This is a genomic window from uncultured Tateyamaria sp., assembly GCF_947494755.1.
Classification (GTDB): Bacteria; Pseudomonadota; Alphaproteobacteria; order Rhodobacterales; family Rhodobacteraceae; genus Tateyamaria.
The window spans coordinates 167,452-264,756 of the sequence record NZ_CANLVZ010000006.1; the positions used below are offsets into that span (position 1 = coordinate 167,452).

The window sequence follows — 97,305 nt, forward strand, 5'->3', positions numbered from 1 at the left end:
CGGGGTTGTAGGGAGCCCAGTTTACCGGGCCGGGTTGCTGCTCCATCACCCACCAGCGTCCATCGCGGCCCACGGCGCGGTAAAGATCATGGTGAAAGGCCTGAAAGTCGGGATCGCCCTGCCGCGCATAGGCGCGCTTGTGGGCGTCATCCGCGCCCGAGCGATCCTCGAGAAACCCGAGCGGATAGCTGTCCCATGACGCGATATCGAGGTCGGCGCCCACCTTGAAGTGGTCGAAATCCGTGATCCGGCCCATGTAGTTGTGGGCAATCGGGGCATCGGAATGGGCGCGGATAATGTCAACCTGCGCGCGGTTGAACGCCACGACCTGATCCGAGGAAAACCGGCGAAAGGCGTGGGCGTGGGCCGGGTTCACCTCGGTCACGGTCAGATTGGGCAGGCCGATCTGATCGAAATCATCGTAGTCCATCGACCAGAACACGTTGCCCCATGCCGCATTCAGCGCGTCGATGTCACCGTCATTGCCGGGCCCCGGAAATTGCCCGCGCAACCAGTCGTGAAAGGCGGTACGGGCGGCGTCGGAATAGCTGAGCACCGTGTCGTGGCAGCTGTATTCATTGTCCGTCTGCCACGCAGCCACGTGCGGGTTCGGCCCGTAGCGTTTGGCCAACGCGGTCACGATCTTGCGGCATTCGGCGAGGTATCCGGCGTGCGAAAAACAGTAGTGGCGGCGCGAGCCGTAGCCGCGCACGCGCCCTTCGGCATCGACCGGCAACATCCCCGGATGCTTGGCAACGACCCATGCGGGCGGGGTCGCCGTGGGGGTGCCCAGCACGACGCGCAGGCCCGCCGCCCCGAGGGTTTCGATGGCGCGATCGAGCCAGCCCCAATCGTAGGTGCCCTCGACCGGCTCCATCCGTTTCCACGCAAATTCCCCGATCCGCACCCATGTGAGGCCGAGATCGGCCATGCGTACCGCGTCCTCGGCCCACTGCGCCTCGGGCCAGTGTTCCGGGTAGTAGCAAACGCCAAGCGTGCGCTTCATAGGATCACCTGATGCTCGCGCTGGCCCTTGATGCCAACGCCTATGGAAAATGTCATACCGCCCTGCGCGTCATCGACACCTTGCGCCGCGGAGGTCACAAACAAGGTCGTGGCTTCGGCACCGCCAAAGGCCGGGCAGGTGGTCTGGGTTGCGGGCACCTCAATGGCGCGCACGAGCCTGCCGTCGGGGTTGTAGCAGGCGACACGGCCCGCCCCCCACTGCGCGTTCCAGAGGTTGCCATCGGCGTCCACAACCGCGCCATCCGGGTTCAGCCCGTCCGGGCGCAAGTCCACAAAGGTCTCAGGCGCGCCCGTGGGCCAACCTTCACTGTCCAGAGCAACCCTTTGGATTTGCTGAGAGAACGTGTCGGAGAAATAGGCCACCGTCCCGCCCGGCGCAAAACAGATCGCGTTGGAGATCGTGATCTTGTCGAACAGCTTGCGCAGCTCGCCTCTGTAGTAGCGATAGATCGCGCCCGCGAAGGGTTCGGCGTTCCGCCCCATGGTTCCAATCCAGAACCCGCCGTAGGGGTCCGCACGGCCGTCATTTGATCGCGTGACCGGATTGTCCGCCTCAAGCTCCACCACCAGCGTGCGCGCACCGGTGTTGATGTTGAACCGCCAAAGGCCCAAGGCGGAGGCGATCAGCAGCGTGTCATGATCGACCCACCCGGTCGCGGAAACGTGTTCGTCAAAGTCCCACACCTGTCGGTCCTGGCCTTTACAGAACAGCCGCTTGCCCAGAATATCAAACCAGAACAAGGCGTTGCGGGTCGGGTGCCACATCACGCCCTCGCCCAGGGCGCAGGCGTGGTCGTCAAAGACGTCCATCAGACACCCGCATCATAGGCGGCCACCATGTCGGCGGCCCGGCTGGCCACATCCGCGACACTCATCCCCGGCTTGTAAAGCGCGGAGCCAATGCCGAAGCCGGTGATGCCAGCGGCGAACCACTCGGCGAAATTGGCTGGGCCCACCCCGCCCACGGCGTAGGTTTTCGTGCCCTTGGGCAGAACCGCGCTGATGGCCTTGAGCCCCTCCACGCCCAACAGGGACGCCGGAAAAAGCTTCAGCCCATCCGCGCCTGCGTGCAGCGCGGCAAAGCATTCGGTCGGAGTCATCACACCGGGAAAAGACAGCATGCCGGCCTGTTTCGTGGCGACAATCACGCTGGCATTCGCATCCGGCGACACAACCATATGCGCGCCCATCTCGTGCAGGCGCTCGACGTCAGACACCTCGAGCACGGTGCCCGCACCAATCATTGCCGCGCCGCCGTGCTTGCCCAGCATCTGTCCAATACTCTCAAAGGCATCTGGTGAATTCAGCGGTACCTCGATCCGGGTAATCCCGGCGTCCATCAGGGCGTCGGCCACGGGCAGTGCCTCATCCGGGGTGATGCCCCGCAGAATTGCGATAATCTCTCGGCTCATGCGGCCTCTCCATAGATCTGGGTGTAGGCGGCGGTGAGGCCTGCCAGTGTCATGTCCTGTGCGCCTGCGGTGTGGCACGGCACGCCTTGCGCCGCGAGCGCGGCGGCATAAGCATCGCTGAGCGTCTCGGCCCCGATCAGCGCGACCTGCTGGCCCAACCAATAGGGGCGCATCGCGGCCAGTTCCGCGCCGATCAGCAGGCCCGACAGACGCGCACGGGCTGCATCCCCGGGCAGTGCGTCCAGCAACCCTTCGGCGCGCAAGGAAAACAGCGCAGCGGCGAGGGCCTCGGGGCGCGACAGGGTCTGATCGACACCTGCCATAAAGGCCGCATCGTCCCACCCGTCAGCCATCGAGTGGCGCAGAACCGATTGGGAGGAGAGCAACGCGAACATCTCGCCCGTCATTGCCGTGCGGAAACTCACGATCTCGCCCGCGCTGATGTGGACCCATTTGGTGTGGGTGCCGGGCAGACAGATCACCCCGTCAAAGCCCGGATGGGTGGCGATATAGCCCGCGATCTGGGTCTCTTCCCCGCGCATCACGTCGGCGGGCTTGGTCTGTTTGACGCCGGGCAGGATGCGCACATTCAGCGCAGTATCAGGCACTTGCACGGCCTCAGACGCGCCGGGCGGTGCGCATGGCACGGCTGTGTAAGGGGCCTCGGCCCAGCCCTGACGCGAACCAACCATGCCGCAGGCGAGCACCGGCGCGGGCAGTGCATCGCCCACGAGGGCCTGTAAGGCGGGTTCAAACCCGCCCCGCTCGAGCGTGCCCATGCCCGCGGCAGAACTGCGCGCCTCGATCACTGCGCCATCCCGGCTCATCAGCCACGCGCGCAGATGCGAGGTGCCCCAGTCAACCGCGATCCACGCCACATCGCCCATCAGCCCGTCACCACCACGCCGCCATCAATGACCATCGCCTGTCCGGTCATCATGCGGCTGGCGTCGGATGCCATGAACAGCGCCGCCCCCACGATGTCGCGCGGCTCAAGATGTTCCTTGAGGCACTGGCGTTCCATATGCGCGGCGAGACCCTCAGGCGTGGCCCATTTGTCGAGTTGTTTCTGGGTCAGCACCCAGCCGGGGGCCAGCGCGTTCACTCGAATCTTGTCGGGGCCAAACTCGCGCGCGAGGCTGCGGGTCATGCCGTTGATCCCCGAATTGGCCCCCGTATAGAGCGGATAGCCCGCATTCCCCATCATGTAGCTGATCGAGGAGAAGTTGATGATCGACCCGCCCCCGGCCGCTTTCATGCCGGGGATCACGGCTTGGCAAGCGAAGAAGTAGGCCTTGAGATTGATCGCGATCATCCAGTCAAAGAATTCTTCGTCAACGGCGGCCGTTTCGTGGCGTTTATCGTTGGCGGCGTTGTTGACCAGCGCACGGATAGGTCCGTGCGCTTCTGCCGCCTGATCGATGCACGCCCGCAGAGCCCCGATGTCGGTGATGTCACAGGGCATGAATAGCGGGCGGTTGCTGTATTTCTGCTCCATCTCATCGCAAAACGCCGTGGAATCAGAGCGTTGGACGAAGGCGACCTTGGCCCCCTGCTCCACGAACCCTTCCGTGAGGGACGCCCCGATGCCAGACCCGCCGCCCGTGATGAACACGGACGCCCCGGCCAGATCGTGAAATGTCGCAGTCTCTTTCATCTCTTACCTCTTCTTCCGGCCCTCAGGCCAGATCGCCCTTGATGACCCACATCCGTTCAGGAAAGCTCCACGGCAGGGTCAGCCCATGATACATCAGATAGGCCCCGCTCACCACGAGGGGGCCGGATTTCAGCGCGTTGGCGCCGCGCGACAGGTGCCCGATCTCGTCCCGGTTCACCAACTCGATGCGGTACTTGGCCTCCGGTGTCAGCCGGGTCAGCCGCAAGGGGCGCGGCGCAATCTGATCGGAGGTCGCGGCCTTACCCGCAAAGACCACGAACTGCGCGCCGCCCACCTCAAGATGCTGCTCGGCCATCACCGCCGGGTCCGCACTGTCCAGCCGCAAAATATCGGCCCCGTACATCCAGTCGCGATTGTATTTCCACCAGCCGGTGACGCGGCTCAGAACCTCGGCCTCGTCCTCGGTCAATTCGCGGGGGTCCATCTCGAAGCCCATATGACGTTGCGCGGCGACCCATGCCCGGAATCGGATATCGAGCGTGCGTCCCGACGTGTGGCAGGTGCGCGGCCCCACATGGCTGCCGGTCACGGCCATGGGCAGAAAGATTGACGCGTTGTGTTGGATGCGCAGCCGTTCTACCGCGTCATTGCTGTCGCTGAGCCAGACGCGCTGTGTGCGCTCCATGATGCCAAAGTCGATGCGCCCGCCGCCGGACGCGCAGCTTTCAATCTCCACATGCGGAAACTCGCGCCGCAGCCGGTCCAGCAGCGCATAGGATCCCCGCGTCTGCGCCGCATCCGGCATGGGCAGCACGCGGTTGTGATCCCATTTCACGTATTCGATGTCGTGGCGGGCCAGAATGTCGCTGATACGCGCAAACAGAAAGGACTGGACCGCAGGCAGCGCCATGTTGAGCGCCATTTGCTGTCGGCCCATGATCTGATCCCCACCGCCCAAAGCCCAGTCGGGATGGGCGCGGAAGATGTCGGAGTTCGGGTTGATCATCTCGGGCTCGAACCAGATGCCAAAGGTCATATCCAGCGATTTGACGTGATCAATCAGCGGCGTCAGCCCGTCGGGATATTTGCGGGGATCGACCTCCCAATCGCTCAGGGCTTGCGTGTCATCATCGCGGCTGCCGAACCAGCCGTCATCCAGTACGAAGCGTTCGGCCCCCAACTCAGCGGCGCGGCCCGCGATGTCTTTCAACTCATCGAGGTTATGGTCGAAATAGACCGCTTCCCAGCAATTGTAGTGGACGGGGCGCGGTAGTCCCGGGCGCGGAAACGTCACGATCCGGTCGCGCAGGTGGCGTTGAAAGGCCACCGCGCAGCCGTTCAGCCCATCATCGGAGAAAACGGCATAAAGCTTGCCGGTCGCGAATTTTGTCTGCGCGCTGCCCTCGACCCGTGCGGCGTGGCCGAACTGGATCTGGCGGCGACCATCAGGTAACTCCTCGGCCACCATACGATGCCCGCCCGACCAGCCATAGTGGAAAGCATACGTGTGCCCGGAAGCGTTCGAGGCACCGCGCACGGGGACAATCAGCCCTGGGAAATGTTCGTGACCCGTGCGGCCCGTCCGGTTCTCGCGGTAGCGCATGCCGGGGGACCACTGCGTGCGGTTCATCTGGAACTCGCCGCACCAGCGCCCTGCGAAATCGATCATCTCGTCAGCAAGTTGCGGGGCGGGAAAGACCGGCGCACTCAGCCAATGCAGGTGCATGGGGTTCTCGGCCTCGACCTCGGCGCTGGCCTCGATGATGTGGGTGTCAGGATCAAGGGCAAAGCGCGCGCGATAGGTCAGCACGCGGTCCTGATCGAGATAGGTCAGAATCAGCACGTTCTCCCCCAGATCGGCCTGCTCCAGACAGAACTTGGGCAAAAACGGCGTGCCGTCGCCATTGCGGATGATCAAACCGGGCTGGCCCGGAAAGGACCGGGTCGCTTCGGGGCAGATGCTCAGCTCGGGGTTGGCATCCAGCATGCCGCCAGTCACATCCAGTGTGTAAGCCTCGTATAGCGTGGTCAGATCTTCGGTTTCTGGCAGGCTCGGGCCCCAATAGACCACCTCGGCCAGCCGGCCCCGGTCCGAGCCGAGCACCAAAGTCTGACGCCCATCGTCCAGGCGCCAACAGCGTATCACTTTACAGCCCCCAGGGTCAGACCGGCGATGAAATGCCGCTGCATCAGGAAGAAACACACGACCGGCGGGATGGCCGCCAACAAGGACGCGGCAGACACCAGATGCCAGTTGTTCACGAACTGCCCGTTGAGGGCGCGCACGCCTGCTGTGATGGGCTTGGCTCCCTCGCCTTGCGTCAGCACGTTGGCCCAGAAAAAATCGTTCCACACGAAGGTGAAGATCAGCACCGCAAGGGCCGCAATCGCAGGGCGCACCAGCGGCAGCACGACGTACCAGAAGATTTTCCACTCGGCCACGCCCTCAATCCGGGCGGATTCCACCAGATCGAAGGGCAGCGCCTTGATGAAATTGCGCATAAACAACGTACAGAACCCTGTCTGGAAGGCCGCGTGGAACAGGAACTGACCCGCAATCGTGTCATAGAGCCCGGTCTGCACCGACATATCCCGCACCGGCACCATCAGGATCTGGAAGGGGATGAAATTGCCCGCAACAAACAGAAAGAACAGCGGCAGCGCGACGCGGAAGCGGTAGATCGCGAGTGCGTAGCCCGCAAGGCAGGCCAGTGCAACCGAGATGACGACCGTGGGCACCGTGATCAGCACCGAGTTCCACATGTACTGAGCCGCAGCGGATTGGGTGAAGACGGCTGTGTAATTTTCGATGATGGCGAATTCCGAGGGCCAACCAAACACGTTGCCCGAGTTGATATCGGCGGCCGAGCGGATCGACGTCAGAAAGATCGCCAGCAACGGCAACAGCCACAGGATCAGCGCGAAGGGCAAAAAGGCTTGGTACGCAGCGCGCGTGGCGGGGCCTGACTTTTCAATAGGTTTCGGAAACATCTCAGCGCCCCCCTCTTTCGTCCTGGTACATGCGCCACAGGAAATAACTGATGAAGAACAGCATGATGCCGAACAGCACCGTCGCCACGGACGAGCCATAGCCATAGCGTTCGCCATACTCGGAAATCGCGACTTCGTACATGTAATGGGACAGCACGTTGGTCGACCCGAACGGGCCTCCTTGAGTCATGATCGCGATCATATCAAACGATCGCAGCGCGCCAATCACGGTCACAACGACGGCGATGAAAGTCGCGGGTTTGAGTTGCGGCACCACGACGTACCACAGCATTTTCCACCCCTTCGCTCCGTCCAGCCGCGCCGCCTCGATCTGGTCCGAGGCCACGTTGTTAAGGCCCGTGAGGTACAGAATCATGCAATAGGCGATCTGCGGCCAGAGCCCGGCGGCAATGATGCCATAGGTCGCCCATTCGGGGCTCGACAGGATGTCGGGAGCGGGACGCGAGCAGGTGAAGGTCACGTTGCCCAAGATGTTGGTTGTTTCCTCGCAAAAGATCGCCTTCCAGACGGTGCCCACGACCCCGAAATCAGGGTTGTAGAACCAGCCGAAGATCAGGCCGACGACGACTTGGGAAATCACGAACGGAAAGAAGAACATCGACTTGTAAAAGCGCATACCCGTCACCGTCTGGTTCAGAAACAGCGCGATGAAGAGGCCCAAGGGCACCGCCAACATATACAGCACCAGCCATGCGATGTTGTTGCGCAGCGAGGTCCAGAAATTCGGGTCATCCCAGAGCTTGACGTAGTTGTCGAAACCGACCCAGACGGCGGTGCTTTCGCCGTCCACATTATAAAGGCCGTTCCACTCGTAAAGGCTCAGCCACAGGGATTCAAAGATCGGGATGACGACGTAGATCGCGAAAAAGATCAGCGCCGGGATCAGGAATATCCAAGGCGCGATGGCCAACTTGTTCCGGCGGACCCAACTGGGCCGCTTGGGCACATCGGTGTCTGGCACAACGGCATGGGACATGGGGGTGCGCTCCTGATCTGATAATGGACTGCGCGGCAAAGATGACGCCTAACCGCATGAAAAGGCTCGGGAACAAGCCCTTGCAAAAGGTCAGTTGGAAAACGTAGGGCGGGCAATTTTGCCCGCCCTATCAATCACTTAGTTATAGACTTCTTCCTGAACGGTATCGAGACGCTCAAGGATCGCGTCGACCTTGGACGGGTCGAGCATGAATTCCTGGAAGCCTTCCATACCTGCCTTGGCCATGGCCGCAGGGGCGTCACGGTCATAGAACTGGGCCAGACCGGATGCACCGTTCAGCAGCGCAAAGCCTTCCTGAATGAACTTGTCATCCGAGATGTCGGCCTTGGAGTTGATAGGCAGCTGGCCAATGGTCTTGTTCCACTGGGTCTGCACATCGGGGCGCGCGACGAAAGCCAGAAACTTCTTGGCATCTTCGACATTCTTGGCATTGGCCGGGATAAAGAACGCATCCGCTGGCGCCTCTTCGGCACCGGGGATGGACGCATCAATTGTCGGGAACGGCATGAAGTCGATCTGATCTTCGGTCAGACCTGCGTTCTTGTATCCATCCACCGAGAAGTTACCCATCACGTACATCGCCGCATCGCCGTTGGCGAAGGGCGCGATGGCGTCCTGCCAGCTCATCGAGGCGTGGTTTTCGACAAAGCCACACTCGTTGATCAGCGTTTCCCAGTTGGCAAACGTGGCGCGGATGCGGTCGTCGGTGTATTTGATCTCACCAGCGGTCAGCGCGTTGTGCACGTCATAGCCGTTGGTGCGCAGGTTCAGGTAGTCAAATACGCCGGCAGCGGTCCACAGGAACTTGGTGCCGATGGTGAAGGGCGTGACGCCATTCTCTTTCATCTTGCCACAGGCGGCGAGCAACTCGTCCCATGTCTGGGGCTCTTCCAGCTCCAGCAGGTCAAAGATGTCTTTGCGATAGTAAATACCCCACTGATAGTAGGAATAGGGCACGCCCCAGATCTTGCCATCGCGCGACATGGTGGGCTTGATGGCCGCCAGGTCTTCGTTAAAGCCGTTTTCTTCCCACACATCATCGATGGGCTGGAACAGGCCCGCATCGACGAAGGGGGCCATACGGTTGCCAGGGTACCAGCTTGTGACGTCAGGCGCATCGGCCGTCAGAAAGTTGCGAATCGCTGTCTTGTGCGCTTCGCGGTCATTGATGTTGACGATCACGTTGATGTCGGGGTTTTCGGATTTGAACAACTCGACCGCATCTTCAAAGCCCTTCTTGGGGCCGGGGTTAAGATCGTCAAAGTTGATCACCAGATCGCGCGCAAACGCGCTGCCGGCCATAGCTGTCAGGGCAATCGCCGCCGCAGCGGTTTTAAAATTCAGGAACATGGTTTCCTCCCTTAGTTCCGTTTCTTGCGTTCCCGAACCTTGTATCATCGCCCCGGAAACGGAAAGTCAGATTTGTTTTGACTTACAGTCTTGCTTGGTGGCAAGTTCCACATAGTGAAACCGTATCCCAACTATTGGAACTATGCGGTGGAGCATCCCGCAGGTCAACAGTTTCCTGCGGCGAGGTTTGGGAGGACCACATGAACACCGCAGCCCCCCGGTCGGGGGATGGAACCATTGGCAAGGCGCTTCAGGTGCTGGACCTCGTGGCAGGGTTTGAACGCCCCGTGCGGTTTTCCGAATTGCTGTCCTTGTCCCCTCATCCAAAGGCCACGCTTTACCGGCTGGTGCAGACGCTCACGAATCTCGGGATGCTCAAATATGACGTGGATCGCCAGACCTATGCGCCCGGTTTGCGCCTTGTGTCACTGGCCCATGCAGCGTGGCGTCAAAGCAGCCTGGCCCCTATTGCCCGCCCCCATATCGACGCGCTCAGCGAGACCTTGGGGGAGACGGTCCACCTGGCCCAGTTGGACGGCGGACAGGTTCTCTATGTGGACAAACGCAACGCCGCCGACCCGATCGAGATGTTTTCCCAGGCGGGCAAGGTCGGCCCCGGATACTGCACCGGCGTGGGCAAGGCGATGCTCGCTTTCCTCAGTGACGAGGCGCGCGAGACTGCACTGTCCCAGCAGGCGTGGTTTGCCCATACGGCGCATACGCATACGGGGCGCGAATCGCTGGAGGCTGAACTGGCCGACATCGGGCGTGACGGCATCGCCTTTGACCGCGAAGAGCATGAACCCGGAATCATTTGCATCGCTGCACCGATTCTATCCGACACCCGCCGAGCCATCGGGGCGCTGTCGGTCACGACCACCACATCCCGCAAGTCGCTGGACGATCTGGCCGCCCTTGCCCCGCATCTTCAATCCTGTGCGCGTGACATCGCCCACAGCGCTGCCAACTGGCAGTTCCCCAGCCAATAACCGCATCGCATCACGACAAAGGAACCTCTTATGACCGGCGTAACCCTTCAAAAAGCAGTCAAAAGATATGGGGCCACTCAGGTCATTCACGGTGTGGACCTGACAATTGACGATGGCGAATTCTGCGTCTTTGTCGGCCCCTCCGGCTGCGGCAAATCCACTTTGCTGCGCATGATCGCGGGGCTTGAGGAAACGTCTGATGGCCAGATCAACATCGGCGCGCGGGACGTGACCCACATGGACCCCGCCGAGCGTGGCGTGGCGATGGTGTTCCAGACCTACGCTCTTTATCCGCACATGACGGTCGAGGAAAACATGGGCTTCGGCCTGAAAATGAACGGCGTCGACAAGGCCGAGATCAAGCGCAAGGTCGATGGGGCCTCAAAAATCCTCAAGCTGGACGACTACCTGTCGCGCAAACCTGCCGCCCTGTCCGGTGGTCAACGTCAGCGTGTCGCGATTGGCCGGTCCATTGTGCGCGGCCCCGAAGTCTTCCTGTTTGACGAGCCGCTTTCGAACCTCGATGCCGAGTTGCGCGTTGACATGCGGGTCGAGATCGCGCGGCTCCACAAAGAACTCGGGACCACGATGATCTATGTGACGCACGATCAGGTCGAGGCGATGACGCTGGCTGACAAGATCGTGGTGCTGCGCGCAGGTCATATTGAACAGGTCGGCAGCCCGATGCACCTGTATCAGGACCCGGACAACAAATTCGTGGCCGGATTCATCGGCTCGCCTGCGATGAACTTCGTGACCGGCGTGGCGCAATCGGGCGGCGTGCGCGTCCCTGCCCTTTCGGATCAGGTGATCCCGACCTCGGTGGCCCTGCCCGCCGATGGCGCAGAGGTGACCGTGGGCATCCGGCCTCAGGATATGGAACTGACCGCTGCCCCCTCACCAATCCAACTCGACATTCGCGAGCGGTTGGGCGGGGTCGCCTATGACTATCTGACAACGCCAACCGGCGAGCGGATCGTGGTGGAGTCCAAAGGTGATCTGGCCATGGAAGAAGGCACGGAAGTCACGCTGACCTTTGATGCAAGCCGGGTGATGTTTTTTGATGCAGCGACCGAGGCGCGACTGCGCTAGGTCCTTCGATCTTCATCTTTCGTTAAGGCCTCGCAGATCAAATGGATCTGCGGGGCTCTTCTTTGTGCAATGCCAGCTTGTGGATAAATCCGGGACTTGGTGTCCACAGATTTTATAGCAATGTCGCATTAACTGAAGTGATAGACGGTAAATTGGTAAAAAGCGGCTCGTTCTGTTGAAGATAGACGAAAACATCCTCTCAAATTTGACGAGTGCTGCAGTGGATAAGCTGCATGGTCGTAGAATGACCACTCCAAACCTCACCCATGCACCTACTGACGCGGCGCATCATCTGCACCGTGAAGCGCCTTCATTTGACTTGGGTTTAAAGCGGTTTCAGCCCTGTTGACGCAGATATTCCATGATCGCCGGGCGCACGTTCATATCGCCCCTATGACGCGCATCAGCGATCACTTTGCGCACATCCTCAAGGTTCGAACGTCTGAGAAGCGACTTGACCGGCCCAATCGAGGCCGGACGCATCGACAGGCTGCGCAGTCCGATAGCTGCAAGGCACAGCGCCTCAACCGGGCGACCCGCATCCTCACCACAAAAACTCAGCGGCGTGTCTGTCTGTCCGCAGCGCTCCACAATCCGCTCGATGAAGGACAGGAACGAGACATTCAGCGTGTCGTAGCGCCGCCGCACCCGCTCGTTCTCGCGGTCGGCGGCAAAGAAGAACTGCTTGAGGTCATTGCCCCCGATGGACAGAAACCCGACCTCCTCAAAGAATTTGGTGGGCGCAAAAGCGAGGCTGGGGGTTTCCAACATCGCGCCCACAGAAATCCGTTCGGGCAAGACCTGACCTAGGCGCCGCTCGCGCGCCATCGCCTTGTCCATCTCGGCCTTCGCTTGGGTGTATTCCTCGTATTGGGCGACGAACGGGAACATCACCGTCAGCGGACGTCCATTGGCAGCCCGGATCAACGCCTGCAACTGCATCCGCAACACGCCCGGCTTATCAAGGCCCACGCGGATCGCGCGCCAGCCCAAAGCCGGGTTCGGCTCATCATTGGGCTTCATGTACGGCAGCACCTTGTCCGACCCGATATCAAGTGTGCGAAACACCACCGGCTTGCCCCCCGCCGCATCCAGAACGCGCGAATAAAGCGCGCTCAACTCGGACCGGCGCGGCATCTGATTGCGGACCAGAAACTGCAATTCGGTGCGAAACAGGCCAACCCCTTCGGCCCCCGACCCCTCAAGCGAGGGCAAATCGGCCATCAACCCGGCATTCATCGTCAGGCTGACAAACGACCCGCACAGCGTCGCCGCCGATTTGTCCCGGATCGAGGCATAGCGTTCCACCGCAGCCGCCTGCATCGCCATCTTGTCGCGAAAGGCGGTCACAACCGTGTCGTCGGGGCGCAAATGCACAATCCCCTGCTCGCCATCGACCATGACGTGATCGCCATTGAGCGCCTCAAGCGTGGCCCGTTCGGTGTGCACGATCAGCGGAATGGCCAGCGCGCGGGCCACGATGGCCGCATGACTGCCGACAGATCCGGCCTCAAGGATGATCCCCTTCAGCGAGCGGCCATAGTCCAACAACTCAGCCGGACCGATATTGCGCGCCACAAGGATGGGATCGACGGGCATATCAGCCCCGGTATCCGATCCCTGCCCGGTCAGGATGCGCAGCAGCCGGTTGGACAGGTCGTCCAGATCCGCCAGCCGCTCGCGCAGATAGCTGTCATTGGCCTGCCCCATGCGGGCGCGGGCGAGCGATTGTTCCTTTTCCACCGCCGCCTCGGCGCTCAGACCGTTGGATATATCCTCCTCCATCCGCCGCATCCAGCCTTTGGAGTTGGCGAACATCCGGTATGCCTCGAGCACCTGGGCCTGTTCCTTGTCGACCGCCGCCAGAGCCAGCATTTTGTCCACGCCCACGCGCAATTCCTCGACTGCTTCGGTCAGCCGCTCAAACTCGCGGTGGGGGTCATCAGCGATGGGGTTGGTGACGACGACGCGGGGCTCGTGCAGCCAGATATGGCCTTCTGCCACCCCTTCTTGCGCGACCGTGCCGCGCAGCATCGAGGGTTGCGAATGGCGCGCGCCCATGGCGCTGCCCTCGCCGACAAAAGCGCCCAGTTCAGTCATCTCGGCCAGCACCATGGCGACCACTTCCAGCGCATAGATTTCATCGGCGGAAAATTCACGCGCCTCTTTGGACTGCACGACCAGCACGCCCATTGCGTCCCCCAGACGCTGAACCGGCACGCCCAGAAAGCTCGAAAACACCTCTTCGCCGGTTTCGGGCATATAGCGAAAGCCGCTGGCTTGCGGCGCATTGGCGGTGTTGATGATCTGGCGGCGTTGGGCGACGCGGCCCACCAGCCCTTCGCCAAGGCGCATCCGGGTCTGGTGGACAGCATTCGGGTTCAACCCTTCGGTCGCACAGAGTTCCAGTGTTTCCTCGTCGCGAAACAGGTAGATCGAACAGACCTCGGTGCCGATGCTGTCGGCAATCAGATGTGTGATCTTGTCGAGCCGCGCCTGACCGGGATCGTCCCCCGCCATCGCATCGCGCAACCGACCAAGCAGCTTTCGGCTTTCTGATTCAATGCGTTCGGGCATTGCCGCGCGTCTCCCACACCTTGTGCAACGCCAGCTTAGATCACAGGACTCCGCAAAGCGAAATAACAAAGCGCAGGGCGCGCCAGCAATATTCCACCTAAGCGCGAATTATAGACGCGGCGGCGAAACCCCACCCAAACCAAAGCGTATGGTCAGGCGGCTTTGTCCAGCTCGAACGCATCGTGGAGCGCCTGCACGGCCAATTCGGTGTACTTGCGGTCGATCAACACACTGATCTTGATCTCGGATGTGGTGATGACCTTGATGTTGATGCCCTCGGCACTCAGGCACTGGAACATCTTGGCGGCAACCCCGGTGTGACTGCGCATCCCGATACCCACAACACTGACCTTGGCCACGTCACGATCCGCCACCAGTTCGGCAAAGTTGATCACGCCCCCGTCCTTGGCCTCGGCCATGGCGGCTTCGGCACGCGTCACCTGATCAGTAGGGCAGGAAAAGGTCATGTCGGTGCGCCCCTCTTCCGAGATGTTCTGGACGATCATGTCCACATTCACCCCCGCCTCGCTGAGCGCGGTAAAGATCGTGGCCGCGATGCCGGGGCGGTCCGCCACGCTCAGCAAGGTCATTTTCGCCTCGTCGCGGGAAAAGGCCACACCGGCCACTGCATTGCTTTCCATGATATCCTCCTCGTCGCAGACCAACGTGCCAGCGTCGTCCGATTGTTCTTCAAAACTGCTGAGCACGCGCAGGCGCACCTTGTAGCGCATCGCCAATTCAACCGACCGGGTCTGGAGGACCTTGGCCCCAAGCGAGGCCAGCTCCAGCATCTCTTCGAACGAGATCTTGTCGAGCTTGCGCGCCTTGGCGCTGACGCGCGGGTCGGTGGTGTAGACACCATCCACATCCGTATAGATATCGCAGCGCTCGGCCTTGAATGCGGCGGCAAAGGCCACGGCGGTGGTGTCCGAGCCGCCCCGCCCCAACGTGGTGATCCGACCCTCGGGGCTCACCCCCTGGAAGCCCGCCACCACAGCGACGCGCATGCCCTCACCGAACTTGGCGTTGATCTTCTCGGGCGGAATGTCTTCGATACGGGCACTGGAATGCGCGGATGTCGTCAGCACCGGTACCTGCCAGCCTTGCCACGACCGCGCGGGCACATCCATTTCCTGCAAGGTCAGCGCCATCAGGCCCGCGGTCACATTCTCGCCGCTGGACACGACAGCATCATATTCGCGCGCATCAAACATGGGCGAGGTCTCATTCACCCAACCGACCAGCTCATTGGTCTTGCCCGACATCGCCGAGACGATGACGATCACGTCATAGCCCTTGGCCACTTCGACACCCACACGCTTGGCCGCGCGGCGGATCCGGTCCAAAGTGGCCACGGATGTGCCACCAAATTTCATCACGAGAACAGGCATCACAGCGCCCCAAATTACGTCGGCCTGCCCATATCTGCCCACCTGTCCAAGTGCAAGCGGCAGGGGCATTCTTCTCTGTCTTCGTGCTGCAATCCACCGCCTGGCAAATGGCTGTACCTCAAAAACCGGAGGGAGGGGTCAAAGCCGTCTGAAAAGGCGGCTATGACATAAATCGTGTCGCGCGGCAGCGCGTCCATTCCACAGATGCCGCAACAGCGCGCTCAGTAGGGGTGCGCCCGCCCATCCCACGTCTCAAAACACCCCGAGGTGTCGTGCGACAACGCGTCGAAACGGGCGACCAATCCGGCCACGGACTGATCCACGGTGATCGCGGCGCTCTCGCCGCCCATATCCGTCTGGACCCAACCGGGATGATAGATGCCAACCGCAATCTCGCCCACAAGCTCAGACGCCAGATTGCGCCCGACATTCAAAACCGCCGCCTTTGATGCGCGGTAAATATAGCTGCCACCCGGCGCGTGGGTGTGCGAGGCCATCTGCGACGAGATGATCGCGATTTTCGACGCCTTGGCCGCGCGTAGATGTGGCAACAACGCCTGTACGGTCAAAAACACGCCCGTCACATTGGCCGCAAAACTCTGCGCCCAAAGATCAGGCGCATAGCCCGTCTCAAGATCGTCGCCCTTATCGAGAAAGACCCCGGCATTACAGACCAACAGGTCAACCGCCTGCCCCTCAAGATGGGACGCCATGGCGGTGTGATCTGCAGGTTGAGTGACGTCCAGCGTCACATCCGCCCCTGCCGAGCGGCCTGTAGCCACAACGGAATGGCCCTGCGCGCGATAGGCCGCAGCCAGACCCGCGCCGATGCCGCGCGTGGCCCCGGTGATGACGATGTTCATGATCTCAGTTCGCCTTGCGTGTGGGTAAAAACGGAAGTGGCGCGACAGGGACACCGTCCTCGATCAGGGCCTTGGCCTCTTTGGCATTCGCCTCGCCCCAAATCGGGCGGTCAGGCGTGTCCCCCAAATACATGTCGCGCGCCTCTTTGGCAAAGTTGCCGCCCACATAGGTCGCGTTTTTCTCGACCGCGTCGCGCATCCGGGCCAAGGCGGTCTCAGCCTTGCTGATAGGGGCGTTCAGCGGACCCGGCACAGGGGCCTCATCGGCCGCAGCCGTGGTTTCGATTTTGGAACGAGCGGTCGCCACCCGAGGGGCCATGATGGATTTGGACACCTCACCTGAGCCGCACGCGACACATGCCACATGCCCGGCTGCGCGCAGCGTGTCATAGGCTTCGCTTGAGGCGAACCAGCTTTCGAACACGTGGCCGTCGCCGCATTTCAGGGAATATTTGATCATGACATGTATAACATAAGGCCACAGGCCCCGCGCGCAATAGCGCCCGTCAAAGCGTGCGGCGCGGATCGAAATCGCGCAGGATCCGCGACAGTTCCGGTTCGTCCACCAATTCGGCCGCCTTTTTGCGGCTGACCCACTTGCGTGTGCGCTCGCCCGCCTCGGGGAAAATCGTGGCCAGCGACTTCACCTTCACCGCATAGACCATGGCCACGCAGGGCAGATCCTCACCGTCGTCATCCATCGTCTTGGTATAGGAATAAAGGCCCATGGGGCGCGGATCGGCCCGACCGATCACACCCGCTTCTTCCCATGCTTCCTGCACCGCGCTGTCGGCGGGGGTCTTGCCATCCATCGGCCAGCCCTTTGGGATGATCCAACGGCGCGTTCCGCGCGATGTCACCAGAAGAAACTGAACCTTGTCGTTCTTGATCCGGTAGCACATGGCTGCAAATTGTGTCCGCACATCAGCTTTGTGCGAGTTTCCAAAGCGCAGCGGAAGTTGTTTTATCATCGGGGCGGTCACTGCCCGAACCTCCTGTTTATTGCGGGCAACATACCTAAGACGTGCGCCAAATACCAGATTCCAACTAACAATTTCCTAAAATTGCCCAAACCGGGCGTACGTTGCCCGGCCAAAGGGGCACGCATTTCCACTTGAGCCGCCCTGCCCCATGTCCAATAGTCGGTCCAGATGAAAACTCTTCGATGGATCAAAGGCTTGGCGCTGTCCGCCTGTCTCGCATGGCCTGCGCAGGCGGCGGATCTGCGCATTTTTGCAGCGGCCAGCCTGCAAGGTCCGCTGGATCTGATCACGAAAGAGTGGTCGCAGGATGTGGCGGTCAGCTATGGCGGCAGTGGCACACTCGCGCGTCAGATCAGCCTTGGCGCGCCGGCGGATGCGGTGATTTTGGCAAACGCGCAATGGTCCGACTGGCTGGTGGATCAGGGGCATGTCGCAGGCCCCGCACGGCCCTTCCTGAGCAATCAGCTGGTGCTTGTTGGCCCGAACGGTGCCGCGCCGCTGCCGGACCCGGATGCAGACACATTGATGGCCCGACTTGGCAGCGGGCGCATGGCGATGGGCCAGCATATGTCGGTCCCTGCGGGTATTTACGCCCAAGCCTGGCTAGAGCATATCAATGTGTGGACCGTGCTGCGTCCCCATCTTGCTGAGACCGAAAATGTGCGGGCCGCGCTCGCCCTTGTGGCGCGCGGCGAGGTATCACTGGGCATCGTCTATGCCTCGGACGCGGCCGCCAGTGATGGGGTCGATGTCGTTTACACGATCCCCTCGGACACCCACCCGCCGATCCAGTATCCCGCACTGGCCATCACCTCCGCCGGGGCCGCGTTTCTCGATCACCTTGCCACCCGCACCGACCTCTTTGTCGCGGCCGGTTTCAAGGCCCTGCCATGAGCGTGGATCCGGCAGGTTGGGACGCGCTGCGCCTGTCGCTGCTGGTGGGTGTGGTTGCCACATTGATCGCCCTGCCGCTGGCGATCTGGGTTGCATGGCTGCTGGCGCGGCGCGACTTCTGGGGCAAGGGCGCGCTGAATGCCGCCGTGCATCTGCCACTGGTCCTGCCACCCGTCGTCACCGGCTACCTGCTGCTCATCGCTTTCGGGCGCACCGGCCCGGCGGGACGGTTCCTTGAAAGCACCTTTGGCCTTGTCTTGGCCTTTCGCTGGACGGGCGCGGTGCTGGCCGCCGTCGTCATGGGCTTTCCCTTGATGGTGCGCGCCATCCGCCTCGCCATCGAGGCCGTGGACCCAAAAATCGAAGACGCCGCCCGCACCCTCGGCGCGCCGGGCCACGCGGTCTTTCGCACTGTCACGTTGCCGCTGATCCTGCCGGGCATTCTGGCGGGCGGGGTCATGGGATTTGCCAAAGCCATCGGAGAGTTCGGCGCTACCATCACCTTTGTCGCCAACATCCCCGGCGAAACACAGACCCTGCCCTCGGCCATCTATGCACTGTTGCAGGTGCCGGGCGGTGAGGATGCCGCGATCACGCTGGTGCTGTGGGCCTGTGCGCTGGCGTTTGGGGCCGTCGCGCTGTCCGAGTGGCTCGCGCGCCGCGTTGCCAAACGGATTGCGGGCACATGAGCCTCGCGGTTGCTCTGACCCACCGCGCAGGCACCTTCGCGCTGGACGTCGCGTTCGAGGCCGGACCAGGGGTCACGGCCCTGTTCGGGCGGTCCGGCGCGGGCAAGACCACCATCGTGAATGCGGTGGCCGGATTGCTGCGCCCCGATCAGGCACAGATCACGCTGAACGGACGGGTGTTCAACGATGCAAAGACGTTTGTGCCGCCCCACAAACGGCGCATCGGCTATGTGTTTCAGGACGCGCGGCTTTTCCCGCATCTGAGCGTGGCGCAAAACCTCGACTACGCGGCCCGGTTCGGCGCAAAGGCCAATGCGCGTGCGCAGATCATCGATATGCTGGGCATCGGGGCGCTGCTGACCCGCGGCCCCGCGACCCTTTCGGGGGGTGAAAAACAGCGGGTGGCCCTGGGGCGCGCCTTGCTCAGCGATCCCGAAGTGCTGCTGATGGACGAACCACTTGCCGCGCTGGATGGGGCGCGCAAGGCGGAAATCCTGCCCTATCTCGACCGGCTGAAACGCGACAGCGGCGTGCCGGTCCTCTATGTCAGTCACGCTGTGGACGAGGTCGCGCGGCTGGCGGATCACATGGTGCTGCTGGCCGATGGCAAGGTGGCGCGCGCAGGCCCGTTGTTCGACGTCATGGCGGACCCTGCGACGGTGCCTTTGATCGGGGTGCGCGAGGCAGGTGCCGTACTGCGCGCAACCGTGCGGGAGCACGGAAAGGACGGGATCAGCACCTTGGCTGTGGCAGGCGGAACGCTGTCCCTGATGGGGGTGGATGCACCCGTCGGGGCCGTGGTGCGGTTGCACGTCTTGGCGCAGGACGTGCTGTTATCGCTCGACCGACCAACGGGCCTCAGCGCGCAAAACATCCTGCCGGTGACGATCACCGCGATCCGCACCGGCGACGGGCCGGGCGCGGCCATTGCGCTGGATGCCAGCGGCGACACATTGCTGGCGCGTGTGACAGCGCGGGCGGTTACAGGGATGGGGCTGGCCGAGGGTCAGCAGCTCTTTGCGATCCTCAAGGCCACTTCTGTCGCGCAAAACGCGATCTCGGGCGGGGTTACCTCAGCGCCAACACCTGCGCCTTGAGGCGTTCAAGCACGGCCTCCTGCTCCATATCCGCATCAATGGCCAAACGGCGCAGCCCGAAATGCACATGCGCCATGTCCGTGTAATAGCTGGTATAGGCGTAGTTGACCGCCGCCCCTGCCACAGCGCCCAGAACGGGCACGGTCTGCGCTGCGAGTTTCTGGCCCATGACCACCGCCAAACGCGGGGCCACGCGGGCCACAATCGCCTGCACCGCCGCGCCGCTCAGCGCAACACGGGCCGACAGAAACGCGAGGTCGGCCCCATCGTCGTGATCCAAAGGTCCGGCGGCGGCAAAGACCTGCACACAATCAAAGCGGACGGATTCGGCGGCGGCATCAAACCCATGCTCGACCGCGACGCCCTCGATCACCCGCAGCAGCAGCGTGGTGGTGACAGGCAATTCGGCCAGCGCCGTGGGCAAGCCGCCAAAACCACCCGCCGCCCCCATGGCCGTGCTGACAGCGGTATTGAGCCATTCGGCCTGATCGGGCACCACCTTGCGTGACCCGCTGGCGGCGTTCATCGCCTGGGTCAGGGCCGCTTGCGTCGCACCGTTCAATTGGTCCCGCACAGGCGCGGGCAGGCGATCCAGCAAGCCGTCGGCGCGGGTGCCAAGGGTGTTGAGCAACTGGATGCCCAAGCCCCCCGCGCCTTTGTATCGGCGGGCCAGCCGCTCAAGTTCGGTGTCCATATCGAGGGGCAATGGGGCAAGAATGATCTCTGTCATGCCTTACAAAATGGGGGCGCGGTGGGCAGTGTCAATGCGCGCGGGCCACCTGACCCCGCACCCCCTCCCATGCGCGGGCCTGCAAGGCACGGCCCAGAACACGGGCCGGATTGGTCGGGGGCGGCATGATCACATCGCTCAGTTGGGCAAAACCGAACCGGCCGTAATAGGGCGCATCGCCCACCAGCATGACCCGTGCCCAGCCCTCTGCCACGGCCACCCCAAGCGAGGTTTCGATCAACTGCCCGCCAAGCCCCTCCCCTTGCCTCGTGGGGTGGACAGCCACAGGACCAAGCAGCAGCGCAATGTCCGGACCAACCGAGACCGGCCAATACCGGATCGCCCCCGCCAGAATGCCATCACCGTCACGCGCCACATGGCTGAGGCCCGCAACCGGGGGAACCTCATCGCGGAGTCGATAGGAAGACAACGCCTCGCGGCCCGGCGCAAAGCACAGATCATAAAGCGCCTCGACCTCCCACCAATCATCCGGGGTCTCTTGGGTCAGATGGTACATGGGCGCGGGCGTTTGGTCTTTTCGAGGGGATCAGGGCTGGTTCCCGCCCTAGCATGGCGGTAACCCTTGCGCAAACGCGCGGACATATAGGAGGGTTTCGATGTTCTACCGCCCCGCTGACGGCCACGGCCTGCCCCACAATCCGTTCAACGCCATCGTCACCCCCCGCCCGATCGGGTGGATTTCGACGCGCGGCGCAGACGGATCGGACAACCTTGCCCCCTATTCGTTTTTCAACGGGGTCGCATACGTGCCGCCGCAGGTCATGTTCGCCTCGACCGGTGCCAAGCCCGACCGCGACAACACCAAGGACTCCGTCGCTAATATCCGCGAGACGGGCGTGTTCTGCGCCAATATCGTGGAATACGCGATGAAGGATGCGATGAACCAGACCTCGGGACCGTGGGAGGCGACAACGGACGAGTTCACCCTCGCCGATATCCAGAAATCGGAATGCGACCAGATCAATTGCGCTCGAGTCGGGGCCGCGCCAGCCTCGCTGGAATGCAAGGTCACCCAGATCGTGAAGATCGAGGGTGCGCATAATGTCGTCGTATTTGGCGAAGTGGTCGGGGTGCATCTGCGCGACGATTGCCTTGTCGATGGCATTTTCGACGTGTTGCAATACAATCCACTGACGCGTTTGGGATACCGCGACTATTCTGTGGTGCGCGACAAGTTCAGCCTCGCCCGCCCCGGTGAGTGACGGCTTTCCCGATCCGGGCCGTGCCTATCCGATCACGCTGCCGGATGGGTCAGAACATGCAGGCACGGTGTTTCTCAATCAGGTGATCGACCACTCCGCATGGGCGGTTGGGGACTTCACCTATGCCTCGGATTTTCATCCGCCTGACGATTGGGCCACGCACTTGGCCCCTTACCTGTTCGGGATGGGACCGGAGCGGCTGATCATCGGCAAGTTCTGCCAGATCGCTCACGGGGTCCGGTTTCTGACCTCTGGGGCCAATCATGCGACGGACGGGATCACCACGTTCCCGTTCCCGGCCTTTGATCCCGCTCAGATCGGCAGCTATCAACCCGACAGCCGCGATACCGTGCTAGGCCATGACGTATGGCTCGGCTATGGCGCGCTGGTCTGTCCGGGCGCGCGCATCGGCAACGGGGTGATCGTGGGCGCGGGGGCGGTGGTGCGCGGGCACGTGCCGGACTATGCGATAGTGACCGGTAATCCGGGCACCGTCACCACCATGCGCTTTGACCCGGACGATATCGCAACGCTCAATCGCCTTGCATGGTGGGATTGGCCGGCAAAGCGGATCGCCGCTGCGCGCCCGGCCCTTTTGGCCGGCGATGTGACGGCCCTGATGTCGTGCTGAGCAGGCCCGCGCCCATTGTCGAACGGGGCTCGGAAATGCTTGGCCCGCGTTGATCGGCGGTATAGCGTGCAGGTGCAACCGTAATCGAGGAGTGAGACCCATGCGTAAATTTTTGACCATCACAGCCGTGATCACGACCACAGGGCTGGCTGCTTGCGGCGACAGCAGCAATCTTGAGCGGGCCGCAATCGGTGGCGCAATCGGCTGTGCTGCTGGCGAAGTCATCGCCAACGGGCGCTGCGTCGAAGGCGCGGTTGTCGGGGCCGGGGTCGGCGTTCTGACCAACTGATCAACACATTGCGCGGGGCCAGACATCCTGGCCCCACGCACGGGCGGTCAGTGCCCGCCCAAGATACCCGTGCGCACACCATAATCCGTCGCAATTTCATAGTCGGGGTCGTCGTCACTGTCGACAATCAGGTGGCCCGCCTTGGTCAGCAAGCGGTGGCAATCACGGGTGAGGTGACGCAGTTGGATGCGTTTGCCCGAATCCTCATATTTCAGCGCAATCGCCTCGATGGCCTGCAGTGCGGATTGATCCACCACCCGGCTGTCGGCAAAGTCCACGATCACTTCGGACGGATCATTGTCGACATCAAACATCTCGACAAAACCCGAGGCTGAGCCAAAGAAGAGCGGCCCCTGCACTTGATAAACGCGCGCCCCTTCGGGGGTTTCATAAGCCTTGGCGTGAATGCGCCGCGCGTTGTTCCACGCATAGGCCAGCGCGCTTACGATCACGCCGACAACCACGGCCACGGCAAGGTCTTCGATCACCGTCACGACTGTCACGAGGATGATGACGAAGGCGTCCGTCAGCGGCACTTTGCGCAGGATTTTCAGCGAGTTCCACGCGAACGTCCCGATCACCACCATGAACATCACACCAACAAGAGCGGCCAGCGGAATCAGCTCGATCACGCTGGAGCCGACAAGGATAAAGGCCAGCAAGAACAGCGCCGCCGCCACACCCGCGATACGCGTCCGCCCGCCGGATTTCACGTTGATCATCGACTGCCCGATCATGGCGCAGCCGCCCATGCCCCCAAAAAACCCGGTGGCGGTGTTGGCCACACCTTGGGCGATGCATTCCTGAGAGGCCCCGCCGCGCTGGTTGGTCAGGTCCCCGACAAGGTTCAGCGTCAGCAGGCTTTCGATCAGCCCGATGGCGGCCAGAATGATGGCGTAGGGCAGGATGATCTCGAAGGTTTCCCAGTTGAGCGGAACCATCGGAATGTGGAACGCAGGCAACCCGCCTTCGATGCTGGCAAGGTCGCCCACGCGCGGTACGTCGAGCCCAAAACCAATCACGATCGCAGCCACGATCCCGATGCCCGCAAGGGGGGCGGGAATGGCGCGGGTGATGCGCGGCGCGGCCCAGATGATCAGCATCGTCAGGCCCACAAGGCCCAGCATCATCGCCAGCGGTGTGCCGGTTAGCCAATCGCCCCCTGCCATGCCATGTCCCGATGCCTCGGCCGTGCCCGGCACCTTGAATTGGGTCAGCTGCGCCAAAAAGATAACGATCGCAAGGCCGTTCACAAAGCCCAGCATAACCGGATGCGGCACGAGGCGGATAAACTTGCCCCACTGCATCACACCCGCAAATATCTGGAGCAGCCCCATCAGAACGACGGTCGCAAACAGGTACTCAACCCCGTGCTGCGCCACGAGGGCCACCATCACGACTGCAAGCGCCCCCGTCGCCCCCGAAATCATCCCCGGACGGCCCCCGAACAGCGCCGTGATTAGCCCCACCAGGAACGCCGCATAAAGCCCGACCAGCGGATGCACACCTGCGACAAAGGCAAAGGCCACAGCCTCGGGCACAAGCGCGAGCGCCACAGTCAGACCCGACAGCAATTCGGTCTTCATCTGGCCGGGCGTCAGCTTCACATCCCCCGGTGCCACCGAGAAATCGCCAAAGCGGGTCTTGGTACTCATGTTCGAGAAATCGAAAAACGCCATGCAAGGCTCCGTCTGCTCGGGTGTGGTTGGTTGTGCGCCCTCTAACGGATCAACCGGGCAATGACCATGGGGGCGTGCGCAGCACAGGCAAATCGCACCACACCTGCGCTCGCCATGCCAGATTAAGGTTAACAACTCACCAAACTGTGCACAGATGGGGCCCGCGTTGCGCAAACCCCGCCCCACCCGCGCGGTGGGGGTGTACAGCGAGGGCGCGCTTTGTGTACCCGTGTCAGGCGCAATTCACAGACACCAAGACGAGGCCCATATGACCCAGACCAAGATTGCCGTGATCGGCGGCTCAGGCATCTACGAAATCGACGGGCTGCAGGACGGCGAGTGGATCAGTGTCGACACGCCGTGGGGTGCACCATCGGATCAGATCCTGACCGGCACATTGGCGGGGGTGCCGATGGCGTTCCTGCCCCGGCATGGGCGCGGCCATGTGCATTCGCCCACCTCGGTGCCCTACCGCGCCAATATCGACGCGCTCAAGCGGATCGGGGTGACGGATGTGATCTCCGTCTCGGCCTGCGGCAGCTTTCGCGAAGAAATGGCACCGGGTGATTTTGTCATTGTGGATCAGTTCATCGACCGGACCTTTGCGCGGGAAAAGTCGTTCTTTGGAACCGGGTGCGTCGCCCATGTGAGCGTGGCCCATCCCACCTGCGCGCGCCTGTCTGAAGCGTGTCTGAAAGCGGCACAGGATGCGGGCATCACCGTACATGACGGCGGCACCTACCTGGCGATGGAAGGGCCGCAGTTTTCGACGCTGGCGGAATCCAAGATGTACCGAGAAAGCTGGGGCGCGGACGTCATCGGCATGACAAACATGCCCGAAGCCAAACTCGCCCGAGAGGCCGAGCTGTGTTATGCCTCGGTCGCGATGATCACGGACTATGACAGCTGGCACCCGGATCATGGTGAGGTGGATGTTAGCCAGATCATCGAGACCCTGATGGGCAATGCTGACAAGGCCCGCAACCTCGTCACCCGCCTGCCGGATCTGCTGGGCCCGGTCCGCGCCCCCTGCCCGCATGGCTGCGACCGCGCACTGGAATACGCGATCATCACCCAAGCCCACGCCCGCGACCCCGAGATGGTCGCCAAGCTGGACGCGGTTGCCGGTCGTGTGCTCAACTCGGCCTAACGCGTCGCTCACAAGGATTCCCCGCACATGCCTCTTGATATCTGGCTGGCCTTTGCCGCCGCCTCAACCGCCTTGCTGGTCATTCCCGGCCCTACGATCATGATGGTGCTGAGTTATGCGCTGACCCAAGGACGACGGGTCGCCGTTGCCTCGGCGCTTGGGGTCGCAACAGGAGACCTCATTGCAATGACCCTGTCGGTGATCGGGCTTGGTGCGTTGTTTCTGGCCTCGGCCCTCGCCTTCACGATCCTGAAATGGGTGGGCGCGGCCTATCTGGTCTATCTCGGGGTCAAGATGCTGCGCAGTGCGGGCCGGATCGACACGCCCTCAACTTTGATGGACAAACCGGCCGGTCAAAGCGCGGGCAAAGTGTTTCGTGACCTCACCACGGTGACGGCGCTCAATCCCAAATCCAACACGTTCTTCATCGCTTTCGTGCCGCAGTTTATCCAAGCCGATCAAGCATTTGCACCTCAGGCGGCCATCCTGATCGCGACCTTTGTGACCATTGCCGCGCTCAACGCACTGGTCTTTGCGCTGGCCGCCAACGCGATGCGCGCCCGCATCACCCGGCCCACCGTGCAGGCATGGCTGACCCGCGCGGGCGGAGCCACGCTGGTGGGCATGGGCGTTCTCACAGCGACCTTGCGGAGAGCGACATGAAAAAGACCGTTCAGGACTATATCCGCACCATTCCCGACTTTCCGCATGAGGGGATCATGTTTCGCGATGTGACCACTCTGTTTGCCGATCCGCGCGGGTTTCGCATGGCGATTGACCAGATGTTGCACCCCTATGCGGGGCTTCAAATCGACAAGGTCGTGGGGCTTGAGGCGCGCGGGTTCATCCTCGGCGGGGCGATTGCGCATCAACTGTCCGTCGGTTTTGTGCCAATCCGCAAGAAGGGCAAGCTGCCCGGTGCCACGATCGAGCAATCCTATACGCTGGAATATGGCGAAGCGATTGTGGAACTGCACGATGATGCCATCAAAGCAGGCGAAAAGATCCTGCTGGTCGATGATCTGCTGGCCACCGGCGGCACCGCCGAGGCGGGGATCAAGCTGGTCGAGCGGTTGGGGGGCGAGATTATTTCCTGCGCCTTTGTGATCGACCTGCCCGACCTGGGCGGGCGCACACGGCTTGAGGCGATGGGGATGGAAGTGCAGGCGCTCTGCGCCTTTGACGGCGACTAACGCGCGCGCAGCACGGCACCGGGGTTCATGATCCCAAGCGGGTCCAATGCCCCTTTGATCGCACGCATCGCAGCCAGCTTGGCCGGATCGCCGTAGCGTTCAAGGTCGCCAACTTTCAGCCGCCCGACCCCGTGTTCGGCACTGACCGAGCCATCCATTTCATGCACAAGATCATGCACGATCCGCTTGATCTCATCGCGTACGTTGACGTAATCGGCCCGGTTTTTGCCAGGCATGGGAAAGACGTTGTAGTGCAGGTTGCCGTCGCCCACATGGCCAAAGCAGTTGATGCGGAACTGGCCCAAGGCCGCGATCCGCTTACCCCCTTCGGCGATGAAATCGGCGAGCGCGCCCAAAGGCACTGAGATATCGTGCGAACTGACGGACCCGATGCGCCGATTGGCCTCGGGGATACTTTCACGGATCGTCCAAAAATCATCCCGCTGCGTCTCGTTCAGCGCGATCATCCCGTCCGAGACCAGCCCCTGTTCAACCGCAGATTCAAACAGCTTTTCGAGCGCCTCTTGCGGGACGTATCCGCCGGACATCCCCACTTCGACCAGCACACACCACTCCGGCGTCTCGGCCCATGGGTTTCGCACTTGCGGCAAGGTTTCGGCCAGAAAATCAAAGCCTTGGCGATGGATCAACTCGAACGCGCTGACGTTTTCGCCCACATGATCACGCGCCAGGGCCAGCAATGATAACGCAGCGGCGGGCGATCCGACCTGAAACAACGCCGTGCCGATATGCGCGGGGCGAGCAAACAGTTTGAGCGACGCCGCCGTGATCACACCCAACGTCCCCTCCGCACCGATCAGCAAATGGCGCAGATCATAGCCGGTGTTGTCTTTGCGCAATCGGCTGAGGCCGTGATAAATCTCTCCCGAGGGCAGAACCGCCTCGATCCCCAGACACAGATCGCGGGCATTGCCATAGCGCAGCACGCCAGTGCCGCCCGCATTCGTCGCCAGATTGCCGCCAATACGGGCAGACCCTTCGGCGGCGAGGGACAGAGGAAACAGGCGGTCGACGTCTTCAGCGGCGGTCTGCACGTCGGCCAGAATGGCGCCCGCCTCGGCCACCAGCACGTTTTCCTCCGGGTAAACGGCACGGATGGCGGACATCTTTTCCAGCGACAGGATCAGCGGTGTGGGACCTTCGGGGGCGACCTGGCCACCCACCAGCCCTGTGCCACCGCCATAGGGAATGACGGGAACGCGCGCCTCGGCAGCGGCGCGGACCAATGCGGCGACTTCACTTGAGTCGCGCGGGCGCGCGACCAGCCCGGCTTGACCTTCATAGCGGCCACGCGGTTCTGCCAAATGCTGCGCGTCCGCCTGCGAAAACCGATCCGCGGGCAGTGTTGCACGCAGTTTTTCGGCCACGTCAGGTGTCAGAGAATTCAGCATATTGGCCCTCGAAAGCTACGCTTTGGCATGTCGCATGAAAGATGCAGATGCAGCAATGGACAAACCGGCCCTAATCGTCCGCCGCGACAGAGAGCCACGCCGGGCGCAGCACCATGACCGTGGGGCGCGATGGCAGGCGATCCAAGGACACATCCAGCGCCGGGCCGCCGACCTCCACCACCGCGAAATCGTCCCGCATCCCCGCAATGAAGGTGTCCAGCGTGCTTTGGGCAAACCAGTGCATCGGAATAACGATAGAGGACTTCAACCGCCCCAAAATGCGGATCATCGTGGGCAAATCAACCGTCGTGCCGCCATCTACAGCCGCCATCACAACATCCAGACGGCCAATGGCCGCGTATTGTTCGGCATTGGGCTCATGGTGCAAATGGCCCAGATGGCCGATGCACAGCCCCGCAACCTCGAAGATAAAGATGGAGTTGCCGTTCTCCTCGACCCCCGACCATTGTGAGCGGATATCGGTCGAGACGTTGCGCACCAGCACCTCACCCAGATCAAGGCGGTGGTCGATGCCTTGCCCGAACTCCCCCCACCCTTCCAGCACGTGCGGGATTGCGGGGTCGGGAAAGGCCGTCCAATGGGTGTCGTGGGCGTGGTTCATCATGACCACATCCGGGATCATCGGCGCGGATCCGGTGAAACCTGTGAAATCGGTGACCATGTTCAGCCCGCCGTTTGTGCGAAGCAGAAACGAGGCATGCGCAATGTAATGCAGCCGCACCGTTTCGGGGGCCACGTCGACGTCATAACTGGCGCGGCGCAGGAATTGAGCGCCGTCAATATCCGCCGCCAGCGCAATGCAATGGCTTGGCGTTCGGGTTTGCGACAGGGCGGCTATCGGCGCGACACACAAAAGGACAAGGAATACGATCAAACGCATGAGTCAAACCTAGAACGGTGCGCGCATTTGACAAAGCTCAAATGCAGGCTCTCAGCCCGCGTCGGTGCGCCCACGCCGATCCATGCGCAAAGCTGCATAAAGAACATGCGTTCGCCAACGTCCGTCGATCTGAAGATAGCTTTGCGCGACGCCCTCGTATTTGAACCCGCAGCTTTCCAGCAATCCGCGCGAGGCCACGTTTTCGGGCAGGCATGCTGCCTCCACGCGGCTGAGGTCAAGGCGGGTGAACGCATAGTGCACCACCGACAGGATCGCCTCTTTCATATAGCCTTGGCGGGCGTATTGCGCGCCCGTCCAATAGCCCAAGGTGCCCGCCTGCGCAGGGCCGCGCCGGATGTTGTCGAGCGTAATCGCCCCCATCAGTTCTCCGTCCGTCCGGCGAAACATGAACAGCGGAAGCGCCGTGCCCGACGTGACCGAGCGTTGCGCCCAATAGACCCGATTGGTGAATGCCTTGCGCGTCAGGTGATCCTGCGCCCAACCGGGTTCCCACGGGGTCAGGTGATCCTGGCTGGCGCTGCGCAGTGCGGCCCAGGGTCGGAAATCGGAATGGGTCGGCGGGCGCAACGTCATGCGCTCCGTCTCGATCCGCAATTTCCGTTTGGCAAGCAACATCAGGCGGCGCGGCGCTCCTGCAAGGTGCTCAAGGTCGGGGCCTGATCGACAGGGCCATAAAGCGCCATGGCCATCGGCGCGGCACCCGCCATCTGTTCGGCAAAGCCGCGTACGTCGCCCAAAGAGACCGCATCAATCTGTGCTACGGTTTCTTCCAGCCCCGGCACCCGGTCCCAAATCTGCACCAGTCGCGCCAGCCGCTCGGCCCGGTTCGAGGGGCTTTCAAGACCCATCAACAACCCGGCTTTCATCTGCACACGGGCGCGTTCGACTTCGGCGGCGGTCAGATCGCCCGCCGCGCGCTTCATCTCGTCAATAGTGATCGTGGCCAGATCCGCGATTTGATCCGCCGACGTGCCAGCGTAAATCGTGGTCATGCCAGTGTCGGCATAGGCACCCGCCTGCGCAAAGATCGTGTAACACAGCCCGCGATTTTCGCGGATTTCCTGAAACAGCCGGCTCGACATGCCACCGCCCAAGGCGCTTGCGTAAATCTGCGCGGTATAGATGTCGTCGTCCCGGTAGCCCGGCGATTCAAAGGCCAGCGCGAAATGGGCCTGCTCCAGCGTCTTGCTCTGGCGCACTTCGCCCCCCGAGAACCGGGCGTTGTCGGCGACCAGCACGGGGCGCGGTTTGAGATGGCCAAACAGCTCTTCGGCGAGCCGCACGACGGCGTCGTGGTCAACGGCCCCTGCAGCCGACAGGATCATCTGCTCGGGACCATAATGCTGACCGATAAAGCGCGACAGGTCTTCGCGCCCAAAGGCCGACACACGCTCGGACGGGCCAAGGATGGTGCGCCCGAGGGGCTGCTCGGGATAGGCGCGTTCCTGCAACCAGTCAAAGATCACATCATCCGGCGTGTCCAGCGCCTGCCCGATCTCTTGCAGGATCACCCCGCGCTCTGTCTCGATCTCGGCCTGATCAAAGGTCGGGTTCAGCAGGATGTCCGAAATCACATCCATCGCGAGCGGCACGTCGTTCTCCAACACACGTGCGTAGTAGGCCGTCACCTCGCGGCTGGTATAGGCGTTGATATAGCCACCCACATCCTCGATCGCCTCGGCAATCTGGAGCGCGCTGCGCCGATCCGTGCCCTTGAACGCCATGTGCTCGAGGAAATGGGCAATGCCGTTCTGCTCGGGCGCTTCGTGGCGCGCCCCTGCGCCCACCCACACCCCGACAGAGGCCGAGGCAAGCCCCGGCATATCCTCGGTGACGATGCGAAATCCGTTGGAAAGGCGATGTGTGCGTGTGGTCAAATCAGTCTCACAAATCAGATCAGGAGGCGCGATGCGCGATAATATGGGCCTTGAGTGCGGCAAGATCATTGGGCACCCGCGTCAGCCGTTCGGCGCGTTCATACAGGTCCGCCATGCGCGGGGGAAGGGGGGGGCGTAAGCCGGTGGCCGCCTCGACCGCGTCGGGGAACTTGGCAGGGTGCGCGGTGGCGAGCGTGATCATCGGCGTGCCTTGCGCGCGTTGCGCTTCGGCCACGTGAACCCCGACGGCCGAGTGTGGGCACAGCAACTCGCCGCTTGTCTTGAGGGAGGCGGTGATCTGCGCGCTGGTCTCCTCTTCGGACACCCGCCCGGAATCGAAGTGATCTTGCAACGCTTCCATCGCGCCTTGGCTTACCTCGAACCCACCGGCCTTCAATTCGTCCATCAACTGCGCGATGGCCCCGCCATCCCGGTCATAGGCGTCGAACAAGGCGCGTTCGAAGTTCGACGACACCTGAATGTCCATCGACGGGCTGATCGAGGGGATCGTGTCACCCTTGTGATAGCCCTGCCCGCTCAGGCAGCGGTGGAGGATGTCGTTCTGGTTCGTCGCCACCACTAGCCGGTCGATGGGCAGGCCCATCCGCTTGGCGATATAGCCTGCGAAGATGTCACCGAAATTGCCCGTGGGGACCGTAAAGCTGACCGTGCGGTGGGGTCCGCCCACACTCACGGCAGACGAGAAATAGTATACAACCTGCGCCAGCACCCGCGCCCAGTTGATCGAGTTCACACCGGCCAGCCCAACCCCGTCGCGAAACTCGAAATCATTGAACATATCCTTGAGCCGCGCCTGGCAGTCGTCAAAATCGCCATCGACGGCCAGCGCATGCACGTTGTCCTCAACCGGGGTGGTCATCTGGCGGCGCTGCACTTCGCTGACGCGGCCATGGGGGTAGAGGATGAACACATCCACATTGCTTAGACCCCGAAACGCTTCAATCGCCGCCGATCCGGTATCGCCCGAAGTCGCACCCACAATCGTCACCCGGTCGCCGCGTCGCTTGAGCGCGGTCTGGAACAGCTGCCCGATGAGCTGCATGGCGAAATCCTTGAAGGCCAGCGTCGGCCCGTGGAACAGCTCGAGCAGGAAATGCCCCTGATCAAGCTGGACAAGAGGGGCACGGGCCGCGTGGCCGAACCCTTCATAGGCGCGCGCGATACAGGCGCGCACCTCGTCATCGCTGAACGTCTCGCCGATGAAGGGGCGCATGACCGTATAGGCGATCTGCTCGTAGCTTTGACCCTCCATCGCGGCGATAGTCGACGCATCTATGGTAGGCACCGTCTCGGGCACATAGAGGCCGCCGTCACGGGCGAGCCCGGTCAGCATCGTATCCTCAAAAGTCAGTGCGGGTGCCTGGCCACGGGTCGAGATATAGCGCATCGGTCAGTCTTTCGGATCGGGTGCGCGCGCAGAGCGGCGCACGAAGTAGGTTGTCATCGCAAGCCAGATCGAAGCCAGCGAAAACCACGTGATGGCGTATTGCAGGTGATCGTTGGGAATGCCAGCGGTGTCTACGGGCCAAGGCGTCACGCCAAGGTCGGTTTGCGGCGCATCGCGCAGCACGACCAGCACGGGCCGCGTGTCGAGCGCCTCGGCCATGGCCGGGACATCGCGGGCGAACCACGTGTTTTCAGTCAGGTCAGGGGGCGGGGTCATCCCGTCTGCCTCAATCGGGGCATCGAGATTGCCGGTGAGGGTAAGGCGTACCTGTGGTGCGCCCTGCACAGGTTGAGAGACGGGCGACCAGCCAGTGTCGACCAGAACGGGTTCTGCGCCTTCAGGTGTGAACGGACGGATGATGCGATAGACGGGGCCGATGCTGCGCCGCGAGGCGAGCATACGGATATACCCCTCGCCAAAGGCACCCGTCAGCGTGACGGGCGCATAGCGGCGAAACTGTGGATCAAGGGCCGTTTCAAGCGGGACAGGATCAGCAGCAATTTCCGCCTCGATCCGGGTCAGCAGGTCCTGCTTCCACGCGAGGCGCTGCACCTGCCACACCCCAAGGCTGACCAGAATACCGGTCCCGATCACCCCGACTGTCAGAAAGAACCACAGGCGCCGCATCGCCGCATATCCGCTTTAAGATGTGAAAAGCGCGCGAGGATGCTCGCGCGCTTTGAACCATTGGATTGGGGGCGCGCCTTAGTGCTCGCCGGGCATCAGGCCCACACCCCAGATGTAGACGGCGAGAAAGAGGAACAGCCAGACCACGTCCACGAAGTGCCAGTACCATGCGGCCGCTTCGAACCCGATATGCTTGTCCTCGGTAAAGTGTCCCTTCATCGCACGTAGCAAACACACGAACAGGAAGATGGTGCCGATAATAACATGCGCGCCGTGAAAGCCGGTCGCCATGAAGAAGTTCGAGAAGAACTTGTCACCGCCAAATTCCCAACCCTGATAGAGCAAATAGGAGTACTCATAGGCCTGCAAAATGGTGAAGAACACGCCCAGAACCACCGCAATCGCGAGCCCATTAACCACGTCCTTGCGCGCACCGCCATGCACGAGGGCGTGGTGTGCCCATGTCACCGCACAGCCTGACAACAGCAGGATCAGCGTGTTGATCAGCGGCAGATGGAAGGCATCGACGTGATAGATTTCGGGCTGCACATAGGATGTGCCGAAATACTCGCTCATCGGGTACATGGCGTGCTTGAAGAATGACCAGAACCAAGCGGCAAAGAACATGACTTCGGACATGATGAACAGGATAAAGCCGTAACGCAGTCCGATCCGCACCACCGGCGTGTGATCGCCGATGCGGCTTTCCGCCACCACGTCGGCCCACCAGCCGAACATCACGTAAAGGACCGCAACGAACCCCATCAGGAAAAGCCATGGGCCGCTCAACTCGATGGATTTGAAAAAGATGGTCATGCCACCCGACATCCACGCCACCGCGCCAAAGAGCATGGTAAAGCCCGCCAATGCGCCCAGAAGGGGCCATGTCGATGGTGCCAGAATGTGATAGTCGTGGTCTTTTGCGTGGGCCATGCTGGCGTCCCTCAGTTCAGGTTGGTGTCGGTGTCCTGTTCGATGGCCGCATAGCCTTCGGGCAGGTCAATTTGGTAAAACGTATAGCTCAACGTGATCGAGTGCACGTATTTTGCATCGCGGTCGGTCACTATTTCGGGGTCCACATAGAAGGTCACGGGCATCTGTACCCGCTCACCGGGGGCCAGAACCTGCTCTTCAAAGCAGAAACAATCGATCTTGGAAAAGAACCCGCCGGCCTCGTAAGGCGCGACGTTGTAGCTGGCGGACCCGGCCACGGGCTTGTCGGTCGGGTTATAGGCTTCATAGAAAGCCAGCCCCGTCTCGCCGATCCGCAACTCCATCTCGCGCACAGTTGGCGTGAACTGCCATGGCATGTTGCGCTCAAGCGAGGCGTCGAACCGCACCTTGATCGTCTGATCCAGAATGTCGTCGCTGGCCACTTCGCTGACACCCGTGGTGCCGCCAAAGCCTGTCACCCGGCAGAACCAGTCGTAAAACGGCACCGACGCCCATGCGAGCCCGCCCATCACGAAGACGAGACTCAGCGTTTGGGCCACGGTCTTCTGCGGCCCCGACAGCTTATGGAAACCGGGGATGCGCATTATTGGCCTTCCTCGATGCGCGGCATCTCGAAGTCACCGCTGGTGATCTTGACGAAGGTCAGCGCGAGGATCAGCACCACGAACCCTGCCAGCATCAGACCCACGCCGATGTTGCGGCCCTTGCGGCGCTGGTGGATTTCATGTTCAGCCCGGATGCTCATGCCCAGATCCCCCACGCGGCGGGCAACAGGGCCTCGATCAGGATCGCACCAAAATGCGCGAACAAATACCACAGCGACAGGCGGAAGAACGCCTTTTCGACCGCGTAGCCATCGGCCTCGGCCTGTGTCTCGTCCCGGTGCGAGATGTCATAGGCTCCTTTGAGGAACAGCGCGTTCAGCACCACCGCCACGGCCAGATAGACCGGGCCGCCGATGGACGTGAATGCGGTGCCAACCGCCAGCAGCGCGAGCGGCACGGTATAGGCCAGCACGTGCTTGCGCGTCGACTTACGCCCGTGGGTAACCGTCAGCATCGGCACGCCGGCGTTGTGGTAGTCTTCCTTCATGAACAGCGCCAGCGCCCAGAAATGGGGGGGCGTCCACATAAAGATCAGCGCAAACATCAGCCACGCCTCAATTGACATGGCCCCGGTGGCAATCACCCAGCCAATCACGGGCGGGAAGGCTCCTGCCGCACCACCGATCACGATGTTCTGCGGCGTCCAGCGCTTCAGCCACATGGAGTAGATCACGACATAAAAAAAGATAGTGAAGGCCAGCAGGGCGGCAGCCAACAGGTTTGCGCTCAGCGCCAGCATCATCACCGACAAGCCCGACAGGGCAAAACCTAGCGCCTTGGCCTCGTCCGCGGTCACCTTGCCCGCAGGCACGGGGCGCTTGGCGGTGCGGGTCATCACGCCGTCGATGTCGGCGTCCCACCACATGTTCAGCGCGCCCGAGGCCCCTGCCCCGATGGCGACGAACAGGATCGAGGCGAACCCGATGACCGGATGCACGCCCGTGGGCGCGGCCAACAGCCCGACCAGCGCCGTGAACACGACCAGTTGCATCACGCGCGGCTTCATCAGCGCGAAGTAATCGCCCAATGACGCTTCACCCTCTTGGGTCTGATGCTGATAGCTGACGTCTGTCATGCGTACCTCTGGACTGGGTCAGAAAGTCACGGCGGGAAAGGCCCCGCCATGCTGATGATCAGTTGGTCAAAACCGTCGAAACATCCACATAGTCGGACGCATCGCGGTTCGCTTCGAGCCATGCGTCATAGGCCTCTTGGCTGACAACTTTTACGGTGATCGGCATGTAGGCGTGCGCGATCCCGCACAGTTCCGAGCACTGCCCGAAATAGATGCCCTCTTTCTCGGCTTCGAACCACAACTCAGCCAGACGGCCCGGCACCGCGTCCTGCTTCACGCCGAAGGCCGGAATGGTCCATGCGTGGATCACATCCGCGCCGGTCACCTGCACAACAACCGTCTTGTTGACGGGGATCACCACGGCATTGTCAGTGGCCAGCAGGAAATCCTCGCGCGAATAACCTGCGGCAACCAGCGCCTCTTCGGTCTCGGGTGTCAGCGAGTTGTCACCGCCTGTGGCAGGTGCGCCGATCATGTAGCTGTCAAAGCTGATGTTCTCGTCCACGTACTCATAACCCCAGAACCACTGATAACCGGTGGTCTTGATGGTCACATCGGCTTCGGGAATTTCCTGCTGGTGGAACAGGGTCGGCAGCGAAAACGCACCGATGAACACGAGGATCACGATGGGAATCACGGTCCACGCGATCTCGACCGGCGTGTTGTGGGTGAAACTCGCCGGATCAGGGTTGCGCCTGGCATTGTAGCGGACGACGACCCATGCCAGCAGCCCAACCACAAACAGCGTGATGATGGTGATGATCACCAAAATCATGCCGTCCAGCCATTGCAGGCGGCGGGCCACTTCGGTGGCGGCGGGCTGGAAGCCCATGGCGCCATCCACGGGGCGGCCAATGACCTCAAGCCCGTCTTGGGCCCACGCCGGGGCAGCAGCAAGAGCGCTGAGCACGCCCGAAATCGAAAGAAGCTTTTTCATCTGGTCGTCCTGATCTTGATGGATCGCTGATCGGTCCTTGGGGGCTCGTACACGCACTGCCGATCACCACCCGTTGTATTGTCGAGACTTACAATCATATCTTTACCCCAAGATAAAGACATAAGAGGCGCGTCAAACGGACGCTCACCCGCATTTTCAGGCCCCCGGCCGACAGGAGACACCGATGACTGACGCCCCCTTTGCGCCGCTGGAAACCGAAATCGACCGAGATGTGGCGCTGGATGTGCTGCGCGGTGCCACGGCGGGGGCGGATGATGGTGAGTTGTTCTTTGAACGCCGCCGATCGGAATCGCTGGTCTATGATGATGGGCGGCTCAAAACCGCAAGCTATGATGCAGCGCAGGGCTTTGGCCTGCGGGCCGTGCGCGGCGAGGTCGCGGGCTATGCCCATTCCACCGAGATCAGCGAAACCGCCCTGCGCCGCGCTGCCGAAACCGCCCGTCTTGCGGTCGGTGCCGGTGGTGGCACCATGGCGGACGCCCCCCAGGCCACCAATCGCCACCTTTATACCGCCGATGATCCAATTGCCGGGGCCAGCTTTCCGGTCAAGCTCGAGACCCTCAAGGAGATCGACACCTTCCTGCGCGATCTTGATTCGCGGGTGGTGCAGGTGTCGGCCTCGATTGGTGCGTCCCTGCAAGAGATCGAGATTTTGCGCCCCGATGGGCACTCGGTGCGCGACACGCGTCCCATGACCCGGCTTAACATCTCGGTCATCGTAGAAAAGGACGGACGGCGCGAAAGCGGCACGGCAGGCGGCGGAGGTCGGGTCGGCCTGGACGGGCTGATGTTACCCGCCGACTGGCAGGCCAAGGCGCGTGAGGCATTGCGTGTTGCGGTCGTAAACCTTGATGCCGTCCCGGCCCCTGCGGGTGTGATGGATGTGGTGCTTGGCCCCGGCTGGCCCGGCATCCTGCTGCACGAAGCCATCGGTCACGGGCTTGAAGGCGATTTCAACCGCAAGGGCAGCTCGGCCTTTGCAGGGTTGATGGGCCAGCAGATCGCGGCCCACGGGGTCACGGTGCTGGATGACGGCACCATCCCCGACAGGCGCGGTTCGATCTCGGTCGATGATGAGGGTACGCCCTCGGGCAAGAACACTCTGATCGAGGATGGCGTACTTGTCGGCTACATGCAGGACCGCCAGAACGCGCGCCTGATGGGCGTGGCCTCGACCGGCAACGGACGCCGCCAAAGCTATGCGCACGCCCCAATGCCGCGCATGACCAACACCTATATGCTGGGCGGAGACAGCGCACCCGAGGACATTGTGGCCGACCTCAAGGACGGGATCTATGCGGTGGGGTTTGGCGGTGGGCAGGTGGACATCACAAACGGCAAGTTCGTGTTTTCCTGCACCGAAGCCTACCGGGTCGAGAACGGCAAGGTCGGCGCGCCGGTCAAGGGGGCCACTTTGATCGGGGACGGTGCCACGGCGCTGAAACACATCCGGGGCATCGGTAGCGACATGGCACTGGACCCCGGCATGGGCAATTGCGGCAAGGCGGGCCAGTGGGTGCCGGTGGGCGTGGGCCAGCCGACACTGATGATCGGCGGGCTGACGGTTGGTGGGTCCGCAACATAAGCGGGCGATTCTGTGGCAACGCTGTTAGGGGCCAAGACCCGCGCCAGCGCCTCGCTATATCTGGGGAGGCGTGGGCGAAGGTGCCGAGTCCCACTTTGTTCGCCGTTCGTTTTTCAGGCCGGTTTTTCCTTTAAAAAACAACCGCAGGCAGAGTTATCTCGAATTGGCTCGCCCATCTTCATGCGTTGTTAACCTTGCCGATTCTAAAACAAGGACAGCAACAGACGGAGCCTCGGATGACTGAAAGGGATACCCATCCTTCTTCCACTCACCCCCCACTCCCACCCACCTCGGAAGACGACCAGTTTTCGCGTCTCCGTCTGTTGCGGTCCCGCCGGGTCGGCATTGCGACGTATCAACGTCTGCTGATTGAACACGGCACCGCGCAAAATGCGCTGGCCGCGCTACCTGAGGTAGCGCGCGCCGCCGGCGTTTCGTCCTATCAGGTCTGCCCCGAAGGCGTCATTCACGGCGAACTCAAGGCCGCCCGCGCCGCTGGTGCACGTCTTGTGGCGCAAGGATCGCCCCACTATCCACTGGTTTTGAACGACCTCAAGGATGCCCCACCTTTCCTTTGGGTGATCGGTGATGTCGCGCTGCTGCACAAACCCATGATCGCCATGGTGGGCGCGCGCAACGCCTCTTCCCTCGGGACCCGCATGGCGCGCGCCCTGGCGCGTGATCTGGGCGCGGCCGGTCATGTCGTGGTGTCCGGCCTTGCGCGCGGCATTGACGCAGCCGCCCACCTGGCCGCGCTCGACACCGGCACCATCGCGGTGCAGGCAGGCGGGGTCGATACGATATACCCGGCGGAAAATGCCGACCTCGCCCAGAATATCGGGACCAGTGGCCTGCGCATCAGCGAACAGGCCATGGGCCTGCACCCCATGGCGCGCCATTTCCCTGCCCGCAACCGGATCATCTCGGGCCTTGGCGCGGCCACCATCGTGGTCGAGGCTGCCGCCAAGTCCGGCAGCCTGATCACCGCGCGCGATGCGCTGGATCTGGGCCGGGATGTGCTGGCGGTGCCGGGGCACCCGATGGATGCGCGCGCCTCAGGGTGCAACATGCTGATCCGGGATGGCGCGACGCTGGTGCGCGATGCAAATGACGTGATCGAGGCGCTGGCACCCCTCGCCCCCGCCGCCCCGGAATTGCCACTGGTGCCACCACAGGCGCCACAGCCAGATACGCGGTCCTTGCGCCAAACGGCGGACCTGCACAGCCAGATATTGTCGCGCCTCGGCCCGTCCCCACTGGCCGAGGATCAACTGATACGCGACCTTGGCGCACCCACGGCCACAGTCACCCCCGCACTGGTCGAACTGGAACTCGATGGCAGCATTGATCGTGCCCCCGGTGGCCTTCTAACCCGCGCCAGTTAGGCGCACCCGATTGGGGGTCGGTTGACAATCGCCGCTTGCACCCCACATCTTGCGCCGCCATAGAGCACACATATATCCCCGTCCGAGGTAGCCCCTGTAAATGCCCGTCGTCGTTGTCGAATCCCCAGCTAAAGCCAAGACAATCAACAAATATCTGGGGGATGACTACACCGTTCTGGCCAGCTATGGCCACGTGCGCGACCTGCCCCCCAAAGACGGATCGGTCGACCCCGACAACGAATTCGAGATGGTCTGGGAGGTCGCCAGCGCCAGCAAAAAGCACATGAAAGCGATTGCCGACGCACTCAAGGATGACAACGCGCTGATCCTCGCAACCGACCCCGATCGCGAAGGGGAGGCCATCAGCTGGCACCTGCAAGAGGCGCTGACCAAACGCAAGTCGATCAAGAAGGACACGCCCGTCAGCCGCGTGACCTTCAACGCGATCACCAAGTCGGCGGTGGACGCGGCGATGCAGAACGCCCGCCAGGTCGATATGCCGCTGGTCGAAGCCTACCTTGCCCGCCGCGCGCTGGATTATCTGGTGGGGTTCAACCTATCCCCCGTGCTCTGGCGCAAGCTGCCCGGTGCGAAATCTGCGGGTCGCGTGCAGTCGGTGTGTCTGCGCATCCTGACCGAGCGCGAGATGGAGATCGAAGCGTTTCGCAATCGCGAATACTGGTCGGTCAAAGCGGTCCTCGCCTCCCCGCGGGGACAGGAATACGAGGCGCGCCTCACCTCGCTGGCCGGCAAGAAGCTCGACAAGTTTGACCTCGAAAACCAGACGCAGGCCGAGATGGCCCAAAGCGCGATCACCAGCCGCGATCTGAAGGTGCAATCGGTCGAGGCCAAACCCGCCTCCCGCAACCCTTCGGCCCCGTTCATGACCTCGACCCTGCAACAAGAGGCCAGTCGCAAATTCGGCATGGGCGCGCGCCAAGCCATGTCCTCGGCGCAGCGGCTTTATGAGGCGGGTTACATTACCTATATGCGGACCGACGGGATCGACATGGCCCCCGAGGCCGTCACCATGGCGCGCGACGCGATCAAGGATCGTTATGGCGACGACTATGTCCCGAGACAGCCGCGCGTTTACAAGAACAAGGCCAAGAACGCGCAAGAGGCACACGAATGTATTCGCCCGACCGATATGGCACGCGATGCAGCCAGCCTGAAGATCACCGACGATGATCAACGCAAGCTTTATGATCTGATCTGGAAACGCACGCTGGCCTGCCAGATGGAAGGCGCACGGCTTGAGCGCACCACGGTCGAGATTGGCAGCGACGACGGGCAGGTCGGCCTGCGCGCCACGGGGCAAGTCGTGTTGTTTGACGGGTTCCTGCGCGTCTATGAGGAAGGGCGCGACGATGATGTGGTCGATGATGACGACAAGCGCCTGCCCCAGCTGAGCGAGGGGGATGCCGCCGACAAACGCTCCGTCACGCCCGAGCAGCATTTCACCCAGCCCCCGCCCCGCTACACCGAGGCCACGCTGGTCAAACGGATGGAAGAGTTGGGCATCGGCCGCCCCTCGACCTATGCCAGCATCGTCACGACCATTCAGGATCGCGGATACGTACGCAAGGATCGCAATCGGCTGATCCCCGAGGACAAGGGGCGGCTGGTGATCGCGTTCCTTGAAAACTATTTCCGCCGTTACGTGGGCTATGATTTCACCGCCAGCCTCGAAGAAGAACTGGATGATGTCAGCGCAGGGGACCGCGACTACAAGGATGTATTGGGCCGGTTCTGGCAGGATTTCAGCGCCGCGATTGCCGAAACCTCCGAATTGCGCATCACCGAGGTGCTGGAAAAGATCAACGAAGTGCTCGAACCGCACCTGTTCCCGCCGCAGGAAGACGGAGGCGATCCGCGCCTTTGCCCCAATTGCGGGGTCGGGCGGCTCAGCATGCGCACGGCCCGGTCCGGTGGTGCCTTTATCGGCTGCTCGAACTATCCCGAATGCCGTTATACGCGCGCCTTTGGTCCCCCCGGTCAGGAAGACGACAGCGGCATCCCGCCAGAGGGCAAGCTGCTTGGCGAGGACGAAGGCGACAAGATCTATGCGTTCAAGGGCCGCTTTGGGCCTTATGTGCAGCGCGGTGAAGTGACGGATGACAACAAGAAGCCGCCACGCCAGTCGATCCCCAAGGAATGGCCGCCCACCGAAGTGGACCTGGAGCAAGCCGTACGCCTGCTGTCCCTGCCGCGGCAGATCGGGCCGCACCCCGAGGACGGCGTTATGGTCTGGGCCAATATCGGGCGTTATGGACCGTATCTCAAGCACGCGGAATCAACCTCGGATCGTGGTGGCACCAATGCCAATCTCGAAGGGATCGAAGAGGTCTTTACCGTCGGCATGAACCGGGCTGTGCAACTGCTCGCCGAGAAGGTCGCAAGCCGGGGCGGGCGCGGTGTGGCCGCCAAGCCGCTGCACGAGTTGGGCGAACACCCCTCGGAAGGCGGGCCGGTCAATGTGATGAAGGGTAAATACGGACCTTATGTGAAGTGGGGCAAGGTCAATGCGACCATCCCCAAAGGGACTGAGCCTGAGAATGTCACGATGGACATGGCGGTGCAGCTGATCGAGGAAAAGGCACCCGCCAAGAAGAAGCCCGCGAAAAAGAAGGCTGCTGCAAAGAAACCGGCGGCCAAGAAGAAAGCGGCGGCGAAAAAGGCGAGCTAGACGCGCCTAGTCGGATGCCTCCGCGTTTTCCAAAGAGGCGACCCGCTCGACCACCCGGCCCAACAAGGACAGCAACGTGGTCTGATCCTCGTCGTCGAGCGCAGACAGGAACAGGCGCATATTGTGCAAATCCTGGTTGTGGATCGCATTGGCCAGCTGCGCGCCCTCGGGCGTGAGGCTCAGATCGTAGGCCCGCCTGTCCGTCTCGCTTTGGGTGCGCGACACCAATCCCCGCTTCACCAGACGCGCGATTACGCTGCTGGCCGTCGTTGGCACGATGCCAAGCGTGCCGGCCAATTCGGACGCGCGCACAACCTGCTGTTCGCGCAACATCCCCAAAGCCGTGAAATCAGAGAGATTGAAGCGGATCACGTGCTGATGCTCGGGCGAGGTCAGCTCGCTGACAAGCATGACCCGCAACAACGTGCCCACGTACCCCAAAAGTTCGAGTTCTTTATCCATGGCGGTTTTTCTGACCAACGCCCCTTGAAGTGGCAAGAGCCAATTATATTTACTACGATACTCGTATATTTTAATACGATAATCGCATCAATGGAGATCGACTATGCCTCTGCGCCCTCTTATCGCGACCCTTTCCGTCACCGCCGCGCTGTCTGTGGCAGCCTTCGCTGGTGTCTCTCCAATGCCGACACCCAACCTCGCATTCGCTCAGGCCACGTCCGCTGCAGAGATCGCACCGCCCCCACCATTGGCCGCCGAAAACAGCTATCTGACCAACACCGAGACCGCGACATTCCGCGGCACCATCGCAGACTTTCGCGCCTTCGGAGAGGAGAACCCGGTGACTGACTTTGTTGCCGTGACCGATAGCATTCCGCCGATCGTGAACATCACCGTGCTCTCGGGCACGTGGCCCGAGGTGGGTGCGGTGCGCCGTGTCGACCTAGAAGGTGGCTATCATGTCCATGAGCGGGTGCTGGAAAACTCCGCCAACCGCTTTGCCTATCAGCTCTGGGATATCACCGCGCCGTCGGGCCGCGTTGTCGATCACATTATGGGCAGTTTCGACTACACCCAGACCGGCGATCAGGTCAGAGTTGAATGGAACTACAACATCAAGCCCAACCTGTTTCTGGCGCGCCCGGCAATCCGCCGCTATCTGAGGCGCGATTTCGGCCCCTTCATGGAGGCCGGGCTGACCGGGCAGGTCGCAGCCTATCAACGGTGACCAAACGCGGCTCCGGACACGGGGCCGCTCACACATTTCAGACCCCTCATTTTCGCCCTGCCCGTGGGCCCGCCTCGCTCCTCGGCGGAAACCCACCCGCGGCTGATCGGGCAACTTGACGCAGTATACAACCGCATACCGTCCGTGTACGTTGACAAGTGACCCAGACTCGCGTCACAAATTTTCTCACAGGTGCACGGCCTCCTTGAGAGGTGTCCAGGAGTATTTATGAAAAAGATCTACGGCTCTGCTTCCGAGGCGCTGGACGGGCTTTTGTTCGACGGCATGTTCATTGCGGCGGGCGGGTTCGGCCTGTGCGGCATTCCCGAATTGCTGCTGGATGCGATCAAAGAGGCGGGCACGAAGGATCTGACATTTGCCTCCAACAACGCTGGCGTCGACGATTTCGGCATCGGCATTCTGCTGCAGACGCGGCAGGTCAAAAAGATGATCTCGTCCTATGTGGGCGAAAACGCCGAGTTCATGCGCCAATACCTGTCGGGCGAACTGGAGCTGGAGTTCAACCCCCAGGGGACGCTGGCCGAACGGATGCGCGCGGGCGGCTGCGGCATCCCCGGCTTCTACACGAAGACCGGCGTGGGCACCGTCATTGCCGAGGGCAAGGAACACAAGGACTTCAACGGCGACACATATATTATGGAAGAAGGCATTTTTGCCGACCTCGCCATCGTCAAGGCGTGGAAAGCGGACGAAACCGGCAACCTCGTGTTCCGCAAGACCGCCCGCAACTTCAACCCGCCCGCAGCCATGTGCGGCAAGGTCTGCGTCGTTGAAGTGGAAGAGATCGTGCCGACCGGCAGCCTTGATCCCGACACCATCCACCTGCCCGGCATCTATGTACACCGCTTGATTCAGGGCGAGCACGAAAAGCGCATCGAACAACGTACCACCCGCGCGGCCTGACGGAGACAGCAATGCCCGACATGCTTGAGCAACTTCTGGGTCAGGACATGATCTTTGACGGTTTCAACCGTGCCCAGATTGCTATTGTCGTGACCAACCCGTATCTTGAAGACAACCCGGTCGTTTACGTAAACGAAGCGTTCACCCGCTCCACCGGCTACGCCCGGACCGCTTCGATCGGGCGCAATTGCCGGTTCCTGCAAGGTCCCGAGACATCCAAGGTGCACGTGGACAAACTGCGCCGCGGGATCGAGAACGAAGAGACCACGACGGTCGACATTATCAACTACCGCGCAAATGGGGAAAAGTACCTCAACCGGCTGGTCGTCTCGCCCCTGTGTGACGACACCGGCAAGTTGCAATACTTTATCGGCATCCAGAAAGAGCTACGCGAGAGCGACATGGATGCCAGCACCGAAGAAATAAACGCGGCGCTGATGGAGATACAGAACCGGGTGGCGACGGACCTGTCCATCGTGATCGGCATGATCCGCCAGCAATCGGGTAGCACGTCCGTCCCCGAGGACTTCATGGCGCTCAGCCGGCGCATCGAGACTCTCCAGCTGTTGTACGAAGAAATGAAACTGTCGGATCGCCAGTCCAATCGCAATCGCGTGGAAATGGGCAGCTATCTGTCGCGCCTGTCGGCTGCGATTGCGCACATGATGGGACGCTCCGGCATTCGGATGACTATCCAGATCGAACCGCTTGAGGTCCCTATTGAAACGGCGACCCGCGTTGGTCTGGTCTTGTCCGAACTTTTGACGAATGCGTTTCAGCACGCCTTTGACCGGTTGGACAACGGCCTTGTCGAAGTCCGGATGAGCCGCCTGAGCGCGGGCGGTTTGCGTCTGATTGTGTCTGATGATGGGGTTGGGATCCCGAGTGGGATGGCGTGGCCAGATACGAGTACAATTGGGGGACGCATTGTCGGCGGATTGATCGAGGGACTTGAGGGGACGCTGCATCTGGGTCGTGGTGCAGCTGGCAGTTTTGTGACCATAGATGTGCCTGCGGGCGCGACACTTGTTGATGAATAAGGAATAAGCATGCCCTGGGATCGCAATCAAATGGCCGAGCGCGCAGCGCAGGAACTCGAAGACGGATGGTACGTGAACCTTGGCATCGGCATCCCGACTCTGGTGTCCAATTACATCCCCGACGGAATCGAGGTGACGTTGCAATCTGAAAACGGGATGCTGGGCATGGGCCCCTTCCCCATCGAAGGCACCGAAGATCCCGACCTGATCAATGCGGGCAAACAGACGATCACCGAATTGCCCCAGACCGCTTATTTCGACTCCGCGCAGTCCTTTGGCATGATCCGCGGGGGCAAGATCGCGATGGCGATCCTGGGCGCGATGGAAGTGGCTGAAAATGGTGACCTCGCCAACTGGATGATCCCCGGCAAGCTCGTCAAGGGCATGGGCGGTGCCATGGATCTGGTAGCGGGCGTGGGCCGTGTGGTCGTCGTCATGGATCACACGAACAAGCACGGCGACAGCAAAGTTCTCAAGGAATGCACTCTGCCCCTCACCGGCAAATCAGTCGTGGACCGCATCATCACCAATCTTGGCGTGATGGATGTCGTGGAGGGCGGATTGCGCATCGTCGAAACGGCGGATGGCGTCACAGAGGACGAATTGCGCGCTGCGACTCAAGCCACCCTTGTCTGAGCCTGAAATCGCCCGCGAGGATGTTGTGAAGAAAGGGCAATATGCCCTCGTCATCGCCGGGCATACGGCCAACGTCGTCCATCATGTCAGCCAAGACCCGGATCGCCGATCATGCCGCAGTGCCGGACGCGCTGCTTGGCACGGGCACGGGTCTGCGGCGGGTTGAAAGGCTGGTCGCAGATGCGCTCGCCGAAGGGTGGAAGATCGTTCCCTTGTGCCCTTTCGTGAAACGGCAGCGCGCCAAACACCCCGAATGGGCAGACGCGTTCGACGTCTGGCCCGCTCTATTATATATAGTGGACGCCAAGAAGGCGCGCGGTCAGTTGAGCGCTGCGAACACGCAGCCGTCGCTGGCAAGCTGGGGTGGCGTAATGCACAACCCTTTCGCAATCTGGAACGCGGCGAGCACCTTGGGCACGTAGTCGCGAGTTTCAGGAAAGGGCGGTACACCCTGGTGGGTACGCACGGACCCCTCGCCCGCATTGTATCCCGCCAGCACCAGCAGCGGGTCCCGATCAAACGTCCCCATCAACCAGTCGAGGTATTTCACCCCGCCTTCGATATTCTGTGATGGCACGAGGCTGTCGGTCACGCCAAAGCGGCTGGCGGTCGCGGGCATCAGCTGCATCAACCCCTGCGCCCCAGCCGAACTGACCGCATCTGGCTTTCCAGCCGACTCAACCATCATCACGGCCAGGACCAGCGCGGGCGAGACGTCAGTGTCGATGGTCGCGCGCAAAATGTCGACGCCGCGCGCCTTGGCCAGCTCCTGCATCTGCTGAAGGCGCGGTGCGGGCACTTTGGCCCCGGCCCGCGCCAAAGCCCGCATGGCAAGGTCAAGCCGCCCCGGGCCCGCATCGGCCAAATCGGGAGAGATGTCTTCCCAGAACCAATCAAACCGGGCCCCACGGGGAGCGGCAGGTGCTGTGGCGGCAGGCGCGACGTCCTCTTCGACTATTTCGGCAGGATCGATCTGAACGGTGATCCGCTTTTGCGTGCCGGACTTGGGCGGTTTCACACGTTTGGCCGAGAAATCCTTGAACGCCGGCGGCGACTCGGCCTCAACAGCGCCGAAACTCAGCACCAAACCGCACATCGCGGCGCATAGAATGCGTTTTGTCATATCTGCCTGCCTCTGATTGCACGATCTTGGTCGCGCTTTTGCAGTCAGTGTCGCAAAAAAAGGGGCTTCAGGCCACCATTTCCAGCTTTAAAGATGGCCGTTTCGCCACATTTGCCACGGTATAGGCGGTTGATTACCTTCCGTGCTTTTTTTTACAAAAAATTAATCACGCAAAAACAGCGCCTTAGCAAAGTAATTCACTTTTTCCGGACGCAGACGCGAAAAGCCCAATTTGCCGCCAAATTCGTGCCCCAATCAAACGTCTATATAGCGTCATACCAAGTCGGACATGGGCCAACAGAGAGAAACGGCCCTCAAGACGGACGGCGAGGTTGAACTGAAAATCTACTGATCCTTTGGAGGGACACTACCATGATGAAATTTATCAAAAACTTCCGCAAAGACGAAAACGGTGCTGTGACTGTTGACTGGGTTGTGCTGACAGCTGCTGTTGTTGGTCTGGCCGTTGCTGCCTACACGTCGATCGAAACAGGCGCATCCGACCTGACCGCCGACACCAACACATTCCTGGGCAAGCAAGATCCTAACGCACCTGCCGCTCCTTAAGCCCTAGCGCTTAACGCGAAACGCATACGGGGGCCGCGGCCGACCACGACCGCGGCCCCTTGTACATCACACGTCAAGAAATTGTTTTCATAGGTGACTGACATGACCGCATTTATCAAAAAGTTCTGCAAGAGCGAACATGGCGCGGTAACGGTCGATTGGGTTGTCGTTTGTGCCGGTGTGGTTGCCATTGCGGTGATCATGGTGGCCGAAATGAACGCCGGCGCAACCAAACTGACCGCAGACACAGGCACCTATATGAGCGATTTCCGCTGATCCACCTTCAGGTGTGAACAGCCAGCGCCCGTCCCTTCAAGGTCGGGCGCTTTTGCATGTCTAGGGCAACGTGCCGGGCAAATTGCCTCACACAGACCCCAGCACTTCCCAGAATATGCCACATTCCACTGTCATGGATAGTGTCGAGAGGTTCCCACCGTTCCGGTGCATAACGAACCCAATAATGAGGTGCTGAGATGCGAATGATTTTCGGATTGGTATTGCTTGCCGGGATCGCCCTGGCTGGTGGTGCCGTGTACATGGCAAAGAATTATATCGGCCAATATCAAACCGCGCTGGCCGCCGAGCGGGCCGAGCGGGACAAGATTGTGCCCACGATCCCCGTATATGTATCGGACCGGACGTTGAAATACGGCGAAGCGCTCAAAACGGATGACGTTCGGACGGTCGACTGGCCGGTCACCGCTATTCCCGAGGGCGCATTCACAGCCGACAATCCCCTCTTTATCGAAGGGCAATCGGATCCTCGCTTTGTGCTGCGCGCCATGGAAAAGGATGAGGCCATCCTGAAAGTGAAAGTGACCGAGCCCGGCGAGGAAGCAGGTCTGACCTCACGCCTGGCCCGCGGCATGCGTGCTTTCGCGCTTCGTGTTGATGTGGCGTCCGGCGTGTCCGGGTTCCTGCGTCCGGGTGACCGGGTGGACGTCTATTGGACCGGCCGGGTCGACAAAGCGCTCGATGCGAGTGTCGGCGAAGTGACCAAGCTGATCGAACCCGCCGTCCAGCTCATTGCTATCGACCAAAGCGCAACCAGCGATCTCAGCGGTGCCAGCGTCGCCCAGACAGTGACTGTCGCTGTTGCCCCTGAACAGGTGGCCAAGCTGGCGCAGGCCCAGTCCACCGGACGCCTCTCGCTGTCCCTTGTCGGGGCCGGGGACGACACGGTTGCCGGTGCCATCGAGATGGACCAACGCTCACTTTTGGGCATCGAAGAACGTGCGGCCAAGGTCGAAGCGCCCAAAGAGAAGACCTGTTCCATCCGCACACGGCGTGGCGCAGAAGTGGTCACAATCCCGATCCCCTGCACAAACTGAGCCATTTATTCAATCACTTAGCCTGACGCCTCCCACTGGGGGCGTCAGTTGCATTTGTGCCCCTGTTGCCAGTTATCCACATAAACCTTCGCTCTGAACCCATTGATTCTTGCAAAAAAACTCAAACTGCTGCACGGTCTACGAAACAGCGGGCACAAGCCTGCGGACAAGACAGGCAAGATACCAAATCAAACGCTGCGGGCCGAATGGTCTGACAGAACGACACGGGCGCTACGACCCGTATTCATTTCGCGGGCATCAAGACCCGGCACCGAGGCGTGATCAAAAGGGCAGGTCACATGAAAATTGACGGAATCTTCAAAGCGGCCATCGTTGGGCTGTCCATGGCTGTAAGCCCAATCGCATTGACTGCACATGCAGAAACATTGCGCGTGGTCCGCCAGCAAACCGAATCGAACCTCAACGTCCCGATGAACCGGGCCGTGGTGGTCGAAAGCGACACGCCATTTGCGGAGTTGAGCATCGCCAACCCCGCCATCGCCGACATTTCGTCGCTCAGCGACCGCACAATCTATGTGTTGGGTAAATCGCCGGGGCTGACGACATTGACGCTGCTGGATGGCAACGGTCGACTGATCACAAACGTGAACGTGCGCGTCGCCGCTGATATCTCCGAGTTCAAGGAACGGCTGCGTCAGATCCTTCCCGGCGAAAAGATCGAAGTGCGCACCGCCAACGATGGCATCGTGCTTTCGGGCGTCGTCTCCTCCTCTTCGCGCCTGCAACGCGCCTTGGATCTGGCCGAACGCTACGCCGAAGGCCGCGTATCCAACCTGATGAGCGTCGGTGGCGTCCAGCAGGTCATGTTGAAAGTGCGCTTTGCCGAAATGCAGCGCTCGGTCTCCAAATCACTGAGCTCATCGCTTGGGTTCAGCGGGTCGCTTTTCGGTGGGCAATTGGGCACAGATAGCGAAACCGGCACATTTCTCGATGGAGGAAACTCCATCAGTCCCCCTGTCGAAGTTACACCCGGCTCCGAAGGCGCGATTTTGTTCGGCTTTAACGCGGGCAACGTCCAAGTGGGCTTGTTGCTTGAGGCGCTTGAGCAAAAAGGCGTCGTGCGCACGCTGGCCGAGCCCAATCTGATCGCCCTTTCGGGTCAGGAAGCAACATTCCTTGCGGGTGGCGAATTTCCAATCCCTGTCAGCCAGGAAGAGGGAACGATTTCGGTTGAATTCAAACCGTTCGGTGTCCAGCTCAACTTTATTCCGGTGGTGGTCGACAAGGATTTGATCAACCTTCAGGTCGAAGCGTCCGTGTCCGAAGTGGATACAGCAAACTCGATCAATACCGATGGCATCAGCATCCCCGCGTTCTCGCGGCGCGAGACCAACACGACGGTCGAATTGCGCGATGGTGAGAGTTTTGCGGTTGCTGGCCTGTTGCAAGACGATTTTCAGGACCTCTCGGGTCAGGTACCATGGCTGGGCGATGTCCCGGTGCTGGGGACCCTGTTCCGCTCGGCGTCCTATCAACGCGCACAAACCGAATTGGTGATCGTGGTCACGGCCCATCTTGTCACGCCTGTGCGTGGCGATGCGCTGGCATTGCCCACTGATCGCATCAAACCGCCAAGTGAACGGGACCTGTTCCTGTTTGGACGCACAGCCGCTGGCACACGGACCCCGAAACAGGGGGCCGCCGGCGAGGTTGCCAAACAGGACTTCTCCGGCTCATATGGCTACGTGTTGGATTAAGGACAGGGTCATGAAACCGATCATCAGCGTCGCATTGGCTAGCAGCATCGCACTTTCAGCGTGCGGTCCATCTGGCGATCCGGTCTACACCCAGTTTTACCGCGAGGCAGGTGCCGTCGTCGACACCGGCCAGTTCGGGAACGCGACCGCCAACAATACGCTCGTTTTGACGGGCGAGCGTCAGTATACATTCGATCTGGCCAATCGCTTCGCCTCCGAAGTTATCACGACCGTCAATTTCGCTTTCAACTCTGCCCGCCTGGATGCAGGCGCGCAGGATGCATTGCGCCAGCAGGCCCGCTGGATCCGCCAGTTCCCTGAAATCCGCTTTCGGGTCTATGGCCATACGGATGCGGTCGGTTCGAGTGGATATAACAAGCAGCTCGGCCTCGCCCGTGCCCACGCCGTTGTCGGTTTCCTGACAACCCAAGGCATCAGCCGGTCACGCCTCGAGGCGGTCGCCTCTTTTGGCGAAACCCAACCGCTGATCGTGACCCAAGGGCGCGAACGGCGCAATCGGCGCACCGTGACCGAGGTCAGCGGCTTCGTGCAGAGCCATCCAACCGTGCTTGACGGCAAGTATGCGCAGATCATCTATCGCGACTATGTCCAAAGCGCGCGGGCTGAATCGGACCTCAGCGGGAACGTCCTGTCTGACCTGGGCTCGGAATAACACCGCTTGAATTTCCGGGGTCAGTGCTTGTGCCTGACCCCATTTTCCGGCACCTCCCGTCCCCCAAAATCACTATCGCGCAGCGCGAACAATCCGACCTGCGCGCCGTGACCGTCCCAAGAAACCAAACAATTGGGGTTTTTTGGCCCAAATCTCGCCTGAATTCACTGCGACAACCGACCCTAAGGATAGGTATGCCCGGACACTTCGACCGGGCGTGGGTCACGCAGGCAATCAGGGCGTATGAATAACGCTGCATCGCACTGCCAGCCCTTTGGAATAAGGACGACACGGCAATGAGCAGCGTAATGCCACAACCAGAAACCGCCCCCATCGTGGCCTGCACGATCAGCCGGGATGTGCAGAACTTCGATCTTTTGATTGAGGATATGGAGCAGGTGCTGGGCGAATCGTGGGGCGACCTTGGATTTGCCGAAGCGCTCGCCTTTTTCGGCCAGCCCGAAGCCGCATCCATGGAATTTGTCGCGCTGGCGCTGGATGACGCGGACGAGGACAACCTCGTTCTGATGGGTGAGATCATCTCGCAAGCCAAATCCCGCGACATCAAGGTCATCCTGATTGCCGAAGACGTCACACCCGCCTCGCTGCACCAGTTGCTGCGCCAGGGGGCTGACGAATTCGTCCCCTACCCTCTTCCCGAGGGCGAGTTGCAACAAGCGATCGATCGTGTCCGCACCACCCCTCAGCCGCTGCCGGTCGAAACCGAGCGTACAGCGCAGTTGAAAACCGGTGCGAACAAGGAAGGTGCCGTGTTTGTCACGCACGGTGTTGCAGGCGGCACCGGCACCACAACACTGGCCGTGAACCTTGCGTGGGAGCTGGCCTTGCTCAGCACCAGCGAGACCCCTTCGGTCTGTCTGCTTGATCTGGACATGCAGTTCGGGTCGGCCTCGACCTATCTGGACCTGCCGCGCCGTGAGGCCGTGTTTGAAATGCTGTCGGACACCGAAAACATGGATGACGAGATTTTTGGCCAGTCGCTGCTGACCTTCGAGGACAAGCTGCAAGTGCTGACGGCCCCTGCGGACATGATCCCCCTCGATCTGGTGAGCCCCGAAGACATCAAGCGCGTGATCGACATGGCCCGTGCCCACTTTGACTTTGTTGTCATCGACATGCCCTCGACCCTTGTGCAATGGACCGAGACGGTGCTGAACGCCGCCCACATCTATTTCACAACGCTCGAGCTCGACATGCGGTCGGCCCAGAACACGCTGCGCTTCAAACGTGCGCTTCAGTCCGAAGAACTGCCGATTGAAAAGCTGCGCTATGTGCTGAACCGCGCGCCTAAATTCGCCGATCTTGGCGGCAAGGCACGAGTCAAACGCCTGGGCGAAAGCCTCGACATCTCGGTCGAAGTGCATCTGCCCGATGGTGGCAAACCGATCTCGCAAGGGGCCGATCACGGTTTGCCCTTGGCAAGCTCGGCGGCCAAGAACCCGCTGCGTCGCGAAATCGCCAAGCTGGCGGCCTCGATCCATGAACTGAGCGAAAATCAGGCCAAAGCCGCCTGATCTCGCACCTGCCAAGAGGTAATCCGATGTTTTCGAAGTATAAAAAGCCCACTGCGGCCCCCGAACTAGCCCCCGAGGCCAAGGTCACAGAATTGCCTAAGGCCGATGCGCCCAAGGCCAAGGTGTCGCGCAAGGCCAATGCCTCTGCGGCAACGGTCATGCCCATCGACAAGGAACTCAAGAAAAAGGCGCGCATGAGCGAGATCAAACTCGATCTGCACCGCGCCCTTCTTGATAACCTGAACCTCGCTGCGCTTGAAAACGCGACCGAGGCCGAATTGCGCCAGGAAATCATCGCCATCACCAGCGAAGTGCTGGAAGAGCGCAACATCATCCTGAACCGCGAGGATCGTCAGACACTCAACAAAGAGCTGTTTGACGAGGTGACCGGTCTTGGCCCGCTCGAGACGCTTTTGCAGGACGAGACGGTCAACGATATTCTGGTGAACGGCCCGCAACAGATCTTTGTGGAACGCGCCGGTAAGCTGGAACTGACAGACGTGACGTTCAAGGATGAACGCCACCTGCTGCGAATCATCGACAAGATCGTGTCGGCCGTGGGTCGGCGCGTAGACGAATCCAACCCATATGTGGACGCCCGTTTGAAAGATGGCTCGCGTTTCAACGCGATGGTGCCTCCGATTGCGGTCGATGGCAGCCTCGTGTCCATTCGTAAATTCAAAAAGGACAAGTTGGGCATCGACGATCTGGTCGAGTTCGGAGCCTTCACCGAAGAGATGGCTGCCTATCTTCAGGCAGCCGTTGCGACCCGTCTGAACGTGATCGTGTCGGGTGGTACAGGTTCTGGTAAGACGACCACGCTCAATGCTCTGTCGTCCTTTATCGACAACGCCGAACGCATCCTCACAATCGAGGATACGGCGGAACTCCAACTGCAACAGACCCATGTGGGCCGGATGGAAAGCCGTCCGCCCAACGTCGAGGGCAAAGGGGAAGTCTCCCCCCGCGACTGTCTGAAAAACGCCCTGCGGATGCGGCCCGACCGCATCATCGTGGGTGAGACGCGCGGCGAGGAAGTCATCGACATGCTCCAGGCTATGAACACTGGCCACGACGGTTCCATGACCACGATCCACGCCAACTCGGCGCGCGATGGTGTGTCGCGCCTGGAAAACATGATCGCGATGGCGGGCATCGAGATGCCGCTCAAGGCCGTGCGCTCGCAAATCTCGTCGGCTGTGAACCTGATCGTGCAGGCCTCGCGCCTGCAGGACGGCTCGCGCCGCATGACGTCGATCACCGAGATTACGGGCATGGAAGGCGACGTGATCTCCATGCAGGAAATCTTTCGCTATCAGCGTGTCGGCCTGACGCCCGAGAACAAGATCATCGGGCATTTCACGGCCACAGGTGTGCGCTCGCATTATGCCGAACGCTTCAAAATGTGGGGCTATGATCTGCCTTCGTCGATCTACGAACCCATCGCTGCCGAATAAGGAAAAGAAAAAATGAGCGCAGAACCAATTATTTACGGCCTGATCTTCATCGGCGTCCTTGTGCTGGTCGAAGGTCTGTATCTGGTCGCCTTTGGCAAATCCATCAGCCTCAACAGCCGCGTCAATCGACGCATGGAGATGTTGAACAAGGCCGGTGGTCGCCGCGAGGAAGTGCTGGACCAGCTGCGCAAGGAAATGCAGCAGCATATGGGCGCGCGATCCATTCCGCTCTATTCGCTGTTGGCGGATCGGGCGCAAAAGGCGGCCATCGCCTTTACCCCAAAACAGTTGATGCTGGTGATGGCGGGTCTGTCGGTCGCCGCCTTTGTCGGCCTCAGCGTCGGGACCGAAACGGAACCGCCGGTGCGCATTCTGCTATCGGTCGGCATCGGGGTCGGCGGCGTGTTCTTCTGGGTGTCTTCCAAGGCCAGCAAGCGTCTTGCGATGATCGAAGAGCAACTGCCTGACGCGGTTGAGCTTATGGTCCGCTCGCTCAAGGTCGGCCACCCGTTCAGCTCCGCCATCCAGATCGTCGCCAGAGAGGTGCAGGATCCGCTGGCCTCCGAGTTTGGCGTGATTGCAGATGAATCCGCCTTTGGCCGGGACGTAGGCGAAGCCCTCAAGAGCATGGCCGAGCGGCTTGATATGCAGGATTTGCGGTTTTTGTCGGTGGCCGTGACGATCCAACAGCAATCGGGCGGTAACCTCGCTGAAATTCTAGCAGGTCTTGCCAAGGTGATCCGGGCCCGGTTCCGTCTGTTCCGCCGAGTCAAGGCCATCACTGCCGAGGCAAAATGGTCGGGTAAATTCCTGTCCGCCTTCCCTCTCGTCGCGCTGGTCGTGATCAACATCGGGGATCCGCATTATTACGACGAGGTACGCGATCACGCGTACTTCATCCCCGCCTGCTTTGTCGTGGGCATCTTTCTAGCCGTTAACCTGTTTGTCATGCGCGTGCTGACCAACATCAAAGTCTGAGGAGAAGACCCATGGACGCTATCATGCAACCCATCACAGACATCCTCGGCCCCCTTGGTCCCATCGTTATCGTGGGCGTGCTTGGGGTGATGATGGTGGTCATCGTCGTCGTCATGATGATGCGCCAACCCGAAGACCCGCTGGCCAAGCTGGAGCGGGTCCGCAAGACCGGGCACGCAAGCAAAGGCAAGGAACGGCTGCGCCAGGGCGGGCATAACGAGCAGCTCGACAAGTTCTCGAAGTTCCTTGAACCCGAAGACCTGGCCGAGCTGAGCAAGCGCCAGTTGATGCTGCGTCAGGCGGGCTACAGCTCGCGCGATGCGGTCCGGGTGTTTCACGCGGCCCAGTTCGTCTTGGGCGTGGTGGGGCTGATGATCGGCGTGGTCTACACGAACTTCGTTGTGGGCACCGACGAGATGACCACCCAGAAGATCATCATGTACACGGTCGGGCCCGGTGGCATCGGATACTATCTGCCGCAATATTGGGTCACGCGCCGGGTCGAAGCCCGCAAAGAAGAGATCACGCAAGGCTTTCCTGACAGCCTCGACATGATGCTGGTCTGTGTGGAAGCCGGGCAATCGCTGGATCAGTCGATCACGCGGGTTGCAGGTGAATTGCGCGCCTCCTACCCCGCACTTGCCCAGGAATTTCAGATCGTGAGCTACGAAATGAAAGCGGGCAAGGACAAGGTGACCGTCCTTAACGACATGGGCGAGCGCTGCGGCGTGCAGGATGTGGCAAGCTTTGTGACGGTACTGGTGCAATCTGCCAGCTTCGGGACATCCATTGCCGATGCGCTGCGGGTCTATGCAGGCGAGATGCGCGACAAGCGGGTCATGCGCGCCGAAGAGGCGGCCAACAAACTGCCGACCAAGATGACGCTGGCCACGATGATGCTGACGGTTCCGCCACTGCTGATCATTCTGGTGGGCCCATCGGTGCACGGAATTACCCAACTGGGCAACATGAGCAACTAGCGACACCGCGCACTTCGTGTTAAGAAACTGCATCGCGCGCCCATCCGGGTGGGCGATGCAGTCATATAAAAACGGTCGAAAAGACTTTGAAATACTCAGGCATCCGGGCCCTGCCCGCCTTTTTCTGCGCTGCTTTTCTTGCCGCCTGTGCCCCGGGCGGCATTGGTGCGTCTGACGAGGGGCTGGATGCGCCCGGTGTGAACCTGCGCGGCGATGCGGTGAGCGGGGTCGAGGTCGGGCATCGCCTGATTGCCGCTGGAGAATACGAACTGGCGATCAAGGCGTTCAACCGGGCGGCCCTTGCCGACGGGTTTGACGCTGAAATCCTGTCCGGGCTTGGATCCGCGAACCTCGGGCTGGGCCGGCTTGGTCAGGCCGAAGCGCTCTTGCGTCGGGCCACAACCGAATATGATCCCCACCCCGAAGATCTCAACAATCTGGGTGTTGTCCTACTCAATCAGGGCAGAGATTCCGAAGCGGTCCAGATTTTGCGCCAGGCCTTCGCCCTCGATGACGGAGAAAGCACACTCATTCGGGATAATTTGCGCTTAGCACTCGCAAATTTTGAAAATTCTGATAGCGTGGAACGCAACGAGGCCGAGTATAAACTGGTCCGCCGAGGCAGCAGCGACTTTCTGATCAGTACTGCTGGCTAATTTGAGGTGCCCCCAGGGGCGCGAATTTGATCTGTCCACGGGCAGAAACCAGATGCGACCGCGCAGCAATAGCGCGGCGTGAACGAGCAGGAAAAGGACGCAACCATGCGCCACTCAGGTATTTTGACGGTCTCTTTGGCAGGCGTCTTGGCATTGGCCGCGTGCGGCGAGTCAGCAGATGATACGGTCAATCGGGCGTTTCAGGACGTCAACGTTGTTGATGAATCCGACCTTAACGATGTGATGCTCACAGTTGCGGACCCCAACGAGGCGGTGCGCCACTTCCAACGCACCGCAGCCGAAAACCCGGACCGGATCGAGGTCCAGCGTGGGCTGGCCACCTCCCTTGTGCGCGCCAAGCGTTACCGCGAGGCGGTCCCTGCCTTTGCCAAGGTCGTCACCTTTGACGAGGTCACCAGTGATGATCGCGTCGACTATGCCGACGCCTTGTTGCGCGCGGGCGAATGGAAGCGCGCCGAAGAGGAGCTGGACAAGGTCCCCCCCACCTTCGAGACCTTCAAACGCTACCGCCTCGAAGCGTTGATCGCCGACAGCAACAAGGAATGGAAGAAGGCCGACAGTTTCTACGAGACGGCTGCGGGCCTTACGACCCGCCCCTCGGGGGTGCTGAACAACTGGGGCTATTCCAAGCTGACGCGCGGTGATTTCAAAGGTGCGGAAGTCCTGTTCACCGATGCGATCCGGCAGGACAGCAAGCTGTTTACGGCCAAAAACAACCTGATCCTGGCGCGCGGCGCACAGCGCAACTATGCACTGCCCGTGATCCCCATTGATCAGACGGAGCGGGCACAATTGCTGCACACGCTTGGGTTGACCGCGATCAAGCAGGGCGACGTCCAGACCGGCAAAACGCTGTTGCGCGACGCCATAGAAACCCATCCCCAGCACTTCGAGGCCGCGGTGCGGGCTCTGCGTGCGTTGGAAAACAACACCGCGGACGGGTGACGTGATGGCCCTTTCTGCGCAGGCCGCCATGTGGTTCCTGCCGTTTCTCGCCCCGCTGTGCCTTTACGTTGCCTATACCGACCTCAAGGCGATGCGGATCAGCAACTGGACCGTGCTTTTGATGGTTGCGGTCTTTCTGGTGCTGGGCCCCTTCCTGTTTCCGTTCGACGCCTACCTGTGGCAACTCGCGCAACTGGGTATCGTCCTGATGGTTTGCATGATCCTGAATGCGGCAGGCGCAATGGGCGCAGGTGACGCGAAGTTCCTTGCCGCCGCAGCGCCCTACGTGGCCCTGGGGGACGTTCGTCTGCTGATGGCGCTGTTTGCAGCCGTCCTGCTGGCCGCCTTTGTGGTCCACAAGATCGCCAAGCATACCCCCCTGCACAAGCTGGCCCCCACATGGGACAGTTGGAACCAGAAGGCCAACAAGTTCCCCATGGGTTTTGCCCTTGGCCCCACCCTTGCGATCTATGTGGCTTTGGCAACAGTGCACGGGTCTTGACCCGATTGGGTCATAATTTGGCCGGAAAAGAGCGCTAGGACGGTCCCAAACCAAACCTAGCAGCAGGCCACATCCGATGAATATGCAAGTCTCCGACATCATCGCACCCCCCGCGCCCAAGCGGCTCGAAGAGATGAAACTGCCCATCGTGATGATGCGCGACATCATGTTGAAAACCATGTTCCGCAAGACTCTGGATATGGCCTCGGACCTGTCGGCCGCCATGTGTCTGCCCCTGCCGGTGGTGCAGGAATTGATCGACATGTGCCGCGTACAGCGGCTGATGGAGGCGACAGGCACGCTCAATGCCAACAACGGCAACGAAATGGGCTATCAGCTGACCGAACAGGGCAAATCGCGCGCGCTTGATGCCTTGGCGCAGTCTGAATATTTCGGTGCGATGCCTGTTCCGCTTGATGTGTACCGCGAGCAGGTCAAACGCCAGTCGATCCGCAATATCATGGTCACGCGCCAGCAACTGACCGGTGCCATGGGCCACCTCGTGCTGCCCGACGATCTGCTGGACCAGCTTGGCCCCGCCGTATCGGCAGGCCGTTCAATCCTGATGTATGGCCCCCCCGGCAACGGGAAATCCTCGATCTCGAACGGGATCCGGGATGCGCTCGGCGATCAGGTCTATGTGCCGCGCGCGATTGAATATGCGGGGCAGGTCATAACCGTTTATGACCCCATCGTGCACGTGCTGGCCCCCGAGGTCGAACAGGACCCCAACGCCCTGCGCAAGCGCACGCCTCACGACATGCGCTATGTGAAATGCGAGCGGCCCACCGTGATCACAGGGGGTGAACTGACCCTGTCGATGCTCGATCTGGTCTATAACCCGACCGCGCGAACCTATCAGGCCCCGCTGCAATTGAAATCGACGGGTGGCATTTTCATCGTGGACGACCTTGGCCGCCAGACCGAACCGCCGCAGGCGCTGGTGAACCGCTGGATTGTTCCGCTTGAGGAATCCAAGGACATTCTGGCCCTGCAATCGGGTGAAAAATTCGAGGTGCCCTTCGACACGCTGGTGGTCTTTTCGACAAACTTCCACCCCAATGAAATCTTTGACCAAGCCGCCCTGCGCCGGATCTTTTTCAAGATCAAGATCGACGGGCCGGATCAGGCAAACTTCCTCAAGATTTTCGCCATGGTTGCCAAGAAAAAGGGAATGACCCTGAATGAAGAGGCGCTGATCCACCTGCTCAAGGTCAAATACCCGACCATCGACAACATCTATGCCAACTATCAGCCGAATTTCCTTGTGGATCAGATGGTTGCAACCTGCAATTTCGAAGGTATCCCACCGCAGATGTCCCCTGACCTGATCGACCGGGCCTGGGCCAACATGTTCGTCAAGGACGAGCATATCGTCAAATGATCGGGGTCGCGGGATGTGGGCGCATGGGTGCCCCGATGCTGGCGGCACTGCGTGATGGCGGCACAAACGCTATTGGCTTTGATGTGGTCGACAAGGACGCGGCGCATATCCACACCAACCTGATGCAGTTTGCGCCCCATGTTGAAACCCTGTTCAGCGTGGTGCGTGACGCGGATGAGACCGATACGCTGCTGTTCGGGGATCAAAACCTGATGCAAACCGCGCCCAACCTGACCCGCATCTTTATCGGTTCCACCTTGTCGCCACGCTATGTGCGCGATCTGCGCGCGCGGGTGCCGGATCACATCACACTGATCGACGCCCCCATGTCTGGGGCCCAGATCGCGGCCCAGAACCGGACCCTGACCTTCATGTTGGGCGGGGCGCAGGCCGATATTGACGACGCCATTCCGCTGCTGGCGCTCATGGGGCAACACTTTCACCATATGGGCGCGTTCGGGATGGGGATGCAGGCCAAGGTGCTGAACAACCTGCTTGCCGCCTCGCACACAGCGATGACCCGTCTGGTGCTGGATTGGGCCGACGCGGCGGGTCTGGATCAAGACCGGTTGCTGGCGCTGATCGCCACATCATCGGGGCAAAACTGGCTGGCGTCGGGCTATGACAGCATCGAATTTGCGCGCGATGGGTACGCCAACGACAATTCCATCGGGATATTGGTCAAGGACGTTGCCGCGGCCCTTGATGCCGCCCCGCCGGACGCGGACCAAAGCCTGCCCAAGGTGGTGCAATCCACCATCCGCGCACTGACCCCGCGCCACTGAGCGGGCGCAGGACACCTGCGCCTTACCCACCCTACCCACTGCAAAATCCCGCACATGCAGGGCTGGCCGCCGTTCCGCAGCCTGCTACATTGCGTGCCATGGCCGCGCTCCCCCCTCAATTCACCGACTGGTTCGCCGCAAAGGGCTGGTCGATCCACCCCCACCAGCGGGCAATGCTCGACCGGGCCTCCGAACCCGCCTTGCTGCTGATCGCCCCGACGGGCGGGGGCAAGACGCTGGCGGGGTTCCTGCCGTCCCTGGCAGAGCTGAGCGATGGCACCCATGAGGGGCTGCACACGCTCTATATTTCGCCGCTTAAGGCGCTGGCCAGCGACATCAAACGCAACCTGCGCACGCCTGTCGATGAAATGGGCTTGCCGATCCGGATCGAGGATCGTACGGGCGACACCTCGCAGACCCAAAAGAAACGGCAACGCGCCGACCCGCCCCATATCCTGCTGACCACGCCCGAAAGCCTTGCGCTGCTGACCAGCTACGAGGATGCGCCGCGCATGTTTGCGGGCCTCAAGCGGGTGATTGTCGATGAAATCCACGCCCTTGCCGAAAGCAAACGGGGCGACCAGCTGTTTCTCGCCCTTGCGCGGCTGCAATCGCTCTGCCCCGGTCTGCGCCGTGTGGGCTTGTCTGCGACGGTCGAGGACCCGGCGGCCATCGCCCACCTCCTCGCCTGCCACCCTGACCGTTGCGAGATCCTGCACGCCGATCCCGGCCCCCTGCCTGACATTCGGATGCTGGTCACCGACGAGGCCCCGCCGTGGTCGGGCTCAGGCGGCAAATACGCGATCCCCGCTGTCCTCGAACAGGTCAAACAGCACAAAACCACGCTGATCTTTCACAACACCCGCGCGCAAGCCGAGCTCTATTTCCACAACATCTGGCTTGCCAACAGCGACGGGCTGCCCATCGGCATTCATCACGGCTCGCTTGACCGTCAGCAGCGCGAAAAGGTGGAACAGGCGATGGTGGCGGGTGATCTCAAGGCGATCGTCTGCACCGGTACGCTCGATCTGGGGATCGATTGGGGGGATGTGGATTTAATCATTCAGGTCGGCGCGCCCAAAAACGTCAAACGGCTGGTGCAACGGATCGGGCGGGCCAATCACCGCTACAACGCGCCCTCCAAGGCGCTGCTGGTGCCCGCCAACCGCTTCGAGGTCGTGGAATGCGTCGCCGCGCTCGAGGCGGTCAAGGAAGGCGCGCTTGACGGCGATCCCCGCGGGCCGGGGCCGCGCGACGTGCTGTGCCAGCACATCCTGATCACTGCCGCTGCAGGGCCTTTCGACGCCGACGCACTTTACGACGAGGTCATCACCGCCGGGGCCTACGCTGCGCTGACGCGGCCCGAATTCGACGCCTGCATCGATTTCTGCGCGACGGGGGGCTATGCCTTGCGCGCCTATGACCAATGGCAACGACTGCAACGGCGTGACGACGGGCAATGGCAATTGCGCGATCCGCGCGCCGCCCTGCGCATCCGCATGAATATCGGCACGATTCAGGACACCGACACGCTCAAGGTTCGCTTCAAGGGGCGCGGCGGCAAGCCGTTGGGCGAGATTGAGGAGGGGTTCGCCGCCACGCTCACCGCAGGCGACACCTTTCTGATCGGCGGCCAGATCGTGCGCTATGACTCTTTGCGCGAAATGACCGTCCAGGTGACGCGCGATGCCGCCAAGAAGCCCAAGATCGCGACATTCCTCGGCACGAAATTCGCCACCTCCACCCAACTCAGCCACCGCATCATCGAGATGTTCCAGCAACCAAGCTGGCCCGAACTGCCCGCCCACACGGCTGAGTGGCTGGCGCTGCAACGCAAGGTCTCGCGCCTGCCCGAGCCGGGGCGCTTGCTGATCGAGAGTTTCCCCCATGACGGGCGCGTCCACACCGCCGTTTACGGTTTTGCCGGACGCAACGCGATGCAGACGCTCGGGCTGCTGCTGACCAAACGGATGGAAGAAACCGGCCTCAACCCCTTGGGCTTTCTGGCGACGGATTATGCAACGCTGATCTGGGGGCTCGATCCGATTACCGATCCGGGACCCCTGTTCGATCTCCAGTCCTTGCGCGACGGGCTCGAGCGATGGCTGGCCGGAAACGCGGTGATGAAGCGCACCTTTCGCGCCTCGGCCACCATTGCGGGCCTGATCGAACGAAACACCCCTTCGGCACGCAAATCGGGGCGGCAGGCGACGTTCAGCTCCGACATCCTTTATGACACGTTGGCGAAATACGACCCCGATCACCTCATGCTCAACATCACCCGGCAGGAAGCGATGCGCGGCCTTGTCGACTTTGGCCGGATCGAGGAAATGTGCGCGCGGATCGAGGGTCGCTTCGATCTGATCACGCTCGACAGGGTAACCCCGCTGGCCGCGCCGCTGATGCTTGAGGTGGGGCGCGTGCCGATCAAAGGACTGGCCGAAGAAAAGCTGCTGGCCGAAGAGGCCGCCCGGCTCATGTCGACCGCCGGATTACCGCCCGATCCACCTAAACGCGACTGGAGGGTGCCCTTCTAGGCGTTGCGCATAAGGTCGCGCTTGAAGCTCCCTGCCCGCACAACTATGAACAAAGAATGAACATATGCGATCTCACCTTTTGCGGCGCGGCGCTTCAAGCGCTTGGTTCGGGCGCGCTGTTCTGGCCCGCCGAAGGCGTCTTGTGCGTCTCGGACCTGCACCTTGGCAAATCCGAACGGATTGCGCGGCGCGGCGGTGCTGCCCTCCCACCGTATGAAACCCGCGATACGCTGACCCGGCTTGCCGCTGATCTTGAGGCCACACGGGCGCGTACTGTTATCTGCCTTGGCGACAGTTTCGATGATCTGGCAGCGGCCCGTGCCCTGCCCGAAGAAGAGCGGCTGTGGATCACGCGGCTGCAAGCCGGACGGCGCTGGATCTGGATCGAAGGCAATCATGATCCGGGGCCCCTCGAATATGGCGGCACGCATCTGGGCGCGTTGCACCTTGCCCCGCTGACCTTTCGCCACATCGCGCAACCGGGACAAACAGGAGAGATTTCAGGGCATTACCACCCCAAGGCCACCGTGCACACGCGTGGCCGGTCGATCTCGCGCCCCGCTTTCCTGATCGACAGCGACAAGCTGATCATGCCCGCTTACGGGACCTATACGGGCGGGCTGCGCAGCCATGACGCCGCGCTGACCCGGATCATGCGCGCGGACGCCCATGCGGTGCTGACCGGGCCGCACCCGGTGTCGGTGCCGATGCCGCGCTAGGCGGTCAGCCCTTCGGGTTCTGCCAGACCATTGGCGCGGCAGCATGCCGTGACGGTGTTGGCCAGCAGGCAGGCGATGGTCATGGGGCCGACGCCACCGGGCACCGGCGTGATGGCGCCCGCGACCTCAGCGCAACTGTCAAAGGCGCAATCGCCCACAAGGCGCGTCTTACCCTCGCCCTTTTCCGGGGCGTCGGTGCGGTTGATGCCCACATCGATGACGGTCGCGCCGGGCTTGATCCAGTCACCCGTGACCATCTCGGGGCGACCCACGGCGGCGACCACGATGTCGGCGGCGCGGGTCACATCCTGAATGTCCTTGGTGCGCGAGTGGGCGATGGTGACGGTGCAACTGTCGCCAAGCAGCAATTGGGCCATCGGCTTGCCCACGATGTTCGAACGACCCACGACGACGGCATTCAGACCCGACAGCGATCCGTGATGGTCGCGCAGCATCATCAGGCAGCCCAGAGGCGTGCAGGGCACCATTGATTTCTGCCCCGTCCCAAGCAGACCCACATTCGAGATGTGAAACCCGTCCACGTCCTTGGCCGGATCGATGGAATTGATCACCAGATCCTCGTTCAGATGCCCGGGCAAAGGCAGTTGCACGAGGATACCGTGGATCGCAGGATCACCGTTCAAATCCGCGATCAACGCAAGCAGATCCGCCTCGGATGTATCGGCGTCCAACTTATGCTCGACCGAGGTCATGCCAACCTCGACGGTCATCTTGCCTTTGGAGCGGACATAGACCTGGCTGGCCGGATCCTCACCGACCAGCACCACAGCCAAACCCGGCGTGATGCCGTGATCGGCCTTTAGCCGGGTCACATGCTCGGCCACCTTGCCACGCACAGTTGCCGCAAACGCCTTGCCATCGATGATCGTCGCACTCATTCAGGTATTCCTCTAATTTCGAACAAAGGTGACCTCATGCGACCACGTCTCGCCATCGCTGATCACCAGCGTGTCGAATTCCATGAATTGCAAAAGGTCGTAAAAGGTCGCCACAAATTGCAGGTTCTGCTGGCGGAAAAACTCGTTGTTGCGCATGTTCGACGTCATCTGGGCCAACACGGCGCGGGCGCGGTAGATGGTGGAAAACACATCATCATCAAGGGCAATGATCGTCAGATGGCGCGCATCATCGCCCTTGGCAAAGAACACGAAACGCGGGCTTTCGGGGGCGGCCAATTGGGCTACTGTCAGGTTGGTGACAAACTCGACACGAACCGCCTTGCTCGATTGCGGAGCCTCGCGGATGACGCGGGTAAAGCTCTCGGTCGATGTGATCTCGGGGTAGTAATAGCCCGCATAGCGGTCGCTTGCGGCGGCAAACGTGGCGCTCATGGCGAAGGTGGCAAAAATCAGAGCGATCAATCGGGTCATGGGACTGTCCTTTGGCGGTTTTCAATTGATCGGCAGGCTGACCGGATGATCTTGCAATTTCAATCGGATTAAGCGGCGTTGCCCAAAACGTGAGGGCGACGAAACATGGGCCGTAAGGCGGGCGTGTCGCCCGCCCTACGGGTCCGAATTCAGAACAGCCCTTCGATCTGGCCGTCCTCGTTGAGATGGATACTCTCGGCTGAGGGCACGCGGGGCAGACCCGGCATCGTCATGATCTCACCGCAGACCGCGACAATGAATCCGGCCCCCGCGGACAGGCGCACCTCACGCACCGGCACCGAGAACCCTGTTGGCGCGCCGCGCAACGTCGGATCGGTCGAGAACGAGTACTGCGTCTTGGCCATGCAAACCGGCAGATGGCCATAGCCCTGCTCTTCCCACAGTTTCAGCTGGTCACGGATTTTCTGATCCATGAGCGCCTCATCCGCACGGTAGATGCGCTTGGCAATGGTTTGAACCTTTTCGGCCAGCGGCATCTCATCGGGGTAGATGGGGGCAAAGTTGGCCGTGTCCGCATCAGCAAGTTCCGCGACTTTGGTGGCCAGATCGGCAGACCCTTCCGACCCCAGTTCCCAATGTCGGGACAAGATGGCCTCGGCCCCCTGCTCAGCGACGAAATCCTTGACGGCCTGCACTTCGGCATCCGTGTCGGTGACGAAATGGTTGATCGCCACAACCACTGGCACGCCAAAGGATTTGAGGTTCTCGATGTGGCGACCAAGGTTTGGACAGCCCTTCTTGACCGCATCCACGTTTTCGGTCCCCAGATCGGCTTTGGCCACGCCGCCGTTCATCTTCATTGCGCGCACCGTGGCAACGCAGACGACCACCGACGGGGCAAGGCCTGCCTTGCGGCACTTGATGTTCATGAACTTTTCGGCCCCCAGATCGGCACCAAAGCCCGCCTCGGTCACCACATAATCCGCCAGTTTGAGCGCCGTGGTTGTCGCAATGACCGAGTTACAGCCATGCGCGATATTGGCGAAGGGGCCGCCATGGACAAAGGCTGGGTTGTTCTCGAGCGTCTGCACGATATTGGGCTGCATCGCGTCCTTAAGCAGGACGGTCATCGCCCCATCCGCCTTGATGTCGCGCGCAAAGACGGGGCTGCGATCGCGGCGATAGGCGACGATCATATCACCCAGACGTTTCTGGAGGTCCTGCAGGTCCCTGGCCAGACACAGGATCGCCATAACCTCCGAAGCGACGGTGATGTCAAAGCCTGCCTCACGGGGGAAACCATTGGCGACGCCGCCAAGCGAAGCTGTGATCTGGCGCAAGGCACGATCATTCATATCGACCACTCGGCGCCACACCACGCGGCGGGTGTCGATATCGAGGGAATTGCCCCAATAGATGTGGTTGTCGATCATCGCGCTCAGCAGCGAGTGGGCCGAGGTGATGGCGTGAAAATCGCCTGTAAAATGCAGGTTCATCTCTTCCATCGGGACAATCTGCGCATAGCCGCCGCCCGCAGCACCGCCCTTCATGCCAAAGTTCGGACCCAAAGACGCCTCGCGAATACATACGCAGGCATCCTTGCCGATGCGGTTCAGACCATCGCCCAGACCTACGGTCGTGGTCGTCTTGCCTTCGCCCGCAGGCGTGGGGTTGATCGCAGTGACAAGGATCAGCTTGCCATCGACGCGGTCCTGAACCGAATTGATGAACGACTGGCTGACCTTGGCCTTGTCGTGGCCATAAGGCAGCAGATCATCGCTGGAGATCCCCAGCTTGGCCCCAATCTCCTGGATCGGCTTCTTTTGCGCCTCACGCGCGATTTCGATGTCGGATTTATAGGCCATGATGCTCCCCGCAAGGTCGTAGTGGACATGTAACTCGTGGCCTGCATACAGCCGCATGCCTAGTGACTATGCGCGCAATTCCGACATTTCAGCGCGGTGGAGCGGCTGAGTTGGGGGCCGGGGTTTCATTTCGGAAACCTGTGACACGCCCAGAGGCACAAGTTTCACGCCGCCCGAAGAGCGGACCAAAGCGAGGACGACCCCGCATCTCCCCTCTTCCTTTCGCCCGAAATACCTCGGGGGAGGCCGCAGGCCGGGGGCAGCGCCCCCACGCGCCCTAGCCTTTGCGCGCAGCGTCCAGATGCGCCCAAACCGGCTGATCCGGTACATGCAGCACCAGACGGTCCCCGACAGCGAACCGGCCTGCACATTCGATCCATGCGGTCACCCCACGCCGCCCTTTCGCCGCAGGCTTGTAACGCGCGCCAAACCCGGCAGCCTCACGCTCAATCTCGCGAGCGGGCAGTGTGCAGGGGCGGTTTTCCATGTCGACGACCAGCGACGCGCCTGACGGCGCCTGAAGCCGGGAGGCCGGCGGCAGATAGGTAACGTCCGGGATGCCCTCGATCACCATTGACGCGCCTACCAGTGCCGGGTCAATCGCCTCCATCCCCATTTCAGCTGCAGTCAGGGCCAGTTCTTCGGCGCTCAACACACTGAGCTGACGCACATTGCGGATCGTAGTGCCTTGGGGATATTGCGATTTCACCCGCACACATGAGGGCCGCGTCGCGCCGCCATGGGCCTCGCCCGGAAATCCGTCCAGTGTCGCCTCCACCGCGTCAACGGATACTGCGCGCAAACTCGCCGTCCGGTCTGGCACGTGGCCCAGCCAGACGATCTGCGCCGAGAATGAGGTAGGTTTCAAAGCGGGCATATGCTGTCTCCTGTGCTGCGCGCGTTTGCCTACACCATGATCTCGCCGTGACACCAATCAATTGATGTGGCCGTGCCCACACAGGGCCTGATCAATCAGGCCGCGTGACGTATCCGCACAAATATCCAGCGCAAAAGCAGCGGGGCCGCAAACAAACAGCTCCAGAACAACACCCGGCCTGTATAGTAATCCAGCAAATACCAATGCCAGAGCGCCAAAAGACCGGCGGGATAGACCCAAAGATGCAGGCGCTTCCACCGACGCCCCATCGCACGCACGGCCCAACCGTGCGAGGTCATGGCAAGGGCGAGGATCAAGGCAAAGCTCAGCCATCCCGTCGCATATTCGAGACGCCAAAGGTCGTGCAGAACCGCATCCAGTCGACCCTCATGGCGCAGGTAATGCAGCAAATGCGTGATCGCAAAAATCGCACTGACCAGCCCGATATGGCGGCGTTTGCGCAACAACCAGCGCCCCACAGCCTGTCCTCGATCCAAAAGAGTGATCAGTCGCAACAGCGGCGTGACCGAAATGGCCACAATCAGCCACCTGATGGACCACACCCCGCTCTCATACATCAGCGCTGGATAGTACGCCTCATTCTGCGCCAGCCCCAACAGCGTGTCCCGCCCCAGCCACAGCAGGACGGCGTAAATGAGCAAGGTGGAATAAAGGGGTCGCAAATATCTGAACCACAATGGTTTCGCGGCTCATAGAAAGCCGAAAATCGCGCGCGACGATACCACGCCCACATCAATGTGAAGTCCCAAAACAAAAAACACCCTCCGGGGCGCGTGGCTCCGGAGGGCGTTGTCTGTATCGAGATGTCTTGGCGATCAACCGGTGGGTTCAGGTTCCATCCCGCCGTCGCCCGACGGACCCGACTTCTTCTTGGCCTTGGGAATGGCTGTCAGGCTCGGTTTTTTGTCTTCGACCTTGCTGCCGCCATCCTCATCATCGGGCGAGGTGGGTGGCTCGCCGCGCATAACGCGCTCGATCTCTTCACCGGTCAGGGTTTCGTATTCCAGCAGCCCTTGCGCCAGCCGCTCGAACTCCACCTCGTTTTCCTTGATCACGCGTTCAGCCCACTCGTATCCGTCCTGGATAAAGCGTTGGACTTCCTGTTCGACCAGTTCCTTGGTGTTGGCCGAGACCGAGAAACCGCCCGTGTTGCCGGTATAGCCCTGCGCCGCTTCGGAATAGTCGATATTGCCGACCTTGTCGGACATGCCCCACTGCAGCACCATCGCACGCGCCAGAGCCGAGGCTTGCTGGATATCCCCCGCAGGTCCGTTCGACACCGAATCCGGTCCGTATTTGTGGATTTCAGCCGCCTTGCCGGCCATGGTCATGGCCAGACGCTGGTGGCATTCGTCCTTGAACATGTTAAGGCGATCCATCTCAGGCAGGCTCATCACCATACCCAAGGCTCCGCCGCGCGGAATGATCGTTGCCTTGTAGACCGGATCGCATTTCGGAAGCTTCATCCCCACAAGCGCATGCCCGGCCTCGTGATAGGCGGTCATTTCCTTTTGCTCGGGTGTCATGACCATGCTGCGCCGTTCGGGGCCCATCATCACCTTGTCCTTGGCCGATTCAAAATCGATCATCGTGACAAAGCGACGACCCACACGCGCCGCCATAAGCGCGGCCTCGTTCACGAGGTTGGCGAGGTCCGCACCCGAAAAACCGGGCGTGCCGCGTGCGATAATGCGCAGATCCACATCCGGACCCAGTGGCGTCTTGCGGGCATGCACGCCAAGGATCTTTTCACGGCCCTTGATGTCGGGGTTGCCCACAGTGACCTGACGGTCGAAACGACCGGGGCGCAAAAGCGCGGGGTCAAGCACGTCCTTACGGTTGGTGGCGGCAATAATGATGACACCTTCGTTGGCTTCAAAGCCATCCATCTCGACAAGCAATTGGTTCAAGGTCTGCTCACGCTCGTCATTGCCGCCGCCATAGCCAGCACCCCGGTGGCGACCTACCGCGTCGATTTCGTCGATAAACACAATGCAGGGCGCGTTCTTTTTCGCCTGCTCGAACATGTCGCGCACACGCGATGCACCCACGCCAACAAACATCTCTACAAAGTCAGAGCCCGAAATGGTGAAGAACGGCACACCTGCCTCACCGGCGACAGCGCGCGCCAGAAGCGTCTTACCCGTACCCGGGGGGCCCACGAGCAGCGCCCCTTTGGGGATCTTGCCGCCAAGACGCGAGAACTTTTGCGGGTTGCGCAGGAACTCGACGATCTCGTCCAACTCGTCCTTGGCCTCGTCGATACCGGCCACATCGTCAAAGGTGACACGGCCCGACTTTTCGGTCAGCATCTTGGCCTTGGATTTGCCAAAGCCCATCGCACCGCCTTTGCCGCCACCCTGCATCCGGTTCATGAAATAGACCCAGACACCGATCAGCAGCAGGAAGGGCAGCAGCGACACAAGAAAAGTCTGGAACCCGGATTGCTGTTGCTGCTCGGCCCTAACAGGGATGTCGTTGGCGATCAGCAGATCGGTCACTTCGGCGTCTTCGGGCTTGATCGTCACGAAATCCTCGGTGCCACGGCGGAAGCGCACCTGTTCGCCATCCAGTGTGACGTTGCTGACCGAGCCGTCCTCGACCGCGTCCACAAATTCCGAATAGCTGATCTCGCGGTTCTGCATCGTGTTGCCGGACCCGCCAAACAGGTTGAACAGCGCCAAAATCAACAGAAACAGAACAACCCAGAAGGCGATATTACGTGCGTTTCCCAAGGAAAGTCTCCTGATACAATCGGCCGTTCGAACCACAACTTACGGCGTTGGTATTAAGATAGAGATGATTGGCCTATGTTCAATGCGATAAAAGCGCGGCAAAGAAGGCATCTTGCCCGTTATCAAGCTCGGCGGTCCAATCCGGGTCTACCCCGGTGACCGGAACGGCCATCAGTGTTTGATCATACCACACCGACGGCATCGCGGCCATCGCAGCGCGCGGCAACCCCAGATCGCGCCAGCCTTCAACCTCGCTCAGCGCGTCATAGCCAAGCGCGCGCACCTCGATGTCGGGGTCGTCCTCAGGGCCGGATACAAGCCAACGATCATCCCACAAGTCCCCGACTTCGCTCACGAAATCCTTGACCGCGTTCAACTCGCGAAACACCCAAACGATGTCGTTTTCGACCGTGATCTGACAGCCATCCAGCGTCACCGTCTCGGAGGCCCGTACCGCCGCCAGCGCATGCGCCACAGCTGCACGACGTGGCGCATAGGCGCTGCCGGAGGTCCACCGCACCGCATGGATCAGCAAGCGCCGGCGGATTTCATCCGGCAGCATCCGAAAACTGCGCAAATCCATGGCCACAACTCCGTGACGAATGGTTGCAGTCTCGCGCGCGGCCAGGAATGTCTGCCAATCCAGCGCCTCGCGGGCCTGGCTCATGTTGTGGGCCACATCGACAAGCGTATCAGTATGGACCCCAAGCGAGCCCAGCACCGTCAAAGCGTCGCGCACGCGCACCCGTTCGAAATCGGGGTTTTCGTTGCTCGGGTCTTCGCACCAGCTGAGTTGCGCAGCCGTCAGATACGTGCGCAGGGCCGATCGTTCGATGCGCAGGAACGGGCGCACCCAGGTCACGCCGTAGCGGACCCGCCGGGGGGCCATCGCGCTTAATCCATCGACCCCGGCCCCGCGCGCAAGGCGCATGATAAATGTTTCGGCCTGATCATCCGCGGTATGCCCCAGGGCGATATGGGTGACCCCGTTGCCATAGGCCCAATCGGCCATCAACTCATAGCGGGCATCGCGAGCCGTGGATTGCAGGTTGCCTTCGCCGCTCCACCCTTTCCAGTATTCAACGTGATGAGAGAGGTTCCAGCGCGCGCAAAGGTCCGTGACCAAGGCAACCTCTTCCTTGGCCTCGGGGCGCAGCCCGTGGTTGACCGTGATCACGCTCAGTTCGGTTCCGGTGCCTTTGACGTGCTCGACCAAAGCCGCCAGCAGCGCGACCGAGTCGCCGCCACCCGACACTGCAACGCCAAGGCGCTCAGGGGGGCGGCCCGAAAGCTGCTCGGCAATCGCCTCAAGCAGAGGGGCAAGCATGGATCAACTGCAACCGATATTGCGCATCGCGTCTTGCGCATCCGCCAGGGAAGGAGACGCGGGAAAGCGTACGCCCACTTCGGCAAGGGTCACACAGGCCTCGGACGTCTGGCCAAGGCGACCCAGGGCCGCGCCAAGGCGAAACAGTGCCTCCGCTGCGACCGGGCCCTGCTGATCGAGGGTAAAGGCCGACAGGTAGGCGCGCGCGCCCTCGCGCACATCGCCCAGCCCTTCGAGGGCCTCACCGCGGCGCAACTCGGCCTCTACTGCGAGGGGTCCGCCGGGGTAGGTCTGATTAAAGGTCGCAAACTGATCTGCGGCGGCGCGAAAGTCACGGGCTGCGAGCGCCTCCTGCGCCCGCTCGAAATCCGCTCGCTCTTGGGTGGCCAGTTGGGTCTCGGGTTGCGGCGTCGGGGTCACAGCCGGAGCCGTGGGCGCCGCGCCGCCACCCAGTGTCGGCGTGTCGCCAAGGGCGGCCACATCGCACCCCGCCTCGAGTTCGCACAGGCGAAACTCGAGATCGCCAATGCGGTTGGTGCCGTCATTCACGACCGATCCGATGCGAAATTCCAGCTCTTCGGTCTTGCCCGTGAGGCGCTGCAACTCGGCCTCGATGGTGTTGAGCCGATCCAAGGGACCGCCTGCAATCACTGCACCGGACGCCCCACCTGTCGTGGACAATTCGCGTTTCAGCTTTTGCACCTCGACAAAGAGGACGGTCAATTCCTGACGAATATCGCCAAGGGTCTGGTCCTGCGCGGCCACCGGGCCACACAGACCCAAAGCCATAATCGAGACTACAAAATACCGGATCATCAAAAACGCCTTCTTAACTTGTCAGACCACCAGCCAGCACCGTGACCGCACGGCGGTTCTTGGCATAGCAGGCTTCGTCCGAGCAAACCTCAATCGGGCGCTCTTTACCATAGCTGACAACCTGCAAACGGCTGGCTTGCACGCCCTGGCCCACAAGATAGGCACGGGCGGCATCGGCGCGGCGCGCCCCGAGGGCGAGGTTGTATTCGCGGGTGCCCTGTTCGTCAGCATGGCCTTCGATCACAGCCGTATAATCCGCGTTCTGCAACAGCCAGACGGCTTGTGCGTCAAGGGTGGCGCGGCCTTCGGGGCTGATGCTGGATTGATCCACAGCGAACAACACACGGTCGCCCACGGCCTGCTGGAAGTAGGCGGGTGAGGCTGGATCAGACGCGCTGCCCGCGCCCCCTGCTCCGGCACCGTTGGCAAACGGATCTGCGCCCGCCTCACCGCCATTGCCGAACCGGTCGGGGTTGGTACAGGCCGCAAGACTCAATGCGGCGCACATCATAACAATCGAAAATTTCAGTTTCATGGGCTCGGGCCTCTCTCAGGGGTTTGCCATTTCTTGGTCTTTTTCATCTTCTATCACGAAAGCAAGCGCATGAAAACGCACGCTATCGCTGCAAGGGGCCCCAGCTTGGGTCGGACCCGCCATCCGGGGTGCGCACCGGGCGCAGGTTGCGCCCCGTGATGTCCACCGAGTAAAGCGTGGAGCGGCCTGTGGCCCCTTGGGTTTCACGCGCAAACATGATCACGCGCCCATTGGGCGACCATGTGGGCCCTTCATCAAGGAACGATGCGGTCAGCAGGCGCTCTTCGCTGCCATCCGTGCGCATCACCCCGATATGGAACCGGCCCTTGGACTGTTTGGTGAAGGCCACCAGATCGCCACGGGGCGACCACACTGGCGTGCCATAGCGCCCCTCGCCGAACGAGATGCGGCGCGCCTCACCTCCGCCTGCAGGCATGACATACAGCTGCTGTGTGCCCGAACGATCGCTTTCGAAGACGATCTGGCTGCCATCGGGGCTGAAGCTGGGGGCGGTCTCGATGGACGGTGCGCTGGTCAGACGCGTCGCCGCACCGCTGTTGATATCCATCGAGAAGATGTCGGTATTGCTGCCCTGAGACAGCGAATACACCACCGTTTGCCCGTTCGGGGCAAAGCGGGGCGCAAAGCTCATCGTGCCGGGCTGGCTTTCGAGCACACGGCGCTGCACGCTGCCCACATCCAGCACGTAGATGCGCGGAAAGCCCGTCTCGTAGCTGGTGTAAAGCACGCGGTCGCCCGTCGCGGAAAAGCGCGGGGCAAGCACGATAGACTCAGAGCCAGTTAGGTACTGCACATTGGCCCCGTCGTAATCCATGACCGCAAGCCTCTTGCGCCGGTCCGCCTTGGGGCCGGTTTCGCTGACATATACGACGCGGCTGTCGAAATAGCCCGTTTCGCCCGTGATCCGGCTATAGACGACATCGGCCACCTTGTGCGCAATGCGCCGCCAGCCGTCGGTGGTGCCTGCAAATTGCAGCCCGTCGCCCAGTTCGGCACCGGAAAACACATCATAAAGGCGGAATTTCACGTTGATCTGGTCGCCGTTCACGCTGACAGCACCCGTGACGAGGGCTTGGGCGTTGATAGCCTTCCAGTCGGCATATTGGACCGGCGCGCCAAAGTCGGAGATTTGGCTGATAAAAGCACTGCTTGGCAATTCGCGGAACAGGCCGGTGCCTGTGAGGTCGGCGGCAATCACGCGGGCCAGTTGCGCGCCCATCTCGGCGCTGCCTTCGGTCTCGGGCACCAGATTGGGCACCGCGACCGGCAAGGGTTCGATAACCCCTTCGGTGATTTCAATCCGCAAGGGGCCATCCTGGGCCAGGACGGGGGCGGCGATCAGCGCCGCAAGAAGGCAAAGCAGTCGAACCATCATTTGATACGCATCCTTTCGGGATTGAACGTCATCTCGATTTCTTTCCATTGGCCGTATTTTTCAACCGGCAAATTATACCCATCGCGGGTGCAGCGAATGATTGCGCGGCGCGCCGCCTCGAAGGCCTGATTGGCGGCCGCAGTTGATCCGCCCGAACTCGACACCAAACGGATCGAGGATGTAACGGGCTTTGAGTCCTGTGTCATGTCCACGGCGACAACCACGGTGGTCATGAGCGCCTCGGACGACAAGGACCCCACATTCCAGCACTTCGAGACAGCCACGCGCAACGCATCCTTTTCCCCAGCCGACAGGGGCGGGCCTTGGGGCACCTCGTCGTCCCCACCACCCAACGCTTCAGCGAGCGCATCGTTCACTGCGTTGTCCGTCGGCGTGGGGGTCGGTGCCGGTGCGGGCGTTGGGGCCTCAACGGTTTCTGTGGGTGGGGACGGGCGGCGCGCAGGCGGGCGCGGCGAGGATGTGGGCGCGCGCGACGGCTCTTCAGCTTCGGTCACGATCTCGGTGGCAGCCTCTTCGGGGGCGGTCGCGTCCTGCTCTTCGGCCACGGTGTCGCCTGCCTCACCCTGCACAACCGCCTCTTGTTCGACCTCGTCAGGGGCGGCTTCGGGATCGGGCGGCTGGACAGCCTCTGGGGCCACACGTTCGGACGGGCGCGGCACGGCGCGCGGTGACACCTCGGGTGCGATCACAGCTTGCTGCTCTGGTTGAGGCTGAACCGGGGGCACATCCGCAATCTCGGGCTCGGGTTCAGGAGCGGGGGGTTCGGGGACAGTTTCGGGCTCCGGCTCGGGTGCCGGTTCGGGCGGCTCGGTCACCACCACCTCGTCCGGAACTGGTGTTTCGACCGGGTCCGGTTCAACCTCGGGCTGGACGGGCAAAGCGACCTCGGTCCCGGTTTCAGGCTGCGGCCCTGTAAACAACGCGTCAAACGCATCCGTCGAGATGACGGACACCTCGGTCACTTCAAACGGCAAAGGTTCGGATTGGAAGACGCCGCCAAACAGCACCCATCCAATCAGCCCTGCATGTCCGATCCCTGATATGACCTGCCCGGTGTTCACGAGCTACTGGCCTTCACCGTCCAAAGTCGGGCCACCGATGTCGGTCACCAGACCAATGTTGGAAAATCCGCCCGCGTTCAGAGCCCCCATCACTTCCATCACCTGCGCATAAGGCACAGCCCCATCCGCGCGCAGAAACACCCGGTCGCTCGAGCGTTCAGCGGCAATGCCACGCAGACGGCCAATCAACTGTTCGGGTGCCACGGCTGTGGTCTGGATCTGAATCTCGCCACCCGCGGTGACGGTCACGGTCAGCGGCTCCTCCTGATCGGCGGGCAGTGCGCCCGCAGCCGTCTTGGGCAACTCGACCGGCACACCGACCGTCAGCAAAGGGGCCGCAACCATGAAGATGATCAGCAGCACCAGCATCACGTCAACAAAAGGCGTGACGTTGATTTCGGCCATGGGCCGGGTCCGGCTGCGGCCCCTGCCCCGACGCCCTTCTTTCTGCACGACACCTGCGCCCATGGTCAGCTATCCAACTGACGGCTGAGGATGGTGGCGAACTCGTCCGAAAACGCCTCGTACCCGGCGATGATGCGATCACTGTCCGCACTCAGCTTGTTGTAAAAGATCACGGCCGGGATGGCGGCCAACAGACCCAGCCCCGTGGCCAGCAACGCCTCGGCGATGCCGGGGGCGACGACGGCGAGGTTGGTGTTTTGCTGCTCGGCGATCTCGATAAAGGCATTCATGATGCCGATGACGGTGCCGAACAGGCCGATAAAGGGGGCCGACGACCCGACAGTGGCAAGAACGGTCAACCCGCCTTGCAGGCTTTCGGCCTGTTTGGTGATGGCCACATCCATAGAGCGGTCGATGCGGCTGGTGGCCCCCGCAATCAGCGCGCCATCCTCGCGGTGCGAGCGTTGCCATTCGATCATGCCGGAGGCGAACACCTTTTCAGAGGCCCCGCGCGGTTCCGGGCCAATCTGTTCGAACAGCGCATCCAGCGGCTCACCGGACCAGAACGCACGATCAAAGCGCGCCGCCTCGGATCGCGCGCGGCGATACATGATCAGTTTTTGAATGATGATGCCCCATGCCCAAAACGATGCAACGATCAACATGATCATCACCAGTTTCACGGTCAGGGTGGCACGCGCGAAAAGCGCCCACATCGAGAAATCAACCTCGTGCGCCAACGCCAGGGTGTCTGCTTCCATCTGCCTGCTCTTTGTTATGGACCATTTTGCGGTCCTTATTGCGCACAAGCATAGGGGAACGCACCGGGGAAATCCATCACTTCGGCGTCATTTGGGCCTTATTTTGTTCGTATTGCGCGGATTTCCGCAGGAAGTCGGGTGGGTTTTCCGGCTGTTGTCATGCATGCGGCGATGACGTGCGCGCGAAAAATCGTGCGCCCCGCGACCTGCACTTCCTGGTCAAACACCCACCGCACGGGGCTGGTGGGCGCATGGGTGGTCACGACTTCAAGCCGGTCCCCAAGGCGTGCAGCCCCCAGATAATCCGCCTCGACCCGGGTAATGACGAAGACCAGATCGCGCGCGCGCATCGCGTTCTGATCAACGCCAATCTCTTCGACAATGGTCGAGCGGGCCCGTTCGATGAACTTGAGGTAGTTGGCGTAATAGACCACCCCGGCCATGTCGGTATCTTCGTAAAACACGGTGATGGGAAAACGATGCGGGGTCATGGCGGGCCTGTTTCGAGGTTTGATCTATGGCCTGCCATAGATCACGCCTTGTTGCGCTCTCGCAAGGGCCTGCGCCGCCGCTGCCCCGGTTCCTGCCGATCCATGGTTTTGCCCAAATGGTGCTTTGCGCGGGGCCTCAGCCGCGCTACCCTTACCGCAAAACAAAATGAGCAGAGATTTCAAGATGACCCTTACACGCAGAACCGCACTGCTTGGCCTTGGCGCGATCAGCCTGTCGGCCTGCACCTCACCCCTGTCCGCGCCCGCCCTGGGCACAGAGAGCACACGTTCGACCACGTTGCCTGCCGATCTGCGCCCGGCACCCAACGCCGCCTATGACGCCTGGGTGGCCAGCTTTCGCAATCGCGCGGCCAGTGCAGGCATTTCGCAAGCGACCCTTGATGCGGGATTTCGCGGCACAGGCTACCTGCCCGGCGTCGTCAAGCGCGACCGCAACCAGACCGAGTTTACGCGCACGCTTGAGGATTACCTCGCCATCGCCGCCTCGGACGAGCGGGTCAGCAAGGGGCGCGCCGCCTTTGCGCGCCACCGCGCGACATTGCAGGCGGTCGAGGCCCGCTACGGCGTTCCGGCCAATGTCGTCACCGCCATCTGGGGGCTCGAGAGTTTCTTTGGCGAACGGCGCGGCAATGTGCCCGTGATCTCTGCCACATCCACACTGGCCTTTGACGGGCGGCGCGGCGCGTTCTTTGAAAAGCAACTGATCGCAGCCCTGAAAATCCTGCAATCGGGCGACACGACACCTGCCCAACTGGTCGGGTCCTGGGCGGGGGCGATGGGGCATACGCAGTTCATCCCGACCTCCTATCAGGCCTTTGCGGTCGATTTCACCGGCGACGGGCGGCGCGACATTTGGTCGGACGATCCGGCAGACAGCCTTGCCTCCACCGCCGCCTACCTGCAACGCAACGGCTGGACGCGCGGGCTGAAATGGGGCGGCGAAGTGGGTCAGGACGCACCGTCAGGGTCGATCATCCAGCCTCAACCGGGTGGGCCACGGTTCTCGGTCACCTCCAACTTCCGGGTGATCAAACGCTACAACAACTCGGACGCCTACGCGATCGGGGTCGGTCATTTGTCAGACCGGATCGCGGGGGGCGGGCCAATTCGGGGCAGCTTCCCCCCTGACAAGTTCGGGCTGACCAAAGACGACCGTGTGGCCCTGCAGACACGGCTCAATGCGCGCGGATTCGATGCTGGCAAGCCGGACGGGGTCATCGGATCGGGCAGCCGCAGCGCCATCTCGGCCTATCAGACGAGCATCGGACAGCCCGCAACGGGCGATCCCTCCCCCGCGCTGCTGCGCTCGTTGGGCGGCTAGATCAGGATACCTGCCCGACGCGCGCACTCAGGCGCAGCGCATGTGCGGCATCCTGCGCTGCAACCGGCATGGCCGGATCGTAGGCGGCGCGGATCAACGCCGCGATGTCAGGGCGCAAAACCGTTGTCTCCCCCGCCACCGCCAAAGGGGAGCGGTCGCGAAACGCCATGTCCGACCACAGCAAGAACGACTGCACCACCTGGCTCAGCGCAAGGGTCTCGGCTGGCACCCGGCTCAGATGTGTATCCATCCGCAAGAACACGAAACACGCCTTGATCGCGCCCGCCTCATCAAAGCGGAAGACGCGGTATTGGTTGGCCTCAACCGCCTGCAGGCGCTCCACCAGCGGGCCAAGGTCCGGCATAAGGCGATCCAGATCAGGCACCGCCAGCAGTTCCGCCCAATCGCTGAAAAAGAACCACATGAAGTTCGAACCCAGTTCCGGGTCCGTCTCGGCGGTGTGGTGGCCTGCCAACTGGCAGACCGCCTCAATCGCACCTTTGACGACGCTCAACGTCTCGTCCTGCACCCCAAAGACCACCGGAGCCAGCGGCCGACCCCACCGGGCAAACACGTAATCCCCGGACTCGCGGCGAAACAGGGCCTCGATCTGATCAAGCTCCATCACGTCCCCCTTTCATTGTTCCAAAACACTCCGGGGAGCCTGAGGGGCTGGCCCCTCGGTCCCGCATGTCAGTCAAACAAATCGCCCCCGGATTTGGGCGGCTCAAGGCCCAGATGACGCCACGCACGCGACGCCAGCATACGACCGCGCGGCGTGCGCTGGATTAGACCCTGCTGCAACAGATAGGGCTCGATCACCTCTTCCAGTGCATCGCGACTTTCGCTCAGGGCCGCGCTGAGCGTTTCGACCCCAACAGGGCCACCGCCATAGTGCTCGGCGATCAACGATAGGTAGCGCCGGTCGGCCCCATCCAGCCCCAAATGATCTACACCCAGACGGGTGAGGGCCGCATCAGCCAGCGCCTGGGTCACACGGCCATCGCCCTCGACCACGGCAAAATCCACCACACGGCGCAGCAAACGGCCCGCGATACGGGGCGTGCCACGGGCGCGCCGCGCAATCTCGCGCGCGCCGCCCTCGTCGGCGGGGGCCCCCAGTTTGCGGGCATTGCGCTCGACAATGGTGAACAACTCATCCTCGGTGTAAAACTGCAACCGCGTCGGAATGCCGAACCGGTCGCGCAGCGGCGTCGTCAACAGCCCCATCCGCGTGGTCGCACCCACCAACGTAAAGGGCTGTAATTCGATCCGCACTGTGCGGGCCGCCGGGCCCTCGCCGATCACAAGGTCCAGTTCAAAATCCTCAAGGGCCGGGTAAAGAACCTCTTCGACGACCGGATTCAGGCGGTGGATTTCATCGATGAACAACACATCGCGCGCCTCGAGGTTGGTCAGGATCGCAGCCAGATCGCCCGCCCTGGCCAGGACCGGGCCAGAGGTCATGCGAAAGTTCACGCCCAACTCCCGCGCCATGATCTGCGCCAGCGTCGTCTTGCCCAAGCCGGGGGGGCCATGGAACAGGGTGTGATCCATCGCCTCTTCGCGCTGACGAGCCGACTGGATAAAGACACGCAGGTTTGCGCGGGCCTCGGCCTGCCCGACAAAATCGTCGAGCATTTGAGGACGCAGGGCGCGGTCAAAACCACTCGCATCATCCTCGGGCAAGGGGTCAGGGCGCAATGTCGGGTCTGAAGCGTCAGTCATGCGTCATCTTTCGTATAGCCTTCGCCGTTCGACAGTAAGGCGGAGGTGTCCTCCGCCCTTCCCTACCCTTTCGGGGCCAGCAGTTTCAACGCGGCGCGGATCAGCGCGGGCGTCTCTGCCTCTGGCGCGTCACCCGCCGCCTGCGCAACAGCCGCAGCCGCATCCGACGGGCCATAGCCCAAATTGCCCAAAGCCGACAGCGCATCGGCCTGCGCGGTGGACGGCGCGGGCGCGGCAGGCACCGGCTCGATCACCTGCGTCTCGCCGGCGGGGATCTCGCCCAAGGCCTGCGCCACGGTGCCGCCCATCGCCATAACGCTCGGAGCCTTGTCCTTGAGGTCCAGCACGATCCGTTGCGCGATCTTGGGGCCGATGCCCTTGGCCGCCTTCACCGCGCTCCAATCCCCAAGGGCAATGGCGCGGCTGACCCCATCGGTGCCAAGCGTGCCCAGAATGGCCAGCGCGGCCTTGGCCCCGACCCCCTGCACCGACATGAGCAAGCGATGCCATTCTTTCTCTGCCAGGGTCGGAAACCCAAACAACTGCATCAGATCCTCGCGCACCACGAGGTCCGTAAACAAGGCGCAGGGCTGACCGACGCCGGGCAGACCCGCCATTGTGCGCTCCGAACAATAAACAAGATAGCCCACGCCGCGCACGTCGATCAGGACGTGATCCGCCGCGCGGTAATCGATCCGGCCGGTCAGCTTGCCAATCACGCGCGCGCCCTCGCTCGGGCATCCGCGCGGGCCACTGCGGCGGCAAGCCCCCCTGTCGGTGCCGCCGCAGCCAGACAGCGTCCCGCACCGTGATGTGCGTGACAAATCGCAATCGCCAGGGCATCCGCTGCATCGGCACCCGCAATCTCAACCCCGGGCAATTGAACACGCACCATATGCGCGATCTGTGCCTTATCCGCATGACCCACGCCCACAACCGTCTTTTTTACAGCGTTTGGGGCATATTCACCCACCGCCAATCCGGCGCGGGCCGACGCCAGCATCGCAATGCCGCGCGCCTGACCCAGTTTCAGAGTGCCCGCCCCATCCTTGTTCACAAAGGTCTGCTCGACCGCCGCCGCCTCGGGCGCATGTCGGGCGATCACCGTGGTCAGTTGGTCAAACAGGCTGAGCAGGCGCAGGGACAGATCATTGCCCGTGGAGTGGCAAATACCGTTGGCCACATGACGCAAACGCGGGCCATCCATGTCGATAATGCCCCAGCCCATGTGCCGCAACCCCGGATCAATTCCTAAAATGCGCATGATGTCCTGCCCTGTAGCCCACGTTTGTGGATTTTTTACCGCACTAGCACGAAAGGCGAACATCCGCCAAGGGTTAACCGCATCGGCCCATTTGCGACACGCACTGCTCCGCGGGCGACCAAGGCCCGAAACGGAGCGTTAAAAGCGCCATCCGGCGGGCGAAAATCGACCCGATGCCAGTCGCAATTTCGCATTACTTTACGGCAGGTTAACCACAAATTTCGACATGCAGAAAACGCATAGCACGTATGACCTCTCGCCGCTTGTCGTGCGTTCTCAACCTGCCTAAATGCTCAGCACATCGCCGAACGCTTCGGCACAAGAACATAAATCAAAGGACTGCTGAAATGGCCGCTTTCGACACAACCCGCCCCGTATATGGCGCTGCTCCGGTGGCAGGCCAAGTGCGTGGACACTTCTCTCACCTCGTCGCCAGTATCGTGGCGTGGAACGACGCCCGCGTCACCCGCAACGCATTGATGTCGCTGACTGACCGCGAACTGGACGATATCGGCCTGATCCGGGGTGACATCGAAGACGTCGCACAAAACCTCTGACCCCTTAACCGCCTCGGGCGGAAAAGACGTCAGGACACAAACAAAAGCCGCGCCGCCCCTCCGGGCCACGCGGCTTTTTCATGTCTGGTGCGGATGTCAGCGGGTGATCGGCTCCACATAGCGGGCGACAAGCTGCGTGACCGGGTCGGCCTGCATGATCCATGCGCCCCCCTGCTCAAGCAATGTGCCCTGCGCCAAGGCGTCAATGCGCTGTGTATAGGTGATCTCACCCAAGGCAGCGAACATGAACGCCTTGAAGACGAAGAACCCCAGAACGAACAGAACCACCCCTTTGACCGGGATGAACCGCGTGGGGTTACGCCGCTTGGGGGTCACAACGATCAATCCGTCGTGACGCACTTTTGAGGTGTACCCGTTGCTCATCGCAACATGCTTTCGCCCAAGGACGCGCAGCCGTTTGCGGAAATCTACTTGTGTCTCAACCATGGCAGTCTCGTTAACCTTCGAAACGGCCCCCACCAGTTTCACGTTCCACGATGCGCTTGAATTATGGCAAAATCAGGGCAATTGCGGCAAATGCACGATAAATGCAGATCGAATTACGGCTTTTTCTGCAAGGTGAGTGTGGTCCACTCACCAATCTCTTCGCGGGCGTAGATATTGTTTCCAGCCTCGGCATAAACGGCTGCCACCTCGTCCGCCTGCTCGTTCAAAATCCCTGATAGAATCGCATAGCCTTCAGACACCAGCCGCGCTGTCAGATCCGGTGCCAGCGCAATCAGCGGCCCCTTGAGGATGTTGGCAAAGATCAGATCGAAGGGGCCCGCAAGTGCTTTGTGATCAAAGCCCGCCGCCTCGACCACCCGCACCCGGTCACCCATGTCATTGGCCGCCAGATTGGCCTCGGCCACTTCTACCGCCTGACTGTCGATGTCGCTGGCCAGCACGGGGGCGTCCCAGATGGATGCCGCGCCCATGGCCAGAACAGCCGTGCCGCACCCGATATCGACGACGCTTTGGCCGACGAACCCATCATTTGCCAGCCGGTCCAGCGCCCGAAGGCAGCCCAGGGTCGTGCCGTGATGGCCCGTGCCAAAGGCCATTGCCGCCTCGATCAGCAGCGGGTGTTTGCCGCTTGGCACCTTGTCTGCGTCATGGCTGCCATAGACGAAAAAGCGCCCTGCCTCGACCGGGGCCAATTCGCGTTTCACATGGGCCACCCAATCGGTTTCGGGCAATTCAGAGACAGTGAACGGCTTGGCCCCCATCGCGGTGGACAGCAACAAAAGGGCTGTATCATCGGGTGCCTCGGTGAAATAGGCCCCGACCTCCCACAGGCCCGATCCATCCTCGACCTCGAAAACGCCGATGCCGGTCGGTTCGGGGGTCAGGTTTTCAAGCGCGCGCCCGAGCGCTTCGGCGGCAGGTTTTCCAGTCAATGTGGTCAGGGCGGTCCATGTGGGCATCAGCGTCTCCGAAATCTGTCGGCATTGGGCCAGGGGCGGCTCGGGGGCGGTATTATGTCGGCTTCCGGTCCCAGATGCGCCACATACCGCCAGCCCCAGGCGGCGGCAAGGGTGCCAACGATGACTCCTGCAGCGGCCTGCCCGTAGATCACGCCGGTTGCGCCAAAACTGCCTGCCAGGAGTGTCGCGGCAGGCCAACTCAGCACCCCATCCTTGGCCCAGCCGAGCAGCGTGGACCGTCCCGGTTTGCCAAGGTTGTTGAAGGCCGCGTTGGAGACGAACAGCGCCCCCACGAAGATGAACGCGCCTGTGCCGATGCTGGTGAAGGCGCGCAAAACGTCCGCGCCCTGCCCGCTGAGCCCGAACGCGTCGATCACCAGCGGTGTGGCCATCCACAGCACGGCCCAGGTGACCAGCGTATAGGCGGCGCAAAAGATGAGCGCATCGCGATAGGTACTGCGCAACCGGTCATAACGGCCTGCGCCGAAGTTCTGCCCGAAGATGCCCCCGATGGCCGCCGACAGCGCGAATATGCCGCCAAAGGCCAGCACCGTCAGTCGCCCGACCACGGCCCATGCGGCCACCGCATCATCGCCAAAGCGCGCCATCACGATGGTCAGAAAATAGTTGCCCGCAGGCGTCGCCATCTGGGTTGCAATCGCGGGCAAGGCCACGACCATGAAGGGGCGAAACGTGTCCATGGCACCCGCCCAATCGGGCCGGGCGATCAAGTCGTGTTGCAGTGCTGCGAAATAGAGCGCTAGCCCCATCAGCGTGAAGCGGAACAACACAAGGCCCAGGGCGGCACCGTCCAGCCCCATGCCCCACCACAGGATAAAGATCGGATCGATCACCATCAGCACGCAGCCCGAAAACAGCGTCACATACATGGCCTTGGCCGCATATCCTTCGGCCCTGAGCGTACCCGAGGCCACCAGCGCAACGGCCATCGGCATCAGCGAAAACACCGTCTGCCCCAAGTAGCGGGCGGCAAGGCGCGCCGTTTCACCCTCGGCCCCGGCAACGGCCACAAGGTCATGGCGCATCAGGAATATCAGCGTCGCAAGCCCGCCCTGGATCACGGTCGAAATGGCAATCGCGGCACCCGCCTGACGGCGCGCGCCGACCCTGTCCCCTTCACCGATCCGGCGCGACACAATGGCCGTGCCCGCGATCATCAACCCCACAACGGAGGAGACCGAAAAGAACTGGATCGCATAGGCGAACCCGATGGCGGCCACCAGTCGCGGATCACCCAGTTGGGAAATCCACAGCAAGTTCGCCGCATCGACCAGAAAGACAAAGGTCACCCCGAACGCGCCCGTGGCCGTCATGCGCACCACGTGGCCCATGGTCGGGCCTGTCAGAAAGCGCCCCTCTGGCACGCTATTTGGCAGGGGCTGCGTCGGGGGTGGCAAAGCGGGTCTCGTATCCCGGCACCGGGTGTCGCGGAATCATCAGGGCCAACGTCAGCGACGTGGCGGCCATGCCTGCGGCCAGCAGAAAGACCGCGCCGGGCGAGACGAGCCAGAGGAGGCCCAGGGGAAGCGGAAGTCCCACCGCGGCGATATGGTTGATGGTGAAGGCCACGGCAGCGGTGGGCGCAATATCCTGCGGGTCGGCGATTTTCTGAAAGTAGGTCTTCAGCGCCAGCGCCAGCCCAAAAAAGATGTGGTCCAATACGTAAAGCGTGGCCGCAACCACAAGGCCCCAGCCAAGGAAATAGACACCTCCGTATGCCAGAAAGACCAGCACGAGGCCCGTGTATTCAAAACCCAGCGCCTTGCGTTCGCCATAGACCTGGACGATGCGTCCCAAGAGCGGAGCCACCAGAATGTTGACCAGCAAGTTGATCAGATACAGCGCGGTGAGTTCGTGCACCTCAAAGCCGAATTTCTCGACCATCATGAAGCCTGCAAACACCATGAAAATCTGACGCCGCGCCCCGGACATGAATTGCAGTGCATAATAAAGCCAGTAGCGTTTGCGCAGCACAAAGGTCTTGAGTTGAGGGGTTGGGGCCTCAAACTGCGGATAGGCTATCATCGCAAAAATGGCGATGGCGGCCGTGATCCCGCCGCCCACCATGTAGACAGTATGGTAGGTCAGGCCCCACGGTTCCCACAGCAGCATGATGACGAAATAGACAAGGAACGTCGCGGTCGATCCTGCGGCCAGCAGCCAGCCGAGCATTTGCGGCGCGCGATCCTTCTTGATCCATTGCAATTGCAGGGATTGATTGACCGTCTCGTAATAGTGAAAGCCGACCGAGCTGATGAAGGTCAGGATCAGGATGCCCGTGAGTTCGGGAAACTGCGCGGTCACCGCCGTTGCGAGCCCCAGCATCACAAGCGAGACCAGCCCCAGCACCTGTTCGCGCATGAACATGATCACGACGATTACACCAACGGCCAGAAAACCCGGAATCTCGCGGATCGCATGCAGCAGCCCGATATCGGCCCCGTCGAAATTTGCCGCTTCGACCACGAAGTTGTTCAGCAGTGCCAGCCACACCGAAAACCCGATCGGCATCGCGAAGGCCATCAGAAACAGCAGCGTAATGGGGCGACGCCACGCGGACAGTTGGCGTGCGTCGGCAAGGGGGACAAGGCGGGCCATAGGACCGCCTTACGCCTTTTGCGGCAGTCTGGCGAGTGGGGATATGCACGCAGTGCATGTGCATCCGAGGTGGGCACATGTGGCAGGTGTCGGAGCCTCCGGCGGAGGTATTTTTGGCGAAAGGAAGATGGGGATGCGCAAGGATCGGGTTGAGTGTCGGGGCGATCCAGCGTGATAGTGGTGCCATGAAACTGCGCGATGTTGAAACACAGTTCGGGGCGCTGACCCTGACGGAAGACAAGGGCGCGATTGTGCGTCTGAGTTGGGGGGTGTCGGGATCGATGGAACGCTCGGACGTGCTGGATGCGGCGGCGTTGCAATTGGCCGAATATGATGCAGGCACGCGCGAGCGGTTTGATTTGCCGCTGCGGGTGGGCGGATCGCAGCTGCAACGCGATGTCTGTGCGGCGATGTCGGCGATCCCGTTTGGCTACACCGTCACTTATGGGGATATTTCCAAGGAGTTGGGTGTACCCGCGCAAGCCATCGGTCAGGCCTGTGGTGGCAATCCCATTCCGATCATCATTCCTTGTCACCGCGTGATGGGGGCCAAGGGGTTAACGGGATTTTCAGGTGCGGGCGGGGTCGAGACCAAGGTCGCCCTGCTGCGCCACGAGCGCGCGGGCGGATACCTGATCTAGCGCTGCGGGATCAGTTGTTGGGCGAGCCCGGCGAACAGCAGGTAGACCGACGTAGCGACCAGCCCCCAATGCGCCCAGCTTTCGGGGTGAAAATCGACCCATGCGGCCCAGCCTGCAAAGAACGTCCAGGCCAGCGCCATGGGCAATGTCAGCACCCGCCAGCGCTCAGTGCGCACAGGGTGGACGAACTTGATCGGCAGGAACATCCCCACCGCCAGCACGCTGACCAGCGCGAGGCTGACCCAGAAATTCGGTTCCAGCGCGAAGATCACCAGCACCACCATGTTCCAGCACCCGGGAAACCCCGAAAACGAATTGTCCTTTGTTTTCATGCGGGTGTCGGCGAAATACATGGCCGAGGCAAAGGTGATGAGGATGATCGCGACCCAGCCCGTCCAGCCCGCCATCAGGCCCGATGCAAAGAGCGCAAAGGCCGGGATGAACACGTAGGTGAGATAGTCGATGATCAGATCAAGCAGCACGCCGTCAAACTCCGGCGCATTGGTCTTGACGTCATATTTGCGCGCCAGCGGGCCGTCGATGCCATCCACAAAGAAGGCGACAACCAGCCACAGGAACATCAGGTCCCACTTGGCCTCGACTGCCGCCAGCATGGCCAGCATGGCAAACACGGCACCTGTGGCGGTCAATAAGTGAACGGCGAGCGCGCGCATCTGAACAGTCATGCGCCCTCATTATCCATCTGGGACAGGCTTGCAAATGCAAAACCGCGCCGAAGGCGACCCTGGCGCGGCTGTATTGTGCAATCGGCGAGGGGTTATTGGCCCAAACGGACCTCTTCCAGCGGATAGCCAAGGTAATCCTGTGCTTCCCACCCGGCATGACAGTCATGGCAGAAGGACTGCTTGACCTTCATCACCTTGCCGTTGGGTTGCAGACCCGCATACAGCCAGCCTGCCGTATCCGGCGCTTCGTCCGCGCCGACCTTGGTCATGATGAACAAAGGCCCGGGACGGGCGGCTTTTTTCTTGATCGATACGGTGATCGATTCCTTGGCCAGCACCGACCCGACAGGCATTTCAAAGCCTTCTTCTTCGAACTTGAGGTATTGTTCGGCGGCCACATCGTTGGCGTAGGTGTTCAAAAGCCGGTTGCCATGCGGCCCGGCCACGGCAGGGCGCGACGCTGTGGCGGCCCATGTGCGATAGTTGGTCCCGATGTCGTCGCCTTCCTTGGCGTAGCCCGTGGCCATCTTTTCCTGAAGGCAGTCGTAAAGCCCGTTGATCTGCTCTTCGGTCAGATCAAAGGCGTCCTCGACCGTGATGGCGGCGCAGTCTTGGGCGCTGGCGGCCCCTGCGGTCAGCGTCAGCGCGGCGGCTATCGCAAATTTGCGGATCATGTGGTGTCCCCTAGATAGTTAAGTCGTGTCCCGAATATGCGACCGTAAGCCGCCCTTCAGCTTTGCCACAGACAGGCACAGATCACGCATCACCTTGATGCACATTTGCGTGAGCACAATGCGTGCGCGGAGGGCAAGCCAACCCTACGCCTTGGGATGGGCGCGGGCGTAGACATCCATCAACCGGGCGGTGTCCACGGCCGTATAGGCTTGGGTTGTGGACAGGGAGGCATGTCCCAGAAGTTCCTGAATGGCGCGCAGATCCCCGCCTGCGTTCAGCAGGTGCGTGGCAAAGCTGTGGCGCATCGCGTGGGGTGTGGCAGAGGCGGGCAGACCAAGTTGCATCCGTGCGGACGCCATTGCCTTTTGAATGGCCCTCGGGGCCAGGGCCCCACCCCGGATCGCCCGGAACAGCGGCCCATCATCCGGCAGATCGTAAGGGCAGCCCGCGATGTAGGCGTCAACAGCATCTCGCGCGGCGTCAATCACCGGCACAATCCGTTCCTTGCCACCTTTGCCGGTGATGCGCATCACCTGCGGCAGCGGCGCGTCAGACCCTTGCAGGCTGAGCGCTTCGGATATCCGCAACCCGCAGCCCCACAGCAGGGTCAGCACAGCGGTGTCGCGCAAACCTACCCATGGCTGCGTGGATTGCAGCGGCGCGATCTCAAGCAAGTCCCGGGCGGCCTCTTCGGCCAGCGGGCGGGGCAATTTCTTGGTGAACTTGGGGGCGCGTGTGCTGAGCACTGCGGTCGGCTCAAACCCCTCGCGCTGGCTGAGCCATTTATAAAACGCCTTGACCGCAGACAGCTTGCGCGCGAGCGAGCGGGGCCCGACACCACCGGACCGGGTGCGCGCCATCCACGCCCGCATGTCGCGCGTCGTGATGCGGGCCAATGCGCCCAGACCCTGGGTCTGGCCGGAGTGGTCGGTCATGAAGGTCAGAAATTCGGTGATATCGCCGCCATAGGCCAGCACCGTGTTGTCCGCTGCCCCCTTGATACTGCGCTGATGCGCCAGAAAGGTTTCCAGCGCGTCACGGGCAGCGGGGGAAATCAGGCTCATCCCAGCCAGCGCCGCATCGCCCGTTCGAACACGCCTGCGAAAAAGGCAAGCAGGTCCGTGCCCTGTTGGGGGCCGAACATGTGCGGGTCTTCGGCACCCATCACCAGCAGGCCGGGTAAACGCCCATCGCCAAAGTCGAGCTTGAGGCACGCCTCAGAGCGGATCCAGCTGCCGTCATTGCCGTAAACGGCCGTGTCGGCATCCTGCACCTGGCGCAGCGTGACCTGGCGCTCCGCACCGCCGCGCCCTTGGGTGAGGTAGTCGTCGATAAAACCCGGTTCGACCGCAGACAGGACCGCCCCCAATCGCTTGACCGCCGGGTCTTCGTCGTTTTGGACCGACTCAAGCAGCAGCTTGACCGCGTCGACGCGCAGAATTTCGGCAACCTCGCCGCCGAGATCACGCAGAAACGCTTCGAATTCCAGCGGGTCGAGCATGCGTAGGATTGCGCGGTGGATCTGGTTGGTGCCTGCAAGGTTTTCATAAGCCGCCGCAATGACCGAACGGTGCGTGTCCTCAAGGCGGTCCAGGCGCGCTTCAAGCCGTTCCATCGCCAGCCCCCGCAGATCGACAATGTTGCCCCCCATCGCGCGTTCATTGGCGGCGATCAGGGCGTGCATCAGATCCTTGTCGTCCAGAATAACGTCCGGACGGGTAATAATCGCCTCACGCAAGGCGTCATCAATCTTGGGTTGGCTGCTCATACCGTACTCATCTTATTTTGCCGTGGTCCTAGCACATCACCCCCCGGAAATCTGCCCCGAACTTGGATAAATTGGCGGCAATGCGCGCGCTGTTGCCGGCGCGCGTCAGGCACGGGGAAGTTGTATTGCGTTCTCCCCGTGATGCGGTGCGCGACACCTGCCATATCGGACCCATGACACAGACACCGCTCGCTGCCACTCACGGAGGGGATCCCCGCATTTTTCCATTGGATCCCCAAGCGTTGCGCGTGTTGCTAAGGCGGGCCGGAAACGCCTGAACTTACAGGATTTTCTGACCCGTCTTGGCCCAGTCTTTCATGAACTGATCAAGGCCCGCATTTGTAAGCGGGTGGCCTGCCAGCTTCTTGATGACCTCGGGCGGTGCAGTGATCACGTCGGCCCCGATCATAGCGCATTGGGTGATGTGCCCGACCGAGCGGATCGAGGCCGCCAGGATCTCGGTTTCAAACCCATAGTTGTCATAAATCGTGCGGATATCTTCGATCAGGTCCATGCCATCGATGTGGATATCATCCAGACGCCCGATAAAGGGCGAGATGAACGAGGCACCCGCCTTGGCCGCCAGAAGCGCCTGATTGGCCGAGAAACACAAGGTCACGTTGACCATTTTGCCTTCACCCGTCAGCACTTTGCAGGCCTTGAGGCCATCCCATGTCAGTGGAAGCTTGACGGTGATGTTGTCGGCAATTTCGGCCAGTTTGCGCCCTTCGGCGATCATCGCGTCTGCCTCCAGCGCGACCACTTCGGCGCTGACCGGCCCCTCGACCAGATCGCAGATTTCCTTGGTCACTTCGAGGATATCGCGCCCGGACTTCAGGATCAGCGAGGGGTTGGTGGTGACCCCGTCCACCATTCCCAGATCGTTGAGTTCTGCGATGGCGTCAATTTCGGCGGTATCGACAAAGAATTTCATGGACGGCCCCTCTTGATGGCTTGGCGTTTGCTCAGGCAGCGTTTACCTCATGCCGGGTGATGCTGAAACCCCCTGATACTGTGGCCGCGCCATGAGCCTTTCGTTTTTTGACGAAGGTGCGTTGGTGGCCGTGCTGACCACCCAACCGCTGGACAGGGCACTGGACTACAAGGCCCCCGAAGGTGGCTGCCATCTGGGTGCCTTTGTCGAGGTGCCCTTGGGCCCTCGCAAGGTGATCGGCGTGGTCTGGGGGCCGGGCAAGGGCGATTATGACTATGCCAAGGTCCGCTCGGTGATCCGGGTGTTGGATGTCGCGCCAATGCGGCTGGAAATGCGCGAGTTTCTGAGCAAGGCCGCCGCCTATACCCTCACGCCGATGCCCGCGATGCTGCGCCTCGCCACCCGCGCGCCCGGCCTTGGCGATCCGCCGTCGATGCGCAAGGTCTATCGCCGTGGTCCGTCCGAGCCAGACCGGATGACCGATGCCCGCGCCCGCGTTTTGGACTTTCTCGCCGAATACGGAGATCTGGCCTTCACGTTGAAAGAATTGGCGGAACTCTCCGGCGTGACCTCCTCGGTCATCAAGGGCCTCGTCAAACACGGCGCGGTCGCCGAAGAGGACAGCCCCCGCGACCTGCCCTTTCCGCCCCTTGATCCTGACCGCCCGTCCAAGAACCTGACCGCTGATCAGGCCCATGCGGCGGATGTGATCGGGTCCGCCGTTGCCTCCGGCGATTACGGCACCACCCTGCTGCGCGGCGTGACGGGGTCGGGCAAGACCGAAGTCTATCTGGAAGCCGTCGCCGCCTGCCTGCGCGCGGGACGGCAGGCGTTGGTATTGCTGCCAGAAATCGCCCTGACGGCTGAATTCCTGACCCGAGTGGAGGCCCGGTTCGGCACCCGCCCCGCCGAGTGGCATTCGGGGGCCACGATGACCGAACGCCGCCGCATCTGGCGCATGGTTGGACAAGGTCAGGCGCAGCTTGTGATCGGGGCGCGCTCGGCCCTGTTCCTGCCCTATCAGAACCTCGGGCTGATCGTCGTGGATGAAGAACACGACACCTCCTACAAGCAGGAAGACGGCGTGCTGTACAATGCGCGTGACATGGCCGTGCTGCGCGCCTCGCTGCTCGGTGCGCAGGTGGTGCTGGCCTCGGCCACGCCGTCTCTCGAGTCGTGGGCAAATGCCGAAAGCGGCAAGTACACGCGCCTCGATCTCGAGGCGCGGTTCGGCCCTGCGGTCATGCCGACGATGCAGACCATCGACATGCGGGCCGAGACGTTGCCCTCGAACCGGTGGGTGTCCGAGACGCTGAAACGGGCGGTTGATCAGCGCCTTGAGGCGGGCGAGCAGGCGATGCTGTTTCTGAACCGGCGCGGCTATGCCCCTATCACGCTTTGTCGGGCCTGCGGGCATCAGGTGGGCTGTGATCAATGCGATGCGCGCATGGTGGAACACCGGTTTCTGAAACGCCTTATGTGCCATCAATGCGGTGAGACAAAGCCCATGCCGACCACCTGCCCCTCTTGCGAGGCTGAGGACCGCATGGCCCCTGTCGGCCCCGGGGTCGAACGACTTGGCGAAGAGGCGGCGGCGCTCTTTCCAGATGCGCGGGTAGCGGTGCTGAGTTCGGATATGTACGGCTCGGCCCGCGCGCTCAAGGCCGAGATCGAGAGCATTGCAGCGGGCGGTGCGGATGTGGTCATCGGCACGCAGCTTGTCGCCAAGGGGCACAACTTTCCCAACCTGACCCTCGTGGGCGTGATCGACGCCGATCTGGGCTTGCAGGGGTCGGACCTGCGCGCCGCCGAACGCACATTTCAGCTCATGCGCCAAGTCGCGGGGCGCGCGGGACGTGCCGAGAAACCGGGCACGGCCATGATGCAAACCTTTCAGCCGGAGCATCCCGTCATTCGCGCCATTCTGGCGGGGGATGAGGAAGGGTTCTGGCGTGCCGAGGCGGCCGAGCGTGAGGCCGCAGGCGTGCCGCCCTATGGGCGCATGGCCGGGATCATCCTGAGCGGCCCGGACGTGGCGCAGGTCTTTGACGCGGCCAATATCCTGGCGCGCAACCCGCAGGCGCTCACCCGCGTGGGCGCGCAAGTGTTTGGCCCCGCCCCGGCCCCCATCGCGCGGGTACGCGGGCGGCACCGGGTGCGGTTGTTGGTCAAGGCGGGTAAGGGCGTGGCGCTGCAAGGCGCGATCGCGCAGTGGATTGCACCGCTGAAGCTGAAGGGGGACTTGCGACTGGCCGTCGATATCGACCCGCAGAGTTTCTACTAGCGGTGTGATCCAAAGGCCCGTTTTCAGGATGAAACAGGACCCGATGGCAGACCAAGGCGAATGGGACCCTTCGCCGACAGCGCCGAGACAGGCACGCCTTTCTGCGTCACGCTGATCTGCCGGACATCAGCAAGGGTTTGGACGACGCGTCTGACGTGGGGCATCAACGCGCGCCACTCTTGCGGCGACAGGCTGCGTGCCACTTCGGAGGGGCAGATGGTCTTCCCTGCCCCTCGCCGTGCAACCCCATCCAATATGGCCGCCTCAATATCCCGATCATCCGTCATAGTATGGTAAGGCGGAGGTGTCCTCCGCCTAGGCCAGTGCCGCTTCGCAGCGTCCACAGACACCTTCATGTGCATGCGTGCCCACATCCGGCAACACCTTCCAGCATCGCGCGCATTTATCACCACGCGCCTTTTCGAACACCACCGCGATGCCGGAGGTTTCGGGCATGCGGAAGGCTTCGGCAGGGGCCGGATCGGTTGTAATCGCGATTTGCGAGGTGATGCAGATGTCATGGAACGGCAAGTTGCGCAGGGTCTCTGCCAGATCGGCATCCTCGATATGGACCACCGGCCCGGCCTCAAGTGAGGCCCCGATCACCTTATCCGTCCGCTGGATTTCCAGCGCCGCTGTCACCACACGCCGCGCGTTGCGCACGCCCGCCCATTTGACAGCGAGCGCCTCATTGCTCCACGCAGCAGGCGTTTCAGGAATGTCTGTCAGGTGCACCGAACTGTCCTCTCCCGGGAAGCGTTCGAGCCACACCTCCTCCATCGTAAAGACAAGGATCGGGGCCAGCCATGTGGTCAGCCGATGGAACAGGATATCCAGCACTGTGCGGGCGCTGCGCCGCTCAACCGTGTCGCCATCGCAATAAAGCGCGTCCTTGCGCACATCGAAATAAAACGCGGACAGGTCCACGGTCGCAAAGGTGAACACCGCCGAAAACACCCGCTGAAAATCGAACGCGGCGTAGCCGTCGCGCACGACCTCGTCTAGCTCCGCAAGCCGGTGCAGCACCCACTGTTCCAACTCGGGCATATCTGCCGGGTCGGTCCGATCCGCGTCTGTGAAGTCGTTCAGCGAGCCCAGCATATAGCGCATCGTGTTGCGCAGCCGGCGATAGCTGTCGGTCACCCCTTTCAGGATTTCCGGCCCGATCCGCTGGTCAGCGGTATAATCTGTCTGCGCCACCCACAGCCGCAGGATGTCAGCGCCGTACTGGCGCACCACCTCCTCGGGCACGATGGTGTTGCCGATGGATTTGGACATCTTCATGCCCTTGGCATCCAGCGTAAATCCGTGCGTCACCACATTGCGATACGGCGCGCGCCCCGTGGTGCCAACCGATTGCAACAGCGACGAATGGAACCAGCCGCGGTGCTGGTCGGTGCCTTCCATGTAGACGTCGGCAATCCCATCGTCGGTCCCGTCTTCGCGGTCGCGCAGGGTGAAGGCGTGGGTCGAGCCGGAGTCGAACCAGACGTCAAGGATATCAGTCACCTGCTCATAGTCGTCGGGGTTCACGATCCCTTCGAGATAGCGCTGCTTGGCCCCCTCTTCATACCAGGCATCCGCGCCTTCGGCCTCGAAAGACGAAGTGATCCGCCGGTTGACCTGAGGGTTGCGCAGCAGGAAATCGTCATCCGTCGGCAGCGCGCCCTTCTTCGTGAAACAAGTCAGCGGCACGCCCCACGCACGTTGGCGCGACAGCACCCAGTCAGGGCGCGCCTCCATCATGGAATGAAGCCGGTTGCGCCCGGATTTCGGGGTCCAGTTCACGTTATCGATCTCGGTCAGCGCGCGTTCGCGAATGGTGGTGCCGTGCTGGTCCAAGCCATCGCCGACGGGTTTGTCGATGGCGGCAAACCACTGTGGCGTATTGCGATAGATCACCGGTGCCTTCGAGCGCCAGGAATGAGGATAGGAGTGCGTGATCTTGCCACGTGCCAGCAGCCCGCCGACCTCGGCCAGCTTGTCGATGACAGCGGCGTTGGCGTTGCCCTCTCTCCCATTGGGCTTCAGGATCGCCTTGCCGCCGAAAAACGGCAGATCATCGCGGAAGCGCCCATCGGGGTTCACATTGTAGGTGATGACCTGTTCGAGCATGCCGAGATCGCGGTAAAGCTCGTATTCCTCGAGGCCGTGGGACGGCGCGCAGTGGACAAAGCCGGTGCCTTCGGTGTCGGTCACGAAGTCGGCGGCACGGAAATCGCGGATGTCGTCCCACGCGCCGTTGCCACCCTCGGCCCCGTTCAACGGGTGGGTCAGCTTGATCTTGGCCAAATCCTCTTTGGTCACATCGCACAGGCGGCGATACATCGTCTCCTCAAGACGCGCGCGGCCCATCACATCCGCTGCCAGATTGTCGGCAAGGATGAACCGCTCGCCGATCCGGGCCCAGCATTCTTCGGGACGGCCAATCACTTCATACAGGCCGTAAGAGATGTCACTGCCATACACGACCGCCTTGTTCGACGGCATGGTCCAAGGCGTCGTTGTCCAGATCACCACCTTGGCACTGTCGAGCGTCGCATCCCCCGTGCCAACCACCTGAAACTTCACCCAGATCGTAAAGCTGTCCTTGTCGTGATACTCTACCTCCGCCTCAGCCAAGGCGGTCTGCTCGACCGGCGACCACATCACCGGCTTTGACCCCTGATAAAGCGTCCCGTTCATCAGGAATTTCATGAACTCTTCGGCAATCACCCGTTCGGCATGGAAATCCATGGTGAGGTAGGGTTGTTCCCAATTGCCCGTGACGCCCAGACGCTTGAATTCCTCGCGCTGGATGTCGACCCACCCGGCGGCAAAGTCGCGGCATTCGGCGCGGAATTCGTTGATCGGCACATCGTCCTTGTCGCGGCCCTTCTTGCGGTACTGCTCTTCGATCTTCCACTCGATGGGCAGCCCGTGACAGTCCCAGCCGGGGATATAGCGCGCATCGCGGCCCATCATCTGATGCGAGCGCACGATCATGTCCTTGATGGTCTTGTTCAGCGCATGGCCGATGTGCAGGTGCCCGTTCGCATAAGGAGGGCCGTCATGCAGCGTAAACGGCGTGCGCGCACCCTCGGCCTGCACAGCCTTCTCGCGCAACCGGTCATAGACCCCGATCCGCGCCCACCGTTCCAGCCATTCCGGCTCGCGTTTGGGCAATCCTGCACGCATGGGGAAATCAGTTTTGGGCAGGTTCAGGGTGGATTTGTATTCGGGCGTATCGGCGCACATGGGCGGCGTCCTTTGTCGGTCATGTCGGCTGGTTTTGTGGCGGCGGTGCGAAGCGTCTCAAACACCTTGACCCGGCGGCTCGTCTTTTGCTCAGAGCGCCGGGGAGATAATTCGCTGAATGATGGATATCGACATCATGTGGGCCTTATAGGGAGGCAATGGCGCGCTCACAATCCCCCTTCCTTTCGCCAAAAATACCTCGGGGGAGGCCGAAGGCCGGGGGCGGAGCCCCCTCAACGATACTTCCCCGCCTCTGGCGGGAGGGCGGAGCCCCCTCAACGATACTTCCCCGCCTCTGGCGGAAGGGCGGAGCCCCCTCAACGATACTTCCCCGCCTC

At 61.6% G+C, this 97,305-nt stretch carries 98 protein-coding genes (1 of these 98 only partly in view); 39 read left to right on the forward strand and 59 right to left on the reverse strand.

Annotated features, from left to right (window positions below; all coding sequences use genetic code 11):
* The 9 genes from Q0908_RS09725 to Q0908_RS09765 form a co-directional block, all read right to left on the reverse strand.
* On the reverse strand, nucleotides 1-1,006 hold the 5' portion of the coding sequence (locus Q0908_RS09725; RefSeq protein WP_299283438.1) for a beta-galactosidase. It extends 926 nt beyond the left edge of the window; 1,006 of the gene's 1,932 nt are visible here — the first part of the coding sequence; its start codon is at nucleotides 1,004-1,006; its stop codon lies off the left edge, out of view.
* Nucleotides 1,003-1,836, reverse strand: a complete 834-nt coding sequence (locus Q0908_RS09730; RefSeq protein WP_299283440.1) for an SMP-30/gluconolactonase/LRE family protein — start codon at nucleotides 1,834-1,836, stop codon at nucleotides 1,003-1,005. Before Q0908_RS09730 ends, Q0908_RS09725 begins: the two co-directional genes overlap by 4 nt.
* On the reverse strand, nucleotides 1,836-2,438 hold the full coding sequence (locus Q0908_RS09735; protein ID WP_299283442.1) for a 2-dehydro-3-deoxy-6-phosphogalactonate aldolase: 603 nt from the start codon (nucleotides 2,436-2,438) through the stop codon (nucleotides 1,836-1,838). The genes Q0908_RS09730 and Q0908_RS09735 overlap by 1 nt, the downstream gene beginning before the upstream one ends.
* Entirely contained in the window at nucleotides 2,435-3,325 is an 891-nt protein-coding gene (locus Q0908_RS09740; protein ID WP_299283444.1) for a 2-dehydro-3-deoxygalactonokinase, read from the reverse strand. The genes Q0908_RS09735 and Q0908_RS09740 overlap by 4 nt, the downstream gene beginning before the upstream one ends.
* Nucleotides 3,325-4,095 (reverse strand): SDR family oxidoreductase, encoded by a 771-nt coding sequence (locus tag Q0908_RS09745; protein WP_299283446.1) that lies wholly within the window; start codon nucleotides 4,093-4,095, stop codon nucleotides 3,325-3,327. The genes Q0908_RS09740 and Q0908_RS09745 overlap by 1 nt, the downstream gene beginning before the upstream one ends.
* A 22-nt stretch (nucleotides 4,096-4,117) precedes the next feature.
* Entirely contained in the window at nucleotides 4,118-6,202 is a 2,085-nt protein-coding gene (locus tag Q0908_RS09750; RefSeq protein WP_299283448.1) for an alpha-galactosidase, read from the reverse strand.
* On the reverse strand, nucleotides 6,199-7,047 hold the full coding sequence (locus tag Q0908_RS09755) for a carbohydrate ABC transporter permease (RefSeq protein WP_299283449.1): 849 nt from the start codon (nucleotides 7,045-7,047) through the stop codon (nucleotides 6,199-6,201). Before Q0908_RS09755 ends, Q0908_RS09750 begins: the two co-directional genes overlap by 4 nt.
* A 1-nt stretch (nucleotide 7,048) precedes the next feature.
* Nucleotides 7,049-8,044, reverse strand: coding sequence for a sugar ABC transporter permease (locus tag Q0908_RS09760; RefSeq protein ID WP_299283451.1), 996 nt, complete (start codon nucleotides 8,042-8,044; stop codon nucleotides 7,049-7,051).
* A 138-nt stretch (nucleotides 8,045-8,182) separates the two neighbouring features.
* Nucleotides 8,183-9,415, reverse strand: coding sequence for an extracellular solute-binding protein (locus Q0908_RS09765; protein WP_299283453.1), 1,233 nt, complete (start codon nucleotides 9,413-9,415; stop codon nucleotides 8,183-8,185).
* Nucleotides 9,416-9,615: 200 nt separating this feature from the next.
* On the opposite strand from Q0908_RS09765, the gene Q0908_RS09770 reads away from it, so the two are divergent.
* Together Q0908_RS09770 and ugpC are read left to right on the forward strand one after the other, a co-directional pair.
* Nucleotides 9,616-10,404 (forward strand): IclR family transcriptional regulator, encoded by a 789-nt coding sequence (locus Q0908_RS09770; protein WP_299283455.1) that lies wholly within the window; start codon nucleotides 9,616-9,618, stop codon nucleotides 10,402-10,404.
* A 30-nt stretch (nucleotides 10,405-10,434) separates the two neighbouring features.
* Nucleotides 10,435-11,496: a sn-glycerol-3-phosphate ABC transporter ATP-binding protein UgpC gene (gene ugpC / locus Q0908_RS09775; RefSeq protein WP_299283457.1), complete on the forward strand. Its 1,062-nt coding sequence runs from the start codon at nucleotides 10,435-10,437 to the stop codon at nucleotides 11,494-11,496.
* A 336-nt stretch (nucleotides 11,497-11,832) separates the two neighbouring features.
* On the opposite strand, the gene ptsP is transcribed toward ugpC, so the two are convergent.
* The 5 genes from ptsP to Q0908_RS09800 all read right to left on the reverse strand — a co-directional run bounded on the left by ptsP (nucleotide 11,833) and on the right by Q0908_RS09800 (nucleotide 17,298).
* Nucleotides 11,833-14,073 carry a phosphoenolpyruvate--protein phosphotransferase gene (gene ptsP, locus Q0908_RS09780; protein WP_299283459.1) on the reverse strand — a complete coding sequence of 747 codons (2,241 nt, stop codon included), beginning with the start codon at nucleotides 14,071-14,073 and terminating at the stop codon, nucleotides 11,833-11,835.
* 152 nt (nucleotides 14,074-14,225) lie between these two features.
* The gene (locus Q0908_RS09785; protein WP_299283630.1) at nucleotides 14,226-15,464 is read right to left on the reverse strand and encodes an aspartate kinase; all 1,239 of its coding nucleotides are present in this window, start codon (nucleotides 15,462-15,464) and stop codon (nucleotides 14,226-14,228) included.
* Nucleotides 15,465-15,685: 221 nt separating this feature from the next.
* A complete protein-coding gene (locus tag Q0908_RS09790) occupies nucleotides 15,686-16,327 on the reverse strand; it encodes an SDR family NAD(P)-dependent oxidoreductase (protein ID WP_299283461.1) in 642 nt (213 codons plus the stop codon).
* A gap of 4 nt (nucleotides 16,328-16,331) precedes the next feature.
* Nucleotides 16,332-16,787, reverse strand: a complete 456-nt coding sequence (locus Q0908_RS09795; RefSeq protein ID WP_299283463.1) for a DUF1178 family protein — start codon at nucleotides 16,785-16,787, stop codon at nucleotides 16,332-16,334.
* A gap of 46 nt (nucleotides 16,788-16,833) precedes the next feature.
* A complete protein-coding gene (locus Q0908_RS09800) occupies nucleotides 16,834-17,298 on the reverse strand; it encodes an NUDIX hydrolase (RefSeq protein ID WP_299283465.1) in 465 nt (154 codons plus the stop codon).
* Nucleotides 17,299-17,478: 180 nt separating this feature from the next.
* Between Q0908_RS09800 and modA the strand changes: the two genes are divergently transcribed.
* The 3 genes from modA to modC are packed head-to-tail and all read left to right on the forward strand — an operon-like array spanning nucleotide 17,479 to nucleotide 19,990.
* On the forward strand, nucleotides 17,479-18,204 hold the full coding sequence (gene modA / locus Q0908_RS09805) for a molybdate ABC transporter substrate-binding protein (RefSeq protein WP_299283467.1): 726 nt from the start codon (nucleotides 17,479-17,481) through the stop codon (nucleotides 18,202-18,204).
* The gene (gene modB, locus Q0908_RS09810) at nucleotides 18,201-18,893 is read left to right on the forward strand and encodes a molybdate ABC transporter permease subunit (RefSeq protein ID WP_299283469.1); all 693 of its coding nucleotides are present in this window, start codon (nucleotides 18,201-18,203) and stop codon (nucleotides 18,891-18,893) included. Before modA ends, modB begins: the two co-directional genes overlap by 4 nt.
* On the forward strand, nucleotides 18,890-19,990 hold the full coding sequence (gene modC / locus Q0908_RS09815; protein ID WP_299283471.1) for a molybdenum ABC transporter ATP-binding protein: 1,101 nt from the start codon (nucleotides 18,890-18,892) through the stop codon (nucleotides 19,988-19,990). Before modB ends, modC begins: the two co-directional genes overlap by 4 nt.
* Here modC and Q0908_RS09820 read toward each other — a convergent pair.
* Both Q0908_RS09820 and Q0908_RS09825 read right to left on the reverse strand, forming a co-directional pair.
* Nucleotides 19,962-20,720, reverse strand: a complete 759-nt coding sequence (locus Q0908_RS09820; RefSeq protein WP_299283473.1) for an EcsC family protein — start codon at nucleotides 20,718-20,720, stop codon at nucleotides 19,962-19,964. The genes modC and Q0908_RS09820 overlap by 29 nt on opposite strands.
* 31 nt (nucleotides 20,721-20,751) lie before the next feature.
* Nucleotides 20,752-21,237 carry an N-acetyltransferase gene (locus Q0908_RS09825; protein WP_299283475.1) on the reverse strand — a complete coding sequence of 162 codons (486 nt, stop codon included), beginning with the start codon at nucleotides 21,235-21,237 and terminating at the stop codon, nucleotides 20,752-20,754.
* Between the two features lie 100 nt (nucleotides 21,238-21,337).
* Here Q0908_RS09825 and Q0908_RS09830 point away from each other — a divergent pair, with 100 nt between their 5' ends.
* The 3 genes from Q0908_RS09830 to Q0908_RS09840 all read left to right on the forward strand — a co-directional run bounded on the left by Q0908_RS09830 (nucleotide 21,338) and on the right by Q0908_RS09840 (nucleotide 22,863).
* Nucleotides 21,338-21,943: a flavin reductase family protein gene (locus Q0908_RS09830; RefSeq protein WP_299283477.1), complete on the forward strand. Its 606-nt coding sequence runs from the start codon at nucleotides 21,338-21,340 to the stop codon at nucleotides 21,941-21,943.
* Nucleotides 21,936-22,574 carry a CatB-related O-acetyltransferase gene (locus Q0908_RS09835; protein WP_299283479.1) on the forward strand — a complete coding sequence of 213 codons (639 nt, stop codon included), beginning with the start codon at nucleotides 21,936-21,938 and terminating at the stop codon, nucleotides 22,572-22,574. Before Q0908_RS09830 ends, Q0908_RS09835 begins: the two co-directional genes overlap by 8 nt.
* 100 nt (nucleotides 22,575-22,674) lie before the next feature.
* A complete protein-coding gene (locus Q0908_RS09840; protein WP_299283481.1) occupies nucleotides 22,675-22,863 on the forward strand; it encodes a hypothetical protein in 189 nt (62 codons plus the stop codon).
* Between the two features lie 47 nt (nucleotides 22,864-22,910).
* On the opposite strand, the gene Q0908_RS09845 is transcribed toward Q0908_RS09840, so the two are convergent.
* Nucleotides 22,911-24,449: a SulP family inorganic anion transporter gene (locus tag Q0908_RS09845; RefSeq protein WP_299283632.1), complete on the reverse strand. Its 1,539-nt coding sequence runs from the start codon at nucleotides 24,447-24,449 to the stop codon at nucleotides 22,911-22,913.
* 361 nt (nucleotides 24,450-24,810) lie between these two features.
* Between Q0908_RS09845 and Q0908_RS09850 the strand changes: the two genes are divergently transcribed.
* From Q0908_RS09850 to Q0908_RS09860, 3 genes are read left to right on the forward strand one after another with little or no spacing between them, the layout of a single operon-like run.
* The gene (locus Q0908_RS09850) at nucleotides 24,811-25,692 is read left to right on the forward strand and encodes an S-methyl-5'-thioadenosine phosphorylase (RefSeq protein WP_299283483.1); all 882 of its coding nucleotides are present in this window, start codon (nucleotides 24,811-24,813) and stop codon (nucleotides 25,690-25,692) included.
* A 27-nt stretch (nucleotides 25,693-25,719) separates the two neighbouring features.
* Nucleotides 25,720-26,355, forward strand: a complete 636-nt coding sequence (locus Q0908_RS09855; protein WP_299283485.1) for a LysE family translocator — start codon at nucleotides 25,720-25,722, stop codon at nucleotides 26,353-26,355.
* The gene (locus Q0908_RS09860; protein ID WP_299283487.1) at nucleotides 26,352-26,885 is read left to right on the forward strand and encodes an adenine phosphoribosyltransferase; all 534 of its coding nucleotides are present in this window, start codon (nucleotides 26,352-26,354) and stop codon (nucleotides 26,883-26,885) included. Before Q0908_RS09855 ends, Q0908_RS09860 begins: the two co-directional genes overlap by 4 nt.
* Here the strand turns inward: Q0908_RS09860 and Q0908_RS09865 are convergent.
* The 11 genes from Q0908_RS09865 to coxB form a co-directional block, all read right to left on the reverse strand.
* Complete coding sequence (locus Q0908_RS09865) at nucleotides 26,882-28,297, reverse strand: FAD-binding oxidoreductase (protein WP_299283489.1); 1,416 nt, start codon at nucleotides 28,295-28,297, stop codon at nucleotides 26,882-26,884. The two genes, Q0908_RS09860 and Q0908_RS09865, sit on opposite strands and share 4 nt — an antisense overlap.
* Before the next feature lie 70 nt (nucleotides 28,298-28,367).
* Nucleotides 28,368-29,198, reverse strand: a complete 831-nt coding sequence (locus Q0908_RS09870) for an MBL fold metallo-hydrolase (protein ID WP_299283491.1) — start codon at nucleotides 29,196-29,198, stop codon at nucleotides 28,368-28,370.
* A gap of 51 nt (nucleotides 29,199-29,249) precedes the next feature.
* Nucleotides 29,250-29,834, reverse strand: coding sequence for a GNAT family protein (locus Q0908_RS09875; RefSeq protein WP_299283493.1), 585 nt, complete (start codon nucleotides 29,832-29,834; stop codon nucleotides 29,250-29,252).
* Nucleotides 29,834-31,096, reverse strand: coding sequence for a pitrilysin family protein (locus tag Q0908_RS09880; RefSeq protein ID WP_299283495.1), 1,263 nt, complete (start codon nucleotides 31,094-31,096; stop codon nucleotides 29,834-29,836). Before Q0908_RS09880 ends, Q0908_RS09875 begins: the two co-directional genes overlap by 1 nt.
* Nucleotides 31,097-31,115: 19 nt before the next feature.
* Nucleotides 31,116-32,504 carry a threonine synthase gene (gene thrC / locus Q0908_RS09885; protein WP_299283497.1) on the reverse strand — a complete coding sequence of 463 codons (1,389 nt, stop codon included), beginning with the start codon at nucleotides 32,502-32,504 and terminating at the stop codon, nucleotides 31,116-31,118.
* Between the two features lie 3 nt (nucleotides 32,505-32,507).
* Nucleotides 32,508-33,191: an SURF1 family protein gene (locus Q0908_RS09890; protein ID WP_299283499.1), complete on the reverse strand. Its 684-nt coding sequence runs from the start codon at nucleotides 33,189-33,191 to the stop codon at nucleotides 32,508-32,510.
* Between the two features lie 78 nt (nucleotides 33,192-33,269).
* Entirely contained in the window at nucleotides 33,270-34,124 is an 855-nt protein-coding gene (locus Q0908_RS09895) for a cytochrome c oxidase subunit 3 (RefSeq protein ID WP_299283501.1), read from the reverse strand.
* Nucleotides 34,125-34,135: 11 nt separating this feature from the next.
* Nucleotides 34,136-34,729: a cytochrome c oxidase assembly protein gene (locus Q0908_RS09900; RefSeq protein ID WP_299283503.1), complete on the reverse strand. Its 594-nt coding sequence runs from the start codon at nucleotides 34,727-34,729 to the stop codon at nucleotides 34,136-34,138.
* Nucleotides 34,729-34,890, reverse strand: coding sequence for a cytochrome C oxidase assembly protein (locus Q0908_RS09905; protein WP_299283505.1), 162 nt, complete (start codon nucleotides 34,888-34,890; stop codon nucleotides 34,729-34,731). The genes Q0908_RS09900 and Q0908_RS09905 overlap by 1 nt, the downstream gene beginning before the upstream one ends.
* Nucleotides 34,887-35,825 (reverse strand): heme o synthase, encoded by a 939-nt coding sequence (cyoE, locus tag Q0908_RS09910; RefSeq protein ID WP_299283507.1) that lies wholly within the window; start codon nucleotides 35,823-35,825, stop codon nucleotides 34,887-34,889. The genes Q0908_RS09905 and cyoE overlap by 4 nt, the downstream gene beginning before the upstream one ends.
* Before the next feature lie 58 nt (nucleotides 35,826-35,883).
* Entirely contained in the window at nucleotides 35,884-36,762 is an 879-nt protein-coding gene (coxB, locus tag Q0908_RS09915; protein WP_299283509.1) for a cytochrome c oxidase subunit II, read from the reverse strand.
* Nucleotides 36,763-36,946: 184 nt separating this feature from the next.
* Here coxB and tldD point away from each other — a divergent pair, with 184 nt between their 5' ends.
* From tldD to topA, 3 genes are all read left to right on the forward strand, one after another.
* Nucleotides 36,947-38,368, forward strand: a complete 1,422-nt coding sequence (gene tldD, locus Q0908_RS09920) for a metalloprotease TldD (RefSeq protein WP_299283511.1) — start codon at nucleotides 36,947-36,949, stop codon at nucleotides 38,366-38,368.
* A 236-nt stretch (nucleotides 38,369-38,604) separates the two neighbouring features.
* Nucleotides 38,605-39,753: a DNA-processing protein DprA gene (dprA, locus tag Q0908_RS09925; protein ID WP_299283514.1), complete on the forward strand. Its 1,149-nt coding sequence runs from the start codon at nucleotides 38,605-38,607 to the stop codon at nucleotides 39,751-39,753.
* 100 nt (nucleotides 39,754-39,853) lie between these two features.
* The gene (gene topA, locus Q0908_RS09930) at nucleotides 39,854-42,442 is read left to right on the forward strand and encodes a type I DNA topoisomerase (RefSeq protein WP_299283516.1); all 2,589 of its coding nucleotides are present in this window, start codon (nucleotides 39,854-39,856) and stop codon (nucleotides 42,440-42,442) included.
* Between the two features lie 6 nt (nucleotides 42,443-42,448).
* Here topA and Q0908_RS09935 read toward each other — a convergent pair whose 3' ends face one another.
* Complete coding sequence (locus tag Q0908_RS09935) at nucleotides 42,449-42,904, reverse strand: MarR family transcriptional regulator (RefSeq protein ID WP_299283518.1); 456 nt, start codon at nucleotides 42,902-42,904, stop codon at nucleotides 42,449-42,451.
* Nucleotides 42,905-43,007: 103 nt separating this feature from the next.
* Here Q0908_RS09935 and Q0908_RS09940 point away from each other — a divergent pair, with 103 nt between their 5' ends.
* The 5 genes from Q0908_RS09940 to Q0908_RS09960 all read left to right on the forward strand — a co-directional run bounded on the left by Q0908_RS09940 (nucleotide 43,008) and on the right by Q0908_RS09960 (nucleotide 46,653).
* The gene (locus tag Q0908_RS09940; RefSeq protein WP_299283519.1) at nucleotides 43,008-43,631 is read left to right on the forward strand and encodes an SRPBCC family protein; all 624 of its coding nucleotides are present in this window, start codon (nucleotides 43,008-43,010) and stop codon (nucleotides 43,629-43,631) included.
* Nucleotides 43,632-43,859: 228 nt separating this feature from the next.
* Nucleotides 43,860-44,555, forward strand: coding sequence for a CoA transferase subunit A (locus Q0908_RS09945; RefSeq protein ID WP_299283521.1), 696 nt, complete (start codon nucleotides 43,860-43,862; stop codon nucleotides 44,553-44,555).
* Between the two features lie 11 nt (nucleotides 44,556-44,566).
* The gene (locus Q0908_RS09950) at nucleotides 44,567-45,595 is read left to right on the forward strand and encodes a PAS domain-containing protein (protein WP_299283523.1); all 1,029 of its coding nucleotides are present in this window, start codon (nucleotides 44,567-44,569) and stop codon (nucleotides 45,593-45,595) included.
* Between the two features lie 9 nt (nucleotides 45,596-45,604).
* Nucleotides 45,605-46,231 carry a 3-oxoacid CoA-transferase subunit B gene (locus tag Q0908_RS09955; protein WP_299283525.1) on the forward strand — a complete coding sequence of 209 codons (627 nt, stop codon included), beginning with the start codon at nucleotides 45,605-45,607 and terminating at the stop codon, nucleotides 46,229-46,231.
* An 83-nt stretch (nucleotides 46,232-46,314) separates the two neighbouring features.
* A complete protein-coding gene (locus Q0908_RS09960) occupies nucleotides 46,315-46,653 on the forward strand; it encodes a GNAT family N-acetyltransferase (RefSeq protein ID WP_299283527.1) in 339 nt (112 codons plus the stop codon).
* Here Q0908_RS09960 and Q0908_RS09965 read toward each other — a convergent pair.
* On the reverse strand, nucleotides 46,551-47,354 hold the full coding sequence (locus Q0908_RS09965; RefSeq protein WP_299283529.1) for a lytic transglycosylase domain-containing protein: 804 nt from the start codon (nucleotides 47,352-47,354) through the stop codon (nucleotides 46,551-46,553). The two genes, Q0908_RS09960 and Q0908_RS09965, sit on opposite strands and share 103 nt — an antisense overlap.
* A gap of 372 nt (nucleotides 47,355-47,726) precedes the next feature.
* Here Q0908_RS09965 and Q0908_RS09970 point away from each other — a divergent pair, with 372 nt between their 5' ends.
* The 16 genes from Q0908_RS09970 to pdeM all read left to right on the forward strand — a co-directional run bounded on the left by Q0908_RS09970 (nucleotide 47,727) and on the right by pdeM (nucleotide 64,142).
* Nucleotides 47,727-47,921 carry a hypothetical protein gene (locus tag Q0908_RS09970; protein WP_299283531.1) on the forward strand — a complete coding sequence of 65 codons (195 nt, stop codon included), beginning with the start codon at nucleotides 47,727-47,729 and terminating at the stop codon, nucleotides 47,919-47,921.
* A gap of 102 nt (nucleotides 47,922-48,023) precedes the next feature.
* Nucleotides 48,024-48,197 carry a hypothetical protein gene (locus Q0908_RS09975; RefSeq protein ID WP_299283533.1) on the forward strand — a complete coding sequence of 58 codons (174 nt, stop codon included), beginning with the start codon at nucleotides 48,024-48,026 and terminating at the stop codon, nucleotides 48,195-48,197.
* 197 nt (nucleotides 48,198-48,394) lie between these two features.
* Nucleotides 48,395-49,252 carry a Flp pilus assembly protein CpaB gene (gene cpaB, locus Q0908_RS09980; protein ID WP_299283535.1) on the forward strand — a complete coding sequence of 286 codons (858 nt, stop codon included), beginning with the start codon at nucleotides 48,395-48,397 and terminating at the stop codon, nucleotides 49,250-49,252.
* Nucleotides 49,253-49,551: 299 nt separating this feature from the next.
* On the forward strand, nucleotides 49,552-50,970 hold the full coding sequence (locus Q0908_RS09985) for a type II and III secretion system protein family protein (protein WP_299283537.1): 1,419 nt from the start codon (nucleotides 49,552-49,554) through the stop codon (nucleotides 50,968-50,970).
* Between the two features lie 10 nt (nucleotides 50,971-50,980).
* On the forward strand, nucleotides 50,981-51,643 hold the full coding sequence (locus tag Q0908_RS09990) for an OmpA family protein (RefSeq protein WP_299283538.1): 663 nt from the start codon (nucleotides 50,981-50,983) through the stop codon (nucleotides 51,641-51,643).
* A gap of 296 nt (nucleotides 51,644-51,939) precedes the next feature.
* Nucleotides 51,940-53,178, forward strand: a complete 1,239-nt coding sequence (locus tag Q0908_RS09995; protein WP_299283539.1) for an AAA family ATPase — start codon at nucleotides 51,940-51,942, stop codon at nucleotides 53,176-53,178.
* A gap of 26 nt (nucleotides 53,179-53,204) precedes the next feature.
* Entirely contained in the window at nucleotides 53,205-54,635 is a 1,431-nt protein-coding gene (locus tag Q0908_RS10000; protein ID WP_299283541.1) for a CpaF family protein, read from the forward strand.
* A 12-nt stretch (nucleotides 54,636-54,647) separates the two neighbouring features.
* Nucleotides 54,648-55,613, forward strand: a complete 966-nt coding sequence (locus Q0908_RS10005) for a type II secretion system F family protein (RefSeq protein WP_299283543.1) — start codon at nucleotides 54,648-54,650, stop codon at nucleotides 55,611-55,613.
* 11 nt (nucleotides 55,614-55,624) lie between these two features.
* Nucleotides 55,625-56,593 carry a type II secretion system F family protein gene (locus tag Q0908_RS10010; RefSeq protein WP_299283546.1) on the forward strand — a complete coding sequence of 323 codons (969 nt, stop codon included), beginning with the start codon at nucleotides 55,625-55,627 and terminating at the stop codon, nucleotides 56,591-56,593.
* Between the two features lie 161 nt (nucleotides 56,594-56,754).
* On the forward strand, nucleotides 56,755-57,249 hold the full coding sequence (locus Q0908_RS10015; protein WP_299283634.1) for a tetratricopeptide repeat protein: 495 nt from the start codon (nucleotides 56,755-56,757) through the stop codon (nucleotides 57,247-57,249).
* Between the two features lie 105 nt (nucleotides 57,250-57,354).
* Complete coding sequence (locus tag Q0908_RS10020) at nucleotides 57,355-58,215, forward strand: tetratricopeptide repeat protein (protein WP_299283548.1); 861 nt, start codon at nucleotides 57,355-57,357, stop codon at nucleotides 58,213-58,215.
* Nucleotides 58,216-58,219: 4 nt separating this feature from the next.
* On the forward strand, nucleotides 58,220-58,717 hold the full coding sequence (locus Q0908_RS10025; RefSeq protein WP_299283550.1) for a prepilin peptidase: 498 nt from the start codon (nucleotides 58,220-58,222) through the stop codon (nucleotides 58,715-58,717).
* Between the two features lie 76 nt (nucleotides 58,718-58,793).
* Nucleotides 58,794-60,101, forward strand: coding sequence for an ATPase (locus Q0908_RS10030; RefSeq protein WP_299283552.1), 1,308 nt, complete (start codon nucleotides 58,794-58,796; stop codon nucleotides 60,099-60,101).
* The gene (locus Q0908_RS10035; RefSeq protein WP_299283554.1) at nucleotides 60,098-60,886 is read left to right on the forward strand and encodes an NAD(P)-binding domain-containing protein; all 789 of its coding nucleotides are present in this window, start codon (nucleotides 60,098-60,100) and stop codon (nucleotides 60,884-60,886) included. The genes Q0908_RS10030 and Q0908_RS10035 overlap by 4 nt, the downstream gene beginning before the upstream one ends.
* 98 nt (nucleotides 60,887-60,984) lie before the next feature.
* Nucleotides 60,985-63,423, forward strand: a complete 2,439-nt coding sequence (locus tag Q0908_RS10040; protein ID WP_299283556.1) for a ligase-associated DNA damage response DEXH box helicase — start codon at nucleotides 60,985-60,987, stop codon at nucleotides 63,421-63,423.
* A gap of 56 nt (nucleotides 63,424-63,479) precedes the next feature.
* The gene (gene pdeM / locus Q0908_RS10045; protein ID WP_299283558.1) at nucleotides 63,480-64,142 is read left to right on the forward strand and encodes a ligase-associated DNA damage response endonuclease PdeM; all 663 of its coding nucleotides are present in this window, start codon (nucleotides 63,480-63,482) and stop codon (nucleotides 64,140-64,142) included.
* Here the strand turns inward: pdeM and folD are convergent.
* From folD to Q0908_RS10115, 14 genes are all read right to left on the reverse strand, one after another.
* Nucleotides 64,139-65,041, reverse strand: a complete 903-nt coding sequence (gene folD, locus Q0908_RS10050) for a bifunctional methylenetetrahydrofolate dehydrogenase/methenyltetrahydrofolate cyclohydrolase FolD (RefSeq protein ID WP_299283560.1) — start codon at nucleotides 65,039-65,041, stop codon at nucleotides 64,139-64,141. The two genes, pdeM and folD, sit on opposite strands and share 4 nt — an antisense overlap.
* A gap of 12 nt (nucleotides 65,042-65,053) precedes the next feature.
* Nucleotides 65,054-65,533, reverse strand: a complete 480-nt coding sequence (locus Q0908_RS10055; protein WP_299283562.1) for a hypothetical protein — start codon at nucleotides 65,531-65,533, stop codon at nucleotides 65,054-65,056.
* A 149-nt stretch (nucleotides 65,534-65,682) separates the two neighbouring features.
* Nucleotides 65,683-67,359, reverse strand: coding sequence for a formate--tetrahydrofolate ligase (locus Q0908_RS10060; RefSeq protein WP_299283564.1), 1,677 nt, complete (start codon nucleotides 67,357-67,359; stop codon nucleotides 65,683-65,685).
* 277 nt (nucleotides 67,360-67,636) lie between these two features.
* Nucleotides 67,637-68,236 carry a sulfurase gene (locus Q0908_RS10065; RefSeq protein ID WP_299283566.1) on the reverse strand — a complete coding sequence of 200 codons (600 nt, stop codon included), beginning with the start codon at nucleotides 68,234-68,236 and terminating at the stop codon, nucleotides 67,637-67,639.
* A 95-nt stretch (nucleotides 68,237-68,331) separates the two neighbouring features.
* Entirely contained in the window at nucleotides 68,332-68,919 is a 588-nt protein-coding gene (locus Q0908_RS10070; protein WP_299283568.1) for a ferric reductase-like transmembrane domain-containing protein, read from the reverse strand.
* Between the two features lie 153 nt (nucleotides 68,920-69,072).
* Nucleotides 69,073-70,992 (reverse strand): ATP-dependent zinc metalloprotease FtsH, encoded by a 1,920-nt coding sequence (ftsH, locus tag Q0908_RS10075; RefSeq protein WP_299283570.1) that lies wholly within the window; start codon nucleotides 70,990-70,992, stop codon nucleotides 69,073-69,075.
* A gap of 79 nt (nucleotides 70,993-71,071) precedes the next feature.
* Nucleotides 71,072-72,319, reverse strand: coding sequence for a tRNA lysidine(34) synthetase TilS (gene tilS, locus Q0908_RS10080; protein WP_299283572.1), 1,248 nt, complete (start codon nucleotides 72,317-72,319; stop codon nucleotides 71,072-71,074).
* Nucleotides 72,320-72,322: 3 nt separating this feature from the next.
* Entirely contained in the window at nucleotides 72,323-73,135 is an 813-nt protein-coding gene (locus tag Q0908_RS10085) for a tetratricopeptide repeat protein (RefSeq protein WP_299283574.1), read from the reverse strand.
* 13 nt (nucleotides 73,136-73,148) lie between these two features.
* Nucleotides 73,149-73,670, reverse strand: coding sequence for a peptidoglycan-associated lipoprotein Pal (pal, locus tag Q0908_RS10090; protein ID WP_299153213.1), 522 nt, complete (start codon nucleotides 73,668-73,670; stop codon nucleotides 73,149-73,151).
* Between the two features lie 82 nt (nucleotides 73,671-73,752).
* Nucleotides 73,753-75,066: a Tol-Pal system beta propeller repeat protein TolB gene (gene tolB, locus Q0908_RS10095; RefSeq protein WP_299283577.1), complete on the reverse strand. Its 1,314-nt coding sequence runs from the start codon at nucleotides 75,064-75,066 to the stop codon at nucleotides 73,753-73,755.
* Nucleotides 75,063-76,148: an energy transducer TonB gene (locus Q0908_RS10100; RefSeq protein ID WP_299283579.1), complete on the reverse strand. Its 1,086-nt coding sequence runs from the start codon at nucleotides 76,146-76,148 to the stop codon at nucleotides 75,063-75,065. Before Q0908_RS10100 ends, tolB begins: the two co-directional genes overlap by 4 nt.
* 3 nt (nucleotides 76,149-76,151) lie before the next feature.
* Nucleotides 76,152-76,616, reverse strand: coding sequence for a protein TolR (gene tolR / locus Q0908_RS10105; RefSeq protein WP_299283581.1), 465 nt, complete (start codon nucleotides 76,614-76,616; stop codon nucleotides 76,152-76,154).
* A gap of 2 nt (nucleotides 76,617-76,618) precedes the next feature.
* On the reverse strand, nucleotides 76,619-77,314 hold the full coding sequence (gene tolQ / locus Q0908_RS10110) for a protein TolQ (RefSeq protein WP_299283582.1): 696 nt from the start codon (nucleotides 77,312-77,314) through the stop codon (nucleotides 76,619-76,621).
* Between the two features lie 98 nt (nucleotides 77,315-77,412).
* A complete protein-coding gene (locus tag Q0908_RS10115) occupies nucleotides 77,413-77,805 on the reverse strand; it encodes a YbgC/FadM family acyl-CoA thioesterase (protein WP_299283584.1) in 393 nt (130 codons plus the stop codon).
* 184 nt (nucleotides 77,806-77,989) lie between these two features.
* Between Q0908_RS10115 and Q0908_RS10120 the strand changes: the two genes are divergently transcribed.
* Entirely contained in the window at nucleotides 77,990-79,147 is a 1,158-nt protein-coding gene (locus Q0908_RS10120; RefSeq protein ID WP_299283586.1) for a lytic murein transglycosylase, read from the forward strand.
* A gap of 1 nt (nucleotide 79,148) precedes the next feature.
* On the opposite strand, the gene Q0908_RS10125 is transcribed toward Q0908_RS10120, so the two are convergent.
* From Q0908_RS10125 to ruvC, 4 genes are all read right to left on the reverse strand, one after another.
* Nucleotides 79,149-79,772, reverse strand: coding sequence for a hypothetical protein (locus Q0908_RS10125; RefSeq protein WP_299283587.1), 624 nt, complete (start codon nucleotides 79,770-79,772; stop codon nucleotides 79,149-79,151).
* 68 nt (nucleotides 79,773-79,840) lie between these two features.
* Nucleotides 79,841-80,875, reverse strand: a complete 1,035-nt coding sequence (gene ruvB / locus Q0908_RS10130; protein WP_299283589.1) for a Holliday junction branch migration DNA helicase RuvB — start codon at nucleotides 80,873-80,875, stop codon at nucleotides 79,841-79,843.
* 62 nt (nucleotides 80,876-80,937) lie between these two features.
* Nucleotides 80,938-81,594, reverse strand: coding sequence for a Holliday junction branch migration protein RuvA (gene ruvA / locus Q0908_RS10135; protein ID WP_299283591.1), 657 nt, complete (start codon nucleotides 81,592-81,594; stop codon nucleotides 80,938-80,940).
* Nucleotides 81,591-82,139, reverse strand: a complete 549-nt coding sequence (gene ruvC, locus Q0908_RS10140; RefSeq protein WP_299283593.1) for a crossover junction endodeoxyribonuclease RuvC — start codon at nucleotides 82,137-82,139, stop codon at nucleotides 81,591-81,593. The genes ruvA and ruvC overlap by 4 nt, the downstream gene beginning before the upstream one ends.
* Before the next feature lie 347 nt (nucleotides 82,140-82,486).
* Here ruvC and Q0908_RS10145 point away from each other — a divergent pair, with 347 nt between their 5' ends.
* A complete protein-coding gene (locus Q0908_RS10145) occupies nucleotides 82,487-82,696 on the forward strand; it encodes a DUF1127 domain-containing protein (protein ID WP_299283595.1) in 210 nt (69 codons plus the stop codon).
* A 96-nt stretch (nucleotides 82,697-82,792) separates the two neighbouring features.
* Here Q0908_RS10145 and Q0908_RS10150 read toward each other — a convergent pair whose 3' ends face one another.
* The 4 genes from Q0908_RS10150 to Q0908_RS10165 form a co-directional block, all read right to left on the reverse strand.
* Nucleotides 82,793-83,143 (reverse strand): hypothetical protein, encoded by a 351-nt coding sequence (locus Q0908_RS10150; RefSeq protein ID WP_299283597.1) that lies wholly within the window; start codon nucleotides 83,141-83,143, stop codon nucleotides 82,793-82,795.
* A 113-nt stretch (nucleotides 83,144-83,256) separates the two neighbouring features.
* Complete coding sequence (locus tag Q0908_RS10155) at nucleotides 83,257-84,123, reverse strand: 50S ribosomal protein L11 methyltransferase (protein WP_299283598.1); 867 nt, start codon at nucleotides 84,121-84,123, stop codon at nucleotides 83,257-83,259.
* Entirely contained in the window at nucleotides 84,123-85,541 is a 1,419-nt protein-coding gene (locus tag Q0908_RS10160) for an MATE family efflux transporter (RefSeq protein WP_299283599.1), read from the reverse strand. The genes Q0908_RS10155 and Q0908_RS10160 overlap by 1 nt, the downstream gene beginning before the upstream one ends.
* Entirely contained in the window at nucleotides 85,510-86,742 is a 1,233-nt protein-coding gene (locus tag Q0908_RS10165; RefSeq protein ID WP_299283600.1) for an MFS transporter, read from the reverse strand. Before Q0908_RS10165 ends, Q0908_RS10160 begins: the two co-directional genes overlap by 32 nt.
* A gap of 185 nt (nucleotides 86,743-86,927) precedes the next feature.
* On the opposite strand from Q0908_RS10165, the gene Q0908_RS10170 reads away from it, so the two are divergent.
* On the forward strand, nucleotides 86,928-87,383 hold the full coding sequence (locus tag Q0908_RS10170; protein ID WP_299283602.1) for a methylated-DNA--[protein]-cysteine S-methyltransferase: 456 nt from the start codon (nucleotides 86,928-86,930) through the stop codon (nucleotides 87,381-87,383).
* Here the strand turns inward: Q0908_RS10170 and Q0908_RS10175 are convergent.
* The 5 genes from Q0908_RS10175 to fsa all read right to left on the reverse strand — a co-directional run bounded on the left by Q0908_RS10175 (nucleotide 87,380) and on the right by fsa (nucleotide 91,446).
* Complete coding sequence (locus tag Q0908_RS10175) at nucleotides 87,380-88,069, reverse strand: CDP-alcohol phosphatidyltransferase family protein (RefSeq protein WP_299283604.1); 690 nt, start codon at nucleotides 88,067-88,069, stop codon at nucleotides 87,380-87,382. The two genes, Q0908_RS10170 and Q0908_RS10175, sit on opposite strands and share 4 nt — an antisense overlap.
* A 92-nt stretch (nucleotides 88,070-88,161) precedes the next feature.
* Nucleotides 88,162-88,743 carry a cytochrome P460 family protein gene (locus Q0908_RS10180; RefSeq protein ID WP_299283606.1) on the reverse strand — a complete coding sequence of 194 codons (582 nt, stop codon included), beginning with the start codon at nucleotides 88,741-88,743 and terminating at the stop codon, nucleotides 88,162-88,164.
* A gap of 144 nt (nucleotides 88,744-88,887) precedes the next feature.
* On the reverse strand, nucleotides 88,888-89,808 hold the full coding sequence (locus Q0908_RS10185) for a tyrosine recombinase XerC (protein WP_299283608.1): 921 nt from the start codon (nucleotides 89,806-89,808) through the stop codon (nucleotides 88,888-88,890).
* Nucleotides 89,805-90,512, reverse strand: coding sequence for a DUF484 family protein (locus tag Q0908_RS10190; protein ID WP_299283610.1), 708 nt, complete (start codon nucleotides 90,510-90,512; stop codon nucleotides 89,805-89,807). The genes Q0908_RS10185 and Q0908_RS10190 overlap by 4 nt, the downstream gene beginning before the upstream one ends.
* Nucleotides 90,513-90,792: 280 nt before the next feature.
* The gene (fsa, locus tag Q0908_RS10195) at nucleotides 90,793-91,446 is read right to left on the reverse strand and encodes a fructose-6-phosphate aldolase (protein ID WP_299283612.1); all 654 of its coding nucleotides are present in this window, start codon (nucleotides 91,444-91,446) and stop codon (nucleotides 90,793-90,795) included.
* Between the two features lie 91 nt (nucleotides 91,447-91,537).
* Here fsa and Q0908_RS10200 point away from each other — a divergent pair, with 91 nt between their 5' ends.
* The gene (locus tag Q0908_RS10200; protein WP_299283614.1) at nucleotides 91,538-93,730 is read left to right on the forward strand and encodes a primosomal protein N'; all 2,193 of its coding nucleotides are present in this window, start codon (nucleotides 91,538-91,540) and stop codon (nucleotides 93,728-93,730) included.
* 23 nt (nucleotides 93,731-93,753) lie between these two features.
* Here Q0908_RS10200 and Q0908_RS10205 read toward each other — a convergent pair whose 3' ends face one another.
* Both Q0908_RS10205 and ileS read right to left on the reverse strand, forming a co-directional pair.
* Nucleotides 93,754-94,104 carry a DUF3253 domain-containing protein gene (locus Q0908_RS10205; protein ID WP_366869000.1) on the reverse strand — a complete coding sequence of 117 codons (351 nt, stop codon included), beginning with the start codon at nucleotides 94,102-94,104 and terminating at the stop codon, nucleotides 93,754-93,756.
* Nucleotides 94,046-96,967, reverse strand: coding sequence for an isoleucine--tRNA ligase (gene ileS / locus Q0908_RS10210; RefSeq protein WP_299283618.1), 2,922 nt, complete (start codon nucleotides 96,965-96,967; stop codon nucleotides 94,046-94,048). The genes Q0908_RS10205 and ileS overlap by 59 nt, the downstream gene beginning before the upstream one ends.
* Nucleotides 96,968-97,305: the final 338 nt, after the last annotated feature.

Coding starts and splice junctions, on each gene's coding strand:
- Q0908_RS09730 (WP_299283440.1), bottom strand. CDS start 1,836: ATGGACGTCTTTGACGACCACGCCTGCGCCCTGGGCGAGGGCGTGATG.
- Q0908_RS09735 (WP_299283442.1), bottom strand. CDS start 2,438: ATGAGCCGAGAGATTATCGCAATTCTGCGGGGCATCACCCCGGATGAG.
- Q0908_RS09740 (WP_299283444.1), bottom strand. CDS start 3,325: ATGGGCGATGTGGCGTGGATCGCGGTTGACTGGGGCACCTCGCATCTG.
- Q0908_RS09745 (WP_299283446.1), bottom strand. CDS start 4,095: ATGAAAGAGACTGCGACATTTCACGATCTGGCCGGGGCGTCCGTGTTC.
- Q0908_RS09755 (WP_299283449.1), bottom strand. CDS start 7,047: ATGTTTCCGAAACCTATTGAAAAGTCAGGCCCCGCCACGCGCGCTGCG.
- Q0908_RS09760 (WP_299283451.1), bottom strand. CDS start 8,044: ATGTCCCATGCCGTTGTGCCAGACACCGATGTGCCCAAGCGGCCCAGT.
- Q0908_RS09765 (WP_299283453.1), bottom strand. CDS start 9,415: ATGTTCCTGAATTTTAAAACCGCTGCGGCGGCGATTGCCCTGACAGCT.
- Q0908_RS09770 (WP_299283455.1), top strand. CDS start 9,616: ATGAACACCGCAGCCCCCCGGTCGGGGGATGGAACCATTGGCAAGGCG.
- ugpC (WP_299283457.1), top strand. CDS start 10,435: ATGACCGGCGTAACCCTTCAAAAAGCAGTCAAAAGATATGGGGCCACT.
- ptsP (WP_299283459.1), bottom strand. CDS start 14,073: ATGCCCGAACGCATTGAATCAGAAAGCCGAAAGCTGCTTGGTCGGTTG.
- Q0908_RS09785 (WP_299283630.1), bottom strand. CDS start 15,464: ATGCCTGTTCTCGTGATGAAATTTGGTGGCACATCCGTGGCCACTTTG.
- Q0908_RS09790 (WP_299283461.1), bottom strand. CDS start 16,327: ATGAACATCGTCATCACCGGGGCCACGCGCGGCATCGGCGCGGGTCTG.
- Q0908_RS09795 (WP_299283463.1), bottom strand. CDS start 16,787: ATGATCAAATATTCCCTGAAATGCGGCGACGGCCACGTGTTCGAAAGC.
- Q0908_RS09800 (WP_299283465.1), bottom strand. CDS start 17,298: ATGATAAAACAACTTCCGCTGCGCTTTGGAAACTCGCACAAAGCTGAT.
- modA (WP_299283467.1), top strand. CDS start 17,479: ATGAAAACTCTTCGATGGATCAAAGGCTTGGCGCTGTCCGCCTGTCTC.
- modB (WP_299283469.1), top strand. CDS start 18,201: ATGAGCGTGGATCCGGCAGGTTGGGACGCGCTGCGCCTGTCGCTGCTG.
- modC (WP_299283471.1), top strand. CDS start 18,890: ATGAGCCTCGCGGTTGCTCTGACCCACCGCGCAGGCACCTTCGCGCTG.
- Q0908_RS09820 (WP_299283473.1), bottom strand. CDS start 20,720: ATGACAGAGATCATTCTTGCCCCATTGCCCCTCGATATGGACACCGAA.
- Q0908_RS09825 (WP_299283475.1), bottom strand. CDS start 21,237: ATGTACCATCTGACCCAAGAGACCCCGGATGATTGGTGGGAGGTCGAG.
- Q0908_RS09830 (WP_299283477.1), top strand. CDS start 21,338: ATGTTCTACCGCCCCGCTGACGGCCACGGCCTGCCCCACAATCCGTTC.
- Q0908_RS09840 (WP_299283481.1), top strand. CDS start 22,675: ATGCGTAAATTTTTGACCATCACAGCCGTGATCACGACCACAGGGCTG.
- Q0908_RS09845 (WP_299283632.1), bottom strand. CDS start 24,449: ATGAAGACCGAATTGCTGTCGGGTCTGACTGTGGCGCTCGCGCTTGTG.
- Q0908_RS09850 (WP_299283483.1), top strand. CDS start 24,811: ATGACCCAGACCAAGATTGCCGTGATCGGCGGCTCAGGCATCTACGAA.
- Q0908_RS09855 (WP_299283485.1), top strand. CDS start 25,720: ATGCCTCTTGATATCTGGCTGGCCTTTGCCGCCGCCTCAACCGCCTTG.
- Q0908_RS09860 (WP_299283487.1), top strand. CDS start 26,352: ATGAAAAAGACCGTTCAGGACTATATCCGCACCATTCCCGACTTTCCG.
- Q0908_RS09865 (WP_299283489.1), bottom strand. CDS start 28,297: ATGCTGAATTCTCTGACACCTGACGTGGCCGAAAAACTGCGTGCAACA.
- Q0908_RS09870 (WP_299283491.1), bottom strand. CDS start 29,198: ATGCGTTTGATCGTATTCCTTGTCCTTTTGTGTGTCGCGCCGATAGCC.
- Q0908_RS09875 (WP_299283493.1), bottom strand. CDS start 29,834: ATGTTGCTTGCCAAACGGAAATTGCGGATCGAGACGGAGCGCATGACG.
- thrC (WP_299283497.1), bottom strand. CDS start 32,504: ATGCGCTATATCTCGACCCGTGGCCAGGCACCCGCACTGACTTTTGAG.
- Q0908_RS09890 (WP_299283499.1), bottom strand. CDS start 33,191: ATGCGGCGCCTGTGGTTCTTTCTGACAGTCGGGGTGATCGGGACCGGT.
- Q0908_RS09895 (WP_299283501.1), bottom strand. CDS start 34,124: ATGGCCCACGCAAAAGACCACGACTATCACATTCTGGCACCATCGACA.
- Q0908_RS09900 (WP_299283503.1), bottom strand. CDS start 34,729: ATGCGCATCCCCGGTTTCCATAAGCTGTCGGGGCCGCAGAAGACCGTG.
- Q0908_RS09905 (WP_299283505.1), bottom strand. CDS start 34,890: ATGAGCATCCGGGCTGAACATGAAATCCACCAGCGCCGCAAGGGCCGC.
- cyoE (WP_299283507.1), bottom strand. CDS start 35,825: ATGACAGACGTCAGCTATCAGCATCAGACCCAAGAGGGTGAAGCGTCA.
- coxB (WP_299283509.1), bottom strand. CDS start 36,762: ATGAAAAAGCTTCTTTCGATTTCGGGCGTGCTCAGCGCTCTTGCTGCT.
- tldD (WP_299283511.1), top strand. CDS start 36,947: ATGACTGACGCCCCCTTTGCGCCGCTGGAAACCGAAATCGACCGAGAT.
- dprA (WP_299283514.1), top strand. CDS start 38,605: ATGACTGAAAGGGATACCCATCCTTCTTCCACTCACCCCCCACTCCCA.
- topA (WP_299283516.1), top strand. CDS start 39,854: ATGCCCGTCGTCGTTGTCGAATCCCCAGCTAAAGCCAAGACAATCAAC.
- Q0908_RS09935 (WP_299283518.1), bottom strand. CDS start 42,904: ATGGATAAAGAACTCGAACTTTTGGGGTACGTGGGCACGTTGTTGCGG.
- Q0908_RS09940 (WP_299283519.1), top strand. CDS start 43,008: ATGCCTCTGCGCCCTCTTATCGCGACCCTTTCCGTCACCGCCGCGCTG.
- Q0908_RS09945 (WP_299283521.1), top strand. CDS start 43,860: ATGAAAAAGATCTACGGCTCTGCTTCCGAGGCGCTGGACGGGCTTTTG.
- Q0908_RS09950 (WP_299283523.1), top strand. CDS start 44,567: ATGCCCGACATGCTTGAGCAACTTCTGGGTCAGGACATGATCTTTGAC.
- Q0908_RS09955 (WP_299283525.1), top strand. CDS start 45,605: ATGCCCTGGGATCGCAATCAAATGGCCGAGCGCGCAGCGCAGGAACTC.
- Q0908_RS09960 (WP_299283527.1), top strand. CDS start 46,315: ATGTCAGCCAAGACCCGGATCGCCGATCATGCCGCAGTGCCGGACGCG.
- Q0908_RS09965 (WP_299283529.1), bottom strand. CDS start 47,354: ATGACAAAACGCATTCTATGCGCCGCGATGTGCGGTTTGGTGCTGAGT.
- Q0908_RS09970 (WP_299283531.1), top strand. CDS start 47,727: ATGATGAAATTTATCAAAAACTTCCGCAAAGACGAAAACGGTGCTGTG.
- Q0908_RS09975 (WP_299283533.1), top strand. CDS start 48,024: ATGACCGCATTTATCAAAAAGTTCTGCAAGAGCGAACATGGCGCGGTA.
- cpaB (WP_299283535.1), top strand. CDS start 48,395: ATGCGAATGATTTTCGGATTGGTATTGCTTGCCGGGATCGCCCTGGCT.
- Q0908_RS09985 (WP_299283537.1), top strand. CDS start 49,552: ATGAAAATTGACGGAATCTTCAAAGCGGCCATCGTTGGGCTGTCCATG.
- Q0908_RS09990 (WP_299283538.1), top strand. CDS start 50,981: ATGAAACCGATCATCAGCGTCGCATTGGCTAGCAGCATCGCACTTTCA.
- Q0908_RS09995 (WP_299283539.1), top strand. CDS start 51,940: ATGAGCAGCGTAATGCCACAACCAGAAACCGCCCCCATCGTGGCCTGC.
- Q0908_RS10000 (WP_299283541.1), top strand. CDS start 53,205: ATGTTTTCGAAGTATAAAAAGCCCACTGCGGCCCCCGAACTAGCCCCC.
- Q0908_RS10005 (WP_299283543.1), top strand. CDS start 54,648: ATGAGCGCAGAACCAATTATTTACGGCCTGATCTTCATCGGCGTCCTT.
- Q0908_RS10010 (WP_299283546.1), top strand. CDS start 55,625: ATGGACGCTATCATGCAACCCATCACAGACATCCTCGGCCCCCTTGGT.
- Q0908_RS10020 (WP_299283548.1), top strand. CDS start 57,355: ATGCGCCACTCAGGTATTTTGACGGTCTCTTTGGCAGGCGTCTTGGCA.
- Q0908_RS10025 (WP_299283550.1), top strand. CDS start 58,220: ATGGCCCTTTCTGCGCAGGCCGCCATGTGGTTCCTGCCGTTTCTCGCC.
- Q0908_RS10030 (WP_299283552.1), top strand. CDS start 58,794: ATGAATATGCAAGTCTCCGACATCATCGCACCCCCCGCGCCCAAGCGG.
- Q0908_RS10035 (WP_299283554.1), top strand. CDS start 60,098: ATGATCGGGGTCGCGGGATGTGGGCGCATGGGTGCCCCGATGCTGGCG.
- Q0908_RS10040 (WP_299283556.1), top strand. CDS start 60,985: ATGGCCGCGCTCCCCCCTCAATTCACCGACTGGTTCGCCGCAAAGGGC.
- pdeM (WP_299283558.1), top strand. CDS start 63,480: ATGAACATATGCGATCTCACCTTTTGCGGCGCGGCGCTTCAAGCGCTT.
- folD (WP_299283560.1), bottom strand. CDS start 65,041: ATGAGTGCGACGATCATCGATGGCAAGGCGTTTGCGGCAACTGTGCGT.
- Q0908_RS10055 (WP_299283562.1), bottom strand. CDS start 65,533: ATGACCCGATTGATCGCTCTGATTTTTGCCACCTTCGCCATGAGCGCC.
- Q0908_RS10060 (WP_299283564.1), bottom strand. CDS start 67,359: ATGGCCTATAAATCCGACATCGAAATCGCGCGTGAGGCGCAAAAGAAG.
- Q0908_RS10065 (WP_299283566.1), bottom strand. CDS start 68,236: ATGCCCGCTTTGAAACCTACCTCATTCTCGGCGCAGATCGTCTGGCTG.
- tilS (WP_299283572.1), bottom strand. CDS start 72,319: ATGCTTGCCCCTCTGCTTGAGGCGATTGCCGAGCAGCTTTCGGGCCGC.
- Q0908_RS10085 (WP_299283574.1), bottom strand. CDS start 73,135: ATGATCCGGTATTTTGTAGTCTCGATTATGGCTTTGGGTCTGTGTGGC.
- pal (WP_299153213.1), bottom strand. CDS start 73,670: ATGAAACTGAAATTTTCGATTGTTATGATGTGCGCCGCATTGAGTCTT.
- tolB (WP_299283577.1), bottom strand. CDS start 75,066: ATGATGGTTCGACTGCTTTGCCTTCTTGCGGCGCTGATCGCCGCCCCC.
- tolR (WP_299283581.1), bottom strand. CDS start 76,616: ATGGGCGCAGGTGTCGTGCAGAAAGAAGGGCGTCGGGGCAGGGGCCGC.
- tolQ (WP_299283582.1), bottom strand. CDS start 77,314: ATGGAAGCAGACACCCTGGCGTTGGCGCACGAGGTTGATTTCTCGATG.
- Q0908_RS10115 (WP_299283584.1), bottom strand. CDS start 77,805: ATGACCCCGCATCGTTTTCCCATCACCGTGTTTTACGAAGATACCGAC.
- Q0908_RS10120 (WP_299283586.1), top strand. CDS start 77,990: ATGACCCTTACACGCAGAACCGCACTGCTTGGCCTTGGCGCGATCAGC.
- Q0908_RS10125 (WP_299283587.1), bottom strand. CDS start 79,772: ATGGAGCTTGATCAGATCGAGGCCCTGTTTCGCCGCGAGTCCGGGGAT.
- ruvB (WP_299283589.1), bottom strand. CDS start 80,875: ATGACTGACGCTTCAGACCCGACATTGCGCCCTGACCCCTTGCCCGAG.
- ruvC (WP_299283593.1), bottom strand. CDS start 82,139: ATGCGCATTTTAGGAATTGATCCGGGGTTGCGGCACATGGGCTGGGGC.
- Q0908_RS10145 (WP_299283595.1), top strand. CDS start 82,487: ATGGCCGCTTTCGACACAACCCGCCCCGTATATGGCGCTGCTCCGGTG.
- Q0908_RS10150 (WP_299283597.1), bottom strand. CDS start 83,143: ATGGTTGAGACACAAGTAGATTTCCGCAAACGGCTGCGCGTCCTTGGG.
- Q0908_RS10155 (WP_299283598.1), bottom strand. CDS start 84,123: ATGCCCACATGGACCGCCCTGACCACATTGACTGGAAAACCTGCCGCC.
- Q0908_RS10165 (WP_299283600.1), bottom strand. CDS start 86,742: ATGGCCCGCCTTGTCCCCCTTGCCGACGCACGCCAACTGTCCGCGTGG.
- Q0908_RS10170 (WP_299283602.1), top strand. CDS start 86,928: ATGAAACTGCGCGATGTTGAAACACAGTTCGGGGCGCTGACCCTGACG.
- Q0908_RS10175 (WP_299283604.1), bottom strand. CDS start 88,069: ATGACTGTTCAGATGCGCGCGCTCGCCGTTCACTTATTGACCGCCACA.
- Q0908_RS10180 (WP_299283606.1), bottom strand. CDS start 88,743: ATGATCCGCAAATTTGCGATAGCCGCCGCGCTGACGCTGACCGCAGGG.
- Q0908_RS10185 (WP_299283608.1), bottom strand. CDS start 89,808: ATGAGCCTGATTTCCCCCGCTGCCCGTGACGCGCTGGAAACCTTTCTG.
- Q0908_RS10190 (WP_299283610.1), bottom strand. CDS start 90,512: ATGAGCAGCCAACCCAAGATTGATGACGCCTTGCGTGAGGCGATTATT.
- fsa (WP_299283612.1), bottom strand. CDS start 91,446: ATGAAATTCTTTGTCGATACCGCCGAAATTGACGCCATCGCAGAACTC.
- Q0908_RS10200 (WP_299283614.1), top strand. CDS start 91,538: ATGAGCCTTTCGTTTTTTGACGAAGGTGCGTTGGTGGCCGTGCTGACC.
- Q0908_RS10205 (WP_366869000.1), bottom strand. CDS start 94,104: ATGTGGGCACGCATGCACATGAAGGTGTCTGTGGACGCTGCGAAGCGG.
- ileS (WP_299283618.1), bottom strand. CDS start 96,967: ATGTGCGCCGATACGCCCGAATACAAATCCACCCTGAACCTGCCCAAA.